We start from the raw sequence: 113,854 nt of genomic DNA, 5'->3' as shown, positions 1-113,854 counted from the left end.
GACTTACGAGCGTTGATGCGAGGACGCCGGCGCCGAACAGAACATAATCGCGCTTCTTGCTGCGCTTCTCACCGTCGGCGATGAGGGCGGCAAAATGCGCCGCGGCTTCTAGCGGCGTGTTTTCGAGTGCCTCTATACGGAATTTCATGTGCTGCTCCTGATCTTCCAGCACTTTGAGTTCGGTTTCCAGCTTCTCGACGGTTTGTTGTCTGTTTTCTGCCACTGTGGCGATTTCGAAAAGAACTCTGTCAATTTGCTTCGACGATGCGTCGAGCTGTTTGGTGAGAGAGGATAGTTTTGTTGCGTAAGACTCTGTCACCTTTCGAGGATGGTTTAAGACGCGTGTGATGAATTTCTGAATATAGTTGCTGCATAGAACGCCGCCGCCGAGCAAGCTGGCTACGGCCCCCAAAACGATTGCGAGAACGTCCCATCCCATAAAGTCACTCCACCCCTCGCGTCAGATCAAGGAATTCGATCCCCAGTCAATCTATCAGTAATTTTGCAGATCGTCTTATTGCAAACGTAGGGGGCCTCTCCGCTGCTCAGGCAAGGAGCAAAGGGGTGGCAATGCTTTTGCGGGTTGCCGCACGTTTTGCTTGGGTTCGCTGCGTCCCGCACTGAGCGTACGTTGGGCTTCAGACATGGCGCGAGCGATGTATGCTGGAATTGGATTGACGTGCAGAAGGATTTTAGGAAATTGGTGCCGGCAACAGGATTCGAACCCGTGACCCCTGATTACAAATCAGGTGCTCTACCAACTGAGCTATGCCGGCCCGCAATGGCGGGTGCAATAGCACAACCGGGGGCGGGGTGCCTACCCGTGTTTGCGCGCCGGTTGACGATTTTCACAGCCGCTTGGGAGGCATACGGTTTTTCGCGGCGAGGGTGCCCGATTGTCCCCTCTGGCGGGCCGTTCCGGTGCGTGATTGAGCCGGCGCCTGGCGGGCTTTGCGCGTCCGCTCAAGGATCGCTTGAGGATATGGCCGGCACCCGAATTCACAAACGTCTGGATTTCCCTGCGTCAGCTTGCGACGATGCAGGCAAAGGGGGGCTTTGCGCGCCGGCGTTCGGCTGTTTCGGCGAACGGCGCGGATGACAGTGGAGGTTGCGTCATGCGTATCCAGACAATGTGCGGCATGGTGGGCAGGGCCCTTGGCGGCGCGGTGCTGGCCGTGTCCGTGGCCGGTGTGATGGTTCTCGGCGCGGAGCCGGCGCGGGCCGGGATGGCGGCTGCGCCGCGCGCGCTGGCGTCGGCCGTGGGAGACACTGCCGGCCCGGTTGAAAAGATCGGCTACCGGCATGACCGGCGGCGCGGCTTTTTCACCAGCCGGCGGCACCACCGGCATCACAGACATCACCGCGGATATTACCGGCGCACGGGACCGCACATCGGCGTCTACATCGGTGTGCCCTATGCGAGCTACGCCTATCCCTTCGGCTATTACTATGCGCGGGAATATGTGCCGCGCTACCGGCCGTACCGTGTCCGCCATCATTATGGCCGGCCGCGGCCCTGGACGCCGGCATGGTATGACTACTGCCGCGCCAAATACCGCAGCTTCAACCCGCGCACGGGATATTATCTGGCGTACTCGGGGCGGTACCGGATGTGCCGGTAGGCCAAGGGTGCTTTTCCGGGAAAGGCCTGTTCATTTGCCACACCCCATGCTTGTTACTCATGCGAATAAGGAATCAAGCGTGGGGGCTTCATGCGTATTGCGGGTGTCATTCTGATCGGTCTTTCCCTGGGAGCGTGCTCGGTCGCGCGTCAGGCTGAGGAGAAAGTCTCGTTTGAAAGCAATCCGAGCGGGGCCTCGGCGACGACATCAGAAGGGTTGTCCTGCACGACGCCGTGTTCGCTCGATATGGGGCGCAAGATCGATTTCTCCGTCACCATGACCAAGGATGGCTATGAGCCGCAGGTCGTTGAGGTGAGAACCTGGACCTCACCGCTGGGACAGGCCCAGATAGCCGGGACGCTCCTTGGTGGGGGTCCGCTGCTGGTTGGTGTAACCGCGGCCAGAGGCATGCATCGCGACCACACGCCCAACCCTGTGGTGGTTGATTTCGAGAATCCCGAAAACACCTCGAAACCCGCGCCGGATGCGCAGGCGCAGTGGGCGCGGGAAGCCCAGATGGCTCAATAACGCTCCGGGTTCGCGGTTATCGCGCTTACAGTCCCAGCTTCTGCCGCGCGATGTAGAGCGCCAGCACCGCGGCGTTGGAGACGTTGAGCGAGTGGATTTTTCCCGGCATGTCGAGCCGGGCCAGCGTGTCGCAACCGCCGCGCACGCCTTGGCGCACGCCCTTGCCCTCGGAGCCCAGCACCAGAATCACCTTGTCGCCGAACTCGGTGTCCTCGAGCGTCGCCGGGCCTTCGCTGTCGAGCGCGATGCGCTGGAAGCCGGCCTCGCCGGCCTCCTCGATGAAGCGGGCCATGTTCTGCACCCGCATGAAGCGGATCATGTCGAGCGCACCGGAGGCCGATTTGGCCAGCACGGCGCTTTCCTCCGGTGAATGGCGCAAGGTGCTGACCACCGCATCGACGCCCAGCGCCACGGCGGAGCGCAGGATGGCGCCGACATTGTGCGGATCGGTGAGCTGGTCGAGCGCGAGGACGAGTTTCGCGTCGCGCAGGTGCTCCAGGCCATAGACGGGCAGGGCCTCGACTTCCAGGATCACGCCCTGGTGCACGGCGTCATCGGGCACCATGCGGGCGATGGCGCGCGGCTCCATCACCTCGACCGGCACGTCGATCGTCAGATTGCGCTCCTCCAGCCGCCGCTGGGCGTTGAGCGTGACATACATCTTGATGCGCTTGCGCTCGGGATTGGCTAGCGCCGCCTCCACCGTGTGCAGGCCATAGAGATAGAGCGGGCCTTCCGGCGGCGTGCCGGGTTTGGCGCGGTGCGCCGGCGGGCGGCCGCGGCCCTTGTTGCGGTCGTATGGCTTTGCGCCGCGCGGCTTGTTGTCCTGGGTCATGGGCAAGCCATATCCGGCGGCCGGGCGCGGCGCAAGCGGATGTGCGCGTGGCGCACGCGTTTGCGCGTTCCCGCGGGGACGGAACGCCATGGAGTGTCCCGATGCATGACGCGTAAGCAAAAATACCGTAACGTCATGCCTTGAGATCGCGGGTTTCGGATTTGCAGAACGGGGAGGGACGTATGGGTCAGGACAGCGATGCAACGCCCGGCGGGGCAACAACGGCGAAGACCGATGCGACGGCGGACGCGAGACCCGGCAGTGCCGCGCCGAGCGACGCGCCGGCGGCGACCTACACGCTGACGTTTCGCAATGACTCCACCCGGCAGGGCAGTTTCGTGATCTACCAGCGGCTGCCCGAGGTCAACCAGCCGGACGTGATGAGCCTGGCGTGGCTCGTCAAGCCGACGCCGCCGGGCGTGAGCGACACGTTCACCTGGTCGGCGGATTACAGTTTCTTCTGGAGTTCGGTGCCCTCCGCAAGCGAACCGCTCACCGGCGTGAAAGTGGAGGCGAGCGAGGCGGTCCCAGCCGGGCTTCGGCAACTTAATCAGATCCGGTTGCACAGGGCGGACGGGGCCTTCATGTTCATGGACCAGGCCACCGGACAGCCGCCCGGCGCCCTGATCATCGAGGCCGACGGAACGGTTCCCGAGCGAGAAGCCCTGATGGGAATCGGCATGAGCGGACTGGGCACGGCCGTGGTGCGCGCGGAGCCCAACATGCGCGTCGTGTTCACCCCGAGACCCGGCTATTTCGTCACCTTCGGAACGTTCCAGCAGGGCGAAGTGCTGGACCTGGCGAGCCTGGTCGGCGCCCACGAGGTGGCGTTCCCGGACAATGTCACCAATGCAATGGTCACGCTGGACGACCGCAACGGACTGACCGTGGCGTACGCATAGGCGGCGCGGCGCGCCCGCGGGGCGTTGCGGCGCACCTGGAGGCCGTGGCCTTGACGCGCGCCTGTGGATGACCGGGCGGGGCTGTGGCCGCGGACCCGTGATTTGCGAGGATCGCCCGCGTCTTGCCCCGCATCCGCACGCCATGTCGCCGGGTCCCGCCGGGGGCGTCCGGAGGCCCGTAGGCGTTTTCACAAATGAATTTCGGAACTTCCCATTTCGCCCGTTGACACTGCAAAGCGACATCGCCATAACACGCGCCACGGGATTCACCGCCAGGCGGCGGGGTGTTTCTGTTAAGCGATCCTGAATGCTTCGGCCCAGGGATGCGATGACGGAGGAGTGCCCGAGTGGCTAAAGGGGACGGACTGTAAATCCGTTGGCTATGCCTACGTTGGTTCGAATCCAACCTCCTCCACCATCGCTTCAATGTCTGAGCGCGGGTGTAGCTCAATGGTAGAGCAGCAGCCTTCCAAGCTGAATACGAGGGTTCGATTCCCTTCACCCGCTCCAGTCGTTGTGCCCGCCCGGAATTCGAGATCGCCTGACTGTTCACCGCATCGCTTCGCCTGAGAATTCCGATCGGTATATATGAGAGCGGCTGGGATTTCCGTCCGGGTGTCTTTCAATGATCGAAGCTGGAATTTGAACCGCGGACTGGATTTAGAGAGCGACGCCGATGGCTAAAGAGAAATTTAAACGCGACAAGCCGCACGTCAACATTGGCACGATCGGCCACGTTGATCATGGCAAGACGACCCTGACGGCTGCGATCACGATGACGCTGGCCGAGGTTGGCGGCGCGGTTGCGCAGGCCTACGACCAGATCGACGCGGCGCCGGAAGAGAAGGCCCGCGGCATCACGATCTCCACGGCGCACGTCGAGTACGAGACGGCGGCGCGCCACTATGCGCACGTCGATTGCCCGGGGCACGCGGATTATGTGAAGAACATGATCACGGGTGCGGCGCAGATGGACGGCGCGATCCTGGTGTGCTCGGCCGCCGACGGCCCGATGCCGCAGACCCGCGAGCACATCCTGCTGGCGCGTCAGGTCGGCGTGCCGGCTCTGGTGGTGTTCCTCAACAAGGTCGACCAGGTCGACGACGAGGAGCTTCTGGAGCTGGTGGAGATGGAAGTGCGCGAGCTGCTGTCTTCCTACGACTTCCCCGGCGACGACATTCCGATCGTGACCGGCTCCGCGCTGGCGGCGGTCGAGAACCGCAACCCGGAAATCGGCCGCGACAAGGTGCGCGCGCTGATGGATGCGGTCGACGCCTACATCCCGACGCCCGAGCGTCCGATCGACCAGCCGTTCCTGATGCCGATCGAGGACGTGTTCTCGATCTCCGGCCGCGGCACGGTCGTGACCGGCCGCGTGGAGCGCGGTGTGGTGAAGGTGGGCGAGGAAATCGAGATCGTCGGTATCCGCGACACCAAGAAGACGACCTGCACGGGCGTGGAGATGTTCCGCAAGCTGCTCGATCAGGGCCAGGCGGGCGACAACATCGGCGCTCTGCTGCGCGGCATCGGCCGTGAGGACGTGGAGCGCGGCCAGGTGCTGTGCAAGCCGGGTTCGGTGAACCCGCACACCAAGTTCAACGCCGAAGCCTATATCCTGACGAAGGAAGAGGGTGGCCGTCACACGCCGTTCTTCACCAACTATCGTCCGCAGTTCTACTTCCGCACGACCGACGTGACGGGCATCGTGGATCTGCCGGAAGGCACCGAGATGGTGATGCCGGGTGACAATGTCACCGTGGTGGTCACGCTGATCGTGCCGATCGCAATGGAAGAGGGCCTGCGCTTCGCCATCCGCGAAGGCGGCCGTACGGTCGGCGCCGGCGTCGTCGCTTCCATCATCGAGTAACGAAATACCGAAGCGGCGGCCGCAATCGCCGCCGCTTCATACGCCGCCGTCAGATCGCGGTTGGCAAGAGAGTTCAGGCGCGCCATATATGTCCGGCGCGCTCTAGGGGTGTAGCTCAGTTGGTAGAGCAACGGTCTCCAAAACCGTAGGTCGTGAGTTCGAGTCTCTCCGCCCCTGCCACTTCTCTCTTGTGGAATCGGTTCGACGGCTATAAGTAGGGACGTACCGAGCGGGGCGCGCGAATGATTTCGCGCGCCTACGCGTCGTAAGCAGGCCGAAAGCGGAAATGGCAAAAACCAATCCATTTACATTTCTCCAGCAGGCGCGTGCGGAGGTTTCCAAGGTCACTTGGCCCTCTCGTCGGGAAACCGGAATCACCACCGTCATGGTGTTTGTGATGGTTTTTCTCGCGTCGATCTTTTTTCTCCTCGCTGACCAGCTTCTGAGCTGGGGAGTGAGCCTGTTGCTGGGCTTTGGCGCGTAAAAGCCTTTCCCTGCCTGAAGAAGCGAACCTGAGGTCACATGACCAAGCGCTGGTATATCGTCCACGCCTATTCCAATTTCGAAAAGAAGGTTGCCGACTCCATTCGGGAGAAGGCGGCTCAGACCGGATTGGAAGATCTTTTTGAAGAAATCCTCGTGCCGACCGAGAAGGTGGTCGAGGTGCGCCGCGGCCGCAAGGTCGACGCTGAGCGCAAGTTCTTCCCCGGCTACGTGCTGGTGAAGATGCAGATGACCGACGAAGCCTACCATCTGATCAAGAACACGCCCAAGGTGACGGGCTTCCTGGGCTCGGACAACAAGCCGATCCCGATCTCGGAAGCCGAGGCGCTGCGCATTCTGCATCAGGTCCAGGAAGGTGTCGAACGGCCGAAGCCGTCCATTTCCTTCGAGGTTGGCGAGCAGGTACGGGTCGCGGACGGCCCGTTCGCCTCGTTCAACGGCCTTGTCGAGGAAGTCGACGAAGAGCGTGCCCGGGTCAAGGTGGCGGTGTCCATCTTCGGCCGTGCGACGCCGGTCGAACTGGAATACGCGCAAGTCGAGAAACTCTGAGTTTTCGACCGCTCGCCTCGCGAGGGGTGGCGTAGAGAATGGCTGTCCGGGCGTGTCCCGGTCCGCCTTTCGACGGTGTCCGGATCCGCATGAGGCGGGGCGGAGGCCGGGTGGGAGGTATCTTGCGTGCTTTCGCCGGCACGTGGGGCCAGACCACCAACTCTCTGGCGTCGGACTGTCCGGCAGATTGAACTAGGAGAGCCACATGGCGAAGAAAATTGAGGGCTACCTGAAGCTTCAGGTCCCTGCGGGTTCGGCCACGCCGTCCCCGCCGATCGGTCCCGCGCTCGGTCAGCGCGGTCTGAACATCATGGAATTCTGCAAGGCATTCAACGCGCAGACGCAGGATCTGGAAAAGGGCGCTCCGTGCCCGACGGTGATCACGTTCTTTACGGACAAGTCGTTCACCTTCGAGATCAAGACCCCGCCGGTCAGCTTCTTCTTGAAGAAGGCCGCCAAGATCGAGAAGGGCGCAGCGACCGCCGGTCGCGGCACGGTTGGTTCGGTCACGCGCGCTCAGGTGCGCGAAATCGCGGAAGCGAAGATGAAGGACTTGAACGCCAACGACATCGACGCAGCGATGCTGATGGTCGAGGGTTCTGCCCGGTCTATGGGCGTCGAGGTTGCGGAGTAGAACCATGGCAAAGATTGGCAAGCGCGCCCGCGCCGCGCGCGAGGACATCGACCGCAACAAGCTCTACGCGCTGGATGAGGCGATCAGCCTGATCAAGTCGCGTGCGACCGCGAAGTTCGACGAGACCGTCGAGATCGCCCTGAACCTGGGTGTCGACCCGCGTCACGCCGACCAGATGGTCCGTGGCGTGTGCATGCTGCCCAACGGCACCGGCAAGTCGGTGCGCGTGGCGGTGTTCGCCCGTGGCGACAAGGCTGATGAGGCCAAGGCCGCCGGCGCGGACATCGTCGGCGCGGAAGATCTCGTCGAGCTCGTTCAGGGCGGCACGATCGATTTTGATCGCTGCATCGCGACGCCGGACATGATGCCGCTCGTCGGCCGTCTCGGCAAGGTGCTCGGCCCGCGCGGCATGATGCCGAACCCGAAGGTCGGCACCGTGACTCCGGATGTCGCCGGTGCTGTCAGCGACGCCAAGGGCGGTGCCGTGCAGTTCCGCGTCGAGAAGGCGGGCATCGTGCACGCCGGCGTCGGCAAGGCTTCGTTCGAAGAGGGCAAGCTGCTTGAGAACATCAAGGCGTTTACCGACGCCGTGATGAAGGCCAAGCCGACCGGCGCGAAGGGCGTTTATCTGCAGCGCGTCGCCGTCACCTCGACGATGGGCCCGGGCGTCAAGATCGACCCGTCGACCGTCCTCGGCGCCTAGGCGCAAGAGAACAAGTTTTTGGCCGGCGCGAGCCGGCCGAGAACCGATCGTTGGGAGCAATCCCTCCGGTCGGTCCTGTCCGAGACTGCAGGTGTTGGGCCTCGTGCCTGATTTAAGCCACATGGGCCTGCATAGACGGGTGGAGCCAAGTTCTCCGCGCAAGCGGAGACTGCGGTTCGAACCGTTACGCCTTGCCGCGCTGCTCGCGTGCGTAAGGGGGACAGGAACCCCGAGCGTCGCTCCCGATGGGGAGGGGAAACCCGCCTTGTCGAGTGCGGCAAAGCAAACCGGCGGCCGAACGTTTTCGGGCGTTTTGCCGTCAATTGGAGAAGGTAAGTGGAAAGAGCGGAAAAGCGTGAGCTTGTGACGTCGCTCAACGAGGTGTTCGCGAACACCGGCGTTGTCGTCGTTGCCCACTACACGGGCCTCTCGGTGTCTGAGATGACGGCGCTTCGCGCCAAGGTTTCGGAAGCCGGTGGTTCTGTAAAGGTCGCGAAGAACCGTCTTGCCAAGCTTGCCCTTCAAGGCACGGATATCGAGCATATCTCCGATCTGTTCACGGGTCCGACCGTCCTCGTCTATTCAGACGACCCGGTCGCGGCTCCCAAGGCAGTGTCGGATTTCGCCAAGACCAACGAGAAGCTCGTTGTACTCGGCGGTGCGCTCGGTTCCACCAACCTCGATGTGGAGGGTGTCAAGGCGCTCGCCGCGCTGCCGTCGCTCGACGAGCTGCGTGGCAAGCTGGTCGGCATGATCAGCACGCCGGCGACCCGCATCGCACAGGTTGTCAACGCTCCGGCCGGGCAGCTTGCCCGCGTCTTCGGCGCGTACGCCAAGAAGGACGAAGCCGCGTAAGGCGTCTACGACCACTTTGAAAACAACGGTTCGAATACAAAGGTACGAAAATGGCCGATCTGAATAAAATCGTCGAAGATCTCTCCGCCCTGACCGTCATGGAAGCGGCTGATCTGTCCAAGATGCTGGAAGAGAAGTGGGGCGTTTCCGCCGCCGCTCCCGTCGCAGCAGCAGCCGTCGCCGGCGTTGCCGCGGCAGCCGTCGAAGAGCAGACCGAGTTTGACGTGATCCTCACCGCCGCTGGCGACAAGAAGATCAACGTCATCAAGGAAGTCCGCGCTATCACGGGTCTCGGCCTGAAGGAAGCCAAGGACCTCGTCGAAGGCGCGCCGAAGGCTGTCAAGGAAGGCGTGTCCAAGGACGAAGCCGCCGACCTGAAGGCGAAGCTCGAGGGTGCAGGCGCATCCGTCGAACTGAAGTAATCGGCTTTGCCGATGTGCGGCCCCGGGTTCGCCCGGGGCCGTGCGACCATTCTGTGCGCCGGCTGACACAGACGCGGCGGTCTTGTGAGCGGTTCGGGTTGGTCGCGCAGTCGAGTGGGAAGCAGGCTCGGCGCCGCAAGGCGCGCAACGCTGCTTGAAGAAGGCCCCGGCGGGTTCTCCCGGCTCCGGGGCATACGTCCCAAATGGGACAGACATTTGTCCCGCAAGGGACTGGCTAACGTCCCAAAAGGGACGGTTATCCCGATTTTCGGGGTGTTGAATCGGGTGTCCGGTTCATGTGAACCGACACGATTTTAACGCCAGGACGACGATCCGGATAGCCGTCACCTAGGCGATACGAGGAGCGACAATGACGCAAACGTTCAACGGTCGCAAGCGGATCCGCAAGTTCTTCGGGCATATTCGCGACGTCGCGGAAATGCCGAACCTCATTGAAGTGCAGAAGGCGTCTTACGACCAGTTTCTGCAGGTTCTTGAGGCTGAAGGCGGCCGCGCGATCGAAGGTCTTGAGGCCGTTTTCAAGTCGGTTTTCCCGATTTCGGATTTCGGCGGAACCTCCCTGCTCGAGTTCGTGCGCTACGAATTCGAGGCCCCAAGTACGACGTTGACGAGTGCCGTCAGCGCGGGATGACCTATGCGGCTCCGCTCAAGGTCACCCTGCGACTGATCGTGTTCGATATCGACGAAGAGACCGGCGCGAAGTCCGTCAAGGACATCAAGGAGCAGGACGTCTACATGGGCGACATGCCCTTCATGACGTTGAACGGCACCTTCGTGATCAACGGCACCGAGCGCGTCATCGTCTCGCAGATGCATCGTTCGCCTGGCGTTTTCTTCGACCACGACAAGGGCAAGACCCACTCCTCGGGCAAGCTGCTGTTCGCGGCGCGCGTCATTCCCTATCGCGGTTCGTGGCTCGACATCGAGTTCGACGCAAAGGACGTGGTCTACGCGCGCATCGATCGCCGCCGCAAGATCCCGGTGACGTCGCTGCTGATGGCGCTTGGCCTGGATTCCAGCGAGATCCTGGAAACCTTCTACAAGAAATTCTCCTTCACCCGGAAGGGCGAGGGCTGGCGCAAGCCGTTCGACCCGATGCGCATGCGCGGCGCCAAGTCCGCCGAGGATCTGCTGGACGCGGATTCCGGAGAGGTCGTGCTCGAGGCCGGCAAGAAGATGACGGCGCGGCACGCCAAGCAGCTCATCGACGGCGGCACCCAGGCGCTTGCGGTCGGTCATGAGGCTCTCTATGGCGAATATGTCGCCGAGGACATCGTCAACGTCGAGACCGGCGAAGTCTTCATCGAGGCCGGCGAGGAGATCACCGAGAAGGCTCTGGCGACGTTGCTGGAGAACGGCATCGACGAGATCCCGGTGCTGGACATCGACCACGTGACCACCGGCGCCTACATGCGCAACACTCTGGCGATCGACAAGAACGAGACGCATGAAGACGCGCTGTTCGACATCTATCGCGTGATGCGCCCGGGCGAGCCGCCCACGATCGATTCCGCCGAAGCCATGTTCCAGTCGCTGTTTTTCGACAGCGAGCGCTACGATCTGTCCGCGGTCGGCCGCGTGAAGATGAACATGCGCCTCGATCTGGAGTGCGAGGACACCGTGCGCGTGCTGCGCAAGGACGACATTCTTGCCGTGATCCAGACGCTGCTCGGCCTGCGCGACGGCCGCGGCGAGATCGACGACATCGACAATCTCGGCAACCGCCGGGTGCGCTCGGTCGGCGAGCTGATGGAAAACCAGTACCGCATCGGCCTGCTGCGCATGGAACGCGCGATCAAGGAGCGCATGAGCTCCGTCGAGATCGACACCGTGATGCCGCAGGACCTGATCAACGCCAAGCCGGCTGCCGCCGCGGTGCGCGAATTCTTCGGCTCCTCGCAGCTGTCGCAGTTCATGGATCAGACGAATCCGCTATCGGAAGTCACCCACAAGCGCCGCCTTTCGGCGCTTGGGCCGGGTGGTCTGACGCGCGAACGCGCGGGCTTCGAAGTCCGCGACGTGCATCCGACCCATTACGGCCGCATCTGCCCGATCGAGACGCCGGAAGGCCCGAACATCGGTCTGATCAACTCGCTCGCCACATTCGCGCGCGTCAACAAGTACGGCTTCATCGAGAGCCCGTACCGGCGCGTGAAGGACGGACAGGTTTCCAACGAGGTGATCTATCTGTCGGCGATGGAGGAATCCAAGCATTACGTGGCGCAGTCGAACGTTAAGTTCGGCACGGACGGCCGCTTCATCGAAGAGCTGATCCTGTGCCGGCACGCCGGCGACGTCATGGTGGTTCCGGCCGAGCGCGTCGACTTCATGGACGTGTCGCCCAAGCAGCTGGTCTCGGTCGCCGCATCGCTCATTCCGTTCCTGGAAAACGATGACGCCAACCGCGCGCTGATGGGCTCGAACATGATGCGTCAGGCCGTGCCGCTGGTGCGCGCCGAGGCGCCGTTCGTCGGAACGGGCATGGAAGCGGTCGTGGCCCGGGATTCCGGCGCCGCCATCTCCGCGCGGCGCGGCGGCGTGGTCGACCAGGTCGACGCGACGCGTATCGTGGTGCGGGCGACGGAAGATCTCGATCCCTCCAAGTCGGGCGTCGACATCTACCGCCTGATGAAGTTCCAGCGCTCCAACCAGAACACCTGCATCAACCAGCGTCCGCTGGTGCGTGTGGGCGACGCCATCGACAAGGGCGACATTCTGGCGGACGGTCCGTCGACCGACCTGGGCGATCTGGCCCTGGGCCGCAACGTGCTGGTCGCGTTCATGCCCTGGAATGGCTACAACTTCGAGGATTCCATCCTCCTGTCCGAACGCATCGTGCGCGACGACGTCTTCACCTCGATCCATCTGGAAGAGTTCGAGGTGATGGCGCGCGACACGAAGCTCGGGCCTGAGGAAATCACCCGCGATATTCCGAACGTTTCGGAAGAGGCGATGAAGAACCTCGATGAGGCCGGCATCGTCTATATCGGCGCGGAAGTGGATCCGGGCGACATTCTGGTCGGCAAGATCACGCCGAAGGGCGAAAGCCCGATGACGCCGGAAGAGAAGCTGCTGCGCGCCATCTTCGGCGAGAAGGCATCCGACGTCCGCGACACCTCGCTGCGTCTGCCGCCGGGCGTCACCGGAACGGTCGTCGAAGTGCGCGTGTTCAACCGCCACGGTGTGGAGAAGGACGAGCGCGCGATGGCGATCGAGCGCGAGGAGATCGAACGCCTCGCCAAGGATCGTGACGACGAGCAGGCCATTCTGGACCGCAACGTCTACGGCCGTCTGGCCGAGATGCTGGTGGGCAAGGTGGCGATCGGCGGACCCAAGGCGTTCAAGAAGGACGCCGAGATCTCCGGCGACACGCTCAATGAGCACCCGCGCTCGCAGTGGTGGCAGTTCGCTGTTGACGACGAGAAGCTGATGGGCGAGATCGAAGCCCTGCGCGGTCAGTATGACGAGAGCCGCAAGCGTCTCGAGCAGCGTTTCATCGACAAGGTCGAGAAGCTGCAGCGCGGCGACGAAATGCAGCCGGGCGTCATGAAGATGGTCAAGGTCTTCGTCGCGGTGAAGCGCAAGCTGCAGCCGGGCGACAAGATGGCCGGCCGTCACGGCAACAAGGGCGTTGTGTCCAAGATCAATCCGGTCGAGGACATGCCGTTCCTGGAAGACGGCACGCATGTGGATATCGTGCTGAACCCGCTGGGCGTGCCCTCGCGCATGAACGTCGGTCAGATTCTCGAGACCCATCTGGGCTGGGCCTGCGCCGGCATGGGCAAGCGCATCGGCGAATTGTACGAGGAGTACAAGAAGTCGGGCGAGATCGAGCAGCTGAAGGGCAAGATTGTCGACATCTACGGCGACAACATGAAGGGCGAGACGGTCAGCGAATACGATGATCCGTCCATCGTGCGCCTTGCCGAGCAGCTCAAGAAGGGCGTCTGCATCGCGACACCGGTCTTCGACGGGGCCATCGAGCCCGATGTCGTGACCATGCTCGAGAAGGGCAATCTCGATGGATCCGGCCAGTCGACGCTGTACGACGGACGGACCGGTGAGACCTTCGACCGCAAGGTGACCGTCGGCTACATCTACATGCTGAAGCTGCACCACCTGGTGGACGACAAGATCCACGCCCGTTCGATCGGACCGTACTCGCTGGTCACCCAGCAGCCGCTGGGCGGCAAGGCACAGTTCGGCGGACAGCGGTTCGGCGAGATGGAGGTCTGGGCGCTCGAGGCCTATGGCGCCGCCTACACGCTGCAGGAAATGCTGACTGTCAAGTCGGATGACGTTGCCGGCCGGACCAAGGTCTACGAGGCCATCGTGCGCGGCGACGACACGTTCGAGGCGGGCATTCCGGAGAGCTTCAACGTTCTCGTCAAGGAAATGCGCTCGCTCGGCCTCAACGTGGAGCTGGCCGACAGCAAGCTGGACCACATCGAATCCGACGAAGAATTGCCCGCGGACGCGGCGGAATAATCCGCCGCGACCGATACTGGACGCCAGACCCGTTTTCGTGCCGGGGATGGCGGCGATGCGCGAAACACCTCGCGATCCCGCGCCCTGAGCATTGAAGGAGAGAGCCGATGAACCAAGAGGTCATGAATCTGTTCAACCAGCAGGCTCAGCCGGCGACGTTCGATCAGATCCGCATCTCGATCGCCAGCCCCGAGAAGATCCTCTCGTGGTCATTCGGCGAGATCAAGAAGCCGGAGACGATCAACTACCGGACATTCAAGCCGGAGCGCGACGGTCTGTTCTGCGCGCGCATCTTTGGTCCGATCAAGGATTACGAGTGCTTGTGCGGCAAGTACAAGCGCATGAAGTACAAGGGCGTGATCTGCGAGAAGTGCGGCGTCGAAGTGACGCTGTCGCGCGTTCGCCGTGAGCGCATGGGCCATATCGAACTGGCCGCCCCTGTGGCGCACATCTGGTTCCTGAAGTCCCTGCCGAGCCGCATCGGTCTGCTGCTCGACATGACTTTGAAGGATCTGGAGCGGGTTCTCTATTTCGAGAACTACGTCGTGCTGGAGCCGGGCCTGACGCCGCTGAAGCAGAACCAGCTTCTGTCGGAAGAAGAATTCCTGATGGCTCAGGACGAATATGGCGATGACAGCTTCACCGCCATGATCGGCGCCGAAGCGATCCGCGAGATGCTGATGTCGCTCGACCTCGTGCGCGAGAGCGAGCGGCTGCGCGTGGAGATCGCGGAAGCCACCACCGAGCTGAAGCCGAAGAAGCTGGCCAAGCGGCTGAAGGTCATCGAGGCCTTTATCGAATCCCGCAACCGGCCGGAATGGATGATCCTGACCGTCGTGCCCGTGATCCCGCCGGACCTGCGTCCGCTGGTGCCCCTGGACGGCGGCCGCTTCGCGACCTCGGATCTCAACGATCTGTACCGCCGCGTGATCAACCGCAACAACCGTCTCAAGCGCCTCATCGAGTTGCGCGCGCCGGACATCATCATCCGCAATGAGAAGCGGATGCTGCAGGAATCCGTCGATGCGCTGTTCGACAACGGCCGCCGCGGGCGCGTCATCACGGGCGCCAACAAGCGTCCGCTGAAGTCGCTGTCCGACATGCTGAAGGGCAAGCAGGGCCGCTTCCGTCAGAACCTGCTCGGCAAGCGCGTCGATTATTCCGGCCGTTCGGTGATCACCGTGGGTCCGGAGCTGAAGCTGCACCAGTGCGGCCTGCCGAAGAAGATGGCGCTCGAGCTGTTCAAGCCGTTCATCTACTCGCGGCTGGACGCCAAGGGCTTCTCCTCGACCGTCAAGCAGGCGAAGAAGCTGGTTGAAAAAGAGCGTCCGGAAGTCTGGGATATCCTCGACGAGGTGATCCGCGAGCATCCGGTGCTGCTCAACCGCGCGCCGACGCTTCACCGCCTGGGCATCCAGGCGTTCGAGCCGATCCTCATCGAGGGCAAGGCCATCCAGCTGCATCCGCTCGTCTGCTCGGCCTTCAACGCCGACTTCGACGGTGACCAGATGGCCGTGCACGTTCCGCTGTCGCTCGAAGCGCAGCTGGAAGCGCGCGTGCTGATGATGTCGACCAACAACATCCTGCATCCGGCCAATGGTCAGCCGATCATCGTGCCGTCGCAGGATATCGTTCTGGGTCTGTATTATCTGTCGCTGATGCTCGAGAAGGAGCCGGGCGAGGGCATGGTGTTCGGTGACATGGGCGAGTTGCACCATGCGCTGGAGACCAAGACCGTCACGCTGCACACGAAGATCAAGGGCCGTTTCAAGACCGTTGATATCGACGACAACCCGGTTTCGGGCATTTACGAGACGACCCCTGGGCGTCTGATCCTGGCCGAACTGCTGCCGAAGAACCACGCGATTCCCTTCGACGTCGCCAACAGGCTGATGACGAAGAAGGAAATCTCCAAGATGATCGACAGCGTGTATCGCGCCTGCGGTCAGAAGGAGACGGTGATCTTCTGCGACCGGATCATGCAACTCGGCTTCGGCCATGCCTGCCGCGCCGGCATTTCGTTCGGCAAGGACGACATGGTCATTCCCGACACCAAGGCAAAGCTGGTGGACGACACCGCCGCCCTGGCGAAGGAGTACGAGCAGCAGTACAACGACGGCCTGATCACTCAGGGCGAGAAGTACAACAAGGTCGTCGACGCGTGGGCCAAGTGCACCGACCGCGTCGCCGACGAGATGATGAAGCGCATTCAGGCGGTCGAGTATTTCGAGGACTCCGGGCGTCAGAAGCCGATCAACTCGGTCTACATGATGTCGCACTCGGGCGCCCGTGGCTCACCTGCCCAGATGAAGCAGCTCGCCGGCATGCGTGGCCTGATGGCCAAGCCGTCGGGTGAGATCATCGAAAGCCCGATCATCTCGAACTTCAAGGAAGGCCTGTCGGTTCTGGAGTACTTCAACTCCACTCACGGCGCCCGCAAGGGCCTCGCCGACACCGCCTTGAAGACCGCCAACTCCGGTTACCTGACGCGTCGTCTCGTCGACGTGGCGCAGGATTGCATCATCCTGGAGCCCGATTGCGGCTCCACGGACGGCATCACCGTTCAGGCGATCGTCGATGCGGGACAGGTTATCGCGTCGCTCGGCATTCGCGTTCTCGGCCGCACCACGGCGGAAGACGTGATCCAGGCGTCGACCGGTGACGTAATCGTTCCGGCGAACACGCTGATCGAGGAGAAGGACGTCGAGCTCATCGAGGCGGCGAACATCCAGTCGATCAAGATCCGCTCGGTGCTGACCTGCCAGACGCAGATCGGCGTCTGCGGCGCCTGCTACGGCCGCGATCTGGCGCGTGGTACGAAGGTGAACATGGGCGAGGCGGTCGGCGTGATCGCGGCCCAGTCCATCGGTGAGCCGGGTACCCAGCTCACCATGCGCACGTTCCACATCGGCGGCACGGCGCAGGTGGTCGATCAGTCGTTCATCGAATCGAGCTTTGAAGGTGAAGTGAAGATCCGCAACCGCAACGCCGCGCGGGACTCGGATGGCAACCTCATCGCCATGGCGCGGAACATGTCGATCGTCATCGTCGACGAGGACGGCTCCGAGCGCGCGGTTCACCGCGTCAACTACGGCGCCAAGCTCCACGTGGATGAAGGCGACAAGGTGCAGCGCGGCCAGCGTATCGCCGAGTGGGATCCCTACACCCGCCCGGTCATCGCGGAAGTCACCGGTACGGTGGCCTTCGAGGATCTGGTCGACGGAGCGTCCGTCACGGAAACGACCGACGAGGCGACCGGCATCACCAAGCGTGTCGTCATCGACTGGCGTTCGTCTCCGCGGACCCAGGACCTGAAGCCCGCGATCGTGGTCAAGGGTCCCGATGGCGAGATCCTGAAGCCGCAGCGTGGCGGCGAGGCCCGCTATCTGCTGCATGCGGACTCGATCCTCTCGGTCGATACCGATCACAAGATCAATGCCGGCGACGTGATGGCGCGTATTCCGCTGGAGAGCGCCAAGACCAAGGACATCACCGGCGGTCTGCCGCGTGTGGCCGAACTGTTCGAGGCTCGTCGTCCGAAGGACCATGCCATCATCGCGGAGATCGATGGCACGATCCGCTTCGGCCGCGACTACAAGAACAAGCGCCGCATTCTCATCGAGCCGTTCGACGAGACGCAGGAGCCCGTCGAGTATCTCGTTCCCAAGGTCAAGCACTTCCATCTGCAGGAAGGCGACACGATCGAGAAGGGCGAGTATCTGGTCGACGGCAACCCCGCGCCGCACGACATCCTGGCGATCAAGGGCGTGGAGGCGCTTGCGTCCTACCTCGTCAACGAGATCCAGGAAGTCTACCGGTTGCAGGGCGTGGGCATCAACGACAAGCACATCGAGGTGATCGTTCGCCAGATGCTGCAGAAGATCGAGCTCACGGATGTCGGCGACAGCGATCTGATCAACGGCGAACAGATCGACCGTGTCGATCTGGTGGCCTTGAACAAGCGGTTGAAGGAAGAAGGCAAGAAGCTGGCTTCCGGCAACCCCGTGCTGCTCGGCATCACCAAGGCCAGCCTGCAGACGCGGTCCTTCATCTCGGCCGCATCGTTCCAGGAGACGACGCGCGTCCTGACTGAAGCCGCCGTGAACGGCAAGGCCGATACGCTCGACGGGCTGAAGGAAAACGTCATCGTCGGCCGCCTGATCCCGGCGGGCACGGGCAGCACCGTCAGCCGCATCCGCAAGGTTGCGACCCTGCGCGACGAGTTGATCCTCGACGAACGCAAGAAGCGTTCGGGCGCCGAGGTCGCGGAACCGGCCCTGATGGACCTGAGCGAGGGTGCGGCCGAATAGCGGCCGGACTGGCGCCCGGCGTCCGCGCCGGGCACATGCACCATACAGATGATCCGGAAGGCCGCCCTTGGGCGGCCTTCTGACTATGGAGGGTTTGAACGTGAGCGGCGAAGAACAGGACGAGCCGACGGTCTTCATCATCGTAGGCCGCGTGTGGGAGGAAACCTCGGGCACGCCCGATGATGCGATCCCGGTGAACATCTTCCTGACGGCCCCGGACGACGACAGCGCGGTGCGCCGGGCGCTCGAGGCCTTGGCGAAGGAAGGGTATGCGGAAACCGAGCTCGACCAGATCGGGGCGCTGACCGAAGAGCCGGAGGACCCCACGTTCGAGAGCGCCTACCAGGATGCGCTCGAGGGCAACGTCGCCGTGGTGGCGTTCAGGGAGTAGAGCGGCGTCTGAGCGCTCTTGCACGAACGAAACGGGGGTGTCCATCGGGCGCCCCTTGTTGATTCCGGAACATCGCGCGATCCCGGGCCGGCGGACGCCGTCAAGCGAATCTCCGTGAAGGGGAATCGGTCCGTTGGGCCGAATCCGTACCAGGCCGGGGCAGCTGATTCACCATCCGTTCAAGTTTCGGATGGTTTCCGGGGATCGCCGGTGTCCGCCGCCTCGCTGCGCCGGCATGGGGTGAACCGGGACGGTAACAATCATGCGCAGGCGCGTCATTCCGGGGTCTTATGTTACGCCATCGGCTCGAAAACCGGCTGGAATCCTCGATATTGGCGTTTGCGGGAGAGGGCGCTGAGATTTCTGCCGTTTCCCCTTGACGTGGGCCCCGGCGATAGCTAATTTCCGCGCACTCCCAAGGCAGGCGGTAAGCGTTACCTCTTCCGGCGCGACTAGTACCGGAAACCAATTCGCTTAAACGCTGCCGGGGTTCATATGGCGACATAACGTCAAATAGCATGATCGCGGGGTAACCCGTGATCCTCTGGTTTCGCAGCGCCGTCCATGCTTGTCACGCGTGGAAGCGCGTATTCGCATGTGCGGATGGTGCTGCGGCAGGTGGACAAGGTGAAGGGCTAAATATGCCAACCATCAACCAGTTGATCCGTAAGCCGCGGAAAGATCCGCCGAAGCGGAACAAGGTTCCGGCCATGGAGGCCTGCCCGCAGAAGCGTGGCGTTTGCACGCGCGTCTATACGACGACGCCGAAGAAGCCGAACTCGGCTCTTCGTAAGGTTGCAAAGGTCCGTCTGACGAATGGCTTCGAAGTCATCGGGTACATCCCCGGTGAGGGCCATAATCTGCAGGAGCACTCTGTGGTCATGATCCGCGGCGGCCGCGTCAAGGATTTGCCTGGCGTGCGCTACCACATCCTTCGCGGTGTCCTTGACACCCAGGGTGTCAAGGATCGCAAGCAGCGCCGTTCCAAGTATGGCGCTAAGCGGCCGAAGTAATCGGCTTCAATCGTTCCCTTAAATGGGTTGAGGATAAGATAGATGTCCCGCCGTCATCGCGCTGAAAAGCGAGAGATCCATCCGGACCCCAAGTTTGGGGACGTTGTCATCACGAAGTTCATGAACTCCGTGATGCTCGACGGCAAGAAATCTGCCGCCGAAAGCATCATTTATGGCGCCTTCGATCTGATCGAAGGCCGGTCCAAGCAGGACCCGGTTACCGTGTTTCACGAGGCACTTGTCAACGTGATGCCGCAGGTGGAAGTCCGCTCCCGCCGTGTGGGTGGGGCGACCTACCAGGTGCCGGTCGAGGTTCGCAACGAACGTCGTCAGGCACTGGCCATCCGCTGGCTGATCAATGCCTCGCGGGCTCGTAACGAGAAGACCATGGTCGAGCGTTTGGCCGGGGAGCTTCTTGATGCGGGCAGCAATCGCGGCACCGCCGTCAAAAAGCGTGAAGATACGCACCGGATGGCGGAAGCCAACCGTGCCTTCTCGCATTATCGCTGGTAAGCCTGAAGGTCTGACATCATGGCGCGCACGCATAAAATCGAGGACTACCGCAATTTCGGCATCATGGCTCACATTGATGCGGGAAAGACCACGACGACGGAGCGGATCCTCTACTACACCGGCCGTAGCCACAAGATCGGCGAAGTCCATGACGGCGCTGCCACCATGGACTGGATGGAGCAGGAGCAGGAGCGTGGCATCACGATCACGTCCGCTGCAACGACCTGTTTCTGGAATGAGAAGCGCCTGAACATCATCGACACCCCGGGCCATGTGGACTTCACGATTGAAGTCGAGCGTTCCCTGCGTGTACTTGATGGCGCGGTCGCGCTTCTCGACGCCAACGCCGGTGTTGAGCCGCAGACGGAAACTGTCTGGCGTCAGGCCGACAAATATCACGTCCCGCGGATGATCTTCGTCAACAAGATGGACAAGCTCGGCGCGGACTTCTTTCGCTGCATCGAGATGATCGAGAAGCGCCTCGGCGCCAACCCGATCTGCCTCCAGCTGCCGATCGGCGCCGAGAACGAGTTCGCCGGCGTCATCGATCTGATCAAGATGAAGGCGATCATCTGGGACGAAGAAGGCCTTGGCGCTTCCTTCCATGAGGAAGACATCCCCGCCGAGCTGGCCGACCAGGCCCAGGAATATCACGATCTGATGATCGAGAAGGCGGTTGAAGTCGACGACACGGCGATGGAAGCCTACCTCGAAGGCGTCATGCCTGATGATGCGGCGCTGCAGAAGCTGATCCGCAAGGGCACGCTGATTGGCGAGTTCGTGCCGATCCTTTGCGGCACCGCGTTCAAGAACAAGGGCGTGCAGCCGCTTCTCGACGCGGTTGTCGATTACCTTCCCAATCCGACGGAAGTGCCCCCGATCAAGGGCATCGACGCGAAGACGGAAGAAGAGATCACCCGCCAGGCCTCCGACGAGGAGCCGCTCGCCATGCTGGCGTTCAAGATCATGAACGACAGCTTCGTGGGCTCGCTGACCTTCTGCCGCATCTACTCGGGGAGGCTCGACAAGGGCATGTCCCTGATGAATACGGTGAAGGAAAAGCGCGAGCGCGTCGGCCGCATGATGCAGATGCACTCGAATTCGCGTGAAGACATCGAAGTGGCCTATGCAGGCGACATCGTGGCCATCGCGGGCCTCAAGGACACCACGACGGGCGACACCCTTTGTGATCCGCTGAAGCCGGTGATCCTGGAGCGCATGGAATTCCCCGAGCCGGTCATCGAGATCGCGGTCGAGCCGAAGACCAAGTCTGACCAGGAAAAGATGGGCCTCGCGCTCAACCGCCTGGCGGCCGAGGATCCGTCCTTCCGCGTCAAGACCGACGAGGAATCCGGCCAGACGATCATCGCCGGCATGGGCGAGCTTCATCTCGACATTCTCGTCGACCGCATGAAGCGCGAGTTCAAGGTCGAGGCGAACATCGGTCAGCCGCAGGTGGCTTATCGCGAGACGATCACCAAGACCGCTGATGTGGATTACACCCACAAGAAGCAGTCGGGCGGTTCGGGCCAGTTCGCCCGAGTCAAGATCACGATCGAGCCGGGCGAGCAGGGTTCGGGCTTCCTGTTCGAAAGCAAGGTCGTCGGCGGCAACGTGCCGAAGGAATACATCCCTGGCGTCGCCAAGGGCATCGAGAGCGTGATGACGTCGGGTATTCTCGCCGGCTTCCCGATGCTCGACGTCAAGGCAACCCTGACGGATGGCGCCTACCACGATGTGGACTCCAGCGTGCTGGCGTTCGAGATCGCGGGCCGCGCGGCCTTCCGCGAGGGCATTCAGAAAGCCGGGCCGAAGCTGCTGGAACCGATCATGATGGTCGAGGTGGTGACACCGGAAGACTACATGGGCGATGTCATCGGCGATCTGAACTCGCGCCGCGGTCAGATCACCGGCACCGAGAACCGGGGTGTCGTCACCGTGGTCAGCGCCAAGGTGCCGCTCGCGAACATGTTCGGCTACGTCAACAACCTGCGCTCGATGTCGCAGGGCCGGGCGCAGTACAGCATGGTTTTTGATCACTACGAACAGGTGCCGCAGGCGGTCGCCGAAGAGGTCCAGGCGAAATACGCCTAGTTTCTTCGCAACCACGGCAATACACATTCGAAAGAGCGGAGCAATCCGATGGCTAAAGAGAAATTTAAACGCGACAAGCCGCACGTCAACATTGGCACGATCGGCCACGTTGATCATGGCAAGACGACCCTGACGGCTGCGATCACGATGACGCTGGCCGAGGTTGGCGGCGCGGTTGCGCAGGCCTACGACCAGATCGACGCGGCGCCGGAAGAGAAGGCCCGCGGCATCACGATCTCCACGGCGCACGTCGAGTACGAGACGGCGGCGCGCCACTATGCGCACGTCGATTGCCCGGGGCACGCGGATTATGTGAAGAACATGATCACGGGTGCGGCGCAGATGGACGGCGCGATCCTGGTGTGCTCGGCCGCCGACGGCCCGATGCCGCAGACCCGCGAGCACATCCTGCTGGCGCGTCAGGTCGGCGTGCCGGCTCTGGTGGTGTTCCTCAACAAGGTCGACCAGGTCGACGACGAGGAGCTTCTGGAGCTGGTGGAGATGGAAGTGCGCGAGCTGCTGTCTTCCTACGACTTCCCCGGCGACGACATTCCGATCGTGACCGGCTCCGCGCTGGCGGCGGTCGAGAACCGCAACCCGGAAATCGGCCGCGACAAGGTGCGCGCGCTGATGGATGCGGTCGACGCCTACATCCCGACGCCCGAGCGTCCGATCGACCAGCCGTTCCTGATGCCGATCGAGGACGTGTTCTCGATCTCCGGCCGCGGCACGGTCGTGACCGGCCGCGTGGAGCGCGGTGTGGTGAAGGTGGGCGAGGAAATCGAGATCGTCGGTATCCGCGACACCAAGAAGACGACCTGCACGGGCGTGGAGATGTTCCGCAAGCTGCTCGATCAGGGCCAGGCGGGCGACAACATCGGCGCTCTGCTGCGCGGCATCGGCCGTGAGGACGTGGAGCGCGGCCAGGTGCTGTGCAAGCCGGGTTCGGTGAACCCGCACACCAAGTTCAACGCCGAAGCCTATATCCTGACGAAGGAAGAGGGTGGCCGTCACACGCCGTTCTTCACCAACTATCGTCCGCAGTTCTACTTCCGCACGACCGACGTGACGGGCATCGTGGATCTGCCGGAAGGCACCGAGATGGTGATGCCGGGTGACAATGTCACCGTGGTGGTCACGCTGATCGTGCCGATCGCAATGGAAGAGGGCCTGCGCTTCGCCATCCGCGAAGGCGGCCGTACGGTCGGCGCCGGCGTCGTCGCTTCCATCATCGAGTAAAGTGAGTGCCTTTGCCGCGGGGCTGGACCCCGCGGCCTGGGACTCTGAAGGACCAAAGCAATGAACGGTCAGAATATCCGGATCCGCCTGAAGGCGTTTGATCACCGTATCCTGGATGCCTCGACCCGCGAAATCGTCAACACGGCGAAGCGGACGGGTGCTCAGGTACGTGGACCGGTGCCGCTGCCGACGCGGATTGAAAAATATACCGTGTTGCGCGGCCCGCATATTGACAAGAAGAGCCGTGACCAGTTTGAGATGCGCACACACAAGCGCCTTTTGGACATCGTTGATCCGACCCCGCAGACGGTTGATGCTTTGATGAAGCTCGACCTGGCGGCCGGTGTCGACGTCGAAATCAAGCTCTAGGGCGGAAGAACCGAGGAACACGCTGATGCGTTCTGGACTGATCGCTCAGAAAGTGGGTATGACCCGGATCTACAATGATCTGGGAGAGCACGTGCCGGTGACGGTTCTCAAGCTTGAGAACTGTCAGGTCGTTGCCCACCGGACTGAAGACAAGAATGGCTACACTGCGCTGCAGCTCGGCGCTGGTCTGGCCAAGGTGAAAAACACGCCGCGTCCCATGCGGGGCCACTTCGCGATCGCGAAGGTGGAACCGAAGCGGAAGCTGGCCGAATTCCGGGTGTCCCCGGACAACGTGATCGACGTCGGCGCCGAGCTGACCGCCGATCACTTTGTGGCCGGCCAGTTCGTGGACGTGACGGGCACGTCGATTGGTAAAGGCTTTGCCGGCGCCATGAAACGTCACAACTTCGGCGGCGGTCGCGCCTCTCACGGTGTGTCTGTTTCGCACCGTGCGCATGGCTCGACGGGTCAGTGCCAGGATCCGGGCAAGGTCTTCAAAGGCAAGAAGATGGCCGGACACATGGGCGACACCCGCGTGACCACGCAGAATCTGAAGATCGTGCGCACTGATGCCGATCGCGGCCTGATCATGGTGCAGGGCGCAGTGCCCGGCTCCAAGGGCGGCTGGATCATCATCAAGGACGCTGTGAAGCGGGCGCTTCCCGACGGTGTGCCGATGCCGGGTGCGTATCGCACGGCAGAGGCGCCGGCTCAGGCAGCCGACGCGGGCAAGGAGAGCGAGTGATGGAACTCCAGGTCAAGACGCTGGACGGCGGCGCGGCCGGTTCGATCACGGTTTCGGACGAGATCTTCGGTCTCGATCCGCGGGCCGATCTGATCCATCGCGTCGTTCGCTGGCAGCTCGCCGCCCGTCAGGGTGGCAACCACAAGACGAAGCGGCGCGCAGAAATCGCCGCTACGGGCAAGAAATTCGTTCGCCAGAAGGGCTCCGGCGGAGCACGGCACGGCGATCGCAAGGTTCCGCAGTTCCGCGGCGGCGGCAAGGCCTTCGGGCCGCTTGTCCGCAGCCACGCGCACGATTTGCCCAAGAAGGTTCGCGCGCTGGGTCTGCGTCACGCACTGTCGTCCAAGGTGAAGTCCGAAAGCATCATCATCATCGATGAGGCGAAGTCGGGCGAACCGAAGACCAAGGCTTTGAAGGCACAGTTCGGCAAGCTCGGTCTGGCCAATGCTCTGGTCATCGACGGTGCGGATCTGGACAAAAACTTCGGCCTTGCCGCACGCAACATCATCAACGTCGACGTGCTGCCCATCCAGGGCATCAACGTCTACGACATCCTGCGCCGCGAGACGCTGGTTTTGACGAAGGCGGCGGTCAGTGCTCTGGAGGAGCGGTTCAAATGACGGACCTCAAGCACTACGACACAATCGTCAGCCCGGTGATCACCGAAAAGGCGACCCTGGCGTCCGAGGAAAACAAGGTTGTTTTCAACGTGGCGTCCAAGGCGAGCAAGCCGGAGATCAAGGCCGCTGTCGAGGCGCTGTTCAGCGTCAAGGTGAAGGCTGTGAACACGCTGGTCCGCAAGGGCAAGACGAAGCGTTTCAAGGGCATCGCCGGTAAACAGTCCGACTTCAAGCGCGCGATCGTGACGCTGGAAGAGGGACAATTCATCGACGTGACGACCGGTCTCTGAGGGGAAGAAGGAAAAAATGGCTTTAAAGAGCTTCAAACCGACCTCCCCGGGCCAGCGTCAGCTGGTCATCGTGGATCGGTCCGATCTTTGGAAGGGCAAGCCGGTCAAGACGCTGACCGAAGGCCTGTCCAAATCCGGTGGTCGTAACAACCGCGGTCGCAACACCGCTCCGAACAAGGGTGGCGGTCACAAGCGCACCTATCGGATGGTCGACTTCAAGCGCCGCAAGTTCGATATGCCGGCGACGGTCGAGCGTCTCGAATACGATCCGAACCGGACCGCATTCATCGCGCTCGTGCGTTACGAAGATGGCGAACTGGCCTATATCCTGGCACCGCAGCGGCTTTCCGCAGGCGATGTCGTGGTGGCCGGCAAGCACGTCGACGTGAAGCCTGGCAACGCCATGGAGCTGGCCTCCATCCCGGTGGGCACGATCGTGCACAACATCGAGATGAAGCCGGGCAAGGGCGGCCAGATCGCCCGCTCCGCAGGCGCCTTCGCTCAGATCGTCGGCCGTGACCAGGGTTACACCGTGGTCCGTCTGAAGTCGGGCGAGCAGCGCCGGATCCTGGGAACCTGCATGGCGTCCATCGGCGCGGTGTCCAACCCGGATCACGGCAACATCAATTTGAGCAAGGCGGGCCGTTCCCGCTGGCTCGGCAAGCGTCCGCATGTTCGCGGCGTGGCTATGAACCCGGTCGATCACCCCCATGGTGGTGGTGAGGGACGTACATCCGGCGGCCGTCATCCGGTTACGCCGTGGGGCAAGCCCACCAAGGGCAAGCGTACGCGTTCCAACAAGTCGACCGATAAATTCATCGTTCGCAGCCGCCACGCGCGGAAGAAATAAGAGGGACTGACCGTGACACGTTCCGTCTGGAAGGGTCCGTTTATTGACGGCTACCTCCTTAAAAAGGTCGATAAGGTTCGCGCCTCCGGCCGCAATGAGGTCATCAAGACCTGGAGCCGGCGTTCGACGATCCTGCCCCAGTTCGTGGGTGTGACCTTCGGTGTCTACAATGGCCAGAAGCACGTTCCGGTGTCGATCTCCGAGGACATGGTTGGCCACAAGCTCGGCGAATTCTCTCCCTCGCGGACCTATTACGGTCATGCGTCGGATAAGAAGGCCAAGAGGAGATAACGATGGGCAAGCCGAAGCGTGAGCGCGTGCTCGCTGATAATGAGGCGAAGGCTGTCCTGCGCATGGTGCGGGTGTCTCCGCAGAAGCTGAACCTGGTTGCCGCGACGATCCGCGGCAAGAAGGTTGCAGCGGCGCTCGCCGATCTGACCTTTTCGCGCAAGCGGATCGCCGCCGACGTCAAGAAGGCGTTGGAGTCGGCGGTCGCGAACGCGGAGAACAACCACGATCTCGATGTGGACTCTCTGGTTATTTCGGAAGCCCATGTCGGCAAGGCGGTCGTCATGAAGCGTTGGAAGGCGAGGGCGCGCGGCCGGGTCGGCAAGATCCAGAAGCCGTTCTCCAACCTGACGATCATCGTCCGTGAAGTCGAGGAGGCGGCCTGATGGGTCACAAAATCAATCCGATCGGGTTCCGGCTGGGCATCAACCGCACCTGGGATTCGCGCTGGTACGCGGACAAGGGTGAGTATGCCGTGCTGCTGCACGAAGATTATCGCATCCGCGATTATCTGATGCAGGAGCTCAAGCAGGCCGCGATCTCCAAGATCGTCATCGAGCGTCCGCACAAGAAGTGCCGCGTCACCGTGCACTCGGCTCGTCCGGGTGTCGTGATCGGCAAAAAGGGCGCGGACATCGAGAAGTTGCGCCGCAAGCTGGCCGAGATGACCAGTTCGGAAGTGCACATCAACATCGTTGAAGTGCGCAAGCCGGAAATCGACGCGACGCTTGTCGCCGCATCGATCGCTCAGCAGCTGGAACGCCGCGTGGCGTTCCGCCGGGCCATGAAGCGCTCGGTTCAGTCGGCAATGCGTCTTGGCGCGGAAGGCATCCGCATCAACTGCGGCGGCCGTCTGGGCGGCGCGGAAATCGCGCGTACGGAGTGGTATCGCGAAGGCCGGGTGCCGCTGCACACGCTTCGTGCCGATATCGACTACGGCACCGCCACCGCGCACACCGCATATGGTACGTGCGGCATCAAGGTGTGGATCTTCAAAGGCGAGATCCTCGAGCATGATCCGATGGCGTCCGAACGCCGTTCCTCCGAGGGTCCCGACAGCGGTCGCCGCGCTCCGCGCGCAGCGTAAACCTGTCCCGGTCGCCTGGGTATAGAAAGACGAGAGAAGACAGATGCTGCAGCCGAAGCGAACGAAGTTCCGCAAGCAGCACAAAGGGCGCATCCATGGCGTTGCCAAGGGTGGCACCGAGCTGAATTTCGGTTCCTACGGCCTGAAGGCAATGGAACCGGAGCGCGTCACAGCGCGCCAGATCGAGGCAGCCCGTCGTGCTTTGACCCGCCACATGAAACGTGCGGGTCGCGTTTGGATCCGGATTTTCCCGGACGTACCGGTTTCCTCGAAGCCGACCGAAGTACGTATGGGTAAGGGTAAGGGTGCGCCGGACTATTGGGCAGCCCGCGTGAAGCCCGGCCGGATCATGTTCGAGATCGACGGTGTGGCCGAGCCGATTGCGCGCGAGGCGTTCCGCCTCGCCGCGGCGAAGCTTCCGATCAAGTGCCGCTTCGTTCAGCGCCTCGGCGAGTGAACGGACGGACGAGGAGTAGAAGGCCATGAAATCGACCGACGTTCGGGCGAAGACCCCCGATCAGCTCCATGAGGAGCTGGAGAGCCTGAAGAAAGAGCAGTTCAATCTGCGCTTCCAGAAGGCGACGGGTCAGTTGGAAAATACCGCGCGTGTCCGGCAGGTTCGCCGTGACATTGCTCGGGTCGAGACCATCCAGCGCGAAAAACGCGCTGCGGACAGCGCATAGGAGGCGAAGATGCCAAAACGCGTGCTTCAGGGCATCGTCGTCAGCGACCAGAACGACAAGACGGTTGTGGTGAAAGTGGAACGCCGCTTCACCCACCCGTTGTTGAAGAAGACCGTGCGCCGTACGAAGAAGTACAAGGCGCATGATCAGGATAATTCCTGCAAGGTCGGCGAGACCATCCTCATCGAGGAATGCGCGCCGATTTCGAAAAACAAGCGTTGGATCGTTGTCGAATCCTCGACGGCGAACTGAGACATTTGAGCATCCGGTCCGATAGTGGATCGAAAGAAGAACAAGGCGGCCAGTCATGATTCAGATGCAAACAAACCTGGACGTGGCGGATAATTCCGGCGCGCGTCGCGTTATGTGCATCAAGGTCCTTGGCGGCTCGAAGCGCAAGTATGCTGGCGTCGGCGACATCATCGTCGTCAGCATCAAGGAAGCCATTCCTCGCGGTCGCGTGAAGAAGGGCGACGTGATGAAGGCAGTTGTGGTCCGTACGGCGAAGGATATTCGCCGGGCAGACGGCAGCGTCATCCGCTTCGACCGCAATGCGGCAGTGCTGATCAACAATAACAAAGAGCCGATCGGCACCCGTATCTTTGGTCCGGTCCCGCGCGAATTGCGGGCGAAAAACCACATGAAGATTATCTCGCTTGCACCGGAGGTGCTCTAAAATGGCCGCAAAAATCAAAAAGGGCGACACAGTCGTCGTGCTTGCCGGCCGTGACAAGGGCAAGTCCGGTGAAGTTATCAAGATGATTCCCGACAGCGGCCGTGTGCTCGTGCGTGGCGTGAATGTGGTCAAACGCCACACACGCCAGACCCAGCAGACGGAAGCGGGCATCATTTCCAAGGAACTGTCGATCGACGTGTCCAACGTAGCTATTGCCGATCCGAAGGACGGCAAGGCAACACGCGTCGGGTTCAAGACGACGGACGACGGCCGTAAGGTCCGTGTTGCCAAGCGTTCGGGAGATCTGATCGATGGCTGAAGTCAATTACGAGCCCAGGCTCAAGACGCACTACAACGAAGTGGTTCGGCCGAAGATGGCCGAGCAGTTCGGTTACAAGAACCCGATGCAGATCCCCGCTTTGGAAAAGATTGTCCTCAACATGGGCATCGGCGAAGCGGTCGGCGACAGCAAAAAGGTGACCTCGGCTGCTGGCGACCTGGCGAAAATCGCCGGTCAGCGGCCCGTGATCACCAAAGCGCGCAAGTCCATCGCCACCTTCAAGGTGCGTGAGGAAATGCCGCTGGGCGCCAAGGTGACCCTGCGCAGCGGGCAGATGTTCGAATTCCTCGACCGGCTGGTCACGATCGCGCTTCCGCGCGTTCGGGATTTTCGCGGGCTCAATCCGAAGAGCTTCGACGGTCGTGGAAATTTTGCGATGGGTATTAAAGAACACATCGTCTTCCCGGAAATCAACTACGACGAGGTTGATCAGATCTGGGGCATGGATGTGATCGTCTGCACCACTGCGAAGACGGATGACGAAGCACGCGAACTTCTGCGGGCGTTCAACTTCCCGTTCACCAAGTAAGCAGATCAGACCGGACGAGGTAAGACGATGGCGAAGAAGAGCGCGATCGAGAAGAACAAGCGGCGCGAGAACCTGGTGAAGAAATTCGCCGGCAAGCGTGCCGAACTGAAGGCGATTGTCATGGATGCGACATTGCCGCTTGAGGAGCGCTTCACCGCGCAGCTCAAGCTTGCCGAGCTTCCGCGGAATTCCTCGAAAACCCGCATCCGCAATCGTTGCGAGATTTCGGGGCGTCCGCGCGGTTTCTACCGCAAGCTCAAGATGTCGCGTATCGCCCTTCGTGAACTCGGGTCCCAGGGCAAGGTGCCCGGTCTCGTGAAGTCGAGCTGGTAAGGAGAGCCCAATGGCGATCACAGATCCCTTGGGGGATATGCTGACCCGCATTCGTAATGCACAGATGCGGCGCAAAAGCACCGTCAATACTCCGGCGTCGCGCCTGCGCGGCACCGTCCTGGAAGTTCTGGCCTCAGAAGGCTACATCCGGGGCTTCAGCCAGGTTGATTTCGAAGGCGGACCGTCTGAGTTCAGCATCGAACTGAAGTATTATGACGACGTTCCGGTGATCCGTGAAATTCAGCGGGTTTCCAAGCCGGGCCGGCGGGTGTATGCCTCCGTCAAGAATATTCCGCGCGTGGCCAATGGCCTCGGTGTTTCGATCCTCTCCACGTCCAAGGGCGTGATGGCGGATCACCAGGCGCGGGACGAAAATGTCGGCGGTGAGGTGCTCTGCCGCGTCTTCTGACGCGGACGCATCCCCGTACAGAGAGAGCCGGCGTTGCGTCATGCAATGCCGGTGTGTCTCAAGCAGGATAGTTTGGCGCGGTTTCTCGCCGATCGGCACATGATGTCCGGTCAGGAACAGCGGCAGTTAACGCATACGAACCGGACAGGTTGTTGTTATGTCTCGTATTGGCAAGAAGCCGGTTGCCGTCCCCTCAGGGGTCACGGCAACGATCGCCGGCCAGACGTTTGAAGCGAAGGGCCCCAAGGGTCAGCTCAGCTTCGTGTTGAATGAACTCGTCATCGCCGAGATGACGGATGATGGCGTCAAGGTCACGCCGCGCGACGAAAGCAATGATGCGCGCGCGATGTGGGGCATGGCGCGCACGGTCATTTCGAACCTTGTCGCCGGTGTCAGCCAGGGCTTCGAGAAGAAGCTCGAAATCACGGGCGTTGGTTACCGCGCCCAGTTGCAGGGCAAGAACCTGCAGCTGGCGCTTGGTTTCTCGCACGATGTGATTTATTCGGTTCCCGAGGGCATCGAAGTTGCTGTTCCCAAGCCGACTGAAATCGTCGTGTCTGGCATCGACAAGCAGCGTGTCGGCCAGGTCGCCGCTGAAATTCGCAAGTTCCGGCCGCCGGAGCCCTATAAGGGCAAGGGTGTGCGCTATGCGGGCGAGTTCATCGTTCGCAAAGAAGGCAAGAAGAAGTAAGGAGCGGCTGTCGTGGCGAAGTCCAACAACACATTCGAGCGTCGCCGGGATCGCGTCCGCCGCTCGCTCAAGGCAGTGGCCAACGGGCGCGTGCGTCTTAGCGTCTACCGGTCGTCGAAGAACATTTACGCGCAGATCATTGACGACGAGAAGGGCTGCACGCTTGCTGCCGCTTCGACGCTCGACAAGGATGTGCGCGGTGATCTGAAGACCGGCGCTGATACCGCCGCTGCCGCCATCGTGGGCAAGCTCATCGCTGAGCGTGCCACCAAGGCGGGCGTCAAAGAGGTCGTGTTCGACCGTGGCGGCTACATCTATCATGGGCGTGTCAAGGCGCTTGCGGATGCCGCGCGCGAGGGCGGTCTGGAATTCTGATCCGCGCCTAACAGCGTGCGCAGAAACGGAACTCAAATATGGCTAGACAATTCAATCGTGAGCGTGAAGAGCGTGACAGCGAGTTTGTAGACAAGCTGGTCCACATCAACCGCGTCGCGAAAGTGGTCAAGGGCGGCCGTCGCTTCGGTTTCGCGGCGCTGGTCGTCGTTGGTGACCAGAAGGGCCGGGTCGGCTTCGGACACGGCAAGGCGCGTGAAGTGCCGGAAGCGATCCGCAAGGCGACGGAAGCCGCCAAGCGTCAGATGGTACGTGTGCCGCTGCGCGAAGGCCGGACGTTGCATCATGACGTCGAAGGCCGGTTCGGTGCGGGCAAGGTTGTCCTGCGCGCGGCCCGGCCGGTACCGGCATCATCGCGGGCGGCCCGATGCGCGCCGTCTTCGAGACGCTCGGTGTCCAGGACGTCGTCGCCAAGTCGCTTGGCACTTCGAACCCGTACAACATGGTGCGGGCAACGTTCGAAGCGCTGAAAAAGGAAGACAGCCCGCGCTCGGTCGCCGCACGCCGTGGCATGAAGGTCTCGAGCCTTCAGTCGCGTCGCCGTGATATCGACGATTCGGCCGCCGGGGCCGCCGAGGCTTGAACTGATTGCCTGACGGCACCAGCTGAATAAGGGTAAGACCCATGGCTAAAACCGATAAGACCGTGACGGTCGAGCAGATCGGAAGTCCGATCCGCCGTCCGCATGACCAGCGCGCAACGCTGGTCGGCCTCGGCTTGAACAAGATGCATCGTCGTAGCACCCTGGAGGATACTCCGGCTGTGCGCGGCATGATCAGGAAAGTCCAGCACCTCGTTCGCGTCGTCGACGAAGCGTAACGGGTTCCGGGAGTTAAGATTATGAAGCTCAATGATCTCCGGGATAACCCGGGTGCCATCCAGGAGCGCACGCGGGTCGGACGTGGTATCGGCTCGGGCAAGGGCAAGACCGGCGGACGTGGCGTCAAAGGCCAGAAGTCCCGCTCGGGCGTTGCCATCAAGGGGTTCGAGGGCGGCCAGATGCCGTTGCATCGTCGTCTGCCCAAGCGTGGCTTCACGAACATCTTCCGCAAGGACCTGAACATCATCAGCCTTGGCAAGGTGCAGGCCGCGATCGACGCCGGCACGCTCGACGCCAAGCAGTCGGTGACCGCGGAAGCGCTTTTGAAGGCCGGCCTCATCCGGCGTGTCAAGGACGGCGTGCGGCTGCTGTCCGACGGCGAACTGAAGACTGCGGTGACGTTTGAACTTGCGGGCGCTTCGAAGGCTGCAGTCGATGCGGTCGAGAAGGCCGGCGGCAAGGTCGTCATCCCGGTTGCGGCTCCGGCCGAATAAGAACCGGGTTTCCGGAGCGGCGTGCGTGCCCTTGTGGTCGCACGCTTTCTCTGTCTCCGGAGACGATCGGGCGATTGACGTTCACGCTTGCGTGCAAGAACGCCAGGCGATCTAGAGCGTTTTGCGCGGGCACGGAACAGTCCCGTGTCCAGGAAACGCTCCAGGTTCATTGAATTGGAGCATACTTCCAGCGGCAAAATGGTCTCATTTTGCCCGGATATGTTCTCGGTAATTACAGCGGAACGGCTGGACCGGAGCGCGGCATGGCATCTGCGGCTGAACAATTAGCGTCAAATCTCAATTTCTCGGCCTTCTCGAAGGCCACGGAACTGAAAAAGCGGATCTGGTTTACGCTCGGAGCGCTTCTCGTTTACCGGTTGGGGACCTATATCCCGCTCCCGGGCATCAACCCTGAAGCACTGGCGCAGGCCTTCAACCAGGCACAGACCGGCATCGTCGGCCTGTTCAACATGTTCGCCGGTGGCGCGGTCGGCCGTATGGCCATCTTCGCGCTCGGCATCATGCCGTACATCTCCGCCTCCATCATCATCCAGCTCATGACGACCGTCGTTCCGACGCTGGAACAGTTGAAAAAGGACGGGGAGGCGGGCCGCAAGGTCATCAACCAGTACACCCGTTACACCACCGTCGTTCTGGCGATCGCGCAGGCCTATGGCATTTCCGTCGGTCTTGAGGGCGCGACCAATGTCGTTACCGATCCGGGCATGTTCTTCCGCTTCGTCACCGTCGTGACGCTCGTCGGCGGCACCATGTTCCTGATGTGGCTGGGTGAGCAGATCACTTCGCGCGGCATCGGCAACGGCATTTCGCTGATCATCTTCGCCGGTATCGTTGCGGAGCTGCCCAGGGCCATCGCCGGTACGCTGGAATTGGGCCGTCAGGGCGCGATTTCCTCGGTGGTGATTCTCGGCTTCGTGGTGCTGTCGGTGGTGGTCATCGCCGCCATCGTGTTCATGGAGCGCGCCCAGCGGCGCCTGTTGATCCAGTATCCGAAACGCCAGATGGGCAACCGGATGTTCGAGGGCAACAGCTCGTTCCTGCCTCTCAAGCTCAACACCGCCGGTGTCATTCCGCCGATCTTCGCATCCTCGCTTCTGCTGGTACCGGTGACCTTCGCCAACTTCTCCAGCGGGACAGGACCGGAGTGGCTCACCACGGTTACGGCTCTGCTTGGCCACGGCCAGCCGCTGTACATGCTGTTCTACGCGTCGATGATCGTGTTCTTCGCGTTCTTCTACACGGCGATCGTGTTCAATCCGACGGACACGGCCGACAATCTCAAGAAGCACGGTGGCTTCATTCCGGGCATCCGGCCCGGTGAACGCACGGCCCAGTACATCGATTACGTGCTGACCAGAATCACGGGCGTGGGCGCGATCTATCTGGTGATCATCTGCCTATTACCTGAATTTCTAATATCGGCCACCGGCGTTCCGTTCTATTTCGGGGGACTTCGCTGCTGATCGTCGTCAGTGTGACCATGGATACGGTTTCTCAGATCCAGGGACACCTGCTGGCTCATCAGTACGAGGGTCTGGTCAAGAAGGCGAAGCTCAGGGGGAAGCGGCGATGAGATTGATACTGTTGGGCCCTCCGGGGGCCGGCAAGGGCACGCAGGCCACGCGCCTGGTCGAGAAACACGGCATTGTCCAGCTCTCCACGGGCGACATGCTGCGCGCCGCGGTTGCGGCCGCGACGCCGGTCGGTCTGAAGGCCAAAGAGGTCATGGACCGCGGCGATCTGGTTTCCGACGAGATCATGGTGTCGATCATTTCGGACCGGATCGACGAGCCCGATTGCGCCAACGGTTTCATTCTTGACGGTTTCCCGCGCACCATCGCGCAAGCCGAAGCCCTGCAGGATCTGCTGGCGTCGAAGGCCATGAAGCTCGACACGGTGATCGAGCTGAAGGTGGACGACAAGATCCTTGTCGACCGCATCGAGACGCGGGCCCGTGAGACGGGCGGCGCGCGCGCGGACGACAACGCCGAGACGCTGAAGAAGCGTCTGAAGGTCTACTACGAGCAGACAGCGCCGCTGATCGATTTTTACAGCAAGCGCGACATGCTGCAGTCGGTCGACGGCATGGCCTCGATCGAAGAGGTCGCCCGGCAGATCGATGCCGTTCTTCTTCAGAACGCCGAGAGCTGAGCGCGGCCTCCCTGCCGGCGTCCTGGACGCAGGCAGGGCGCGATCCGCCTTCGGGCGCGAACAACAATTGTGTGTTTCGGTGGTCTCACCGCGGCGCACCGTGATCTGGACGGTTGCGTCGCACCCGAAAATCCAGTAATACCCGGCGCACATCGCAAATCTACAGCGATCGGCGTCGGCCCCCGAGGGACCGGGCCCGATCCTGTCGTGTTTGGAAGCCTCAAAAACGTACGGCAAATTTGACGCCCGCAGGACGCGAGCGTCGAGAAGGAGAACAAGCGTGGCCCGTATTGCAGGCGTCAACATTCCGACGAACAAGCGCGTTGTCATCGCGCTGCAGTACATTCACGGTATCGGCCGGCAGAAAGCGCAGGAAATCATCGAAAAGGTGAATATCGCGCCGGAACGCCGGGTTAACGAACTGTCGGATGCCGAAGTCATTCAGATCCGCGAGTCGATTGACCGCGACTACCTCGTCGAAGGTGACCTTCGCCGCGAAGTCGCGATGAACATCAAGCGCCTCATGGATCTTGGCTGCTACCGTGGTCTGCGGCATCGCCGTGGCCTGCCGGTGCGCGGTCAGCGTACCCATACCAATGCCCGCACCCGCAAGGGTCCGGCGAAAGCGATCGCCGGCAAGAAGAAGTAGTCCGGCGACTGCTTACGGTGGAGCCGCTGGAATTACGGCGGCGTAGAGATCGAACGAAAGGTTCAAAATGGCGAAAGAAACGACGCGCGTGCGTCGCCGCGAGCGCAAGAACATCACGTCTGGCGTCGCTCACGTGACATCCACGTTCAACAACACGATGATCACGATCACGGACGCCCAGGGCAACGCGATTTCCTGGTCCTCGGCTGGCACGATGGGCTACAAGGGCTCGCGCAAGTCGACGCCGTTCGCGGCCCAGATGGCCGGTGAAGATGCTGCCAAGAAGGCTCAGGAACACGGCATGCGGACCCTCGAGGTCGAGGTTCGCGGTCCGGGTTCGGGACGTGAGTCTGCTTTGCGCGCGCTTCAGGCAGCGGGTTTCACGATCACGTCGATCCGCGACGTGACGCCGATCCCGCACAACGGCTGCCGTCCGCGCAAGCGTCGCCGCGTCTAATTCGACGTTTATCACCCGTTTCTCTTTAGGCAAGGGATAGCCGGACCACGAGCGCCGGCGGGAAAGCCGAAAGGGCATATACGTGACGATTCAAAAGAACTGGCAAGAGCTGATCAAGCCGAACAAGCTTGAGATCAAAGCGGGCGGTGATCCGCGCCGTGTTGCCACGGTCGTGGCGGAGCCGCTGGAGCGCGGTTTCGGCCTGACACTCGGCAACGCGCTGCGCCGCGTTCTGCTGTCCTCGCTGCAGGGTGCTGCGGTGACGGCTGTGCAGATCGATGGCGTGCTGCATGAGTTTTCGTCCATTCCGGGCGTGCGCGAGGATGTGACGGACACGGTCCTGAACATCAAGGAAATCGCGCTGCGCATGGAAGGCGAGGGCCCGAAGCGGATGGTTCTGCGCAAGCAGGGCCCGGCATCGTGACCGCAGGCGATATCCAGACCGTTGGCGACATCGAGATCCTGAACCCCGAGCACGCTCTGTGCACCCTCGACGAGGGCACGGAAATCCGCATGGAGTTCACGGTCAACACCGGCAAGGGCTATGTGGCCGCCGAGCACAACCGTCCCGAGGACGCTCCCATCGGCCTGATTGCCGTGGACAGCCTCTACTCGCCGGTGCGCAAGGTGTCCTACAAGGTCGAGAATACCCGTGAGGGACAGGTTCTCGATTATGACAAGCTGACGATGACGGTCGAGACCGACGGGTCGGTGAGGCCTGAAGATTCGGTGGCATACGCGGCGCGCATCCTCCAGGACCAGCTCTCTATCTTCGTGACGTTCGAAGAGCCGGAGAAGGAAGTCAAGGAAGAGACCGTTCCGGAGCTGGCGTTCAATCCCGCGCTTCTCAAGAAGGTCGACGAGCTCGAGCTCTCCGTCCGTTCTGCGAATTGCCTGAAGAACGACAACATCGTCTACATCGGCGATCTCATTCAGAAGACGGAAGCGGAGATGCTTCGCACGCCGAACTTCGGCCGCAAGTCGCTGAACGAGATCAAGGAAGTTCTGGCGCAGATGGGTCTGCATCTGGGTATGGAAGTTCCGAACTGGCCGCCTGAGAACATTGAAGAACTCGCCAAGCGTTACGAAGAGCATCATTATTGATGTGATCGTGACGCCGGATTTGGTGTCATCTGGCGGCAAGGTCGCCTGTTAGGAACTAGAAGGAGAGGGCCATGCGCCACGGTAAAGCCGGCCGCAAGCTCAATCGGACCTCGAGCCATCGCAAAGCGATGTTCGCGAACATGGCGGCCTCGCTCATCATGCATGAGCAGATCGTCACGACGCTGCCCAAGGCCAAAGAGCTGCGTCCCATTGTTGAGAAGCTCGTCACGCTCGGTAAGCGCGGCGATCTTCATGCCCGCCGTCAGGCGATTTCGCAGATCCGCGACGTCGCCTTGGTGGGCAAGCTGTTCGACACGATCGGAGTGCGCTACAAGGATCGTCAGGGTGGCTACACCCGCGTTCTGAAGGCGGGTTTCCGTTATGGCGACAGCGCGCCGATGGCTGTGATCGAGTTCGTCGATCGCGATACGGAAGCACGCGGCGCGATCGATCGCGCACGCGCGGAAGCCGAAGAGTCCGAGGCCGCGTAGGCCGCCGACTCACGCGCTTTCCCAGATTTGAAAAAGGCGGCTCCGCGAGGGGCCGCCTTTTTCGCGTTGACGGGGAGGCCGGTCAGTTGACGCGCGTGAGAATCTCGTCGACGCCGATCACCTGGGTCGGTCCGTAGCCGTTGAAATGGGTGACGGTCGCCAGCCCATAGGCGCCGGTCAGGCCGAACTCGATTCGGTCGCCCTCGACGATTTCCGCCGGTAGAGGCACGGGTGAGGGAAAACGATCGATCGGACAGCAGGTGGGGCCATAAAGCTGGCGTGGTTCCGTCGGTCCTGTGAGGATCGCGCTGCCACGCCACACGCGCGTCGGAAGGTGCAGGTCGATTTGCGTCAATTCCAGGAGCCCGCCGTAGAGCCCGTCGTTCAGGTACACCGAGCCATCGGAGCGGATGTGCTTGATCTGGGTGAGCAGCGACATGGTGGGGGCCGCGAGTGCCCGTCCGGGTTCAGCCACAAGCCGGGTGCGGGCCGGGTCGAAGTGCGTGTTGAAGGCAAGAGAGATGGCGCTGAAATAGGCCGCCAGGGGCGGGCACCGCGCATCGTCATACGCCACGGGGAAGCCGCCGCCGACGTTCACGGTGTGTGGCGTTGTGCCTGTCGTGGCGCAAATCTCGGCGGCGGAGGCGATGAGCGTCGCGAAGGCTTGCGGATCGCCGCATTGCGAGCCGGGATGGAAGGTGATGGCGGGGCGGTAGCCGGCGGTCACAATGGCGCGCATCATCTCCACGGCAGGGGCTGGCGGCATGCCGAACTTCGCGGTGAAGTCGATCCGGGCGGTGTTCTTGGCGACGCGAAGGCGCACACTTACCTCGACGTCGCCACGGTCCCCGGGAGGGATGGCGCGGTTGAGGCGCTCGAGTCCCACCGCATCGTCCACGGTGAAGTGCCGCACGGCGAAGTCCTCGTAGGCGCGCCGGGTCTCTGTGTCCGACCGGATGGGGTTGTTGTAGTGCAGGGGCGCGGTCGCATCGATGCGCCGCACCAGCGCCATTTCCTGCAAGGAGGCGACGTCGAATGCGGAGACGCCGGCCTGCGCGAACGTGGCGACCAGTTCCGGGAGCGGGCACGCTTTCAGCGCATAGGTGGTGATCCCGGGAAAACGGGACGAGAAGTCCCGCGCGGTCCGCGTGGCCGTGGCCAGGCTGAGGCAGAACAGCGGGTCTTCGGGAGCGAGATCGGCAATCAGCGCGCCGAGGGTGGCGTAGCTGGCCGGCACCGCGCCGGAAGACGGCAGCGCGGCGGGCTGCTGTGGGGCAGGCGCGGGGGTGGCTGCGGAAGGACGCGCGACGGTTACGTTCATCATTCTGCCTCGGCGTTGGACGACGCGGTTAACGCGACCGCTCGGCGAGCGTCGCGACACTATACGTGTGTGCCGTGAGCGATGGATATCCGCGCGACTACCGGTGTTTGCTCCGTGAATCTGATACATGATAATTTTTACAATGTTTTTTCTGGAATTTCGCGCCGTGCGCGTGCCTGGCTGCAATGCTTGGTTTTCCGCTGGTTTCTTCCGCTTCTTTGTCCCAATACTGCAATGGGCTCAGCATATTTCTCAGGGCCTTAGGACGTTTTTAAGACAAAACTGACAGCGTGCCTGACGAAAGTTCAATGTCGATTGGTTGGGAAACGTCATGAGCCGTTCGAAGCAGACGCCGGGTAGGCAACCGAAATCCGGTATCAGCCCATTCAGAAAATTGGCAACGGTCCTTCCTGTCATGGTCGGCGGCTTGTCACTGGTCTCCTGCATTACCGTTGGTGTGCTGGGATATGTCAGCGGGCGTGAGGGACTGGTGAATGCGGCCGAAAGCGAGCTGCGCATTCTCGCCAACGCCCGCAGAACGGGTCTGCAGATCAAGCTGGCGACGGTGAAGTCCGACCTTGCCAATCTGGTGACCAGCGCCAATACGGCCATCGTTCTCAATGAGATGAACGAAGCGCTGACCACGCTCGAGCAGGATCGTCCGGAACTGGATGGCTACTATCGCAAGGCCGCCGATACTGCCGCGCGGGCCGAGCTGACGGGCGAGGGCAACAAGACGATGTACTCCTGGCGCCACACCAGCGTCCACGGAACCTATATGGCGACGTGGAAGCAGGCGGGCTACGGCGACATCTATGTCCTGAACATGGACGGCCGGGTCACCTACTCGGTGACCAAGTCCGCGGACTTCCTTGAGAGCGTCGACTCGCCGGCGCTTCGCGAGACCGCCCTGAACCAGGCGTTCATGGCCGCCAAGGATCTGCCGCAGGGCGAGCAGGTGATGATCGATTTCGCCGCCTACGCGCCGGCCGGAGGCACGGCCTCGATGTTCATCGCGCAGCCGGTATACCTGTCCGACTTCGCCGAGACCAAGCTCAAGGGCGTGATGGTCATCCGCGCGGATGTCGGCTTTGTCGACAGCGTGCTCGCCAGCCGCGAGTCGCTTGGCAAGACCGGTCAGGCGTTCCTGGTCGGTGGGGATGGCGTCCTGCGTTCCAACCTGCCGTTGTCGAGTGAACCGACCGCGCTCTCCAAGAGCCCGGAAAGCACGCTGATCACCAAGGCAGCCGAAGGCACAGAAGGCTTTGGTCTGATCGCGCATGAGGGCGCGATAAGCGAGTATGCAGCCGCCGTTCCGTTCTCCTTCATGGGTGCGAAATGGGCAATTGTCGCCGAACGCTCGCAGGCCGAATCCCTGGCGGCGGTCAACGACATGCGCGACTTCATGATCTACGGTACGCTGATCGTCATCGCGGTGATCTCGATGATCGGTTTGCTGTTCTCGCGTACCGTCATTTCGGCGATCAATGGTCTCATCGGCGCGCTGCGCGCCATCGCCGCGGGCGAACTGGACACAGAGATCAAGGCGGCCAGCCGCCGCGATGAAATCGGCCAGATCGGTCGTGTGGTTCTGGAGATCCAGAAGAACGCCGTTGAGGAGCAGGAACGCAAGGCCGCCGCTGACAGCGCGGAAGCCGAGAACCAGGCCGCCCAGCGGCGCGAGTTCGTCGAAGCCCTTGCATCGGACTTCCAGGCATCCGTTGGCGGCGTTGTCCAGCGCGTGTCGCAGGCGTCCGAGGAGCTGCGGGCTTCCGCCGAGAGCATGGCGGAGGTTGCGGGCCGCGCGGGCGAGCGCTCCGAGCGTGTGTCGACGGCGTCCGCCTCGGCCCGTGAGGAAGTGCAGACAATCGCCGGCGCCTCGGATGAGCTGTTCAAGTCGATCCAGGAGATCTCGGAGCTGATTTCGCGATCTTCCGCGGTCGCCCAGATGGCCAATGAGCGTGCGACCACCACCGACGAGACCGTGCGTTCGCTGGCCGATGCTGCCGATCGCATCGGTGATGTGGTGAAGCTGATTTCGGATATTGCGGAGCAGACCAATCTTCTGGCGCTGAACGCCACGATCGAAGCGGCGCGCGCCGGCGAAGCCGGCAAGGGCTTCGCGGTCGTTGCTTCCGAGGTCAAGGAACTTGCCTCGCAGACGGCCAAGGCAACCGGCGATATCGGCCAGCAGATCGAATCGATCCGTGACGCCACCCGCGATGCGGTCGGCGCCATCTCCGAGATCCGCACCACCATTGGCGAGATCTCGGAATCGGTCGGCTCCGTGGCTTCCGCGGTGGAAGAGCAGTCCGCAGCGACCCAGGGCATCGTGGCCAACACCCAGCGTGCCGCGGACGGCACCACGTCGGTCTCCAACGACATCGACGAGGTCCGCGAGGCGGCCCAGCATACGGGCGCGGCAGCCGAGCAGGTTGTGGGCGCCGCCGGCAATCTGTCGGAACAGGCCCGGATCCTCGACGATCAGGTGCGCGAGTTCCTCGAGCAGATCCGCGCCGCGTAAGCATCAAGACACAATTGAAACGGAACAGGGCGGCTCCACAGGGGCCGCCCTCAGACCGCTGACAAAGCTGGGAAAACTTTCCTTCGTCATGGTCGGGCTTGTCCCGACCATCCATAAGTCATTGAAAACATGGATCCTCGGCACAGGGCCGAGGATGACGATCGAGGGGTATGAGCTTTGTCATCAAGCTCAGGGCGGCTCCACAGGGGCCGCCCTTTTTCGTCGCGGGTGCTACTCGGCAGCGGCGAGCTTGTCCTGCGTTCTTGTTTCGAAGTCGCTGGCGTCGTGGCGTTCGTGCAACTGGCTGGCGGGATCGCCGCTGGTGCGGTTGACGATGCGGCCGCGTCTGACGGCCGGACGCTCGAGAATCGCGTCGGCCCAGCGCTGGACATTGGTGTAGCTCTGCACATCCAGGAATTCGGCCGCGTCGTAGAGCCAGCCTTTGACGAGCCCGCCGTACCACGGGAAGATCGCGATATCGGCGATGGTGTAGTCGTCGCCGGCGACATAGGTGTTCTCGGCGAGCTGACGGTCGAGCACGTCGAGCTGGCGCTTGACCTCCATGGCGAAGCGGTCGATCGGGTATTCGAACTTCTCAGGCGCATAGGCATAGAAGTGGCCGAAACCGCCGCCGAGGTAGGGGGCCGAACCCATCTGCCAGAACAGCCACGACAGGCATTCCGCGCGCGGCGCCGCATCGGTGGGCAGGAAGGTGCCGAACTTTTCCGCCAGATGCATCAGGATGGCGCCGGACTCGAACACCCGGATCGGCTCAGGGCCGCTGCGGTCCATCAGCGCCGGGATCTTCGAGTTGGGATTGATGTCCACGAAGCCGCTTGCGAACTGGTCGCCGTCGCCGATCCTGATCAGCCAGGCGTCGTATTCAGCGCCCGTGTGGCCGGCCGCCAGAAGCTCCTCCAGCATGATGGTGACCTTCTGGCCGTTCGGCGTCGCCAGCGAGTAGAGCTGGAACGGGTGCTTGCCGACGGGCATGTCCTTTTCATGCGTGGCGCCGGCGATCGGCCGGTTGATCGACGCGAACTTGCCGCCGCTTTCCTTGTCCCAGGTCCACACCTTCGGCGGCGTGTAGTCGTGTGAGTCGGCCATGTTGAATTGCTCCGGGCAGTTCTCGGGGTGAATTGAGCGGGGCGCCGGCTGGCGGCCGCCGCGCGGGATGGATCAGTCTTTTGGAAAGTGCGCACTCGGCGAGCGTCTGACAAGGGCTGTCGTGCTCACGAGCGCGCGAGGCGCACAATGTCGGAGAGCCCCGGGAGTGAGACCGCCACGACACGCTCGTGATCCGGCACGGCGCTGGAGCGGCCCATTACGGCGCCGTTTTCTCCGTTGCGGAGGAACAGCAGTGCGGACCGACCAGGGGGTGCCGAAATCCCGGTGGCGTCGCTGACCCGTCTAGCGGAACCGGCGGCCGTCCCAGGAAATCCGACGCTCCTGGAAGCTGTGCGACATAAGCTCGATCACCGGAGGGGTTCCCCGGCCAAGCGCCGCCCCGATGCTCAGGGTTTCTTCCTTGAGCACGAGAAGGTCGCCTTCGCGGACGTAGATCAGCACCGAACAGGCGCGCGCGCCGCAAAACAGGCTGCGCGTCATCATGCCGCCCGTGCACGACAGTCCACCATGGTCCAAAATCAGGTCGGGACGCCCATCGCCGGTGATGTCCTGCTCGATCACACCGGCATCCTCGAAGGTTCCCTGGCCGCCCTCGCAGCCTTCGGCGATCTGCTGGTTGATGAGATACCGTGCGGCATTGGATCGCGCCTGGGCATCCTGCGGCGCCGTCAGGGCAATTGCAGTGAGGGCCACGGTTGACAGCGCCGCGATCGCGGGTCGAAAAATCATGGGCTGCTTCTCCTGATGCGGGCAGCGAATGGAACGGGGCGGGATCCAACCTCATGCGACAACGGATCGGCGCCGCTGCCCTATTTTAAGCGAATAGTGGGTCGAGAAAAGTCGCGACATGCCGGCGCTTCGCGGGAATCATGGCTGCGTTGGCGTTTTGAGATCGATTGGTATTAGTGCATTCAGGGACCTCGCTCTGACTGCACGGTGATTCCGTCCGCATCGCGGGCGCGTCCTGAGCGCGTCCCACACGGCGTACGCGGATCAGGACTGAAGGACGGTTGACGATATGGCGAGATGCGTGAGTTTTGTTCTGGTGGTCATTGGCATGCTCATTCCGGGGGCGGTGCTCGCGCAGCAGACGGCTGTTCCCACCAGCACGGCGGAAATCCAACTGTCATTCGCGCCGGTGGTCAAACGGGTCGGGCCGGCGGTGGTCAATGTCTATGCCAGCCGGCAGGTGACCCAGCGCCAGAGCATTTCGCCGTTTTTCGACGATCCGTTCTTTCGCCGCTTCTTCGGCGATCCGCGCGGGGCGGCGCCGGCGCCGCGGCAGCGCATCCAGCAGTCGCTCGGCTCCGGTGTGATCATTTCGTCTGAAGGCATCATCGTCACCAATCATCACGTCATCAAGGATGCGGACGCGGTGCGGGTGGCGTTGTCGGACCGGCGCGAGTTCGATTGCGATATTATCCTGAAGGACGAGCGCACGGATCTGGCCGTTCTGAAGATTCGCGGCGACAACGGCGACTTTCCGTTCCTGTCGTTCGCCGATTCCGACAGTCTTGAGGTTGGCGATATCGTGCTGGCGATCGGCAACCCGTTCGGCGTCGGCCAGACCGTGACCCAGGGCATCGTCTCGGCGCTGGCGCGCACCCATGTGGGCGTCACCGACTATCAGTTCTTCATCCAGACGGACGCCGCCATCAACCCGGGCAATTCCGGCGGCGCGCTGGTCGATATGCGCGGCAACCTTGTCGGCATCAACTCCGCGATTTATTCGCGCTCGGGCGGCTCCAACGGCATCGGATTCGCGATTCCCGCCAATATGGTGCGGCTCATCGCGGATTCAGCGCAAAACGGCGGAATCGTGAAGCGGCCCTGGCTGGGCGCGCAGTTGCAGGCCATCACGGCGGATATCGCCGAGACCATGGGCATGGACCGGCCGCGCGGCGTGCTGGTGACGAGCGTTCTGGGGAACAGTCCGGCGGCGCGCGCGCGGCTGCGGCGCGGCGACGTGATCCTGGCTGTCGACGGTGTCGACGTGGATGATCCCAACGCCTTCGGCTATCGCTTCGCCACCAAGGGAATCGGCAACCAGGCGACCTTCACGATTCTGCGTGGCGGGCGTCAATTGGAGACGCGGGTTGATCTGATGGCCGCCCCGGAGACGGTGCCGCGCGAAACGCGCACCATCGGCGGCTACTCGCCCTTTGCCGGCGCCACTGTCTCCAACCTGTCGCCCGCCGTCTCCGAGGAACTGGGGATGGACACGGATCTCACCGGCGTGGTCATCACCGGCGTGACGCCGGGCTCCACCGCAAATCGTGTCGGCCTGCAGGTCGGCGACGTAGTGCGGGCGGTCAACAACGACGTCATCGCCTCGACGCGCGAGCTTGAGCGCATCTCGCGTCTCGACGAGCGGCTGTGGCAGCTTGAGCTGCTGCGCGACGGACGCGCCATCCGCTTCACCTTGCGCGGCTGAGCGGGTTGTCATGAGCGATTTGTTTGCCACCCCTCAACTCCACGCCGACGCGCCGCGTCCGCTCGCCGACCGGCTGCGGCCCGCGCGGCTGGAGGAGGTCGTCGGACAGGACCACATCGTCGGCCCCGACGGCGCGCTGACGCGGATGCTGGGCTCGGGCTCGCTCGGCTCGCTCATCTTCTGGGGGCCGCCGGGCACCGGCAAGACCACCGTGGCGCGGCTGCTGGCGGACGCCACGGATCTCGGTTTTGAGCAGATCTCGGCGATTTTCTCCGGCGTCGCGGATCTGAAGAAGGTGTTCGAGAGCGCCCGGGTGCGGCGGCTGTCGGGCCGCGGAACGCTGTTGTTCGTCGACGAGATTCACCGCTTCAACCGCGCCCAGCAGGACAGTTTTCTGCCCGTCATGGAGGACGGCACGGTGACGCTGGTGGGGGCGACCACGGAGAATCCGTCGTTCGAGCTCAACGCCGCGCTTCTGTCGCGGGCGCATGTGATGACCTTCCGGCCGCTGGATGATGCCGCCGTCGCCCGGCTGCTGACGCGCGCGGAGGAGATGGAGGGCAGGCCGCTGCCGCTCGACGAGGAGGCGCGCGAAACGCTGATCCGCATGGCGGACGGCGATGGGCGCTCCTCGCTGACGCTGGCCGAGGACGTGTGGCGGGCCGCGAACGAAGGCGAGGTGTTTGACGCCAAGCGGCTGCAGGACATCGTGCAGCGCCGCGCGCCGATCTACGACAAGGGCCAGGACGGCCATTACAATCTGATTTCCGCCCTGCACAAGTCGGTGCGCGGGTCGGACCCGGATGCGGCGCTCTATTACATGTGCCGTATGCTGGACGCGGGCGAGGATGCGCTGTTCGTCGGCCGCCGTCTGGTGCGCATGGCCACCGAGGACATCGGGCTGGCTGATCCGCAGGCGCTGGTCATCGCCAATGCCGCCGTGGAGCAGTACCGGTTGCTCGGCACGCCGGAGGGCGAGCTGGGCCTGGCGCAGGCCTGCGTCTATCTGGCCACGGCGCCCAAGTCCAACGCGGTTTATGTGGCCTACAAGGCGGCGATGCGCGCGGCCAAGCAGCACGGCTCGCTGCCGCCGCCCAAGCACATTCTCAATGCGCCGACCAAGCTGATGAAGTCGGAAGGCTATGGCGACGGCTACGCCTATGACCATGATGCGCCGGATGCCTTCTCGGGTCAGAATTATTTCCCCGATGCGCTGGGCCGGCAGAGTTTCTACCGGCCTGTGGCGCGCGGGTTCGAGCGCGACATTGGCAAGCGACTCGAATACTGGCAGAAGCTCAGGCGCGAACGCGGGCTCTGATATGGCGCCGCTCTGCCGGTTTTGAGCTTTCTACCAAGCATTCTCGGGGTAGACGTGCGGCACCGCACGATACTTTACCTTGCGTAATGATGTATAAATTTCCCAATACTGGGTCCTAGTCTCCACGCAATTTTCCATTATACCGTAAAAATACCAAATAGGTCGTTTACGAACATATTTTTTGTTCAGTTCTTCGTATCGGTAAATGATGAAAGGCGTTTCGTCGCGATGAAACTGCCGTGTTCAGAGTTCCAACTTCAATATCTTGAATATACTTTTCCAATGGAGGCGTCCGTGCGAGATCAACGCGAAATGGCTGCATCTGCGTGGCGCGATGGATACGTGCGGTTCGACCTGGAGCCGATGATCGACGCTCTTTCCGCGAGTGAAGATTTTGAACGATTGAAAGCCTGCTTTGCCGATTTGCCCGTCGATCCCTACAACGAGGACGCTGGCCGGTATCGCCGTCTTGCCAGAGGACTTTATTCTCCCTGGAAGGCGGTCTTTGAGTGGCTGCCGGACCACATCGGAGCAACCGGCAAGGCGGTGACGGAGTTTTTCCAGGGTGATCACAATGCCGAGCATCCGGGGCGCGTGCGCTATTTCGCCACCATCCCCAGAACATCAAGCACAATGCGGCCTTGCGGGCGATCATCCTGAACGCCACCTCGCGGGCGGAATGGCCGGCGGCGGAGTACAACCGGCCGGTCGCTGTCGGTGTGCACCTGGTTTCCCAAAAAGTCTGCACCGAAAAGCCTGTCGCCGCGGTAACGCCGCGTGTGATGCATCAGGACGGCGAGACCTACGGGTACGTGCATCTGGTAGAGCGTCACAATGTGGATGCGGGCTGGAACGTGGTGGCGAGCAACGACGCGATCGGCCTTGATCCGGCCAGCGTACCCAGGGAGATGACGCTTCAGCGGTTCTGTCTCGAGCGGCCGCTGCAGGGCTTTGGCTTGCGTGATGCCGACGTCAGCCATGGGGTTGAACCCGTCAGCCTGAGCGAGGGCTGCACCAGCGGCTATCGCAACACGATCCTCATTGATCTGACGCCGATGCGTGAAGCTCCGCGCTGAGCCGGGCGCGCCCGCCCGCGACAAATTTTCGCCGTGCCGACAAAATTGCTGCAATGCAGGCAGGCCTTGATAGTATTGCCACTACCGTGCGCGGCGATCGCGCGTTGGATCGGGCGCAGGTGCGCCGGGTTTACGGGGTAGGGCGTGGCGATGCCGGATTTGACGATCTTCGGGCAGGGGGGGGTGGCGTTTTGCCTGTTTTGGGCAAGTGTCTACGCGGTCTTGCTGGCGATCTATTTCGGTCTCGGCGGCGCGCTGGTGCTGCTCAATCGCCGCATGGCCCACCGCCGCATTCAGGAGCGCACGCGATCAAGCCGTGTGGCCGCTGAAATCAGGCAGAGCGTTGTGGCGCTGGCCCTGATTTCCTTCTACGTCGCCGCCGGGCTGTATGCGCAGCACCTCGGCTGGGTGCTGTTCGCGCCGCAGCCACTAACGGTTTTGTCGTTTGTGGGCTGGATGCTGGTTTCGGCGGTGGCCTACGACACGTGGTTTTATTGGGGCCACCGGGCGATGCACACCAGGGCCCTGTTTCGCTTCCACGCGTTGCATCATCGCTCCCTGACACCGACCACGTGGAGCAACAATTCCGACTCGCTTGTGGGCGCGACGGTGGAGCAGGGCTATTTCCTCATCCTGCCGCTGCTTCTGCCGGTCCCGCCGGAGGTTCTGATCGCGCACAAGCTGTATGACCAGATCACCGGGATGATCAGCCATTGCGGCCATGAATATGCCGCCTCGCGCAGCGCGCGAAAGCCATGGCCGTTGCTGTGCACGTCGTTCCATGATCAGCATCACTCAAACTTTCGCTGCAATTTTGGCAATACGTTTTCGATCTGGGACCGGTTGATGGGCACGGTGCATCCGGGCTACGACACTCTGGTGGTTGATATGGAACAGCGCAGCGCCACGCCGTTTCCAGCGGAACCGGACAGGCAGCAATCGTCGACCCTGTCCTGATCCGCTGCGAGGTGCGACGTCGTGCGCGTTGCGTCATCGGACTTCCACGGGATTTGGTGTGGTGGGCGCGTGCGTTGCGTGAAGATTGGCGCATCGGCTGCAAAACATGTGTGATGGACGGGAGTGCGCAATGCCGGCCGATTGGCTGACCCTTGTGGGAGACTATTGTCTGGTTTTCGTGGCCGTCTACGGCGCGATGCTTGCGGTGTATTTTTTGACCGGTGTGTCGTTGAGCGCGCTCAATGCCCGTCATCCCGAGCGCAAGATCCAGAAGGGCCGCGACGGCGGCAAGCGCATGTGGGTGGAAATCCGCTCGTCGGTGTCCGCGCTTGGCGTTTCCTCGCTGTTGCTCTCGGCGGGATATTTCGCGCAAAGCCGTGGCTGGACGATCGCGCCGCTGGAGACCAGCTGGTGGTCCGTTTCCCTGATGTTCGCACTGTCGGTGGTGCTGCACGATGGCTGGTTCTATTGGGGACACCGGCTGTTGCATCTGCCCGCGATGTATCGATTCCATGCGCCGCATCACAAGTCCGTGGCGCCGACGGTATGGAGCAACGACAGTTCCACGACCGTCGATACGCTGATCGAGCACGGCTATTATCTCGTGGTCTGGTTCGTGCTGCCGATCCCGGCGGTGGCGCTCTTCGCGCACCGGCTGTTCGACCAGGTCTCGGGCATGATCGGCCACTCGGGGTTTGAGTATTTCGCGTCGAAATCGGCGCGCTGGCCATCGCCGTTCATCTGCACCTCGTTTCATGACCTGCATCATTCCGGCTTCCGCTACAATTACGGCAACTTCTTCTCGCTCTGGGACCGGCTGATGGGCACCGTGGACCCGCGCTACGACGCGATGGTTGCGGATTGGGAGCAGGGGCGCGATGGCGAGACGGACATCGCCGGCTCGGCCGACAAGGCGGCCGGCGAGGGGCGGGCGTGAGGCGTGACAGCATGCAGCGGACAGGGACGTGGTTGAGATGATGTCTGAAGCGGCCGACCTGCTGCTCGCCTTCCTGCCGTATTACGCGGCCGTCTACGGCGTGAACGTGTTTCTGTATTTCGCCACCGGCTGGGTTCTGGTGCAGATCCAGAACCGTCATCCGGAGCGGCGCATCCAGCAGCATCGGCGCGGCGAAAAGCGCATGCGAGGCGAGATCCGCCAGAGCGTGCTGTCGCTCACCGTCACGGCCTTTTGCCTGGCCTTCGGGCTGTTCGCCCAGGCGCGGGGCTGGACTTTCGTGGCGCCGCTTGAGCTGTCGTGGTGGTCGGTGCCGCTGATGGCGGTGTTTTCGCTCATCGCCTATGACGCATGGTTCTACTGGGCGCATCGCTTCATGCACACCAAGCTGATGTACCGCTTTCACGCCGAGCATCACCGCTCCGTGGCCCCCACTGTGTGGAGCACCTACAACGACGACCTCGTCGATGCCTTCGTGATGCAGAGCTATTATCTGTGGGTGCTGTTTTTCGTGCCGATCCCGGCCGTGGTGCTGGTGGCGCACCGGTTGTGGGATCATTTCAACGGCACCATCGGCCATTCCGGCTTCGAATTCTGGGCCTCGCCGATGAGCCGTATGCCCTCGCCGATGGTCTGCGTGACGTTCCACGACCAGCATCACGCGCATTTTCGCACCAACTACGCGAATTTTTTCTCGTTCTGGGATCGGCTGATGGGCACGATCGATCCGAAATATGATACGACGGTGAAGAAATTCGAGACGCTTGGCGGCGGCAAGCGGGGCGTCAGTGGGGCAACGGGCGTCGAGGCGGACGCGGACACGCGGCCCTAGAGCGTTTCCTTGTTAAATGGGATCAATTCTGTTGGTCCAAACCGGTTCGATCCGCGAGGAAACGGGCGAACGGCGTAGCCCATGCTACGGCGGAGGCCGTTGACGCGGCGGACGGCCGGTTTCGACCAACCCTTTGGGCGGGATGAATTTTCCCGATTATCGGCGAGGCCCGTCTCGGCCATATCCGCGATATGCCCTTCGCCAATCCTCTTGATCCTCGACAAAATTCATCGCCGCAGAATGGTTCCATTTGACAAGGAAACGCTCTAGCAATCTCTTGTGGTGCCATGCTGCCTCCATCGGCATGCGCGGCGGGAGATGGGGCGCGGCGGAACAGCAAGATCCATGACATCATGAAACATTTGCTTCTTGTCGCGCTGGGCGGCGGCGTCGGCGCGGGCCTGCGCCATCTGGTCTCGCTCGCGACGCTGCGGCTGATCGGCCCGGGCTTTCCCTGGGGCACGGTCACGGTGAACGTCGCCGGTTCCTTCGTCATGGGCCTGTTTATCGCCTGGCTCGCGCGCTACTCGGATCTTCTGGGCGGGGCGGCGCAGGACGTGCGCTATCTGCTGGCGACCGGACTGCTTGGCGGCTTCACGACCTTCTCCGCATTTTCGCTCGATTTCGCGGTGATGTGGGAGCGCGGCGATCTGGGGCTGGCGGGCGCCTACGCGCTGGCCTCGGTGCTGCTGTCGCTGAGCGCGGTGTTCGCCGGATTATGGGTGATGCGCTCCATCGCCGCGTGGTGATACCATCCGCGGCACACGAGACAAGCGGCGGGGAAATCTTTTCGATCATGGCCGGCAGAGTGACAAGACGGACGATGCGCATTTGACCGAGTCGATGGATTCTCCGGACCTCTCCGAACTGATGTCGCGCGTCGCCTTGCGCGATCGGCGGGCCTTTGCCGAGCTCTATCGGCGCACTGGCGCGAAACTTTTCGGCGTTTGCCTTCGTATCTTGAACAACCGGACGGATGCGGAAGAGACGCTGCAAGAGGTCTATGTGAAGATCTGGCGCTCGGCCGCGTCGTTCGATCGGGACAAGGGAAGCCCGATCGCCTGGATGGTCACCGTTGCGCGCTATCAGGCGATCGACGTGGCGCGGGCGCGTCAGCCGGTCAGCGACGACATCGACGAAGCCTTTGATATCGCGGATCCGAAGCCGGACCCGAGCGCGAGGCCATCGCGTCCGGCGAACGACGCCGCATCGATGATTGTCTGGGGGAACTGGAGGCGGACCGTGCGAGCGCGGTGCAGGCGGCGTATCTTGACGGGGCCAGCTATCAGGACCTGGCCACAAGGTTCGAGGTCCCGCTGAATACGATGCGAACGTGGCTGCGGCGCGCCCTGTTGCGCCTGAGAGAGTGTCTGGAACGATGAGCGTGCGTGACGACCACAAGGATGAGCGCGATGTGCTGGCCGCCGAGTATGTGCTCGGCGTGCTTCCGGCCGAGGCTCGCCACGCGGCGGCGGCGCGCATCGAGTCCGATCCCGAGTTCGCCGCCGACGTCGCGCGCTGGCAGAACCACTTCACCGATTTGAACGAGAACTACGAACCCGTCGCGCCACCGGCGCACGTTTTGGCGCGGATCGAGGAGCGATTGTTCGGCCGCGATGCCGCGCCGCAAGGCTTCTTTGCCGGTCTGTGGAATTCGCTGGCGCTGTGGCGCTCGCTGGCCGTCGCCGCGGTGATGCTGCTGGCGGTGGTCGGCTATATTCAGTTTGATGCGTTTGAGCCCGATGGTCAGGCCGGCGCGCTGGTCGTGGCGCTGGAGTCGGCTGACAGCCCGGTGCGTTATGTCGCCCTGTATGACGCGGAGAACGCCCGGCTGCGGCTGAACCACGTCGCCGGAGAACGCGCGAACGCCCACGATTTTGAGCTTTGGGTCATTGAGGGCGATAACCCGCCGGTGTCGCTCGGCGTTGTGCCGCATGGCGCCCGGGTGGCCTTGAGCGTGGCCTCCGGCCATCAGCCGTTGATTCACAGCGGCGCGGTTCTTGCCGTCAGCAGCGAGCCGCTGGGTGGTTCACCCACCGGCGCGCCCACGGGGCCGGTGGTCGCCGCGGGCGATTTGCGTGATCTATAATTTTTTTGGGAACCGCTGAAACTATTCCCGACGCCTTTCCGTAACTCCTTGTGTTCAGGCCAACCAAAGGGCCAACCGAGAAAAGGATTGAACACAATGATTACGAACAAGATCCGCACGCATTTCATCACCACCGCCATTCTCGCCGGCACGCTTGCCGTCTCCGGAGCCGCCTTCGCCAAGAACCCGATGGTGGGCGGCGCCGCGATGTACGAGAGCAAGAACATCGTCGAGAACGCCGTGAACTCCAAGGACCACACGACGCTGGTCGCAGCCGTGAAGGCCGCCGGTCTCGTCGATACGCTGAGCGGCGAGGGCCCGTTCACGGTCTTCGCGCCGACCAACGATGCTTTCGCGGCGCTGCCCGAGGGCACCGTCGAGACGCTGCTGAAGCCTGAAAACAAGGACATGCTGACCAAGATCCTGACCTGTCACGTCGTTGCGGCTGACGCCATGTCGAGCGCCATCAACAAGATGGTTGCCGACGATGGCGGCGCGCATCCGGTCAAGACGGTTGGTGGCTGCGAGTTCACCGCCATGACCAAGGACGGCAAGATCATGATCGAGGACGGCAAGGGCAACGTCGCCACCGTCACCATTGCCGACGTGGAGCAGTCCAACGGCGTCATCCACGTGATCGACACGGTTCTGCTGCCGGCGTCGTAAGCGGGACCTCGGGGTCCTGCGTGTCTCCGGCCCCATCGCTCGCCGCAGGCCCCACTCTCGCCCGCATCCACTGCTATATGTGGGGGCGGGCGAGTTGCTTTCCGGCCCGGCACAGGGTCGGCAAGCGGCTTCACACAGAATACGGGACATGATCGATGATCACCAGACGCACTATTCTGCTTGGCGGCGGCGCCTTGCTGGTGCTGGCCGCGGCAGGCGGCACGGCGTATTACCGCGTCGAGGCCAAGAGCGACGGTAGCTTCGAAGTCACCCACACCGAAGCCGAGTGGCGCGCGCTGCTGAGCGACGCGCAATATGCGGTGCTGCGCAAGGAGGAAACCGAGCGCCCCTTCACCAGCCCGCTCAACGATGAGAAACGCGACGGCGTGTTCCACTGCGCCGGCTGCGATCTGCCGCTGTATCCATCGGAAACCAAATTCGACAGCGGCACCGGCTGGCCAAGCTTTTACGCGCCTCTGGAGAATGCGGTGGAGACGAAGCAGGACTTCTCCCTGCTGCTGCCGCGCACGGAAGTGCATTGCCGCCGCTGCGGCGGCCATCTGGGGCACATCTTCAACGACGGCCCGCCGCCGACCGGCAAGCGTCACTGCCTGAACGGTGTGGCCCTGACCTTCGTGCCCGCGTGACGGCGTGCCTTGTTGGCCGGGATCGGGATGAGTGATTGGCGTTGCGGCGCTCCTCGGTTATAAGGCGCGCAAACGTTCTCCAATAAAGCGACAGATCCATGAGCGGCATCGACACCCGCACCGTCACGTCCGACGAGGCCGGAATGCGCCTCGACCGCTGGTTCAAGAGCCACTATCCGGGTCTTGGCTTTGGCCAGCTACAAAAGCTGCTGCGCACCGGCCAGGTGCGCGTTGATGGCGGCCGTGTCAAGACCGATGCGCGCGTCGCCGAGGGGCAGAAGGTGCGCATTCCGCCGATCGGCGTCGATGCGGTGCGCGCCGAAAACGCGGCGCCGCGCCGGGTCAGTTCCGACGATCGCGAGGCGATCGAGGGGATGATCCTGTTCGAGGACAAGAGCCTGATGGTGCTCAACAAGCCGGCCGGGCTCTCCGTCCAGGGCGGCTCCGGCACCACGCGCCATATTGACGGCATGCTCGAGACCTATCGCGACAAATCGGGCGACAAGCCGCGCCTGGTGCATCGTATCGACAAGGACACGGCGGGCTGCCTGGTGGTCGCCAAGACACGCAAGTCCGCGCAGGCGCTGACCAAGGCGTTTCGCGCGCGCTCGGCCCGCAAGATCTACTGGGCGCTGGTCAAGGGCGTCCCCAAGCCGCATCAGGGCAAGATCTCCACCTTCCTGGCGCGTGACGAAGACAACGAGAAAATGGCCATCGTGCGCCACGGTGAGGACGACGCCCAGCACGCGGTGACCTATTATGCCGTCGTCGACCATGCGGGACAGAATCTGTCCTGGGTGTCCTTCAAGCCGGTGACCGGGCGCACGCATCAGTTGCGCCTGCACGCCGCACACATCGGCTGCCCGATCATCGGGGATCCGAAATATTTCAACATCGAGAACTGGGAGTTTCCCGGCGGCATGCAGAACAAGCTGCACCTGCTGGCGCGGCGCATCGTCATTCCGCACCCCGGCGGCGGCAAGCTTGACGTGACGGCGCCGCTGCCGCCGCACATGCAGCAGTCATGGAACCTGCTCGGCTTCGATTCCAGCGAGTACGATCCGATCGAGGACGAGGATCAGCAGTGATTGCTGGTTGATTTTCGGATATCCGCGATCGTGAGCGGGGCCGCGCGGGGGCTGACCCATCGACACTCTCATTTTTCTGGCTGCGGCGGTGTTCGTCCTCGCGGGGACGATCAAGGGCACCGTCGGCATAGGGTTGCCCACGGCCGCGGTCGGTATTCTGGCGCAGTTCATCGATCCGCATCTGGCGCTCGCGCTGGTGGTGTTCCCGATCATGACCGGCAACGCCTGGCAGGCGTATCGCGCGGGCGGCATGCTCGCCACGCTCAAGCGCTACTGGATTTTTGCCCTCGTCTCGATGGTCGCGCTGTGGCTGAGCACGTTTGTCACCGCCGCCATCAGCACCGACACGCTGATCACGGTGCTGGGCGGAGTGATCGTGATCTTCGCGGTCACCAGCCTGGCGTTCACGCCGCCGGTCATTCCGGATCGCTTCGACCGGCTGGCGCAGATCATTGCGGGCGTGCTGGCGGGCATCATGGGCGGGTTCACGGCGATCTGGGCGCCGCCGATGGTGATCTATTTCATCGCCCGTCGCGTGGACAAGGACGAGTTCGTGCGCGCCTCAGGCCTGCTGATTTTCCTCGGCAGCCTGCCGCTGTGTCTCGGGTTCTGGCAATCCGGCCTGCTGACCGGCCCCAATGCGCTGATCTCGCTGATGATGATCGTGCCGACGCTGCTCGGGTTCACGTTCGGCGAGATCCTGCGGCGGCGTCTCAACGACAACCGCTTCCGCACCGCCGTGCTGCTGATTTTCCTGGCGATGGGGCTCAATCTGATTCGCAAGGCGCTGTTCTGAGAAGCGCCGGGCCGCGCGCATTCGATGGCCCGCCGCGCTCTGATGAGCGCGGCAGGTGGCCATCGTCCGGCACAGGTGCTTACTCGGCCTGGATGATGCGCTTGCGTTCCTCGAATTCCTCGGAATCGATTTCACCGCGCGCATAGCGCTCCTTCAGCAGATCGAGTGCTCGTGGCCCTTGCTTCGCGCTGTCCTGGGTGTGACGGCCCTTGTCCATCCAGCGGATGATGGCGATGACGCCGACAACCAGAGCCGCCAGCACCAACAGGAAAAAGAGCGGGCCAAGAAACATTCCAAATCCCCCGTAAGGACCGTCGCGCCACATCATGCCGTGGCCGTAGTAGGGAGCGTAACCCGTCTGCGCTGCGGCCGGCAGGGTCGACGCGATGAAAACGGGCATGGCTGCCAAGGCGCCCAAGGCTGCGGGAACCAGCTTCTGCGGGGATATGATGTGGGCGGTCGCTTCCATGGGAGTTTCCTTGTGCTCGTGAGCGGCGGACACACCATGATACGATCCGGTTTGCGCCACCAAGGGCCACTCTACGCGTCGGCCGGCTCAACTTCATTGAGCCAGGTCAAGTGCGTCAGACGCGCCGGCTAGAGAAGCGTCGTGACCGCGATCAGCGCGACCATCACCAGAAAGCCTGCCAGCGCCAGCTTCCACGCATCGCGGCGGTGCTTCAATCCAGGCCAGCCGAGCGGCTTGATGATCTGGATGCACGCGACAAGCGCGAAGAAGACCATGATGATCTTGGTCAAGAGCAGGTCCGGTTCTTGCTGCATGTGGATGCCGGTTGGGCGCGCGTGCCTCTGGATAGGCCGCGCGCGCCCGGGTGTCCAGCCCTCCAAGCCCGGAGCTGGGTGGCTCAGTCGGCGGCGGCTTCCGTCGGGTCGCACCACAGGTGCGGCTCCGGGAATGTCGGATAGACACCGGCGACCCGGCCCATCTGCTGGACAAGCGCCAGCACCGTGTCGATATAGGGCGTGTTGACGTCCACCAGGCGTCCCATCTCCTGAACCGCGGTCAGCAGGGCGTCGATTTCGAGCTGCCGGCCCTTTTCCAGATCCTGGAGCATGGAGGTGCGGTGCGCGCCGACCCGGGCCGCGCCGTTGATGCGGCGTTCGATGTCGACGCGGAAGTGCACGCCAATGCGCCGCGCGATCTTTTCCGCCTCGCTCATCATGGCATGGGCGACCGCACGGGTGCCGGGATCGGTCGCCACCACATCAAGCGTCGCGTGGGTGAGGGCGGAAATCGGATTGAAGCACAGGTTGCCCCAGAGCTTCAGCCAGATGTCGTTGCGGATTTCGGGATTGATCGGCGCCTTCAGTCCGCCGGCCTCCATCACCGCGGACAGCGCCTTGATGCGATCGGTATCGGCGCGGGTCGGTTCGCCGAGGCCGAACTTGTCGCCATAGATGTGCTTGATGACGCCCGGTTCCGTGATTTCGGCCGCCGGATAGACGGTGCAACCGATGACGCGCTCGGGGCCGATGGCGTTCCACTGACGGTTGCCGGGATCGACGCTTTCGATTCGCAGATCCTTGTACTGACCCTCGAAGCCATGAAAATACCACCACGGCACGCCGTTCTGCGCGGTGACCACCGCGGTGTCGGGTCCCAGAAGCGGCGTCATCTGTTCGGCGACCTCCCAGGCCTGATGCGCCTTGAGCGCGATCACCACATAGTCTTGCGGCCCCAGGCTCGTTGGATCGTCGGTGGCGTGGAGCATCGCGTGCTCTTCGGTGCCGTCCTTGAACTGGACCGTGAGGCCCTTTTCTCTGATGGCGGCCAGATGCGCGCCTCGCGCGATGAGGGAGACCTCCGCGCCGCCCTTGGCCAGCATCAGCCCCAGATAACCGCCGATGGCACCGGCGCCGTAAATACAGATCTTCATGTACGTCTCTCCCGTCAGAGTGCGCGGTTCTTTGCCCCGCGCCTTTTGGTCTTGGTCGCGACCGGCTTCCTCACGCGCGCACCTGTCGTGTTGCAGGATGTCGTCACAGAGGGGCGGCGATTGCGCTCAGCATAGGCAGTCGCCGGCCTAATTCACTTGGACTATCGGGCCATGCGACGGAATGCAGCAGGGGGAAACGCGCCGCATTCCGCGGTGTTTCCGCGTCACAGGACCGACTTCAGACTCGGCCCCACCAGCGCCGGGTTGTCGATGATGTGGACACCGGCTCCGCGCAGGGCTTCCAGCTTGGAGGCCGCGCTGCCGCCGCCCAGGGCCCGCAAGGTGCCCGCGTGGCCCATACGGCGGGTTTCCGGCGCGTGCCGCCCGACGACCATCGCGAACACGGGCTTGGTGTTGGCGGCGGTCTTGAGGTACTCCGCCGCCTGCTCCTCCTCGACGCCGCCGATTTCGCCCACCAGCACCACTGCATTGGTGTCGGGATCGGCGAAGAACAGCTCCAGGCAGTCGACATAGCCCATTCCGTGCACCGGATCGCCGCCGATGCCGACGGTTGTCGACTGGCCGAATCCGGCGGCACTTGTCAGCGACACGATCTCGCTGGTCAGCGAGGCGGAGCGGGAGACGATGCCGATATGGCCCGGGCGCTCGTTGACCGTGGCCATGACGCCGAGCTTGCACTGACCGGGGGTCAGGATGCCTTGCGAATTGGGACCCACGAGCCGGGTTTTCGACCCCTTCAGCGCATGGCGGACACGCACCATGTCAAGCACGGGCATGCGTTCGGTCACACAGACAACGAGGGGGATTTCCGCCTCTATGGCCTCAATCATGGCGCCGGCGGCCTGGGCGGCGGGTACGAAGACGATGCTGGCGTTGGCGCCGGTCTCGTCCTTCGCCGTCTGCACCGTATCGAAAACCGGCACGTCGAGATGCACCATGCCGCCCTTGCCGGGGCGCACGCCGCCAACGAGGTTGGTGCCATAGGCGATGGCGCGGGCCATGTGAAAGGTGGCCGCGTGGCCGGTGATTCCCTGGCAGACGACCTTGGTGTTGCTGTCGATCAGGATGCTCATTTCGCCGCCCCTTTCTTGGTGCCTCGGGCGAGGGCGACAGCGGTCGCGACCGCCTCGTTCATGTCCTGTGCATCGTGGAAGACGACGCCGCAGTTTTTCAGGAACCGGCGGGCGAAGTCCGCATTGTTTCCCGCCAGCCGCAGGACGATCGGCAGTTTGGCGCCGGTGCGGCGGATCGAGATGCCCAGCCCCTCGGCCACTGTGTCACACGGCGTCATGCCGCCGCCGTGGATGTTGACCAGCAGCACCTTCAGCCCTGGAGTCTTGAGCACCAGATCAAAACCGCGCGAGATCTGCAGGCTGGTGGCGGTGGTGCGGATGTCCATGAAGTTGGCCGGCCGGCCTCCGGCTTCCACCAGCATGTCGTTGGTGGCGAGCGCCAGACCCGCGCCGTTGACCGCGACGCCGATGTCGCCATCCATGCGCACGAAGTTGACCTCGTGGCGCTGGGCCTCCAGTTCGACCGGATCCAGGTCGTCCTGGTCGCGCAGAACCGCGAGCTCCGGATGCCGGGCCAACGCATTGTCGTCCAGCACCATCTTGACGTCGAGGGCCACGAGCCGGCCGTCTTCCGTCACCGCGAGCGGATTGATCTCGATGAGGCTCGCGTCGAGATCGACAAACGCCTTGGCGAGCGCGCGGAAAAGATCGGCGGCAGAATCGGCGAGCGCGCCGCTGAGCCCGAGTTTTCCGGCAAAGCCCTTGAGCGCCTTGCGCGCGGGCGGGGCGGCGGCGTCGAGCGGCAGAATCACCATCATCTCGGGATTGCGCGCGGCCAGCTCCTCGAAATCCTCGCCGCCTTCGCGCGATGCCACCAGCGCCATTTGGCCGGCCTTCTGGTCGATGAGCAATGCAACATAAAGCGATTGCGCGACATCCTCGCCGGCTTCCACGTAGACTTGGGAAACCTGACTGCCCTTGGGGCCGGACTGATCGGTCACCAGCACGCTGCCGAGCATGGCGCGGGCAGCGTCGCGGGCGCTTTCCGATGTGGCGACGATGCGCACGCCGCCCGCTTTTCCGCGGCCGCCCGTGTGCACCTGCGCCTTGACGGCGAATTTCTTCGAGGCGATTTCGCGCGCGACCGCACCGGCCTCGTCGGCCGTGGATGCCATGCGTCCTTTCGGAATGGCGATCGCATAGTGCGAAAGGATTTCCTTTGCCTGATATTCATGCAGGTTCATCGGCCAAGCTCCTCCAATGGTTCATTCTTTTTGTTTGGCGTGACGGGCATCCAGTAATTGCCGCACTGCAGCATAAGCAGAAGGGCAAATCCCGGTAACCGTCATGCCAGAATGGCTTCGTCCCTAGAGTCAATTGGTTGGTCGTTCAGTATGGGCTGCCGACTACTGTGTCCGAGTCATCAGCCGGTTTCCCGCCAACCTGATTTTTCATTGCGGTTTCGCCAATTTTTTTCTGGTATACCATATGCCAGCGTGTTTATTATGTCTAACGAAACAACGGGTCTGGCGGCTGCGACGAGAGTTTATTCAATTCTGGGTGCGCCACATTGCCTCAGATGAAATTTGGTGGTATGCCAAAGACCAATAATAATTTCGGCATCTGATCAAGCGCCTGGAAAGAGGCGTAAAGGATGCCGGAAATAAGAGGATCAGTGTAACGGGTTCTGGAGGGAACTGCCTGTGCATTGGTAAGTGCGTGTAATGCATACCACTTTGGGAGGAATGTCATGAAATCTGCACGACTATCTATCTTGGGAATATCGGCCGCTGTCGGCCTCGGCATGACAGCAACAGCAATGGCGCCGCAGAGCGCCATGGCCGAATGGGCGCCGCGCAAACCGGTCGAATTTATCATCATGGCCGGTACCGGCGGTGGTGCAGATCAGATTGCGCGTTTGCTGCAGGGCTTGATCGAAAAGAAAGAACTTTCCCCGCGTCCGTTCATTCCGATCAACAAGCCGGGCGGTTCCGGCGCTGAAGCACTGCGTTATCTCAAGGATAAGGCCGGTGACGACCACACGCTGCTGGTCACGCTGAACAGCTTCTACACCACGCCGATCATCCAGGAGAACCTGGGCGTTGATCCGCTGTCGTTCACGCCGATCGGCCGCATGGCGCTCGATACCTTCCTTCTGTGGGTCAATTCCGAACGCAAGGACATCACCGATCTCGACAGCTATGTCGCCGCCGTCAAGGCAGCCGGCAAGGACTGGAAGGTCGGCGGTACCGGTTCCGGCCAGGAAGATTCCATCCTCACCGCGATGATGGAAAACGAGTTCAAGTACGATGTGACCTACATTCCGTTCCCGGGCGGCGGCACCGTTGCCAAGAACCTGATCGGCAATCACATCGACTCGACCGTCAACAACCCGGCCGAGCAGGGCGAGTTCTATCGCGCTGGTCAGAGCAAGCCGATTGTTCAGTTCACCGACGAGCGCATGGATGCGTATCCGGATGTGCCGACGGCCAAGGAACTCGGCTACGATATCGAGTACTACATGCAGCGCTCGATCAACGGCCCTCCGGGCATGTCGGCTGAAGCTCGCGACTGGTACATCGATCTGTTCCACAAGCTGTACACGTCCGACGAATGGCAGAAGTTCTGCGTCGAGGACGGCCTTGACTGCACCGAATGGGTTGCCGGCGACGATCTCGCCGCATTCCACAAGGCGCAGCTTGCTCGCCACGAGGCGCTGATCGCATCGGTGGGTGCTGACGCCATCACGGGCCAGTAAGACCGGGCAACCGAAGGCTGGCCGACATTTCGGCCGCAACAATGTGCTCAGGCGGGATCGCTAACCCGCCTGGCACCACCCGGACTTAGAACGAAAGCTTTCATCAGACACCGTCCTGAAAACGCCGTGCCAGCCGTTGCTGCACGGGAGAGCGGTGTCGCGTGAGACGCGTTCCTGGCAAATGCGTGTTGAGGATCAACCGGATGACTGTTCGTACCGCTGAATTGCTGTTTGCCATACTGCTGGCACTCGGCTCCGCCGCAATCATGATCAAGAGCACCGATGGGCTGCAGATCGGGTGGGTTCCGGGGTCGGGCCCGGGATCGGGGTCTGGCCATTCTGGCTGTCGACGGGGATGCTGCTCTCGTGCCTGACGATCATCGTCAAGTGGTTCATGGGCGCCACCCCGGAGTCGCGCAACACGGCGATGTTCATGGATGCCGGCGCCATCCAGATCGTCGGCACCACTGTCGTTGCCCTGATCCTGTTACTGGCCGGAACGCATATCATCGGCCTGTATTTCTCGATCTTCTTCTTCCTGATTTTCTATCTTCGAATCATGGGAAAGCATACGTGGTTACTGACGGGCATTCTCTCCGTCGCGACGCCAACCTTCCTGTTTTTCTTCTTTGAAGGTGCGTTGGTTATCCCTCTTCCGAAGGGCTACTCGGAGCCTTTGTTCTATCCGCTTTATGATTTGATCTACTAGGACAAGCAAAATGTCGGTAGAGGGAGTTTACTGAAATGGAAGCCATCCTTGAGCCACTAATGCAGGGGATACTGCAGTCGTTCGAGCCGCTGAACCTGGCGATGCTTATACTCGGTTGTACGGTCGGGCTGTTCGTCGGCGCGCTGCCCGGCCTTGGATCAGTCAACGGCGTTGCGATCCTGTTGCCCGTTACGTTCCTGGTGCCGCCCAACACCGCGATTATCTTTCTGGCGGCCATCTACTACGGCGCCATGTACGGTGGCGCGGTGAGTTCGATCACACTGGGCATTCCGGGGGCATCGACCGCCGTCGCCACCGTCTTTGACGGACGGCCGATGGCGCAGAAGGGCAGGGCCGATCTGGCGCTCGCCACCGCCGCGGTCGCCTCCTTCATCGGTGGCACCATCTCCATCGTTCTGTTTACGCTCTTCGCACCGCCGCTGGCGTCGTTTGCCCTGAAGTTCGGGCCGCAGGAAGAGTTCGCGCTGATGATTCTGGCCTTTGCCACGTTCATCGGACTGTCCGGGGACGACATTCCCAAGACAATCTTCTCGATCCTCATTGGCCTGGTGCTGGCGACGATCGGTCTGGACGTCATCTCCGGCAAGCCGCGCTTGATCTTCTTCGACATCGACGGGTTCTTCCACGGCATTAACTTCCTGGTGCTGGCGATCGGTATCTACGGCATCGGAGAAATGCTGTGGACGCTCGAGGAAACCAAGGGCGACGTGCAGGTGCACAAGGTCAAGTCGACCTTCCGGGGCATGATCAACAACGTCAAGCAGGTGAAGAACTACTTCGGCACGACGATCGTTGGCAGCCTGATCGGCTACTTTGTCGGCATGCTGCCGGCAGCCGGCGCAACCCCTGCCGCGCTGATGTCCTACGGCCTTGCGAAGACCTTCTCGAAGGATCCCGACAGCTTCGGTCGCGGTAACGTCAAGGGCGTCGCCGCTCCGGAGTCGGCCAACAACGCCGCCTCCACCGGCTCCATGCTGCCAATGATCACGCTGGGCATTCCCGGCTCGCCGACCACGGCGATCCTGCTTGGCGGCATGATCATCTGGGGTCTGCGTCCCGGTCCGCTGTTGTTCGCAGAGCATCCGGACTTCGTCTGGGGTCTCATCGGTTCGCTTTACGTCGCCAACGTGGTTACGGTGCTGATCAACCTGTCGTTCATTCCCATCTTCGTGCGGGTGCTGACGCTGAAGTTCACGATCCTGGCGCCGATGATCTTCATCCTCTGCGTGGTGGGTGGCTATGCTCCGACACAGACCATGCACGATGTGTGGCTGATGGTAGGGTTCGGTGTGGTCGGTTACATGCTTCGCAAGCTGAACTATCCCGTGGCGCCCGCCGTGCTGGCGATCGTGCTCGGGCCGCTGGCCGAGCAGTCGTTCCGTCAGTCCGTACTGGGATCACAGGGCGACGTCTCAGTGTTCGTTGAACGGCCGCTGTCGGCGACTTTCCTCGCCATTGCCGTTCTTCTCGCGGCATATCCGATGATCTCGCGCTTCATCAAGAAGAAGGCGGCATCAAAGGCTTAGATGTTTTCTGTAGGCGGGTGCGATGAGTCTATGCAAGGCGAATTCGCGGTGGTATACAAAGTACCAGAGCGAATTGTCGCACTCGCCGCCACCGCGGCGCCCCACGGGCGCTCCGGCACCGAGACAGGGTCGAAAGCATGCTGGACATATCGCCGATCGTTGAAGACTTCAGCCTGAAGACGACAATCTACAACAGTCTGAAGGACGCCATCGTCAAGAAGAACATCTATGACGACAACGTTGATCTGAAGCTTGATGAGCGCAGCCTTTCGGAGCAGTTCGGCATCAGCCGGACGCCGCTTCGCGAGGCGCTCGCCAGGCTTGAGCAGGAGGGACTGGTGCGCATCGTGCCGCGGCGCGGCATCTATATCGTGCGCAAGTCCAAGGCGGAAATCCTCGACATGATCCTCGCCTGGGCGGCGCTGGAGAGCATGTCCGCGCGGATCGCCACGCAGGTGGCGACCGACGAGGAAATCGGCCAGTTGCGGACCATCATCAATGAGGTCGACAAGGGCGAGTTGTCGGCGCACATGGACGAATATTCCGACAGCAACATCCGCTTCCATCAGGCGATCCTGAGGCTGTCGAAGTCTCCACAGATCTGCAAGATGGCGGACGACTTGTTCATCCACGTGCGCGCCATCCGCGCCCGCACGATCACCGAAGCCGACCGCATCACTCGGTCGGTGGTGGATCACACCCATATCATCGAGGCTCTCGAGAGCCGCGATACGGAGCTGGCCGAACGGCTGGTGCGCGAACACACGTTCAACCTGCGCACCCACGTCGCGCTGAATTTCCATGTCGCCTGAGCAGCGCGGCGGCAAAGCATCGAAAATGGGGAGGGCAGGATGATCGGGATTCCGGAAAATGCCACTGCCGGCGTTTGCCTGTCCACACCGCATGGGCTTCGCGCGCCCATCCTTTGAGCAGTCTGGGCGCCGCCGTGCGCCATCGAAAAACCTCTGCGCACGCGCGCTAAGAAACACAGCCAAATGGCCTGAGCCAAAGGCTTTCCGGGAGAGAGAAAATGTCAGCAACAGCGCCGAGCGTTGATGTGAAAACTGATGAAGCCGCACAGGACCTGACGGACGGCTTCCACCTGCTTATCGACGCGCTCAAGCTCAATGACATCAACACCATCTATAACGTGCCCGGCATTCCGATCACCGATCTTGGCCGTTACATGCAGGCAGCCGGTCTGCGTGTTCTGTCGTTCCGCCACGAGCAGCATGCTGGCTACGCCGCGGCGATCGCGGGCTTTCTGACGAAGAAGCCGGGCGTCTGCCTGACGGTGTCCGCCCCGGGCTTTCTCAACGGCCTGACGGCTCTGGCGCACGCTCAGACCAACTGCTACCCGATGATCCTGATGTCCGGTTCGTCCGAGCGCGAGATCGTCGATCTGCAGCAGGGCGACTACGAGGAGATGGACCAACTCGCCATCGCCAAGCCGCTGTGCAAGGCCGCGTTCCGCGTGCTGCACGCCGAGGACATCGGGATCGCGGTTGCCCGCGCCATCCGCGCCGCCGTCTCGGGCCGGCCCGGTGGCGTCTATCTTGATCTTCCCGCAGCCCTGCTTGGCCAGGCGATGGACGCGGCCAAGGGCGCGCAGTCGCTGGTCAAGGTCATCGATCCGGCACCGGCGCAGATCCCGTCCGCCGACTCCATTGCACGCGCGCTGGATGTCCTGAAGGGCGCCAAGCGCCCTCTGATCATCCTGGGCAAGGGCGCGGCATACGCGCAGGCCGATGCCGACATCAAGGCGCTGGTCGAGAAAAGCGGCATTCCGTATCTGCCGATGAGCATGGCCAAGGGGCTGCTGCCAGACGATCATCCGCAGTCGGCGGGTGCGGCGCGCTCACTGGCGCTGAAAGAGGCGGATGTGGTGATGCTGATCGGCGCGCGCCTCAACTGGCTGCTGTCGCACGGCAAGGGCAAGACCTGGGGCACGGAGCCCAAGAAGTTCATCCAGATCGACATCGAGCCCAAGGAAATGGACTCCAACGTCGAGATCGTGGCTCCGGTGGTCGGCGATATCGGCTCCTGCGTCTCCGCCTTGCTCGAGGGCATCGCCAAGGGCTGGACGCCGCCGCCTGCCGCCTGGACCGACGCGATCCGGGAGAAGGTCTCCACCAATGTCTCCAAGATGGCGCCGCGCCTGCAGAACAACAACTCGCCCATGGACTTCCACGGCGCGCTCGGCGCTCTGAAGACCATCATCAAGCAGCGGCCGGACGCCATCCTCGTCAACGAGGGCGCCAACACGCTCGATTTCGCCCGCTCGGTGATCGACATGCACAAGCCCCGCAAGCGGCTTGATGTGGGCACCTGGGGCGTCATGGGCATCGGCATGGGCCAGGCGATCGGCGCGGCTGTGGAAACAGGTCATCCCGTTCTGGCGATCGAGGGCGACAGCGCCTTCGGTTTCTCCGGCATGGAGGTGGAGACCATCTGCCGCTACAACCTGCCGATTTGCGTGGTCGTGTTCAACAACGGCGGCATCTATCGCGGTACGGATGTTGATCCGACGGGCCGCGATCCCGGCACCACCGTCTTCGTCAAGGACGCGCGCTACGACAAGATGATGGAAGCCTTCGGCGGCGTCGGCGTTACCGCCACGAGCCCCGATGAGCTGACACGCGCCGTCAACGAAGCCATGGACTCCGGCCGCCCGACCCTGGTCAACGCCATCATTGATCCGCTGGCCGGCACCGAGAGCGGACGCATCGGCAATCTCAATCCTCAGAGCGTGGTTTCGAAGAAATAATCCAGCTCCGGAAATAGCAAATCCTCAAGAACAGGAGCACACCATGAAAGCTCTAGAAGGCGTCAAGATCCTCGACTTCACCCATGTCCAGTCGGGCCCGACCTGTACCCAGTTGCTGGCATGGTTCGGCGCCGACTGCATCAAAGTCGAGCGCCCAGGCGTCGGTGACGCCACCCGTGGCCAGCTGCGCGACATCCCCGATGTCGACAGCCTGTATTTCACCATGCTCAACCACAACAAGCGCTCCATGACGCTCAACACCAAGAGTGACAAGGGCAAGGAAGTTCTCGAGGAACTGGTCCGCGCCTGTGACGTGCTGGTGGAAAACTTCGCACCCGGCGCGCTCGATCGCATGGGCTTTTCCTGGGAGCGGATCCAGGAATTGAACCCGCGGATGATCATGGCCTCGATCAAGGGTTTCGGCCCCGGTCCCTACGCGGACTGCAAGGTCTATGAGAATGTCGCCCAGTGCACCGGCGGCTCGGCGTCGACGACGGGCTTCCTCGACGGTCCGCCGCTGGTCACCGGCGCGCAGATCGGCGACAGCGGCACGGGTCTGCATCTGGCGCTCGGCATCGTCACGGCGCTGTTCCAGCGTGAGAAGACCGGCAAGGGCCAGAAGGTCACCGCCGCCATGCAGGATGCCGTGCTCAACCTGTGCCGTGTCAAGCTGCGCGACCAGCAGCGTCTGGAGCGCGGTCCGCTGACCGAATACCACCAGTACGGCGAGGGAATTTCCTTCGGCGATGCGGTGCCGCGCGCCGGCAACGCCTCGGGTGGCGGCCAGCCGGGCTGGATTCTGAAGTGCAAGGGGTATGAGACCGATCCCAACGCCTACATCTACTTCATCACCCAGGCGCCTGTGTGGGGCAACATCTGCGACCTCATCGGCAAGCCGGAGTGGAAGACCCAGGAAGGCTATGCCAAGCCCGCGGAGCGTCTCGACAAGCTCGGCGCCATCTTCGACACCATCGAGGCCTGGACTAAGACCAAGACCAAGTTCGAGGTCATGGACCTGTGCAACCCGCTCAACATTCCGTGCGGCCCGATCCTGTCGATGAAGGAAATCGCCGCGGAACAGTCGCTGCGCGATACCGGCACGGTGGTCGAGGTGGATCATCCCGAGCGCGGCAAATACCTCAGCGTCGGCTGCCCGATCAAGCTTTCGGGCTCGCCGGTCGAGGTCGAGCGTTCGCCGCTTCTGGGTGAGCATACCGACGAGATCCTGCGCGACGTGCTCGGCTTCAGCGCCGAAGCCGTCGAAAGCATGAAGGACGCCGGCGCGATCTGATCGAACAGGGAAACGCCGAACCGATTCAAGACGTTACTGGGAGTGAGAAAATGCGCATTGTCGTCCACGGACAACAGGCGTTCGGCCGCGCGGTGCTCGAGCGGCTTCTGGAACGCGGAGAGAATATCGTGGCGGTCTGCACGGCGCCGGACAAGGAGGGCCGGCCCGTTGATCCGCTGAAGGAACTGGCGGAAGAGAAGGGCCTGCCGGTCTATCAGCCGGCGTCCTGGAAGACGGAAGAAGCGCTCGCGCTGATGAAGTCCTTCGAGGCGGACGTCTGCATCATGGCTTATGTGCTGCTATTCGTGCCTGAAGCGGTGCGTGACGCGCCGAAATACGGCTCGTTCCAGTATCACCCCTCGCTGCTGCCGATGCATCGCGGGCCGTCGTCGATCAACTGGCCGATCGCGCAAGGCGCCACCAAGACCGGCCTCACCATCTTCTGGCCGGACGACGGGCTCGATGAAGGTCCGATCCTGCTGCAGAAAGAATGCGAGATCGGTCCCGACGAGACGCTGGGCGACGTCTACTTCAAGAAGCTGTTCCCGATGGGTGTCGACGCGATGATCGAGTCGCTCGAACTGGTGAAGGCCGGCAAGGCGCCGCGCATCGTCCAGAACCTGGACGAAGGCTCCTATGAATCGTGGTTCCGCAAGGCGGATGCAGAGATCGACTGGTCCAAGCCGGCCAAGCAGATCTACGCCATCATCCGCGCCGCGAACCCGCAGCCCGGCGCATGGACGCTGCACGGCGGAAACGAACTGAAAGTGTTCGATTCCGCCCTTGGCACCAAGAGCGGCGCTCCCGGCACGGTTCTCGAGGTGTCGGACGACGGCGTTACGGTCGCCGCCGGCGAAGGCTCCATTCTCATCAAGCGTGTTCGCGCCGATGCGGCGAAGGTGCCGGCGGTGGAGTATGCGGCTGAAAGCGGCCTCAAGGCCGGGGACGTCCTCGGTAAGTAATTTTCCGGATCCCACAACGTTCATGGGTTAGTGAAACACAGGCGCGGCCGATGGCCGTCGCCTGAGACATCAGGGGGGCCGCATGGCTTTCAAATCCGATATCGAAATCGCTCGCGAAGCAAACATGAAGCCGATCACCGAGATCGGCGCCAAGCTCGACATCCCGGCCGACCAGCTGCTGCAGTACGGCCCGAGCAAGGCCAAGGTCTCCTATGAGTTCATCAAGTCGCTGAAGTCCAAGAAGGACGGCAAGCTGATCCTGGTGACCGCCGTGACGCCGACGCCGGCGGGCGAAGGCAAGACCACCACCACGGTGGGTCTTGGCGACGGCCTCAACCGCATCGGCAAGAAGGCCGCTGTCTGCGTCCGCGAGCCGTCCCTCGGCCCGTGCTTCGGCATGAAGGGTGGCGCGGCCGGTGGCGGTTACGCCCAGGTGGTGCCGATGGAAGACATCAACCTGCATTTCACGGGTGACTTCCACGCCATCGGCATCGCGCACAATCTCCTCTCCGCGATGATCGACAACCACATTTACTGGGGCAACAAGCTCGGTCTCGACACCCGCCGGATCGCCTTCCGCCGCGTCGTCGACATGAACGATCGCTCGCTGCGCCAGATCGTTTCCTCGCTCGGTGGCGTCGCCAACGGCTTCTCGCGCGAGGACGGCTTCGACATCACCGTGGCCTCCGAGATCATGGCGATCTTCTGCCTCGCCAACGATCTGGAAGACCTGACCGAGCGGATCGGCAAGATCGTCGTCGGCTACACCCGCGAGCGTGAGCCGATCGTCGCCAGCCAGCTCAAGGCGAGCCCGGCCATGGCCGTTCTGCTCAAGGACGCGCTCATGCCGAACCTGGTGCAGACGCTGGAAAACAACCCCGCGTTCATCCACGGCGGTCCGTTCGCCAACATCGCGCATGGCTGCAACTCCGTGACCGCCACCACGACGGCGCTCAAGCTCGCCGACTATGTGGTGACGGAAGCCGGCTTCGGCGCGGATCTGGGTGCCGAGAAGTTCTTCGACATCAAGTGCCGCAAGGCGGGCCTGACGCCGTCCGCCGTGGTCATCGTCGCCACCGTCCGTGCGCTTAAGATGCACGGCGGCGTCGCCAAGGAAGATCTGGGCGCGGAGAACGTTGCGGCCGTGAAGGCCGGCTGCTCCAACCTCGCCCGTCACATCGAGAACGTGAAGAAGTTCGGCGTGCAGCCGGTTGTCGCCATCAACCAGTTCATCAACGACACCGACGCGGAACTGGCGGCTGTCAGTGAAGTCGCGGCCGGTCTGGGCGCCAAGGCGATCGTGGCGAGCCATTGGGCCAAGGGCGGCGAAGGCATCGAGGAACTCGCGCGTCACGTCGTCGAGCTTTGCGAGAAGCCGTCGGAGTTCAAGCCGCTGTATCCGTCCGAGATGCCGCTGTTCAAGAAGATCGAGACGATCGCGACCGAGATCTATCGCGCGTCCGAAGTCACCGCCGACAGCAAGGTGCGCAACCAGCTCAAGGATTGGGAAAAGGCCGGCTACGGCGACTTCCCGATCTGCATGGCCAAGACGCAGTACTCGTTCTCGACCGATCCGACGCTTAAGGGCGCGCCTGACAACCACACGATCAACATCCGCGAGGTCCGGCTTTCCGCCGGCGCAGGCTTCATCGTGGCGATCGCCGGCGACATCATGACCATGCCGGGCCTGCCGCGCGTGCCGTCCGCCGAGGCGATCCATCTCGACGAGGACGGACTAGTGCAGGGCCTGTTCTAGGCTCCCAGACACCTTGGGGAGGGGATACCGGGCGCAGGCAACTGCGCCCGGTTTTTTTTGGAGAAGATGCCCGCATTGCGTGGAACGAGCCCAAACGGCGCCGGGACGCATGGCGCAAAGGCCAGCTTGTCCGTTTAGAAAAACTCCGGATTGCGGCTCCGAATCTCGTCGACCTGGGAGAGGGTGCCGGTCAGGTGACCGCGCACGGCATCGTCCGTGGACGCCGTGTCGCCTGCTTCGATCGCATCGAGAATCCGTGCGTGATAGTAAGTGATGTTGGCGGCCTTTCCCGGGTCGGGCAGGTTGAGGTTGCGCAGCCTGTCGATGTGGCCAGACCGCATTGTCACCAGATCCCAGAGGTTGGCGACGTCGGCCGCTTCGAGCAGCGAGTAGTGGAACAGACGGTCGTGCTTCGCAAACTGCTCCAGATTGCCGGAGGCGAGGGCCTCGCGCTGGTGTGCGAGCGCTTTTCGGGCGTTCTCCAGGAGCTGCGGATCATGCGACAGCGCCAATTGCCGCGTCGCCTCGAGTTCGATCGAGAGGCGCAGGAACTGCGTTTCGCGCGCGTGCTCCACGTCGATCTTCGAGACTTCGGTCTTTGACTGCGGGTAGATCGCCAGCAGGCCTTCTTCTTCCAGCTTGAGCATGGCGTCGCGCACGGGCGTCTGGCTCACGCCGTAGAACTCCGCGATTTCCTGTCGCGACAGATTGCGGCCCGGAGCAAGTTCCAGAGTGATGATGCGCTCGCGCAGGGCGGCATGGATCTGGTCGCTTGCGGATATCTTCTTGATACGCTGGGCTCTTGTGCGCACTTCGGAAAATTCCTGGCGGGCAAGTGTCGGCACGTCCGGTTCGCTCTCTCTTCGAAAAATCGTCTCGTGACAGGTTGCGGGATGATAGTCAGCCTTGACCGCATTTGCACTAATATATTAGTATATCAATTCACGGGTGGAGGAGCCCGTGCATTTTTTTTCGGGAGGACACCATGAGATTTATCGGAATGGCCATTTTGGCCACGTCCGTTTCTGCCCTGGCTTTCACGGCTCAGGCGGCAACGCTCAATATTCAGACTTCCTTCAACGCGGGGGATTTCTCGACTCAGTATCTGACCGAGACCTGGCTGCCGAAGATCAAGGAAATGACCGATGGCCGGGTTGAGATCATCCTGACACCAAACGGGTCGGTTGTGCCGGCGCGCGAAACGCCTGATGCGGTGGCCGCCGGTGTGCTCGACGGCGACTTCACGTCCGTGAACTATTTCGCCGGCCGCGAGCCCGCTTTTGCCATCATGGGAGATCTGATTTCCGGCTACGACACGCCGCAACAGATGCTGGGTTTCTGCAAGGAAGGCGGGGCGAGGCCATGATGCAGAAGGCGGCCGACGCGATCACCGACGGCGAGGTTCACGTCGTGGCCTGCGGACCCTATTCCCGCGAAGCGCTTCCCGCCCGGACGCCGATCCGGACGTTTGAGGATCTCGCCGGCAAGAAAATCCGCTCTCCCGAAGGTCTTGCCGCAGCGGTCTTTCAGGCGGCTGGCGCCTCTCCGGTATCCATTCCGTTTTCCGAGGTCTATGGCGCGCTTGAAAAGGGCATCGTCGATGCCGCGGACGCATCGGCCTATGTGAACAATGATGCGACCGGTATGCACGATGTCGCGCCGTACCCGCTCTATCCGGGCATCCATTCCATGCCGTCGATGCAGTTTACCGTCAGCACGCGGGTGTGGGACGAGCTTTCGGCCGACGATCAGGCCGCGCTTCGCACATGGTGGTACGACGCCATGTTCGCCATGGCCGATGTGGTTGGCAAGAAGGACGCCGAGCTGGCAAAGCGCGACAGCGGATCGGAAAAGATCCACGTGATCGACTGGGCACAGGAGGACCGCGACAAGCTGCGCGTCGTCGCGCGCGCGCAGTGGGAAAGCTATGCGGAGAAGTCGGAGCTCGCCAAGGAAGCTCTCGATGCGAACCTCGCCTATATGACCAAAATCGGTCTGTTCAAAAACTAGGAAGACCCGCGGGTACCCCGGGCCGTTTGAGGTCCGGGGTACTCCGATGTCGAGAACCTAGAGATCTTCCGGGGACTTCATGAAACGCCTTTTCGCCGGCTACGCAGGCGTGATGGACCGCGCGAGCGTGTTCATCGGCCAGAGCTGCTCCGTGCTGCTGTTTGCTTGTGTTGCCGTCTCGGCGATGGAAGTCGTTTTGCGCTATGGCTTTGACATGCCAACCGTCTGGTCGACCGAGCTCGCCATGACGCTGTGCGCCTCCGCGTGGGTGCTGGCCGTTGGCTATGTCACCGAACGGCGCCGGCATATTTCCATCACCATGCTGGAGGCGCTTGTCGGGCCACGGACCTGGCGGTTTCTGCGACTGTTTCAGATGCTCATCGCGACCGGAGCCCTGATCGTGCTGACCATGGCGCTGTGGCATCCGGCCCAAAAAGTCCTCGCCCGCACCGAACATTCGGGAACCGCCTTCAATTCGATGCAGCCGACCTATCTGAAGGTTTTGCTGGTCGTTGGCTGCATGCTCTATGTCGCCCAGCTGCTCGCCAACATCATTCGGTGGTTCCAGGGTACGGAAGGGGAGACCGGCCATGGGCATTGAGCTGATCACCCTCCTGATTATCGTCTCCCTCCTGGCGCTCATGGCGGCGGGCGTGCCGCTTGGCGTCACGACGCTTACGGTGTCTCTGGGGACCGCGATCCTCTATTTTGGCGAGCGCGCGGGTTTCTTCATCGTCGCCGCGAACGTGGGCGAGGTCCTGCACAAATACGAGCTTATCGCCGTGCCTTTTTTCGTCTTCATGGCGAATGTGCTCGAGCGGTCGGGGATCGCGAAAGCGTTGTTTGATTCCATGGCGATCATGGGCGGCCGCTTTCGGGGGTCCGTCGCGGTGCAGACGTGCATCGTGGCTGTGGTGCTTGCCGCCATGTCGGGCATCATGGGCGGCGAGATCGTCATGCTGGGTCTGATCGCCCTGCCGCAAATGCTGCGTCTGGGCTACGACCGCAAGCTGTCCATCGGCATCATTTGCGCGGCGGGAGCCCTGGCGACGCTGATTCCGCCGTCGGTGGTGCTGATCATCTACGGCCTGGCCGCCCAGGTTTCCATCACCAAGCTGTTTGCCGCCTCCGCCGTGCCGGGCCTCATCCTGGCGGGGCTCTTCATCACCTACATCCTGATCCGTGTCCGGCTGAACCCGGCCATGGCGCCGATCTTCGACATTCCCGAGACCCGCCTGCCGTTCTTCAAGCGGCTCAAATTCCTCAAGGGCGTCATTCTTCCCGGCGTGCTGATCGGCGCGGTGCTTGGGGTGATTTATTCCGGCATCGCCACCGTGACGGAAGCCGCAGCGGTCGGCGCGGTCGGCGCCCTCGTGGTGGCGGGAGCGCGCAAGGAGCTCACCTGGACCATGGCGCGCGACGCCATGCGCCAGACGGTCCTGACCGTCGGCTCCATCATCTGGCTGGTGCTGGGTGCCGTCTCCCTGATCGGCATCTACAACCGCATCGGCGGAGGCGAGTTCCTGCGGAGCATGCTGGTCTCGCTCGATATCGCGCCGATCTGGGTCATTGTCGTCATGATGCTGATCGTCATGCTGCTCGGCACCTTCCTGGAATGGATCGCGATCATTTTCATCACCGTTCCGATCTTTGCTCCGGTGGTGGTCGATCTGGGTTTTGACCCGATCTGGTTCGGCGTTCTGTTCGCCATGAACATCCAGATCTATTATCTCTCGCCGCCGTTCGGACCGGCCTGCTTCTTCCTGAAGTCGGTGGCGCCGAAGGACATTCAGTTGCAAGAGATCTTCGTAGCCGTGCTGCCGTTCATCGCGCTGCAGGCGGTGGGTCTCTTTCTGGTGCTGTTTTTCCCCGATCTGGCGCTTTGGCTGCCAAACCTGCTGGACTGAGGAGCCCATCATGAACCCATCGGATCCGGACTTTACCCGGCAGGACGAGGACATTCCGCCCGCCATCTTCGAGGCCGAGGAACGCGCGGATCATCGCTTCGGCAACTGGCCCGAAGCTGCCGGACTGGTCTTCACCGTGTTCGTGGTCTGGCTGATGTTCGCCTTCACCGGCTAGAGGAGGACGAGGCTCCACGGCTTCGTCGTGGCGATCGCCGGCCACATCGTGACGATGCCGGGTCTGCCGTCCGTACTCGCCGCCGAGGCGAGCCATCTCGACGAGGACGGACGAATGCAGGCCTTGTTCTTGCCTCTGAAATCCGTCTGGGGATACGACACCGGGCGCAGACAAAGGGGTCCGAGAAGGCCAGCGAGATGGGGCTGAACCGCAACGAGGACGCGCCGTACGCTGTCGATAAGGGTCCGTTTCTCTCGCCGCTGGGCATACCGTGTCAGGCGCCGCCCTGGGGCTATGTGGCGGGCGCGGATCTGAACACTGGCGCGATTGTCTACAAGCACCGCAACGGCACGGTTGAGGACATGACGCCGCTGCCCTTGCCCTTCAAGCTCGGCGTACCGGGCATCGGCGGGCCGATGCTCACCGCGGGCGGCGTTGCCTTCCTGGGCGCCACTGTCGACGACTATATTCGTGCATACGACGAGGCAACCGGCGACATGCTGTGGAAAAAGCGGCTTCCGGCGGGTGGCCAGTCGACACCGATGAGCTACGAGGGAAGCGACGGTCGGCAATATGTGGTGATCGTCGCCGGCGGCCACGGCTCCATCGGCACCACTCCGGGCGATTACGTTATCGCCTACGCGCTGCCCGAGGGCGCGCGCTGAGCTTGGCGCCAGGATATGAAACCACAGCATCCGGGTGCGGCGCACCCGGATGCTGTCGCGCGTCGTGATCCACAGCCGGGACGGAATGCGTGACGCGGCCGCATGAGGTGTGTAAGCCTCATGGGCAGAAGATTTCCGGGGCGTTGCGGCCCCATGGCCACGTTGAACCGTCTTCATGTTCCGTTTCGTTCACACCGCCGACATTCATCTGGACTCGCCGCTGCTGTCGCTCGCGCTGAAAGAGCCGGAAGCGGCGCAGCTGGTGGCGAACGCGACGCGGCAGAGTTTTTCCCGCATCATCCAGCTCTGCCTCGACGAGGACGTTGACGCGCTGCTGATCGCCGGCGACCTCTATGACGGCACCCTGCGCAGCATGAAGACAGCGGCCTTCGTCACAAGCGAGTTGCGGCGGTTGACCGGGGCGGGGATCAAGGTGTTTCTGATCCGCGGCAACCACGACGCGGAATCCCGGATTACCCGCCATCTGGAGCTGCCCGAGGGGGTGCACCTGTTTTCCGGCCGCGCCCAGGCGGTCGCTCTTGCGGACGGCGACGTCGTGATCCATGGCATGAGCTTCGCCAAGCCCGCGGCGCCCGACAGCCTTTTGCCGCACTATGCGCCCCCTGCTGCCGGCGCCATCAACATCGGCCTGCTGCACACCAGCCTTTCGGGCGCGGAAGGCCACGACCCCTATGCGCCGTGCTCCGTCGCCGAGTTGTTGGGGCAGGGCTACGACTATTGGGCGCTCGGCCATATTCACAAGCGCGCGGTGCATGCCGGGCCGCCGAACGCGATTGTCATGCCCGGCATTCCGCAAGGGCGCCACGTCAATGAATCCGGACCCAAGTCGGTGACCGTCGTCGAGATCGGCGACGATCATGCGATGCGCATCGAGGAACGGTTTGTCGCTCTGGTGCAGTTCGAGCGCGTGACGGTGGACGTGTCCGGCGCCGACGACATGAGCGCGCTGATCGGCCTGAGCGAGGCCGCGCTGTCCGCGGCGCTTGAGGCGGCGCGCAGCGAGCATCTGATCGCCCGGGTGGAGCTGCGCGGCGAGACGCCGCTGGCACCGCAGCTGCGCCGCGACGCGGACGTGCTTTTGGAGGAAATCCGCGAGGCCGGACGGCGCTGTGGTCAGGTGCTGGTCGAGGAGGTGGTGACGGGTGTCGTCATGCCGCGGCTGGAAACCAAGTCGGCGTTGAGCGATCCGGTGAGCGAGTTGCGTTTGCTGATGCTCGGCGAGGGACTTGATCGGACCGCGGCGCGCGGCGCCGCGATGGACCTCATGCTGGAGCTGCAGAAGAAGCTGCCGCCGGAGTTGCGTGATGCCTTCGGGGTCGACGACGCGGACCGTGCGCGGCTGGTCGAGGGATATCTGGATGAGGGTGCGGAGGATGTTCTGGCCCGGCTGGACGCCGGCGAGGCGGACCGCTGATGCGCTTCAAACGGCTCGATCTCGACCGGTACGGCCGCTTCACCGGCCACAGCATCGATTTCGGCGACGTGCGCAAGGCCGGCGACTTCCATCTGGTCTACGGCCCCAACGAGGCCGGCAAATCGACCCTGCGCGACGCCTGTATCGACTTTCTCTTCGGCTTCCCGCATCAGACGAAGTACAATTTCCTGCACGCCAATCCGGTGCTGCAGATCGGCGCCGTGATCTCGCTCGGCGGCGTCGAGCATGCCTGCCGCAGGATCAAGCGCGACAGCGCCAGCCTGCTGGGCGCGGGCGGTGAGGGTGTCGACGAGACGCTGTTTCGTGCGGTGCTGGGCGATGTGAGCCGCGCGGGTTATGAGCAGATGTTCTCGCTGGACGAGGATTCGCTGGTTCAGGGCGGGGACGCGATCCTGGAGAGCGAGGGCGATCTCGGCACCTTGCTGTTCGCCGCCGCCTCCGGCCTGTCGGGGCTGAGCGGCGGGCTCGAGGCGATCCGCGCGGAGGCGGACGGGTTTTTCAAGAAGTCCGGCCGGGTCCACCGGCTGAAGAGCGCCCGCGACGAACTCAAGGCGCTGCAGGAGACGATCCGCGAACGCGACGTGCAGGCGGGCGCCTTCGAGACGCTGCGCGGCGAGGAGGCGGCCAGGAGCGCGCATTACACTGAGGCCAGGGAGCTGCGCGACCGCAATACGGCGCGGCTCGACCGGCTCAAGACGCTGCTCGACGCGCTGCGCCCCTGGCGGGAATTGCAGGAGCGTGAAATGGCGCTGGCGGAGGTGGCGGACGCGCCCGATGCGCCCGACGGCTGGCTGGCGGAACTGGAAACGCTCGCGGTGACGGAGGCCGCGACCCGCTCGGGCTTGCGTGAATGCGGCGATGCGGTGACACGAGCCACAGAGGTCCTGGAAGCCATCGTTGTCGACGAGCCGGCGCTGGCCATTGCAAGGGCCGTCAAGCGGCTGAGTGAGGATGATCTTGAGGCGCGCTACCGCACCTCGCAGGACATCGAGAACCGTCGGCGCGAATTGCGCCACATCGAGCGCGACATCGCGGATTTGTGCGCGCGGCTCGGCCGTCCCGACATCGAGGATCCGAAAAGTCTCGTCCTGCCGGCAGCCACGCGGGGGCGCATTCAGGAACTGATCGAACAGCGCTCCGGTTTGCTTGCCCGTGAGGAGACGGCCCGTGAGGAGGCCGGGGCCGCGCGAGCGCGGCGTGCGGCGGCGGCCCAGGCGTTGGAAGAGATCAATGAGACCGATGAGCCTGCGGATCTTGCCGACTTCACGCGCCGGATCGGGGATCTTCGTGAGGACCTTGACGACCGCACGCGGGCGGCGCGGGAAAGCCGGTGTCATGAGCTGGAAGCCGATCTTGGCGCCGCGCTCGCCGCCCTGGCGCCGTGGCGCGGGGCGCCCGCGGAGCTGGCGGATCTGGCTGTGCCGGATGCCGGACAGTTGCAGCAGCTGCAGGAGAGCGGGGCGGCGCTGCGCGAGGATCGGGCGGCTCTGGCCGGTGACATCGAGCGCCTTCTGGATGAAAAGGCCGCCCATGAGGCCGAGATCGCGGCCCTGTCCAGGGCGTCGGACGGGATCGACGATGCGGCGGCGCGTGAGGCGCGCGGCGTGCGCGATCGCGCGTGGGCGGGCTTGCGCGCCGATCTTGCCGCTGACCCGGTGCCGGAGCGTGGACGTCTTGAGACGGTCGCGGATGCGGTTGAAGCCGGCATCGCGGAGTGCGACCGCATCCAGGATCGGCGTCTGGGGCTCGTTTCGGAACTCACGGATTTGCGCCGCGCGGGCGTCGCTCTCGCTCGCTGCGAGGCCGCGCTCGGCCGGGCGCGGGAAAAGCAAGCGGCCGCAGCGCAGCGTTTCAAGGCGCATGAGGATGCCGCCGGTGATCTTCTGAAAGGTTTGGGGTTGCCGCCGGCCACGCCGCTGGCCTCCCTCGATGTGTGGCTGGAGCGACGGCTCACGGCGCTTGCCCGGATTGAGGGGCTCGAGCGCGCGCGGGGCGAGCTTGCGGTGGTCGACGGTCAGCGCGAGACCGCCAAGGTCATGCTCATCGGGGCGATGGAGGCGGCGGGCCTCGCCATGAACGGACGGGCGTCCGAGACCCTTGATGTGCGCGCGGCGCTCGAGCGCTGCGACGCGGCGATCGCGGCGTGGACCGCGCGGCGGCAGGCGCGCGCCGAGGCGCAAGCCGCCCTCAAGGAGGCCGCGAGAGAGGCGGAGGCGCGCGACAAGCGTCATGAGGCGGCCGAGGCGGCCCGCGCCGCCTGGGAGGCGGCATGGCAAGAGGTCATTGCGTCAACCTGGATCGGCGCCGCGTCGCCGGCCGAGGTCAGGGAGCTCGCCGGACTTCTGGACACCGTGTCGGGCAAGCTGGTCGAGGCCGACGCGTTGCGGCTGCGCGTCGAGGCCATGGGCGAGGACCGCAAGGCGTATACGGCGGAAGTGACCAGGCTCGCCGAAGCCCTTGGAGGACGCGTGGAGGGCGACACGCCGCTCGACATCGCGGATACGCTGCGGCGGCGTGTTTCACAGGCCGAGGAGGCCGCGCGCCTGCGAAGGGACCGCATTGGTGAACTGGAGGCGGCGGAGGCGCGGCTGGCCAAGGCGCGTCACGCGGCGCGGGCCGTCGCGGCCCGGATCGCGGAGATGACACGCATCATCCCGGCTCAGGATCTCGATGGTTTGCGCACCGCGCTGAAGCGCTCGGAGGAAAAGCATCGCCTGCAGCGGGATATCGCGCGGCTGGAAACCCAGCTTGTCGCAATGCTGGATGCTGTCGACGCCGCCACCATGCGCGCGACTCTCGCCGAGTGTCTGCCGACAGAGGAGAGCATCGCGGCGTTGCGCGCGGAACTGGGCGGGCTGCAGGGCGCGCGCGAGGCCGAGGAAGCGCATGTCGCGGCGCTCTATCACGAGTGGAAGACGGCCGAGACCGCGCTCAAGGCCATCGCCGGGGACGGCGAGGTGGCCCGGCTGGAGGAGCAGCGCCGGGTGCTGCTGCTCGACATCGAGCATGAGGCTCATGCCTATATGCGCCTGTCGGCGGGCGCGTTGCTGGTCGAGGAGGCACTGCGCTCCTACCGCGAAACCCATCGCAGCACCATGATGCGGCGCGCGTCCGACGCCTTCGTCAAGATGACGCGCGGCGGCTTCACCGGCCTTTTCTCGGCTCAGGGCAAGAAGGGCGAGGTGCTGGTCGGCATGCGCAGCGACGGCTCGACGATCGTCGCGCCGGAGATGTCGCGCGGCACCCAGTTCCAGCTGTATCTGGCGCTGCGCATTGCCGGGCACGCGGATTTCACGGAAAAGCGCGAGGCGCTGCCGTTCTTCGCCGACGACATTCTCGAGCCCTTCGACGACGACCGCTCGGCGGAGACCTTCGCGCTGCTGTCGGAGATGTCGAGGCGCGGCCAGGTGGTCTATCTGACCCATCACCGCCACCTGTGCGATCTCGCCCGCGACGTCTGCGGCGAGGACGGCGTGACCCTGCACGAGCTTCCCGGCCGCGGCGCGTAGTCTGAGACCGCGCGCAGAGGCGCGACAGCTACGATGATCTATTATCGGAGGTTTTGGTGATCGCGGCCGGAAAACCGGAATCCGTGGCGGTCCGGGCTGTTTCAGCAAAGTTGCCGGTTCATCGGAAGATGGGGAACGGTCTGGTCCACCGGACTTCGCATCCGCTCTGCTCAGCGGACGGCCGACCATCGATCCTTTTGGAGAAAAATGGTCGGAGCGGCGGGATTCGAACCCACGACCCTTGACCCCCAGTAATGTGTGCCTCACCTAAGTGATTGATGTATGGCGAGAGGCGCACTTTATCCTATGTAGAATTCTGCATTTGTTCACGTTCTCGGAAGCTATTTCGGTTCACGCGTACCAAGGGGCACTTTACTCTGGAATGCTGGCCCAAATTCATATCTCTCGTTCCGCCCGGGTCCGCCACGAAAGGGACCTGCCCGCTTTCGCCAGATGCTCAGGTGAAAATCGCGCGTAGACCTTACGTGTTGTGTTCACGTCTCGATGGCCAAGGTATTGGGCGATTTCTTCCATCGGCACATTGTCTTCCGCCATCCAGACCGCTGCAGTGTGGCGAATGACGTGAGGCGACACGCCTTCAAGTCCCGCTCGCTTCGCCGCGCTGTCGATGCCCCGCCGGATGGATTTCAACCGGTCGCCTCCGCGCTCAATTACGAATTCGCAAGTCCGGTTCTGGTGCGCCGTGACGAGGACCGGCAGTAGGTCGTCCTGGATCATGATGGATGCCCGCCCTTTCATGCGCCGGCTAGTGAACGGGTCTGCGAGATGAATTTTTCGCCGCTCCAAATCAACTCTACTCCAAGTAAGTCCAAGAATAGCATCAACACGAGCCCCCGTAGCTATCAAAAGCTCAAGCGAAAGCTGTATGTGCGGCATGATGGCGCAGTCGTATAAACGTTCAAATTCGCTTCGTGTGAGGTATCGATCTCTGGGCTCTGGACTTGATGGAACCTCAACGAATGGGGTAGCTTGGATCATTGAATGCTTTCTCGCCCATCCAAGTGCGAGACGTAAATGCTTCAACTCAGCAACGACGGTGCCGATTGACTTGCCTTGTTCAAGGCGTTGTGCGCCATAAGTGCGGCAGTCTTGAATTGTGATGGCATCGGGAGACTTGTTCCCAAAGAACGATTCCAAGGCGACCCAATGGAACTTCATATTTGTGGCGGTCACCTGTCCTTGGGCTTCTTTGTCTGCGCGGCATCGATCCCAGATTTCAGCGACGGTCCAGACACGACCTGCGGGCCTCTCAAGAGCCGCAATAATGCGAGGAATGATCTGATCCGCTAGCGCCCGGTCATCCGTGCCAGTCGTAGGTCTATGGCGGATTCCCAGGTCGTCGTAATACTCGACACACCACTTTCCTCGGTGCTTGACCGGCCTGTAGGCTCGCATTTTTCTCGTTCCTCAACCGCGTTAATGGGGACACGATACAGCCGTCCGCCAAGTTTGAAACCCGGCAATTCACCACTTCGGATCATCGCGCGCACAGTGTTCGCGGAGCAGCCCCAGCGGGCGGCGATTTCATCTGGCGTATATGCGGCTCGGCCCTTCATTTGCCCTCCATTTTCGTGTTGCTGCCCATCAAGCTGCGTTCCCGTGGCCTGCTGCGGCCGCCTGGGCGCCTAGGTTGGTGTTAATGGTGGTCATGACCCACCGCGCGATTTCGGCCGCTCCCAGGTCATCCCTCGTGCGATCGATGTCGACCGTTAGGATGTCGGCACCGTCGGCATCGAGAATGACGCCGATGCTCTCGTCGCAAAGCCGCAATGGAAGCTTGATGCTGCTAGTGCGGCAAAGGCGGAGCTCACCTTGTAGGACTGGAACAACCATGTCAGCGTACCTTGTCTCGCAAGCGGCGGCGCCTTGGAGAACTCCAAGTCGGGCGGAGTGGCGTTGTAAGCGGGTGAAGAACTCTGACGGGTCGGGCGGGTTGTCCGGTAAGCGCTGCTGAGCGCAGTTGCCACGTCGGAAACACCGTGAGATGCGACAGGGGCAGGAGATATCTCGCTGCGCATTGGAGGGGACGACTATGGTGCGGTCCTCGCGGGGCCCAACACCGGACACTTCCAGTCCGCCCTCGTGGGCACCCGTGACCGTGGGGGCGATGTGGGCTTGTTCAACTCGGGTTGGGCGTCCGGGCATGGCTATTCGACAACCTCCGCCTGGGCCGCTGCGGAGATCTGACTGGTATCGATTTCTAATGTCAGGTTGGCCTGGCACGGTTGACCGTGTCCGGATCGGCAGCCCGCGATCAGAACGGGCGCGAGAGGGTGTTCACGCATTGCGCGATCCCGCAAATGAAGGGTTGCGCTCCACTGAGGTCTTGGCTGGATGCTCAAATATTCCGAGATCTATCAGGCGGGCAATGTCATCTGCTAATCGGGTTGCCGCACTCCGATACGCCAACGCCTCATCTTCAAGCGCGTTGAGCGGCTCAATTGGGGTTTCTTGCGTAACTGCAAAAAGATCCTCGGAGGGGGACTTTTCGACGGCAGGCGCTCTGGATTTGATGGTCATTTAAAATAGCCCTCGTGTGACAGAGGACGACCGTAATGCGGTATTATAACCGCGTCAAATCATAAAGCGGTTTATAAACCGCAATCAATCGAAGGCAGCAATTGAACTCGTGGCCGGCGTGCTGGAGGGATGCTGACGGTGAAGGCGGCAGACGAATGTTGAAAAGCGCCCGGTTTGATTGGCAGCACGATGTTGGCTCAAAAGCCCAGCGCGCGATGTGGGACGTTACAAATTGGCCTAATGTGACGGCTTAATGGAGTGATGGATTTGGATCTTCATTGGCGCCATCGCGCTGCATGGCGCTTGATTACAGAAGGGGCGAGAAGAGGTCTTTTGTTGAAAAATGCGCGAACGGCCGGATTGGGGCCGACTCCAGACGGTCTCCTCTTGCTGGCGGTGTTGAGAAAGGAGACCGACCTATTGCTTAGTGATCGGACAATCGCTGTCTGATAGAGTAACATGACAGACTAGGCAGTCGTACCTCGATCAAGGGACGTGGTCGCACAACAACCGGAGAGGACTTCCTCGCCCACGCCTTGTTGAGCGTCCACTCTGACCGAGCTTAGATCCGGCTCCTACGCGCGGGTCGACATACTTCGTAGGGTGGGACAGAGGGGGCAGCAAATGGCGAAGAGGACGGGGAAGTCGAAGAAGACGCTGGGCCAGTTCGATTTGGCAACGGATACCGCCGCGAGGGACCGGCTCGAGGGCGTTACCCACATATACCACGGCGGTGCTCGCTGCGAGACCGAGACGCGAGGATATCCAAATCCGAAAAACCGCTCGCCATTGGAACTGGTACTCGACGCTACCAAGGGATTCATCCCGTTATGGGACACCGACGTCACCCTCAATTGGCGCTTCCAAGAGCAGTCGCTGTTGGCATTTCAAGATCCCGAGGCGGTCAAGTCCTACATGCGCGACCTCCTAGGCGAGGCGCTGCTCGCCTGGGGCAACGCGATTCCGGTGCGCTTCTCGGAAACTAGCGACCCGTGGGATTTCGAGATCGTCGTCTCGGCCCAAGACAACTGCAACGCTGTTGGGTGTACTCTAGCGCGGGCGTTCTTCCCCGATGCCGGCCAGCACGAGATAGTCGTATTCCCGCGCATGCTTCAGCAGGACCGAGCTGAGCAGGTCGAGACGATGGCACACGAGCTCGGGCACGTGTTCGGGCTAAGGCATTTCTTCGCTAACGTTAGCGAAACCGCATTCCCCAGCGAGGTGTTTGGCACCCACAATCGCTTCACCATCATGAACTACGGCTCCGATAGCACCCTGACCAAAACCGACCGTGAAGATTTGATAAAACTGTACCAAGCGGTTTGGACGGGACTTCTGACACACGTCAATGGCACCCCGATCCGGCTGTTCCGGCCCTACAGCTCGTTCCGTCAGTCGCCAGCCGCACAGCTTCCCTTCCCACTGGCCGCTGCGCGCGACGTCCTGCGCTGAGAGAGGCGGCGATGGCGTTTGAGCATCTCACCGGCACCTACACCTATCGCAGCTTCCTCGACCGGCCCACAGGTAGCCCCGCCGAAATTCTCTGGGCCGAGGGCGAGCTATTCCTGCGGGTCCAGCCCGACGGAGCCATTACCGGGGAACTGCGCTTTCCGGCCGATCCGGTGGCTCCGGCGAAGGCGATTCTCGACATCACCGGCCAAACCGATTCGGGGGGCGACCTGTCGCTCTCTGGTGCCGGTCGGGCGGACACCGACGTGGCCGAGTTCCGCTACTCCTACCGCTGTCGGACCGGCCATGCGTGGGAAAACGCCAGCCCGGCACAGCGCCCTACGTTGGTCGGTACGGTGGTGCGGGATGCAGACCACGGAACAGCCGTCGCCGGCGCAACGGCAAGCTTCATCGCTGTCAAGCGCGACTTCGTCGAGCCGCGCGAGATTGAGGGCGTGGCCCTAATCCCCGATGCTATCGCGATGCTGGCGGATGAAGTCCATCGCCTGCGGCACACAGTCTGGCATATGCTGCGAGGCGCATGGTGGGACCCTGGGATGACCGCGGACGTGCGCGCACGCCTGGCCGCGAAGGGGTGGGACATCAAGGATCCACCGTTCCGTCAAGCCGGTGGTCTGGACCTGTCCAACGGTGCCGGTGAGGACTTCTTGTACATGCACCGCCGCATGGTGCGGATGCTTAACAAGGTCTACGAGGATGCGAGCATGACACCGCCCGCTCCTTGGGTTGACATCCCAGCGGCGCTAGGGCCGCAGATTGCCTACAAGACTGAGTTGGACCAGCAGACGGGCCGCGTAGGATTTGTAATCGACCTTGAGAACTCCGGTGTAATGGTGCCGCCGGCCACCGAAGAGTTTATGCAGCAGACTGGAAATTCCGAGTTTTTTCTATTTAACAAGTCGGCGACAGGGTTCCAACTCAACCTCGGTATGCTCGCTACACGGCTGCGTAGCTCAGCTTTCGCGGCGACCCAGACCCTTGGCGCCTACGGCAACCTGATCGAATTCACTGTCCATAATTGGATGCACATGCGTTGGGCCAGCACCTCGCGCGATCCTGAGACGGGCGCGCCGGCGGTGCGGCCGGCGTTTGACATCTCAGCGAAGTGGAACCGACCCGAGTACGACTACCTCGGCGACTTTCATAGCAGCCACGTTAACCCGATCTTCTGGAAACTCCACGGCTGGGTGGACGACTGCGTCGATGTCTGGTTCGCAGCTCATGAGGCAATTCATCCCGGAGAGGTACAGGCGCAGCAGGTGCGGGGTCTCAACTGGTTCGCGCCTGGGCGGTGGGTACGTAAGGCGGACCCGTTTGACTGGCCTGGGGCTGGAGGCGGCGGCGACCACGGAGGTCACGGCGCACACGGTAGCGGCACGGACGAGTTGATGTTGCTGCGTGAAGTCATGGCGATCCTGCAGGAGGCACTGGCACCGCCAAGCGCTTTGGCGGCTCCCCGCGCCCCCGAGGCTTCTAGCTTCGCCGCAGCGATCCTCGAGCTCCAGCGCAACGGTATGTGAGAGCCGGGAAGAGCGGCCCGCCGCTGCAATCTCCCCAAGAAAACAGCAGGGACGATTCATGACCATCGACACGAGAGAAGAGCTAATCAACGCGTTGCATGTGGCTTGCGAAATTGAGCATAGCTTACTTATTCAGTATCTGTACGCAGGCTTTTCAATGAAGCGAAGCTTGGACGAGGGGCTCTCGGCCAAGCAGCAGCAACTCCTCCGTGCGTGGCAAGGCAGTGTATACCAGATTGCTCGTGAAGAAATGGGACATCTTGGGATCGCTTGCAATTTGCTTTCGGCAATAGGGTCCGGCCCCAAGATGGGACGCAGGTCGCTTCCAAGCGACACTGGTTACTTTCCTTTTCCTTTTGATCTCATCCCCTTCGGAGATGAAAGCCTATACCGCTTTCTAGTATTTGAGCTTCCGCGCGATTTTCCCTTGCCTCCCCCCCAGGATCGGATCTCGGCAGCGAAACCCTTATGGCAGCGGCTGCCGTTGTACCAGATCCACTTGAGTACGAATTCGTTGGAGAGCTCTATGAGAAGATTGCCTTCGGCTTTAAAGAAATACCGGAAAGTGAGTTGTTTATCGGCCCTCAAAGTGCGCAATCGGATAATAATTGGTCAGACCCCTCCCTAGACATTCGGGTGATTTCCGATCGTGCGAGCGCACTCGCGGCGATCCAGAACGTTATCGAGGACGGTGAAGGAACGCCTGCAAACTCGGCGAACTCTCACTACGCTGGATTTCTTCGCATAAGAGAAAGGTACTTTGCTGAAGGGCGCTTTGAGGCCGCTCGCCTGGTTCCTCGAAATCCTGTCACGCGCACACCTCCCGGTCGCGAAAGCGTTTCACTTATTACCAATCCAACTAGTCGGTCTCTAGTGGAACTCTTTAACGCTTCATACGGAACGATGCTGTTCTTGCTGCAGCACTACTTCTCAATTGCGCCGCGCACTCAGGCTGAAGCTAGGTTTCGCCTTGAACTGCAGCGCGCCAGCCAGAGGATTATGAGTGTGGCGGTGCGTCCACTCGCTGAGGAGGCGACGCTGGTTCCGCTAGGTGACCCCCAAGATCCAGAGCGTGCCGGCCCAAGCTTTGAGATTTATTCAGATGTTTCGCTTTCGCCGTTTCCAGATGCGCGCCTTCCGATAACGCTTGAACGCCTTGACGCGTTGATTCAGGGCTGCGCGTCACTTGGCCAGGAGCGCCCTCGCGTTTCCACAATTGGAGAGACTTTGATGGTCTTGAGAGAGGATTTGGCAAGAGCAGGGAGTGAAGCCTGATGCTATCTATATACTTTTCGGGTTGGGCTCAGTGTAGGTTGGCAACTGATCCGGACCCGTATGACGATGCGCGCGGTGTTTCAGGCTATATGCAAGCCTACGCGGGTGAACCGGATCTCGATCGCATCATCCGGTTCCAGAAAGGAGGTTTCGCGAGAACTCTATCTCCTGAGGTCGGTGTCTCGGTTCGTTCGGTATTCGTTGACGGCACGCGGCAAGAATCTCACCCTTTAGTCGGTGCTGCGGTCGACCTCCTCGACAACCCCGTGTTTGAAGGTCGCAATGGCGTAATTGCGGAGGATGCTCTTGAGCCGGTTGCGCCATTCAACTTGCAGTTTCGGCGTGATACCGAATCGTTTTCGCGAGGAACAGTGCCTAGTGACCCGCGCATTCCTGCGAGATTTCGTGAGTTTAACGCTGTGGGATTTGATATCGATCCCGGACTGATTGAACGGGAAACGGGAATCGCAGATCTGCGAGCAGTCTGGCGCAATCGTCTGTCTGAATTGCAGGGTCAGGTCGCGACCGCTGATCCAGACGAGCTTCCGGGACTTGAAGAGAGGATCACGTTTCTTGAGCGTAACCTTCAAGCGGGAGGTGGAGCAGCGCGCTTTTTTCCAGCCCGCATGATGTGGGACTATGCTCTGAAGTCGGAGATCCAAGAGGAAGGGGGCGGCACCCCCTCCCTTCTACCCGATTTTTCACCGACAACGAGTTCATGGCGAGCGACCTTCTGGTTTGGCGCTTGGGATGCCGATGCTCAAATGTTCTTTGTTTCAGGACAGCTAGAAATCAACGCGTCCGACGTCCAACCGCTTCGACCGCTAAGGAGAAGGCCAGAGCGCTTATCCGATGTGGTCGCGCAATCGGATCATTGACCTCGTGCCCAATATCTTGCTCCGCGCACCGGAGAGCCCAGTTCGCGCTACCACGCTTTGAGAGTTTCCGCGGCTACCTGCTCTGTCAACAAAGTTGGAGGCCGGTTTCGCCTGAAATCGAGGGGGCTGGAGGGAAACGCCGTAGCGGGAATGGCGGAGCCGATGTACCGTAGACATGCGCTGGTGGCCGGGGATGCACCGCGCCGAGGCGCGTTTTGACAGCCGCACCCCTGACGGCGGGCAGAAATGAGCACAACGAAAAAATGGACGTAGAAGAAATTGCGGCATTCCGTTCCGATCTCATTGAAGTCATCGCTCCTAAAATGGATATTTCTATTTATCCTGCTCATGGCGGTCATTGTCTTGCCCTTCGTCTTCTTCGAAGAGCAGATTGAGGCGCTGGTCAATTCAGCGATAGGGGCGCACCCCAGCGAGTCCATACTCGCGGCGCTGATCGGGGGCGCGCTAACACTTGACGTGGTTTTGCCGGTGCCCTCTAGCCTCGTGAACACCTTGGCTGGTGTGTCCTTGGGCTTTGTTGTCGGAACGCTTGTTTGTTGGGCCGGCATGACGCTTGGCTGCCTCTTCGGGTACTGGATCGGGGCGACCGGAGGCACGGCGTTGATCCGCAGGCTCATGGGCGAGGCGGAGCTGGCGCGCGCCGAAAGCCTGGCGGTGTGCAGGGGTGGATCGGCCCTAGTTGTGATGCGCGCAGCGCCAGTGCTGGCGGAGGCCTCGGTCATAGCGGCAGGTGCGGCGCGCTACCCGCTCCGGCCGTTCATTCTGCTGACGAGTTTGGCCAATCTCGGGATCGGGGCCGCCTATGCCGGTATCGGCGCTTATGCTTGGTCCACCAATTCCTTTCTGGTGGCCTTCGCGGGCGCGGTTGGCATCCCAATTCTGGCCTACGCTGGAATGCGCGCCATCTCGCGGTTGAACGGCATAGCCATTGGCGCGTTGCCTGCGGATCCGGATAGCCCTATCGAGCCGCAAGCTTGCGAATTCGTGGTTCCCTATAGCTATCCGGTGGTTTTCACCCGGGGCCTGTTCGACTCGGCCAATCCCTCCTTAGTAGACGCTTTGGCCAGCGGCAGCGCGGACAAGGCCAAGTGCGTAGTCCTAGTCGATGATGGCGTAGCGCGCGCAGATCCCGAGTTGGAGAGACGCTTATCAGTTTACTTCTCGGCGCATGCGGACTGGATCACACTTCTCGAAGCGCCGTGGCGTGTCCCCGGCGGTGAGGCCATCAAGCATGGGTTCGACCACATCCCAGACCTGTACCGCCTGCTTATTCGACACGGTGTCGACCGGCATTCCTACGTCATCGCCATCGGAGGCGGCGCGGTGCTGGATGCCGTGGGGTTTGCGGCTGCGACCGCCCATCGGGGCATCCGCCATATCCGCATTCCGACCACGGTGTTGAGCCAGAATGACAGCGGCGTTGGCGTCAAGAATGCGGTGAACTTCGACGGCGTGAAAAACTATGTCGGCACCTTTGCGCCACCGATGGCGGTGCTCAACGACTTCGAGTTCCTCGACAAGCTGCCCCGTCGCGAGCGCATCGCGGGTATCGCGGAGGCGATCAAGGTAGCACTCATCCGCGATCGCGGCTTCTTCCTCTGGCTGGAAAAGCATGCAGAAGCGCTCAGCCGTTTCGAGCCACGGGCCGAGGAGCACATGATCCGTCGCTCCGCTGAACTGCACCTGCGCCAGATCGCACGTGGTGGGGATCCCTTCGAGAGCGGATCGGCCCGGCCGCTCGATTTCGGGCATTGGTCGGCTCACAAGCTCGAAGCCATTACCCAACATGAGGTGCGGCACGGCGAAGCGGTCGCCATCGGGATTGCCCTCGATGCGCGCTATTCTGTGTCGACCGGGCTCCTGCCGGCGGGCGAGGACCAGAGGATTGCAGAGCTCCTGGACCGGATCGGCTTGCCGACGTGGCATCCCGCGCTTGAGGAGCAAGGCGAGGATGGCGCGCCGCTGCTGCTGCAGGGCATGCGGGAGTTCCAGGAGCATCTGGGCGGTGCGCTGACCGTCACGCTGCTCAAGGAGATCGGCGTCGGGATCGAGGTGCACGAGATGGACGAGGCGCGGGTGCTAGATGCGATCTCCTGGCTCAAGGCCCGGAGTGCAGCAGCATGAAACTGCCCCACGGGCTGGGCCACCTGACCTATTGTCTCAACATTCATGCGACACAGACTTGTGCGGAAGTCATGTCTGCCCTGACCGGCCCCGCCGCGGAAGTGAAGGCCGTGGTGGCTGGGGATGCCGCCTTCGCCATTGGACTACGGTTTTCGGGTGAAGCCTTGGAAGAACTCGCCGATCCGGCCAAGCGCGCGGCGCTCAAGTCTGTCCTCGATCAGCACGGCTTCGAGGCTGTCACCGTAAACGGATTTCCCTATGGTCGCTTCCACGGCACCCGCGTCAAGGAAGAGGCCTACCAGCCCGATTGGCGCAGCGAGGAACGTGTGCGCTACACGAATGCACTGGCCGACCTGATGGCGGACCTTGCCCCTGCAGGCAACATCGTCAGCTTGAGCACCGTGCCGGGCACCTTCAAACCGCTCGCGGTTGGAGCAGAGTCGCAGATTGCCGACAACATCCTGCGGTCGGTGGCGCATCTCATGGCGCTTGAAGCGAGAACAGGCGTGAGAATTGCGCTGGCCATCGAACCTGAACCGGCTTGTTTTATCGAGACGGTCGCGGAGGCGGTGGCCTTTTTCGAAACACATCTCTTCGGGGCGGCAGCGGCGGCCTGGGTGGCCGCGCTGTCGGGGCTCAGCGAAGAGGAGGCAGCGCGCTCGCTGCCCCGCCACCTTGGCCTTTGCTATGATGTCTGCCACGCGGCGGTGGAATACGAGGACCCGGCAGGCAGCCTCGCCGTGTTGCGCGCGGCCGGTATCCCGGTGCACAAGCTGCAGCTCAGCGCGGCGCTGCTCATCCCCGAGGTCACGGCTCAGGCAAGGCAAGCGCTCGGCGCGTATGCTGAGCCCACCTACCTGCATCAGGTCATCCGCCGTACCGCCGACGGTTTGAAGAACGAACTGGATTTACCGGATGCCTTGGCACGCGGCGCTGAAACCGATGGCGAGGAGTGGCGCGTGCATTTCCACGTGCCGGTCTTCATCCGCGACCTTGGGGCTTTCTCCTCGACGCGCGACTTTCTGGCCGAGATCCTCGCACTGCACCGGACCAGTCCGGTCTCGCCACATCTCGAAATCGAGACCTATACCTGGGACGTTCTGCCGAAGGGCTTGCGCGGGGCGACCGTTGCGGAGGATATCGGGCGAGAATTCGCTTGGGTCCTGGGCGAGTTGACGAGGTGAGCGTCAAGGTCTGGCTGACACTCGGGCGGATCTCAAACCTGCCGACGGTGTGGACAAATGCACTGGCGGGGGCCGTTATGGTGGGGTCGCCAGCAACCGGCCCGGTGGTGCTCGCAGTGCTCGCGCTGACCGCATTTTATATCGGGGGAATGTGGCTGAACGACGCCTTCGATGCCGAGATCGACGCGCGGGAGCGGGCTAACAGACCCATACCCAACGGCGAGATCACGCGGCAGGCCGTGTTTCGCGGCGGCTTTAGCCTGCTCCTTGCCGGCATCGTCCTTGCCTTTCCCGGCGGTGCCGCCGCCGGCCTTGTCGGACTGTGCCTGGCGGGCGTGATCCTGCTCTATGATTGGCTGCACAAGCGCACGGTGCTCAGCCCCGTCATCATGGGGGCTACGCGGTTTCTGAGCTATATCCTTGCCGCCGTGGCCTCAGGTCACATCACCGGGGACGTGCTCCTGAGCGCGTTCGGGCTTATGGCCTATACAGCGGGGCTCACCTACGCCGCGAAACAGGAAGCCTATGACCGGCTCGACAATGCTTGGCCGCTGCTCGTGCTGATCGCGCCGCTGCTCTATGCCCTCTGGCAGGCGGACAACACCCCGGTCGCGCTTGCGCTCTGGGTCGGGTTGATCGCCGTGGTCGGGTTGGCGTTGCGCCGGCTCTTCCGCCGCGGTTCCGGGGACGTGCCCAAGGCAGTGATCACGCTCATCGCCGGGATGGCGCTCTACGATGCGGTCCTGATCGCAGGCGCGGGACATTCCCTACTCGCATGGGTCGCAGTGGCAGGGTTTGTCCTGACGCTGGGCCTGCAGCGCCTAGTCTCGGGGACCTGATCAGGCAAAGACGTGGTCGAGCATCAGTTGCTTGAACGCCGTGGCCGCGACAGGTCCATCAGGCAGGAGGTCCGGCGCGGATGAGATCACCAGCGGCCCGTCCTCGGGATCGTCGGTTGGCCGCCCGTGGGTGCCTTTCACGAGCCTCGTATCCTTGGGCGAGATCACATCCATCAACTGGCGCTGACCCAGCCTACGCTTGGCAAGTTTCCAGGCAGTCTGCAGCTTGGCGAGCGGCAGTTCCGGGTCGATAAACAATTCCACGGGATCGTAGCCCGGCTTGCGGTGGATATCGACGGTGCGCGCGAAATCGGGGGCCTTGGTATCGTCGAGCCAATAGTAATAGCTGAACCACCGATCCGGTTTGGCCAGCGCGATCAACTCGCCGGAGCGGGGATGGTCTAGGCCATTGGCACGTTTGCCCTCCTCATCCCAAACACACTCCACACCGTCGAGGCCGTCCAGAAGGGTCCGGACTTCGGCGAGGCGTGCCGGATCCTTTATGTAGACATGGGCAATCTGGTGATCGGCCACGGCGAAGGCCTCGGACGCACCCGCATCGAGGATCTCCCGTCCATGCTCCTCGGGGCGCACGGCGACGAAACCGGCGGCGCGCAGCGCACGGTTGATATGCACGGCGTCCTTGGCAGGAGTTATCCCATATTCCGAGACAACCACGATGCGGCGGCCGGTGCGCTCGGAAAAGGCAATCAGTTCGCCGCATAGCGCGTCCACCTCGCGCAGATCCTGCTGCAGGCGCGGATGATCGAGGTCCGGTCCCAGCCTCTGCAGGTTGTAGTCGAGATGCGGTAGGTAAGTCAGTGTCAGCGTCGGATCGCGCGTTTCCATGACGTGCAGCGTTGCCTTGGCGATCCAGTCCGACGAAGTGATATCCGCGAGGGGCCCCCAGAATTTGAAAAGCGGGAATTGCCCGAGTTTCGCGTCAAGCTCATCGTGCAGTTCGGGCGGGTACGCATAGTGATCGGGGATCTTGCGGCCGTCAGCGGGATACATCGGGCGGGGCGTCGCCGACCAATCCGCGCTCGAATACATGTTGTACCACCAAAACATCTTGGCGCAGGTGAAGCTGGGATCGCGCGCGCGTCCCGCCTCCCAGATCTTCTCTCCCGCGACAAGCTGGTTGGGCTGGCGCCACAGCAGCACCTCGGAGAGATCGCGGAAGAACCACCCGTTCGCCACCGCTCCGTGACCCGCTGGCGGCAGGCCCGTCACCAGCGTGGACTGAACCGTGCACGTCACCGCGGGCATGACCGTGGTCAGCGGACGTAGCCCGCCGCCCCCTGCCAGCTTTTGCAGGTGCGGCGTGAGCGGCCCGACAAGGCGCGGACTCAGCCCCACGACGAGAATCACCAATGTTTTGTTCATCCTCGCCAACGTCCTAAAATAGCTCTGGCATTGCAAGAAATACGCCTTTGCGTGATCTCGGACCTGTCCTAGTCTGATTGCACTTGGAGGGGGTTCGGTGTGACACTGGCGGCAAAATTGCTTCGAACGTGGGTGCTGGCACAAGCCGGGGGCGAGGCGCATTGGTTGACGCAGTCGCTGGACCGGGTCGCTTCTGCTTCTCAGGAGCGCGACCTCTACATCTTCATGGGTCTGGCACCTCGACGTCTCGGCAAGTCGGATTTGGCGCTGGGGGCCGACGATCTCGCCGCGGCCGATGCCGCATGCCCGGGCTGGTCGCCCAAAGGCTGGAGCATCGACGGGGCAGCCCGCGTCCTAGCGCTTCTGACCGCGCCGCCGACCCGCGCCTTCGCCGACCGTTTCAAGGATTTGCGCCGCACCGCGGACGTCGCGGAGATGATCGCGCTCTACCGCGGACTACCGCTCTATCCCGAACCCGACCGCCTGCATTTTGAGGTCGGCGAAGGGCTGCGCTCCAACATCAAGGCCGTTTTCGAGAGCATCGCGCATCACAACCCGTTCCCGCGCGATCATTTCGACGACCACCGCTGGAACCAAATGATCCTCAAGGCACTCTTCGTCGAAAGCCGTCTCGCGTCGGTGGTCGGGCTCGAGGCACGGTCCAATCCGGATCTCGCGCGAATGCTGGTGGACTACGCGGAAGAACGCATCGCTGCGGACCGCCCCGTGCCGGAAGACCTCTGGATTCCCCTCAGGCCGTTTCACAACACGCCCGGCGTCGCTGCGATCCTGCAGCGAGAGGAGGCTGCGCCATGATGCTCATCGACCCCCACGCCCATATGATTTCACGGACCACGGACGACTACCAAGCCATGGCGGATGCCGGGGTCGTTGCGCTGATCGAGCCCGCGTTCTGGGTGGGCCAGCCGCGCACCTTCGTGGGCACATATGTCGATTACCTCTCGACGATCGTGGGCTGGGAGCGGTTCCGGGCGGGCCAATTCGGCATCCGGCATTACTGCACCGTCGGGCTGAACTCAAAGGAAGCCAACAACGAGGAACTGGCCGAGGGCGTCATGGACTGGCTTCCCCGTTTTGCGCTCAAGGAAGGCGTCGTGGCGATTGGCGAGATCGGCTATGACGAGCAAACCCCGCTGGAGGACAAGTATTTCCGGTCGCAGCTCGAGCTTGCCGAGGAGCTGAACCTGCCGGTGATGATCCACACGCCCCATCGCGACAAGAAGCGCGGCACCTCCCGCTCGATGGATGTCTGCGAAGAGCACGGGATCGATCCGGGCATGGTGATCGTGGACCACAATAACGAGGAGACCGTGGCCGAAACGCTGCAGCGCGGATTCTGGGCCGGGTTTTCAATCTACCCGTCGACCAAGATGGGCAATGCCCGCATGGTGGAAATCCTACGACAATACGGCGGAGAGCGCATCATCGTCGACAGCGCCTGCGACTGGGGGATCTCTGACTGCCTCGGCGTAGCAAAGACCGCTCAACTGGCGTTGGAGCGCGGCATCCCGAAGGAGACGGTGCAAAAGGTCTGTTACCAGAACGCGCTCGACGCCTACGGACAGTCCGGTCAAATGAAGGAAGAGGATTGGCTGGAGCCACCGGCCATCGACCAGCGCACGCTGTTCGAGGGCAACTCAATCCTGCGCGGCGGGCGGGAGCCACATATTGAGGAGCCGGGTGATCGACGGCAAAGAAATCTCTTAATCGAGTAGTGGCGGCCCTATCCTGTAGGTTTTCTGACGATGTGGCTAGGGTCCTGAATTTCATAAGTGGCACGCCCCCGCCTGTTCCCGCATAACGGCGTAGTCGCTCAGCATCTCGGCGATCACCGATTCCTCCGGCAGCGGGACCAGCTCCTTTGCCGCCCGTGCCTGGAACTCCCGGCTGTACTCGATAACTGGCGGACATGCCCCGAGGCTGCCGACGTCAGAAGCTCCCGTCGCGCAGCCGCTCAGCCAGATCGTCGCGAGAACGAGGGCGACGTGCTGCCGCCTCGAGCATCCGCCTTTGTACGTCATGGGTTTTCTCCATGGCCTCGAGCCGTTGGGCCAGACGCCCGGCGCGCGCGCCGGAGCGGCGCAGGGCCAGCAGAAACAGAAGGATCGCGAGGGCGGTCGCCGTAGCGGAGCGCCGCGCGCGCCCATGGGCTCGCGGCGATACCACCCAGCAAGGCGGCAATCATCGCTGCCCCCGTTTCCAATCGTCGAGCCGGGCGTAGATCGTGACTGCGATTCCGGCGAGCGCCACGGCGATGAACACCCAGCGCGGGGTGTCGAGATGCGGCACGAGCGGCAGGATGGCGGTCTGCGTCTCCGCCATGACGCTCTGTGCTACCTCGACGCTCGCCGCACCCAGCGTCGCCATACCGGCCGCCCCGCCGCCCTTCATGGTGCGGCTGTCGGCCAGCACTTCGTGCGCGGGCGGCGTCTCAGTTGCGAGCGCCGTCTCCCGCATCGGGAACCGCTCGACCCACAGGCGGGCTGGGCCAGGTCGATGTGACGTAGAGGTGGCGGTAACGAACGGCAGGTTTCGGAAATTCTAAACTGCTCGTTTAATGACCGAAAAGGGGGCGCTAAGCTGACCTCCGTCGCGTATAGTGCAAATGGCCGCGTCGGGCCGAAAGCCGGAATGGCCAACATGATCGAATTGCGGTTTCGAATAGTGCTCGCGTCGCGAGTCCCACTGACGCAAAATATAATATTCGAACGCCCTTTAGGGCTTCGATCTGAAGCTTGCCCGCGCTGGGCAGTTACACGCCAAACAACTCATTTATCGTCAGGATCCGCTGCACGGTGTGGACGTGCTCGATCGGGATCTCGATGGTCGCGGCCGGGTTGATCTGCTGAACAACAATGCGGTCTGCTGTTCGGCGGACAAGCGTTTTGATGTACGCTTGGCCTGGATCGTCGTTCCAGCGACGGGTTTGAACGATCACGGTACAGCCAGGTTGAACCGGCCGATGCGGGTGCACAAACCGCAGGTCGCCCGGTTTGTGCTCGGGCGACATGGAGTCGCCGGTGATGTAGATCGCGTATAGATCCTTGGCGTCGACGAGCGCCGGCGGACGCCGGACGTAGTCGATTGGACCGTCCATTGCGAAGCCTTCAAAATCACCGTGGATCAATGACCCGGCCGCAGTCCCCATCACAGGAACGTCGTTTCGCGTTGGTTGCGTTGCAGGAGAGGGGCTGAAGTCTGCCGTTTGAGTGAAACGATCCTGCTCGGCGTCGTGGCCGGTCAGCAGCCAGCCTGGCGGCACGCGTAGAACGTCCGCCAGGCGTTCGAGCGTGCTGCCGCGCGGCTTGCGATTTGGTTCTCGCGCAAGGTTTCGTATCGCATCGCGGCTCAGGCCGGCCTGCACGGCGGCGGCCTCGCGGCTCAAGCCCAATTCCTTGAGACGCGCGTCGATGCGTAAAACGATTGGATTGTCGCCAAGCTCGGTCATGCGGTCATATTACCGCAGAATTGTGCACAACTAAATGCGGTAAATTTTGTTGACAAAGCGGTTTTAGTACCGCATTTGTGATTGCATGAACCTGAGAACACACATCCTCACTCTCGCCGATGCCTACGCTTCAGCCACGTCACTGTCGCGATCACGGGTTTCCACCATCGTTTTCGGCGACGGCAAAGTGCTCGATCGCATCGCCAAGGGCGGCGATATCACCACACGACGTTTGGAAACAGCGGTCCGTTGGTTCGATGGGCACTGGCCTATGGATATCGAGCGTCCTGTCATGACCATCGATTTTCTGTCGTGGACGAGCAGCAACCGAGCGGCGAATACATCATCGGTCGACCCGTCCGAGAATGCACCCCGCAACCCCGCTGCAAATGCGGAGGGTTCGGCATGAAGCTGGCGCGCGCTTCCACGGATCATCAGCGCAACGCGCTCAAGCTGGCGATGAAGCGCCAGATAAAAGCCTGCGCCGGGCAGGAATCCGCCGCATCGATCACGCGCGTCGGGCCGCAGACGCTGTCCGACTACGCCAATGCCGCCAACGATCGTTATCGCGACATTCAGTGCCCGGTCGACGTCTTGCTTGACCTGACGCTCGACGGCGGTCCTGTGGCGTTGGTCGAACTGTGCCGACTTTCCGGTGGTGTCTTTGTGCCGCTGCCGGCGGTGGGCGCCGGCTCCGATTGGGCTCGTGAGATTGGTGATGTGGCGCGCGAGGCCGGCCAAGCGGTGTCGCGGCTTTGCGAGGCCTTGTCCACCGGCGGCACGATCACCGTCGATGAGTCCCGAGACATGGATCTGAGGCGCGAGGTCAAGGAAGCGATCGAGGCGCTGGCCGCCGTCGACATGCACCTGCAGCATCTTGAAGAGACCGATGACAAACCGGCGAGGGCAGGGGCATGAATACGGCTGTTCAGTTTTTGGCGCATGTCTCCTTCGACGTGGATGCGGCCTTGCTGCGTGTCGACGACTGGTTTGCGGCGTCGCTGGCACGCATTGCGCAAGCGGCACTGGCGCCCGACGCTGTCCCTGGCCTCGACGCTGACCCTTACCTTGACGCTGGCCTCGATCCTGGCGAGGACGTGGATCTCGACGACCAGGTGGATCCCACCTGGGAGGCGCGGGCGCAGGCTGCCAACAATGCCTTGCTGGCGCGCTTGAGGCTGGCCCACGAGGTGACCTCAAATGGGGAGGCCGAGGCGATCCTGCGCTGGCTCGACACGATGTCGATCGGCGTTGATGTTCCGGCCTTTTGTGACCCGGGCTCACCAGTCGAGGCATTGATGGCCGGCGTCCAGGGCCGGCACCGCGTTTCCACCAGCGAGCTTTTCGGCCAGGACAAAACCCGGATGGTCGTCGATGCCCGCGACGCGTTGTTTCACGGGCTGCGGCACGAGCTGCAGTGGTCGGTGGGCCAAATTGCCCGCTGGTACAGCGCGCACCGCATTGGTGCGGCGGGGCAAACGGGGCGTGCAACCGTGCGCAAGGCCGTTGCGCGCCACGAAGGCAAGCGGGTGTCCGGATGAGGCCCCGCATTCTCACAGACCAAAGGGCGCCGCGTCGCGCGCTTGAACGCAACGCGACTTCCGTCCTGGCGGGGCTTGCCGATCTCTATGCGGCCCATCCGGGCGGGATCACGGCCGCCGTTTTGATCGCGGCGCACGGATTGCACCTGCGTTCGGCCTCCATCGTTCTGATCGAACTGGTCGTCTCCAGACAGGTGGCGTTTCACGCGACGCCGCAAGGCTATGTCACGGCGGTCTGGCCGTTGGATGCATTGCCGCCGATGGGCGCCGATGAACGCACGCTTCTGCGTCTGGTCGCAACTGAGGTGCGAGCGGGTCCGGTCTCCATTGATCGCCTGGCGACCGTGAGCGCGGTGTCCCGCTCGGTCACGGCGGTTCTGGCCAGCCGGCTCGCTGTCAAAGGCGTGCTGAGCCTGGTCGAGACCCGGTCCGGGCGCACTGTCCAAATCACCGAGCGGTATCGCGATGCGCGGTGAACCCTTCATCGGCGCGCATGCGGTCCGGCTGGAAACGGGCGCGGAATACGTGCGGCTTTGCCTGCCGCGCGACGGCACCGGGCCGCGGCTCGACCGCACCGAGATTGAGCGCTTGCGGGGCTTGCTCACAAAGGCTGAGGCCGAACTGGACAGTCTGCCGGACGATGGTCAGCGGCACGTGGTGCCGATCCTGGGGGAACCATGGTGAGCGCCGAATTTTTGATCCGCTTCGCCGAGTCGCTGGAGGCCCGCCCATGATCCGCTGGATGCGCTTCGTCCTGCTGACGGACTTTGTTCACTTTCTGGCTGCGGGCTGGGTGGTTGCGGACGATCTGCACGGCACGCACCACGGCGCCTGGTCGATCCTGATGGAATGGAAGGGGGAGGGCGAGCCATGTTGACGAGTTTCGAAGAAGGCGCCCTTGCCATGGCGATGGAGCGTGCCCGCAGGCGGTGGGAGCGAACCGACGCGGAAGCCGATTACACCAATTTCCTGGAGGCGGAGAACCGCTGGATGCGATGCCGGCTAGGACAACTCTGTGCGGCGGTCGCACAGCGCCCGCGCGGTGAGGTGGCCACGAGTGCGTCACGGGAGAAAGCTCCGAGACAGACGCGGATTGCGGGCGGTGGCAATGACCTTCTCTTCCGCTGAGCTCGATCGCATCAAGGCGATCCCGATCTCGCAAACTGTCGGTCGCGATGTGAGTTGGGATGCGTCCAAGTCCAATGTCTCCGCAGGCGATCATTGGGCCTGCTGCCCGTTTCATGCGGAGCGCACGGCAAGCTTCCATGTTGATGACCGGCGCGGCACCTATAAGTGCTTTGGCTGTGGTGCGGCCGGCGACGGCATCACGTATCTGATGGAGCGCCACGGGCTGTCCTTTGTCGGAGCGGTCGAACTGCTCGGCGGGCGGGCGGATGCGCCGCCGCCGGACCCGGAAGACGAGGCGCGCCGTCAAGCGGACCGCGCGGCGCTCCAGGTGGCCAGCGACAAAGCGGAAAACGCCTTTCGCGAGGAAGAGCGGCGCAAGGCCTATCGGATCTGGAAAGCCGGGCGCGGCTTCGTCACCTCACCGGGCAATCTTCTCTATTTCCACGGGCGGGGACTCACTGCGCCGGAGGACGCGCCGCTGCGCTATCTGCACGAGTGTCCCTATTGGCTGCCGCCTTTGAAGAAAGGCGAGAGGCCGGTGCTGATCTATTCCGGCCCGGCGATGCTGGCCGCGATCACGGGTCCTGACGGACGGTTCCTCGGCGTGCATATGACGTGGTTCGACAAGGACCGACCCGGCGCAAAACTCTCCCTCGCGCATCCGGTCACCGGCGAGGATCTGCCGGCCAAGAAAATCCGCGGCTCGAAGAAACGCGGCTGGATCCTGCTGCATGACCCGCGCCGCTATGGTCAGGCGTTTCAGCGGCTGGTGATCGGCGAGGGGATCGAGACGGTGCGCTCCGTCTGGCAGGCGGAGCTGCGCGTGCGCGGCCAGGCGCGGCTTGCAACGACGGGCTACGCGGCCTCGGTCGATCTGCAGCACCTGGGCGGCAAGGCGGTGGCCACGGTGAAGCATCCAACCATGACCGTGACGACCAGCACCGGCCAGGTGCGCGCCTCACGGGTGCCGGGACCGGAGCCGCATCCCAACGATGAGCGGGCGCTCATGCTCCCTGAGACGATCGTCGAGGTCATGATGCTGGGTGATGGCGACAGCGATCGTTTTACGGCCGAACAGGTCCACCTGCGCGCGGCCAAGCGCTGGATGCAACCGGGCCGCAGGATCCGCAGCGCCTGGGCGGATGACGATGAGGATTTTAACGATCCATTGCGCAGGCCGGGCAAGCGAGCGGACGCGGAAAGCGAATTGGTGGGGGCATGAGCGATATCCAAGAGGCCTATGGTGCAATCGTCTCGCGCATCGACGCGGCCGAGGCCTATGACTTTGACCAGCCCGCGGGCTTTGCTGACAGGCCGGGCGGCATCTCTGAGACGGACGCGGACGACATCGGCGCTCCCGAGGACTCTGGCGCCGCCAAGCAGCCGCAGCACTGGGGATACTCGGTCGAGCGGTTGAATGAGGAATGGGCGCTGGCGCTGGTCGGCTCCAAGGCGGTCATGGTGCGCGACAAGCCGGATGCGCCGATCGAGGATCGGGTGCGGATCATCCAGATCGAGGCGTTCCGGGCGCTCTATGCGAACCGGTTCACGCAGATCCTGCACGATTCCAAGATCAAGACGATCACCTGGTCAAAGCGCTGGGAGACGGATCGGGACCGGCGACAGTTCGATGGCATCGAGTTCTTTCCCAATCACGACGGCGCTGTTGGGACGCCGGGGTATCTCAACCTGTGGCGCGGCTTCGCCCTTGTGCCGGATGGGCAAGCCGGCAGCTACGCCATCTTCCGCGATCACGTGTTCACCAACATCTGCGGCGGTGACGAGCAGCTCTTCGCCTGGGTGTTTGGCTGGTTCGCGCATCTGATCCAGCGGCCGCGCGAGCGCATCGGCACGGCCCTGGTGGTGCGCGGGCTGATGGGCACCGGCAAGACGGTGCTGGGCGAGGTGATGGGCTCTTTGATCGAGCAGCACTACTTCATGGTCGATGACCCGCGCTACATCACCGGGCAGTTCAACGCCCATATGGCGGCGTGTCTGCTGCTGCAGGCGGAGGAAGCAGTGTGGGCGGGCGACAAGGCGGCGGAAGGCCGGCTCAAGGGCCTAGTGACGTCCAAGACGCAAATGATCGAGAGCAAGGGCGTCGATCCCTTCCGCATCGACAATTACGTGCGGCTGATCATGACCTCGAATGAGGATTGGGTGGTGCCTGCGGGCAAGGACGAGCGGCGCTTCTGCGTTCTCGATGTGGCGCCGACCGCCAAGGAAGACCACGGCTACTTCAAGGAGATGTTTGCAGAACTCAACAGCGGCGGGCGGGCGGCGCTCCTGGCCGATCTGCTCGCCTTCGATGTGGATGCGGTCAACCTGCGCAAGATCCCCAAAACGAACAGCCTGCTGGAGCAGAAAATCCGCTCACTCGATCATGTCGAGTCCTTCCTGTTTGAGAGGCTCTGGGAAGGCAACCTGGTGAAGGGCGCGAACGGCTGGCCGCCGGGCGGGCTGATCCGCAAGGAGAAGCTGTTCGATTACTACCTTGAGGTCTCCGACAAGGTCGGCGTGAAGCGGCGCTCCGAGCAGACGGTGTTCGGCATGAAGCTGCAAAAGCTGCTGCCGGGCGTGCGGGTGACCAAGCGCATGGATGAGGACATCGGCGGCACGCGGGCCTGGTGTTACGAGTTCCCCTCGCTCCCCCAGTGTCGCGATGCGTTTCAATCAGCGCTTGGACAAAAGGTCGACTGGCCCAGTGAGGATGACGACGATGGCCACGATGACGGCACGTATTCTCAGTTCAGCGACGCGGGGGAGACAGGACATGTGGGGTACAGGGCCTGACCGGTCCAACCTTCCCAACCACGCGTACCCAAGGTTGGACCAGAATACATCAATCGTATCAATGCGATGACCAACCTGCCCAACCTGTCCAACCTATTTTGACGCCCCGCGCACGCGTGCGCGCGAAAAGGCGTTGCACCCCTTCCGCCCTGTTCTCCCCGACGGCGAAATAGGTTGGACAGGTTGGACTTGGATTGCAGGCCTTTGAGATTGCTAGCGAAAACGCGTCCAACCTTTGTTTTTAAAGGTTGGTCAAGGTTGGACAGGTTGGACCGAACCGGGAATTTGCAGGCGATGATGAAACCATGGAGCGGCACACGATGAAATCAATCGATATCGAGGATCTGGTGCATTGGGCGTTGCGCGATCAGGCGGTCGGCCACGATCTGTCGGAAGGCGGATATGGGCCGGACGGGCTGCGGTCGAGCTGGCACAGCGTTGAGACGATCCTGCAGCTCGGCACCATGGTCGACACCTTTGGCCGCGCGAACGGGAAGGGCACCATGCACCCGGACGCGGTGCTCGTCGGTGAGGCCTTGCGCGGAATGAATGCGCGCGAGCGGGGGCTTGTTCTCGCCTATGGCATGTCGGGCACCCGGCCGGCGTGGGATTATGAGCCGGAGCTGCGGCCCTTTATCGGGGCGAACGGCAAGCCGGAGGTGGTCAAGCGGGTGGAGCGTGGCCAACGGGGGCTGCGCGACGTGCCGCATCGCTGCGATCTGGAGCTTCGTCCATCGCTGGAAGTCGTGGCGCAAGCCTGGGCGACGTACCGCGACTGGCGGTTCGCGCTGACGTTCCTTGCAGCCCTGCTGCGGCCGCGACTGACGAGCCATGCGGTCACCGGACCACGCGCGCCGTTTGAGCCGTGGCTTGGCATGGGGATCTCCGATCTGATCGAGGAACTCATTGAAGAGGGCAGGGTGTTGGCCGGCAAGACACCGTCTCGGCGCGTGAAGGTCATGCGGTCAGCATGGCGAGTTGAGGCCTCTGGGGGCAAAAGACCGGACCGCTAAACTCAGCGGTTGAGGTGCTAAAGAACCGGCAAGGGCGCGATGCCCGCGCCAGTGGTCTCATCGGGCGGTCCTGCCGCGACAGGACAGGCGAGGGGAGCAGGGCCGGCACGCGAAGCACCCCCTGCCGGTCCTGCCGGGTCTCCTGTGGGTCCAGACAGGGGCAAGGATGGCCACCGCAGCCTCAATCTGGGCGGCATTGGTCATAGCGCGGCGAGGGCAGGCGGGTCCCCCGGATTTAGGGACCGTATCCGCCCAAACCACCTGCGGGGGCGCGGCCGCGCAGGATCTCGCCAGTCTGACACGAAACGCAAAGCCTAAAGAGCTAAAGTGAATGGCTAAACAGCGTGGGGTTTGGACGTGGTGAGCCCCTGGCCGAAGAGACCCTCGTCTCGAAGGGCGAGTTCGCCAGGCTGATCAACGTCACGCCCGGGCGGATGTTGCAATACATCACCGAGGATAATCCGCAGTTGGACCTGACAAAGCTGGGCTATGACGAGGCGGAGACGACGGCCTTCGTCCGGTTGATCAAGCAGCGTTGGAAACGGTTCGCATGGAACCTGGCCGAGTGCGACTTTCGCGGCAAGTTCACGCTGTCACAGATGGTTGATATCGGCCTGCGTTGGCACATCGCCTACGGCGAAGTGACGGGCGTGCTTGGCGACGTGCTGGCAGCTCAGCGGCAGCGTTACGGGATTACGACCGGCACCAAACTCTGTCTGGTGCCGCCTCAACGGTTTGTCCAGGACACTAGCGAATTCGTGGGACTGCACTAGGCGGCTATCACGACGAGAACGGACGAACGCCAGCGCGACACGTCATATCCCGGGGCGCCGGACACTTCGCGCCTGACATTACAGTTGCATTTTAGTTTTGATATGAGCGCGTCTGGCAGTGGCTTGATGTGCGCGTCTCCAGCATGACCATGCGATGACATAGGAGGGCTGGATACGACGCTGGGCAAGCTTGTTGGCGATACGCCGGACTTCCTGGATCGACCAACGGATCAGGTCTTGCTGGTCCGTGTCCTGGTTTTTTTGGGTGGCGTCCTGTCGTTGGCGCGGTATCGGATCACCGCCATCATCGCGAAGGCGAGCATGACCAGAGAGACGTGGCGGTGCCATCCATGCCAAGACCGGGTTTCGTTGTGGTCGAGGCCGAACTCGTTCTTGGCAGTCTCGAAGCTGTCTTCGATCGCCCACTGGTGGCCTTCGACGGCGACCAGGGCCTGGATGCTCGTGCCGGCTGGGCACCATGTCGTGAAGAAGGCGAGATCACCGTCGCTGATATTGCGGTGGATCAGCGGCCCGCGGGTCCAAAGACCTGATTTGGTCTGGTCATATTCGTCAGCGTCGAGATCGGCGAGTTCGCAATAGGCCCAGTCATGGAGCCGGGCGCCTTTGGTGCCTTCACCGGCGGAGAGACGCAGCCATGTGTCTGGTTCGAGGTCTTGTGCGATTTCCCCGGCGGTGCCGGCGACCGGAGGCTTGCCCACCCAAGAGCCGAAGTGGTGGTCCGATCTGACTCCGAGGACATAGCCTTTGCAGGCTCGGCGCAGGGCCTGTTCGACATCGCCGACGCCATACACCGCATCCGCCGCAACCCAGGAAAAAGGCACATCTGCCGTCAGCGCTCGACGGATCATTTGAACAGCCAGCGCCGATTTGGCAGCAAAAGCTACAGCTTCAGGGACATGGGTCGCGCGGCATCGCGCGGGATCGCCGGCCCAGCTCTTGGGCAAGTACAAAGCGCGATCGATAAAGGCGCGACCGCGAGCGGACACGTAGGCGGCGAACACACCGATCTGGCAGTTCGTAATCTTACCGGCCGAACCGGTATATTGGCGCGCAACACCACAGGATGCCTTGCCCTGCTTGAGGAACCCGGTCTCATCGATCACCAAGACCGCGTCGTCTGCGGCCAGGTTCTCGACAACATAATTGCGCACGATATCGCGCAACCCGTCCGCGTCCCAACGCCCCCGGCCCAAAATGGCCTGCTGTCGCCACGGCCCGGGATCGTCAGCCGCCTCGCCCGCATCCAACCTGTCTTGCGGCGCTCGTCCCCGAGCAAGCCGTCCAGAAACAGGTTCGCCGATGTGGCAACGCGCTCTTGCGTGAACAATCCGCGCATGCGCCCCTTCACGTCGCGCAACGAGGACGCCCAAATCTCCAGTTTCTCTTCAATCGATGCACCCATCATCCATGACCTCCGAATCATGGTCACCCATCGATTCAGAACTCACTTCAAATTGCAACTGCAATGCTAGGAGTAAATTCAATACCGCACGAATTCCAAAACAGTTCGCGCAGCTTGATTAAATCACTTTCTCCCAATCACGTTTGCCCTAGGATTAGTCCAGCTACAAGACCGTGACAAAGTCTGACCACATCAAGTTTTTTGTATTGCCGAATATGGCCGATGCTGGTCCAAATAAGAGCTGGAGGAAGGCCTAGTGGCTTCAAATATTGAAGAGGGGATGGACTTTGAACTTTCACCACGGAGTGTATCCGAGGTCGAGGCGGCTTTCCATTCCTCGTGGACCGGCGGGAGCTCAACACCGTTCCTCGTTGATGTCCGTGTTCCTCACGACATTCGAAGCAGAGCGGAAAGGATTGTCCGAAAGGCCGACCTGTTCCGCCTTTTCGAAAACTGCCCGACTCTTGCCGTTTGGGCCGTCATGGCGCCACTGTCGGAGAGTTACGGCGCCAGCACGAAAGACGTCTATCTCCACATTAGTAAGTTCGTAAATGAGGACTATTCCGATGCCTTCTCTCGGGACCTCTTGAAGTCCTGCTTCCGGCGCGCCGCGAGGCGCCTCGGCATACCGGTTTCAGGCAATCAGCCAACGGAACTCTTTTTTGCGCCACTGGGTCCCGTTCGCTCCCAGCACGCAGAGCTTGCACGCGCGTTTGTTGGCGCGGCGTTGTATTTGGGACCTCCGGCGATCGAAGACACGCCTTCGGCCCGCCACTGGCAAAGACGTGCCGTCGCCGAGCACTGTCCCACTTTCACCCGTCTCCGGGCGACCATCAACTTCGATACCTCGGCATATTGCGCCAGGCGGTTCGAGGCATGGCGCCAGGGCAAAAGCGCCTCGGGTACATCCGAGAAACATCTGTTCGACGCCTTCGATGCCGCGGCGCGCAGCTTTGGCCGTAGCCGCGGCGAACTCGTCGGGCCACCTCGCCTCTACTGGGCGAGGGATAACCTTGCGCTCGAGGCAGAAGCATCGCGGCTTCCTCAACGCGTCCATATTGGGGCCTTTCCAATACTTGTGTCGGGCGGCAACCATGTTCACATACCGGCACCTTGGCCAGATGATCTGACTTGGAGCTGCGGCAACATTCGCCAGCAGATCGCTTTTGCTCCTGGCCCAGGCAATGTCCTTCTCTTCGATGCAGATAGTGGAGCTTTTCTCACTCGGCTTGGTCGGGACGATACCCTCGCCGAGATCGCTGCGGAAAGACTTGTCGTTCTCAGTCGAGTTTCGTTCTCCTGCGCCTCTTTCGGCGACGCGATTCCATCCAGGGATCTCGATATCTACGTCGCATGGGTCGAAGCAACAGAAACACTTGTTTTCGACGGCCGCGCCGACATCACTTTGCAAAAACCTGACGAGGCAGCGCTCTGGCTCGACGCAGTCACACTTGGCCGGGACGGCCCTCAGCCGCTCTATGCATGCGATGGGGCCCTTATCCTGAGGATCGACCCGGAAATCGGCGGGGCCAAACGCATCGTTCGCGCTCGCATGGCGAAGGATGTGCGCTTCCTCAGTATCGAAGTCGGAGCAGACGGCTTTGCCCGTCTTCCCTTCTATCGATTTGGCCTCGGGGAAGCGGGAGATCCGCGGCATGTGGTCTTTGAAGTCCTGGCCCCAGGTGCCGCAGGCGATCTAAATGCCCGGGCGGAGCTATCGACGTCCTGCTGGATTTGGTGTGGCGTGCCTGCGCCCGACGGCGACCTCTGCGACGTGGATCTCCCATCAAATTTCGACGCGTCCCGAAGTGCCGGATTACGATGCGAAGGTGGAAAGCTTTCCGTCGATCCGCGGGCAGACGCCGAGACGCCGATCCTCAGCCTTTACGACGATAAGATCAGGCGTGAATTCCACCTTGCGGCCCGCGGCGAGAAACTCTGGCATTGCCGGATCTCCACCGACGACCGCATCTTCGTGCCCAAGGGCAAAGTGCTCGTGTTCGGCCATGACGCCCGGCACGACACATTTCGGCTGCGGTCATCTGATCGCGATGCCGATCTTCTTGTACTGGGTCGGGAAAAACGCAGACCTTTCCTTACCCGACAGTCGCTCGAGATCGGAGCCGAGGATCTTGAGGCTACAGTTGAGGGCGATGATCGGATTGCGCTGCGGCGCGCAAACGGCCATATCGACATACTCGCCCGCCTCCGGCGCGTGGCTGACCCCGCTGAAATCTCGCTCACCGAGGACGAGAACTGCATAGACCTGTCCCTACTGCTGCAGCGTCGGTGCGACGCGCTCCACGTGAAGGTCGAGAGCGTTGACGGGAGCGTCCTCCAGGGTGAGTTTGCGTTCGGACGTTTCCCGGTATCCCTGTCGCCGTTAGGGGGTGTCGATGTCACGAGCGAACTCGACAGCGGTCGCATCTCTGTTCGACTTCTCCGAACTATCCTGCCCGCGCCAGCCCGGGTCCGCTTTTGGGTTAGAAACGAGAAGGATCGCACTTTCGCACCTCTCTGCGATGCAGCAGAAGCACAGATCGCGATCGGTCTGGCCGGGTCTATCAATGCCTCCGATCGTCGCTCAGCGTCCCGGCTTGCAGGCTTTTTGGCCGAGCCGGAGGCTGAGGCGCTTGGCGGCCAACTTTCCGCTGCCCTAGGACCTTCCTACCGCCAGGCTCTCGGAGTCGCCGGCACCACGCACATGATCGGCGCCATTCGGCCCGTGCTGAACGTTCACCGGGCTGATGGCCAGCCGCCGCGAAACGATCTCGTGGGTGTAGCCCCGTGGATCTTCCAGGCCCCGCTTTCAGCCTATTCCGGCCTCGAAGAAGCCAGCGGCCTCTCCAGTCTCGCCCACATGGCGTCCATTGGGGTCCCCGCAGCACCTCCGGACCCTGCGGGCGACACCCCCCTCTCCGATTGGCTGGACCGGGTGAGTTCGGATACAGAGCTGCCCCAGGGGCTCGACGCAACCTCCCTCAGCCACGCCTTCAGAGCGCTCCGCTTTCGGCTCCGCGAAACCGACCTGCGTTGTCTCGCCGGCAACGGTCATATCGGCAGTGCCGTCGCCGTGATCTGCCAACCCCACATCGAGGGACTCGAGGCGTTGCGATCTTTCGATAGCGGAGGTGGCGGCGATCTCTTCCCAGCCAGGCTGGCAGCCGGGATCGAACGGTTTGCCCGTGCCTGCGCGGGTCAGCGCGCAGACGCGTTCATCGACAACGTCGAATTCCGCACGGGCCTGCCGCGTCAGGAGATCGGCCAAACACTCACAATGATGCTGCGGGCCGGCATCGAGTTCTTCGTTCATTTCCGCGCGCTCTGGTCCCACGCCGAACAGCTCCGGAAGGTCTCCGCATGACCAATCTCGATCCCAACATCTTCCGCGATCACCTGAACCGCACCCTCGCGCGGTTCGTTGCGACCTCGTCGCCGATCAATGAGATCCGGGCGCCCCACCTGGCCAAGGATCTGCGCACAAGCATCAGCCTTCTCGAATTCGTCAAGGGACCCTATGTCGAGACCCTGCCCGACTTCGAGAAGGCCCGCAGTCTCTCGGAACTTCACGCCAGTGGCATTCTCGATCCAGACTGGGCGGCCTTTGCGCAGGCCACGCCCTCCGTCTGGACGCGCCAGCTTCACTCCCATCAGGAGCAGGCCATTCTGCGAGACGACAACTACTTGGTGGCCACCGGCACCGGCTCGGGGAAGACCGAGAGCTTCCTTTACCCCCTCGTCAACGACATTCTTGCCCAGGGCGACCTGAAGCGGCCCGGCGTCCGAGCGATTCTCGTCTACCCGCTCAACGCACTGGCTAACGATCAGCTCAGCCGCATTGCCGAACTCCTTTTTCGCGATCTCTGCGATCCCGGCATTACCCTTGGCCGCTATACTGGTCAGATCAAACCCCGCGCGACCCGCGGGGAGGAGATAACCCGCCTTCGCTCGTCGCATAGCTTCATCGAAAGCTTCGGAGAAGATGCGGATGTTTCAGACAACTGGCTCCTTTCGCGATCAGAGATGCGCGCCGGGCCTCCGCATATCCTGATCACGAACTATGCCATGCTTGAGCACATCCTGCTGTTGCCGACTAATTGCCAGCTCCTTTCCGGTGCGGATCTCCGTTGGATCGTCCTCGACGAAATCCACACTTATGCTGGTGCACAGGCGATCGAGGTCGCCTTCCTGCTTCGACGTCTCAAGGCACACCTCGGAATTCCGGACGGCACGATCCGTTGTGTCGGTACCTCCGCTTCGCTTGATCCCAGTCGCAAGGTGGAGCTTGCGGACTTCGCATCGCGGCTCTTTGGCGAACCGTTCGGCGGCGAGAAATCTGTCATCACCTCGAAAAAGAAGCCTCATCCGAGTCTCGTCGATGCTCCCATTGCCAGCGGCCTCTCCTCACACCAGTGGGCAGAAGCCGGCAAGCTCGCGGCTGCTGCGGGCGAAGCGTCTCAAAACGACACGCCCATGTCGATCGAGGACTGGAACTTCGAGGCGGGCCTTCTCGAACTTCCCGAACTCCAGCTGGACGACGCTACCTCTCTGGGCGATTCCCTGATCGCCAAACTTGCCTCTTTCGAAGAGGTTCATCGGATCGCTCGGCGCCTCGAAAGTGGAGCTGTCGCAATCAGGACATTGGCCCGCAATGTCTTTCCAGATGCCGAGTCAGACGCGATATCTGCCCTAACTGGGCTGATCGCGGTGGGGGTACTCGCCATCAGCAGGGATGCCGCAGTCTTCCCGCTCCTGCCAGCAAGATATCACTTGATTTCACGCTCCCCGGACAGGACTGGCGTAACTCTGAAATCCGAAGCCCCCGAAAACCTGGGCGAGGTCGTAATCGGATCCGAATTCGGTTCGGACGATCGACCTGCCTACGAGCTGTTTGTCTGCCGAAACTGCGGAGAGCCGTACATCGAAGCCTGGGAAGGTCCCATTGAACTCAACCCGACGCCGGGATCTGGCCGGCGTCACCTTTTGAGGCTTATCCCTGGCGGTATGGCGGCGGAAGAGGAGTCCGACACGCCCGGCGACGGGCCCGGCCAGATCGTCCATATCGATCCCCTGACGGGACGGCCGATGGAGCCCGACGAAGTCGGATCGGTCGTCCTCGAGGACATCCCCTTGCGTGAGGACCCCGACGACGGCACGCGCTACCTTCCGCGCTGTGCGGCCTGCAACCACCGCTCTAACCGTCACCTAGAGCCGGTCACGACCGTGCGCCCGGGCGATGAGGCCATCGCCGCTGTCGTTGCGCAGACTCTGCTTGAGGCTCTCCCGAAGAAGGAAACCGGACAAACCCCGCCAATGGGCGGGCGCAACCTCCTGGTCTTTTCCGACAATAGGCAGGATGCTGCATTCTTCGCGCCCTTCTTCGAGCGTACCTCTCGGGAGCAAGCCATCCGAAGTGCTGTGCTGCGCGCCGTAGGGGCCAGCGGAAAGACCGATATCGACAATCTTGCCGGAGCCGTCGCACGCGAATTGCGAGTTGATGGGCTGAGGCTCTACCGCCCCGGCGTGATGCCCGAGCTCGAAACCGGTCCCAACGAGTTACTCCGTCTCAAGGCCCTTATCGCGGCCGAGATCACCGTCTTCGGGCGTGGCCGCCTCAGCCTCGAAGGGTTCGGTCTCATCGGGATCGATTACGAACAGATCGATCGTCCCGTGCTCGCTGTTCGCAAGATGTTGCCGGAGGCAATGAAGGACCATGCCGAAGCCTTCGTGCGCTATCTGCTCAAGATGATCCGCGAGCATCGCGCGATCGCCGACAAGGACTCCGGTATGATCGATCTCATGGACGAGTCGATCTGGACGCGGATCGCCAGCCAGAAAGGCCGTTGCATCACGCGTGAAAAGAACCCCAACGCGACGCTATCTCTGACGCTCGTGCCGGTGGCGGGGCACCAGAACCGTTTCACTGCCCTGCTTCGGAAGATGGCGAAAACATGCGGCACCGCGATCGACGACAACCAGATCCGCGATGTGCTCACACATTTCTGGAAGGCCATCGAACATCCGAGGTCCATGACCTCCAAGCATGGCGTCGGGCGCGCCCTCAGGCTCGACAAATCCCTCTTTGTTGTGCCCGGCCGGGATGTCAGGCTCTACCAGTGCCTGTCCTGTGGTGGCCGCACCCAGTTCGACACCGCAGGGGTTTGCCAGTCGATGGGATGCGACGGGCAGTTGCGCGAAATCATCGAGGCCGAACGACAGGATCTCGCGAAACGTAACCACTATGTCGTGCGCTACAATGCGCACCCCCTGATGGGGATCGCCCGAGAGCACACCGCAGCCATTGCCGGCGAAATCCGGACGGCAATTGAAGAGAGTTTCAAGGCAGGCGAGGTGAACCTGTTGTCCTGCACCACCACGATGGAGATGGGGGTCGATCTCGGCGATCTCGAGGCGGTGCTATGCAAAAACGTTCCGCCCTCGATAGCAAACTACCAGCAGCGTGCGGGCCGGGCCGGCCGGCGCGCACAGGTCGCCCCGATCGTCCTCACGTCCGCCCGATCCGGGCGTTTCGATCGCGCAGTCTACGAGGGTTTCTCCGAATATCTCTCGGCCCAACCCATCATTCCTTACCTCAGCCTCAACAACGCCGGTTTCTTCCAGCGCCACCAGCTCTCGATGATCTTGGCGCGGTTTCTCGAATACCGTCTAAAGGCCTACAGCCGTCCTGGATCGCCGCGGCTGCGCGACGTTTTTGCAGAAGCCCTCACCCCGGAGGCGCGCTCGGATTTCGATCGCGACTTCGCAGTGTGGCTTACCGGCGCTGACCGGGAGATCGAAGCAGCGGCCCGGCTAGGAGACAGGCTCCCGGAGGCCCTTGCGGATATTGCCCTCGACGCCGATGGCCTGCGCGCCACCATGAACCAGCGCTTTACACGCTTTGCCGACGCGATCTGGGGCCGATGGGGGGTGATGCAGGAGGCCATCGACGATCTCGAGGAACGCCGCGCTGCCCTGAACCGGACCGCCGCCGATCAGTTCCAGAAGGTCGACCGGTCCCTAGGTGCCTTGCGGACGCAACAGCGCCTCTACATGAACCAGTTCCTGGTCGATCAACTGTCCCGTCGTGCCGTGATTCCGACCTATTCCTTCCCAGTCCATTCCGTATCGCTCGAAGTCCTGAACTCGGCCGGGCAGACTGCTGACTCCTCGATCCTCGAGCTCGACCGGGATGGATCGATCGGGATCTCAGAATATTCGCCGGGTGCCGAGGTCGTGGCCGGCGGACGTGTCTGGACGAGTGACGGTATATCGAAGCGATCGAAGTTCACCGGTGACGATGCCTTCATCGATCGCGCTCGATACCGGGTCTGCGAGGCCTGCCGTTCGCCCCAGGTTACTATGCAGGGCATGGAGCCCGAAGACACCTGCCACCAGTGCGGCGTTCAGTTCATCAAGATCAACAGAACTCGGGACTTCATTCGCCCACATGGCTTCCTGACCTCCGTTGCTGACGGCCAGGGGCGCGACCCCGGCGCGAGCCGCCTGCGGCCAACCGTGTCGGATGAAGCGCTGCTCCTTACCGAAGCGCCGCTGCACCGGTACACGGCAACCGATCTTCCCGGAATCCTGACCTTCCACGCTCCCGGGTCCAATCGGCCGGATCACGAACTCGGTCGCATCATTACAGTTAACCGCGGCAGACACCGTGGCGGCTTTGCCTGGTGCCGCAATTGCGAATACGCCGTACCGGCGCTCGGCATAGGGCCGGAACTTGGGTGGCAAGACCCTGTGGCACTCGAGGCCCACTCGAACCCGCGCACAGGTCTCTCCTGTCGCTCCGATCCCGGTGAGCGGGTCTATCCCGTCGACCTGGCGCATGTGTTCGAAACCGATGTCCGCGGGCTGCTCTTCGAGGGATTCCCGCGTGCGCCCGACGGATCTAGCCTCCCGACGGGTACAAGTCTTGATCGCACTCTCCAAGAGGCGCTCAGGCTCGGAGCGGCCGATCTGCTCGAAACCGATCCGCGCGATCTGCGTGGGCTCATCCAGCGACTGAACGGCCATCTCGTCGTCGTGCTCTACGATTCGGTCTCGGGCGGGGCGGGATACGCTACCCGACTGACCCGCGAAGACGGGTTCCGCGCCGCCGATCTTTTGCTCGCCGCCCGTAAGATCCTTGATTGCCTCAACCCCGACTGCGTCAGCAGTTGCACGCGGTGCCTGAACGATTACTCCAACCAGAGGTTCTGGCCGGATTTCG

General features: G+C 62.5%; 108 protein-coding genes, 4 tRNA genes and 8 pseudogenes (2 of these 120 running past the window's edge). 101 read left to right on the top strand and 19 right to left on the bottom strand.

The window, feature by feature from the left end:
• A protein-coding gene (locus D1F64_RS14885) for a hypothetical protein (protein ID WP_117413062.1) crosses the window boundary here: on the bottom strand, positions 1 to 439 show its 5' portion. Its footprint begins 32 nt before the window's first position; 439 of the gene's 471 nt are visible here — the first part of the coding sequence; it begins with the start codon at positions 437 to 439; the stop codon falls past the left edge of the window.
• Between the two features lie 262 nt (positions 440 to 701).
• Positions 702 to 776, bottom strand: a tRNA-Thr gene (locus D1F64_RS14880).
• A 339-nt stretch (positions 777 to 1,115) separates the two neighbouring features.
• On the opposite strand from D1F64_RS14880, the gene D1F64_RS24685 reads away from it, so the two are divergent.
• The gene (locus D1F64_RS24685; protein WP_248304474.1) at positions 1,116 to 1,622 is read left to right on the top strand and encodes a BA14K family protein; all 507 of its coding nucleotides are present in this window, start codon (positions 1,116 to 1,118) and stop codon (positions 1,620 to 1,622) included.
• Between the two features lie 90 nt (positions 1,623 to 1,712).
• A complete protein-coding gene (locus tag D1F64_RS14870; RefSeq protein ID WP_117413061.1) occupies positions 1,713 to 2,150 on the top strand; it encodes a PEGA domain-containing protein in 438 nt (145 codons plus the stop codon).
• Positions 2,151 to 2,175: 25 nt separating this feature from the next.
• On the opposite strand, the gene D1F64_RS14865 is transcribed toward D1F64_RS14870, so the two are convergent.
• Entirely contained in the window at positions 2,176 to 2,985 is an 810-nt protein-coding gene (locus D1F64_RS14865) for an RNA methyltransferase (RefSeq protein WP_117414626.1), read from the bottom strand.
• A 182-nt stretch (positions 2,986 to 3,167) separates the two neighbouring features.
• On the opposite strand from D1F64_RS14865, the gene D1F64_RS14860 reads away from it, so the two are divergent.
• From D1F64_RS14860 to rplQ, 45 genes and pseudogenes are all read left to right on the top strand, one after another.
• Entirely contained in the window at positions 3,168 to 3,887 is a 720-nt protein-coding gene (locus tag D1F64_RS14860; RefSeq protein WP_117413060.1) for a protein rhiA, read from the top strand.
• A gap of 333 nt (positions 3,888 to 4,220) precedes the next feature.
• Positions 4,221 to 4,305 (top strand) — tRNA-Tyr (locus D1F64_RS14855).
• Between the two features lie 18 nt (positions 4,306 to 4,323).
• A tRNA-Gly gene (locus tag D1F64_RS14850) sits at positions 4,324 to 4,397 on the top strand.
• A 166-nt stretch (positions 4,398 to 4,563) separates the two neighbouring features.
• Positions 4,564 to 5,754, top strand: a complete 1,191-nt coding sequence (tuf, locus tag D1F64_RS14845) for an elongation factor Tu (protein ID WP_117413049.1) — start codon at positions 4,564 to 4,566, stop codon at positions 5,752 to 5,754.
• Positions 5,755 to 5,858: 104 nt separating this feature from the next.
• Positions 5,859 to 5,934: transfer RNA gene (locus tag D1F64_RS14840), tRNA-Trp, on the top strand.
• Positions 5,935 to 6,040: 106 nt separating this feature from the next.
• Positions 6,041 to 6,238 (top strand): preprotein translocase subunit SecE, encoded by a 198-nt coding sequence (gene secE / locus D1F64_RS14835; RefSeq protein ID WP_117413059.1) that lies wholly within the window; start codon positions 6,041 to 6,043, stop codon positions 6,236 to 6,238.
• Positions 6,239 to 6,276: 38 nt separating this feature from the next.
• Positions 6,277 to 6,807 (top strand): transcription termination/antitermination protein NusG, encoded by a 531-nt coding sequence (gene nusG / locus D1F64_RS14830; protein ID WP_117413058.1) that lies wholly within the window; start codon positions 6,277 to 6,279, stop codon positions 6,805 to 6,807.
• 205 nt (positions 6,808 to 7,012) lie between these two features.
• Positions 7,013 to 7,441 carry a 50S ribosomal protein L11 gene (gene rplK / locus D1F64_RS14825; RefSeq protein ID WP_117413057.1) on the top strand — a complete coding sequence of 143 codons (429 nt, stop codon included), beginning with the start codon at positions 7,013 to 7,015 and terminating at the stop codon, positions 7,439 to 7,441.
• Positions 7,442 to 7,445: 4 nt separating this feature from the next.
• Positions 7,446 to 8,144, top strand: coding sequence for a 50S ribosomal protein L1 (gene rplA / locus D1F64_RS14820; protein ID WP_117413056.1), 699 nt, complete (start codon positions 7,446 to 7,448; stop codon positions 8,142 to 8,144).
• A gap of 336 nt (positions 8,145 to 8,480) precedes the next feature.
• The gene (gene rplJ / locus D1F64_RS14815; protein WP_117413055.1) at positions 8,481 to 8,999 is read left to right on the top strand and encodes a 50S ribosomal protein L10; all 519 of its coding nucleotides are present in this window, start codon (positions 8,481 to 8,483) and stop codon (positions 8,997 to 8,999) included.
• Positions 9,000 to 9,049: 50 nt separating this feature from the next.
• The gene (gene rplL / locus D1F64_RS14810; RefSeq protein ID WP_117413054.1) at positions 9,050 to 9,421 is read left to right on the top strand and encodes a 50S ribosomal protein L7/L12; all 372 of its coding nucleotides are present in this window, start codon (positions 9,050 to 9,052) and stop codon (positions 9,419 to 9,421) included.
• A 370-nt stretch (positions 9,422 to 9,791) separates the two neighbouring features.
• Positions 9,792 to 13,930 (top strand): annotated as a pseudogene (gene rpoB / locus D1F64_RS14805) (DNA-directed RNA polymerase subunit beta).
• A 107-nt stretch (positions 13,931 to 14,037) separates the two neighbouring features.
• Positions 14,038 to 18,240: a DNA-directed RNA polymerase subunit beta' gene (rpoC, locus tag D1F64_RS14800; protein ID WP_117413053.1), complete on the top strand. Its 4,203-nt coding sequence runs from the start codon at positions 14,038 to 14,040 to the stop codon at positions 18,238 to 18,240.
• A 100-nt stretch (positions 18,241 to 18,340) separates the two neighbouring features.
• On the top strand, positions 18,341 to 18,631 hold the full coding sequence (locus D1F64_RS14795) for a regulator (protein WP_346432240.1): 291 nt from the start codon (positions 18,341 to 18,343) through the stop codon (positions 18,629 to 18,631).
• A gap of 641 nt (positions 18,632 to 19,272) precedes the next feature.
• A complete protein-coding gene (gene rpsL / locus D1F64_RS14790) occupies positions 19,273 to 19,644 on the top strand; it encodes a 30S ribosomal protein S12 (RefSeq protein WP_107989433.1) in 372 nt (123 codons plus the stop codon).
• A gap of 42 nt (positions 19,645 to 19,686) precedes the next feature.
• Positions 19,687 to 20,157, top strand: coding sequence for a 30S ribosomal protein S7 (gene rpsG / locus D1F64_RS14785; protein WP_117413051.1), 471 nt, complete (start codon positions 19,687 to 19,689; stop codon positions 20,155 to 20,157).
• A gap of 18 nt (positions 20,158 to 20,175) precedes the next feature.
• On the top strand, positions 20,176 to 22,251 hold the full coding sequence (gene fusA, locus D1F64_RS14780; RefSeq protein WP_117413050.1) for an elongation factor G: 2,076 nt from the start codon (positions 20,176 to 20,178) through the stop codon (positions 22,249 to 22,251).
• Between the two features lie 48 nt (positions 22,252 to 22,299).
• Positions 22,300 to 23,490, top strand: coding sequence for an elongation factor Tu (gene tuf, locus D1F64_RS14775; protein WP_117413049.1), 1,191 nt, complete (start codon positions 22,300 to 22,302; stop codon positions 23,488 to 23,490).
• A gap of 60 nt (positions 23,491 to 23,550) precedes the next feature.
• A complete protein-coding gene (rpsJ, locus tag D1F64_RS14770; RefSeq protein WP_013652482.1) occupies positions 23,551 to 23,859 on the top strand; it encodes a 30S ribosomal protein S10 in 309 nt (102 codons plus the stop codon).
• Positions 23,860 to 23,884: 25 nt separating this feature from the next.
• Positions 23,885 to 24,604, top strand: a complete 720-nt coding sequence (rplC, locus tag D1F64_RS14765) for a 50S ribosomal protein L3 (protein ID WP_117413048.1) — start codon at positions 23,885 to 23,887, stop codon at positions 24,602 to 24,604.
• Positions 24,604 to 25,224 carry a 50S ribosomal protein L4 gene (gene rplD, locus D1F64_RS14760; protein ID WP_117413047.1) on the top strand — a complete coding sequence of 207 codons (621 nt, stop codon included), beginning with the start codon at positions 24,604 to 24,606 and terminating at the stop codon, positions 25,222 to 25,224. Before rplC ends, rplD begins: the two co-directional genes overlap by 1 nt.
• Positions 25,221 to 25,514, top strand: a complete 294-nt coding sequence (locus tag D1F64_RS14755) for a 50S ribosomal protein L23 (RefSeq protein ID WP_117413046.1) — start codon at positions 25,221 to 25,223, stop codon at positions 25,512 to 25,514. The genes rplD and D1F64_RS14755 overlap by 4 nt, the downstream gene beginning before the upstream one ends.
• Before the next feature lie 16 nt (positions 25,515 to 25,530).
• Positions 25,531 to 26,364: a 50S ribosomal protein L2 gene (rplB, locus tag D1F64_RS14750; protein ID WP_117413045.1), complete on the top strand. Its 834-nt coding sequence runs from the start codon at positions 25,531 to 25,533 to the stop codon at positions 26,362 to 26,364.
• Positions 26,365 to 26,376: 12 nt separating this feature from the next.
• A complete protein-coding gene (gene rpsS, locus D1F64_RS14745) occupies positions 26,377 to 26,655 on the top strand; it encodes a 30S ribosomal protein S19 (protein ID WP_117413044.1) in 279 nt (92 codons plus the stop codon).
• A 2-nt stretch (positions 26,656 to 26,657) separates the two neighbouring features.
• Complete coding sequence (gene rplV, locus D1F64_RS14740; RefSeq protein ID WP_117413043.1) at positions 26,658 to 27,038, top strand: 50S ribosomal protein L22; 381 nt, start codon at positions 26,658 to 26,660, stop codon at positions 27,036 to 27,038.
• Positions 27,038 to 27,739, top strand: coding sequence for a 30S ribosomal protein S3 (gene rpsC, locus D1F64_RS14735; protein ID WP_117413042.1), 702 nt, complete (start codon positions 27,038 to 27,040; stop codon positions 27,737 to 27,739). Before rplV ends, rpsC begins: the two co-directional genes overlap by 1 nt.
• A 43-nt stretch (positions 27,740 to 27,782) precedes the next feature.
• On the top strand, positions 27,783 to 28,196 hold the full coding sequence (rplP, locus tag D1F64_RS14730) for a 50S ribosomal protein L16 (RefSeq protein ID WP_117413041.1): 414 nt from the start codon (positions 27,783 to 27,785) through the stop codon (positions 28,194 to 28,196).
• Positions 28,197 to 28,221: 25 nt separating this feature from the next.
• Complete coding sequence (rpmC, locus tag D1F64_RS14725) at positions 28,222 to 28,422, top strand: 50S ribosomal protein L29 (RefSeq protein ID WP_117413040.1); 201 nt, start codon at positions 28,222 to 28,224, stop codon at positions 28,420 to 28,422.
• Between the two features lie 9 nt (positions 28,423 to 28,431).
• Positions 28,432 to 28,674 (top strand): 30S ribosomal protein S17, encoded by a 243-nt coding sequence (rpsQ, locus tag D1F64_RS14720; protein ID WP_117413039.1) that lies wholly within the window; start codon positions 28,432 to 28,434, stop codon positions 28,672 to 28,674.
• Between the two features lie 55 nt (positions 28,675 to 28,729).
• Complete coding sequence (gene rplN, locus D1F64_RS14715; RefSeq protein WP_117413038.1) at positions 28,730 to 29,098, top strand: 50S ribosomal protein L14; 369 nt, start codon at positions 28,730 to 28,732, stop codon at positions 29,096 to 29,098.
• A gap of 1 nt (position 29,099) precedes the next feature.
• A complete protein-coding gene (rplX, locus tag D1F64_RS14710; RefSeq protein WP_117413037.1) occupies positions 29,100 to 29,417 on the top strand; it encodes a 50S ribosomal protein L24 in 318 nt (105 codons plus the stop codon).
• On the top strand, positions 29,410 to 29,967 hold the full coding sequence (gene rplE, locus D1F64_RS14705) for a 50S ribosomal protein L5 (protein ID WP_117413036.1): 558 nt from the start codon (positions 29,410 to 29,412) through the stop codon (positions 29,965 to 29,967). The genes rplX and rplE overlap by 8 nt, the downstream gene beginning before the upstream one ends.
• Positions 29,968 to 29,994: 27 nt before the next feature.
• Positions 29,995 to 30,300: a 30S ribosomal protein S14 gene (rpsN, locus tag D1F64_RS14700; protein WP_117413035.1), complete on the top strand. Its 306-nt coding sequence runs from the start codon at positions 29,995 to 29,997 to the stop codon at positions 30,298 to 30,300.
• Positions 30,301 to 30,310: 10 nt separating this feature from the next.
• Positions 30,311 to 30,709 (top strand): 30S ribosomal protein S8, encoded by a 399-nt coding sequence (gene rpsH / locus D1F64_RS14695; RefSeq protein ID WP_117413034.1) that lies wholly within the window; start codon positions 30,311 to 30,313, stop codon positions 30,707 to 30,709.
• 157 nt (positions 30,710 to 30,866) lie between these two features.
• A complete protein-coding gene (gene rplF / locus D1F64_RS14690; protein WP_117413033.1) occupies positions 30,867 to 31,400 on the top strand; it encodes a 50S ribosomal protein L6 in 534 nt (177 codons plus the stop codon).
• A 12-nt stretch (positions 31,401 to 31,412) separates the two neighbouring features.
• Positions 31,413 to 31,775 carry a 50S ribosomal protein L18 gene (rplR, locus tag D1F64_RS14685; protein ID WP_117413032.1) on the top strand — a complete coding sequence of 121 codons (363 nt, stop codon included), beginning with the start codon at positions 31,413 to 31,415 and terminating at the stop codon, positions 31,773 to 31,775.
• A 38-nt stretch (positions 31,776 to 31,813) separates the two neighbouring features.
• A pseudogene (gene rpsE / locus D1F64_RS14680) lies at positions 31,814 to 32,376 on the top strand (30S ribosomal protein S5).
• Positions 32,377 to 32,417: 41 nt separating this feature from the next.
• Positions 32,418 to 32,612 carry a 50S ribosomal protein L30 gene (rpmD, locus tag D1F64_RS14675; protein ID WP_117413031.1) on the top strand — a complete coding sequence of 65 codons (195 nt, stop codon included), beginning with the start codon at positions 32,418 to 32,420 and terminating at the stop codon, positions 32,610 to 32,612.
• Between the two features lie 21 nt (positions 32,613 to 32,633).
• Positions 32,634 to 33,107: a 50S ribosomal protein L15 gene (gene rplO / locus D1F64_RS14670; RefSeq protein ID WP_117413030.1), complete on the top strand. Its 474-nt coding sequence runs from the start codon at positions 32,634 to 32,636 to the stop codon at positions 33,105 to 33,107.
• A 263-nt stretch (positions 33,108 to 33,370) separates the two neighbouring features.
• Positions 33,371 to 34,701: pseudogene (secY, locus tag D1F64_RS14665) on the top strand (preprotein translocase subunit SecY).
• Positions 34,698 to 35,279, top strand: coding sequence for an adenylate kinase (locus D1F64_RS14660; RefSeq protein WP_117413029.1), 582 nt, complete (start codon positions 34,698 to 34,700; stop codon positions 35,277 to 35,279). The pseudogene secY and the gene D1F64_RS14660 overlap by 4 nt, the downstream one beginning before the upstream one ends.
• A gap of 280 nt (positions 35,280 to 35,559) precedes the next feature.
• Positions 35,560 to 35,928, top strand: coding sequence for a 30S ribosomal protein S13 (rpsM, locus tag D1F64_RS14655; protein ID WP_117413028.1), 369 nt, complete (start codon positions 35,560 to 35,562; stop codon positions 35,926 to 35,928).
• A gap of 67 nt (positions 35,929 to 35,995) precedes the next feature.
• Complete coding sequence (rpsK, locus tag D1F64_RS14650) at positions 35,996 to 36,385, top strand: 30S ribosomal protein S11 (protein ID WP_117413027.1); 390 nt, start codon at positions 35,996 to 35,998, stop codon at positions 36,383 to 36,385.
• An 82-nt stretch (positions 36,386 to 36,467) separates the two neighbouring features.
• Positions 36,468 to 37,489 (top strand): annotated as a pseudogene (locus tag D1F64_RS14645) (DNA-directed RNA polymerase subunit alpha).
• 71 nt (positions 37,490 to 37,560) lie between these two features.
• The gene (gene rplQ / locus D1F64_RS14640) at positions 37,561 to 37,980 is read left to right on the top strand and encodes a 50S ribosomal protein L17 (protein WP_117413026.1); all 420 of its coding nucleotides are present in this window, start codon (positions 37,561 to 37,563) and stop codon (positions 37,978 to 37,980) included.
• Between the two features lie 82 nt (positions 37,981 to 38,062).
• On the opposite strand, the gene D1F64_RS14635 is transcribed toward rplQ, so the two are convergent.
• The gene (locus D1F64_RS14635) at positions 38,063 to 39,304 is read right to left on the bottom strand and encodes a type III PLP-dependent enzyme (protein WP_162901580.1); all 1,242 of its coding nucleotides are present in this window, start codon (positions 39,302 to 39,304) and stop codon (positions 38,063 to 38,065) included.
• A 328-nt stretch (positions 39,305 to 39,632) separates the two neighbouring features.
• On the opposite strand from D1F64_RS14635, the gene D1F64_RS14630 reads away from it, so the two are divergent.
• On the top strand, positions 39,633 to 41,825 hold the full coding sequence (locus D1F64_RS14630) for a methyl-accepting chemotaxis protein (protein WP_117413024.1): 2,193 nt from the start codon (positions 39,633 to 39,635) through the stop codon (positions 41,823 to 41,825).
• 231 nt (positions 41,826 to 42,056) lie between these two features.
• Here the strand turns inward: D1F64_RS14630 and yghU are convergent, their stop codons facing one another.
• Together yghU and D1F64_RS14620 are read right to left on the bottom strand one after the other, a co-directional pair.
• Positions 42,057 to 42,932: a glutathione-dependent disulfide-bond oxidoreductase gene (gene yghU / locus D1F64_RS14625; RefSeq protein ID WP_117413023.1), complete on the bottom strand. Its 876-nt coding sequence runs from the start codon at positions 42,930 to 42,932 to the stop codon at positions 42,057 to 42,059.
• 303 nt (positions 42,933 to 43,235) lie between these two features.
• Entirely contained in the window at positions 43,236 to 43,682 is a 447-nt protein-coding gene (locus D1F64_RS14620; protein ID WP_117413022.1) for a hypothetical protein, read from the bottom strand.
• 328 nt (positions 43,683 to 44,010) lie between these two features.
• Here D1F64_RS14620 and D1F64_RS14615 point away from each other — a divergent pair, with 328 nt between their 5' ends.
• The 14 genes and pseudogenes from D1F64_RS14615 to D1F64_RS14550 all read left to right on the top strand — a co-directional run bounded on the left by D1F64_RS14615 (position 44,011) and on the right by D1F64_RS14550 (position 55,811).
• Entirely contained in the window at positions 44,011 to 45,387 is a 1,377-nt protein-coding gene (locus D1F64_RS14615; RefSeq protein WP_248304781.1) for a DegQ family serine endoprotease, read from the top strand.
• A 10-nt stretch (positions 45,388 to 45,397) separates the two neighbouring features.
• Positions 45,398 to 46,705 (top strand): replication-associated recombination protein A, encoded by a 1,308-nt coding sequence (locus tag D1F64_RS14610; RefSeq protein ID WP_117413020.1) that lies wholly within the window; start codon positions 45,398 to 45,400, stop codon positions 46,703 to 46,705.
• 294 nt (positions 46,706 to 46,999) lie between these two features.
• Positions 47,000 to 47,365, top strand: coding sequence for a 2OG-Fe dioxygenase family protein (locus tag D1F64_RS14605; protein WP_162901579.1), 366 nt, complete (start codon positions 47,000 to 47,002; stop codon positions 47,363 to 47,365).
• Entirely contained in the window at positions 47,347 to 47,781 is a 435-nt protein-coding gene (locus D1F64_RS14600; RefSeq protein ID WP_162901578.1) for a 2OG-Fe dioxygenase family protein, read from the top strand. Before D1F64_RS14605 ends, D1F64_RS14600 begins: the two co-directional genes overlap by 19 nt.
• Before the next feature lie 150 nt (positions 47,782 to 47,931).
• On the top strand, positions 47,932 to 48,738 hold the full coding sequence (locus D1F64_RS14595; protein WP_117413017.1) for a sterol desaturase family protein: 807 nt from the start codon (positions 47,932 to 47,934) through the stop codon (positions 48,736 to 48,738).
• 130 nt (positions 48,739 to 48,868) lie between these two features.
• Positions 48,869 to 49,675 (top strand): sterol desaturase family protein, encoded by an 807-nt coding sequence (locus D1F64_RS14590; protein WP_205470486.1) that lies wholly within the window; start codon positions 48,869 to 48,871, stop codon positions 49,673 to 49,675.
• Between the two features lie 37 nt (positions 49,676 to 49,712).
• Positions 49,713 to 50,525 (top strand): sterol desaturase family protein, encoded by an 813-nt coding sequence (locus D1F64_RS14585; RefSeq protein WP_117413016.1) that lies wholly within the window; start codon positions 49,713 to 49,715, stop codon positions 50,523 to 50,525.
• A 353-nt stretch (positions 50,526 to 50,878) separates the two neighbouring features.
• Positions 50,879 to 51,274: a fluoride efflux transporter CrcB gene (gene crcB, locus D1F64_RS14580; protein ID WP_117414624.1), complete on the top strand. Its 396-nt coding sequence runs from the start codon at positions 50,879 to 50,881 to the stop codon at positions 51,272 to 51,274.
• A 94-nt stretch (positions 51,275 to 51,368) separates the two neighbouring features.
• Positions 51,369 to 51,907, top strand: a pseudogene (locus D1F64_RS14575) (sigma-70 family RNA polymerase sigma factor).
• Positions 51,904 to 52,614 carry an anti-sigma factor gene (locus D1F64_RS14570; protein ID WP_248304473.1) on the top strand — a complete coding sequence of 237 codons (711 nt, stop codon included), beginning with the start codon at positions 51,904 to 51,906 and terminating at the stop codon, positions 52,612 to 52,614. Before D1F64_RS14575 ends, D1F64_RS14570 begins: the two are co-directional and overlap by 4 nt.
• 96 nt (positions 52,615 to 52,710) lie before the next feature.
• Positions 52,711 to 53,280 carry a fasciclin domain-containing protein gene (locus D1F64_RS14565; protein ID WP_117413014.1) on the top strand — a complete coding sequence of 190 codons (570 nt, stop codon included), beginning with the start codon at positions 52,711 to 52,713 and terminating at the stop codon, positions 53,278 to 53,280.
• Positions 53,281 to 53,435: 155 nt separating this feature from the next.
• On the top strand, positions 53,436 to 53,927 hold the full coding sequence (gene msrB, locus D1F64_RS14560; RefSeq protein ID WP_117413013.1) for a peptide-methionine (R)-S-oxide reductase MsrB: 492 nt from the start codon (positions 53,436 to 53,438) through the stop codon (positions 53,925 to 53,927).
• A 98-nt stretch (positions 53,928 to 54,025) separates the two neighbouring features.
• Positions 54,026 to 55,015, top strand: a complete 990-nt coding sequence (locus D1F64_RS14555; protein WP_117413012.1) for an RluA family pseudouridine synthase — start codon at positions 54,026 to 54,028, stop codon at positions 55,013 to 55,015.
• 88 nt (positions 55,016 to 55,103) lie between these two features.
• Entirely contained in the window at positions 55,104 to 55,811 is a 708-nt protein-coding gene (locus tag D1F64_RS14550; protein ID WP_162901576.1) for a sulfite exporter TauE/SafE family protein, read from the top strand.
• 79 nt (positions 55,812 to 55,890) lie between these two features.
• Here the strand turns inward: D1F64_RS14550 and D1F64_RS14545 are convergent, their stop codons facing one another.
• The 5 genes from D1F64_RS14545 to sucC all read right to left on the bottom strand — a co-directional run bounded on the left by D1F64_RS14545 (position 55,891) and on the right by sucC (position 59,987).
• Positions 55,891 to 56,280 (bottom strand): SHOCT domain-containing protein, encoded by a 390-nt coding sequence (locus D1F64_RS14545; protein ID WP_205470484.1) that lies wholly within the window; start codon positions 56,278 to 56,280, stop codon positions 55,891 to 55,893.
• 128 nt (positions 56,281 to 56,408) lie between these two features.
• Positions 56,409 to 56,594 carry a hypothetical protein gene (locus tag D1F64_RS14540; RefSeq protein WP_117413010.1) on the bottom strand — a complete coding sequence of 62 codons (186 nt, stop codon included), beginning with the start codon at positions 56,592 to 56,594 and terminating at the stop codon, positions 56,409 to 56,411.
• An 83-nt stretch (positions 56,595 to 56,677) separates the two neighbouring features.
• A complete protein-coding gene (locus D1F64_RS14535; protein WP_117413009.1) occupies positions 56,678 to 57,709 on the bottom strand; it encodes a 2-dehydropantoate 2-reductase in 1,032 nt (343 codons plus the stop codon).
• Between the two features lie 224 nt (positions 57,710 to 57,933).
• Positions 57,934 to 58,803, bottom strand: coding sequence for a succinate--CoA ligase subunit alpha (gene sucD / locus D1F64_RS14530; RefSeq protein WP_117413008.1), 870 nt, complete (start codon positions 58,801 to 58,803; stop codon positions 57,934 to 57,936).
• Positions 58,800 to 59,987: an ADP-forming succinate--CoA ligase subunit beta gene (gene sucC, locus D1F64_RS14525; protein ID WP_117413007.1), complete on the bottom strand. Its 1,188-nt coding sequence runs from the start codon at positions 59,985 to 59,987 to the stop codon at positions 58,800 to 58,802. Before sucC ends, sucD begins: the two co-directional genes overlap by 4 nt.
• Before the next feature lie 506 nt (positions 59,988 to 60,493).
• Here sucC and D1F64_RS14520 point away from each other — a divergent pair.
• From D1F64_RS14520 to D1F64_RS14485, 8 genes are all read left to right on the top strand, one after another.
• Complete coding sequence (locus tag D1F64_RS14520) at positions 60,494 to 61,501, top strand: tripartite tricarboxylate transporter substrate-binding protein (protein WP_117413006.1); 1,008 nt, start codon at positions 60,494 to 60,496, stop codon at positions 61,499 to 61,501.
• A gap of 298 nt (positions 61,502 to 61,799) precedes the next feature.
• A complete protein-coding gene (locus D1F64_RS14515) occupies positions 61,800 to 62,210 on the top strand; it encodes a tripartite tricarboxylate transporter TctB family protein (RefSeq protein WP_162901575.1) in 411 nt (136 codons plus the stop codon).
• 35 nt (positions 62,211 to 62,245) lie between these two features.
• Positions 62,246 to 63,757, top strand: coding sequence for a tripartite tricarboxylate transporter permease (locus tag D1F64_RS14510; protein ID WP_117413004.1), 1,512 nt, complete (start codon positions 62,246 to 62,248; stop codon positions 63,755 to 63,757).
• A gap of 137 nt (positions 63,758 to 63,894) precedes the next feature.
• Complete coding sequence (locus tag D1F64_RS14505; RefSeq protein WP_117413003.1) at positions 63,895 to 64,569, top strand: GntR family transcriptional regulator; 675 nt, start codon at positions 63,895 to 63,897, stop codon at positions 64,567 to 64,569.
• Between the two features lie 218 nt (positions 64,570 to 64,787).
• Complete coding sequence (oxc, locus tag D1F64_RS14500; protein WP_117413002.1) at positions 64,788 to 66,524, top strand: oxalyl-CoA decarboxylase; 1,737 nt, start codon at positions 64,788 to 64,790, stop codon at positions 66,522 to 66,524.
• Positions 66,525 to 66,567: 43 nt separating this feature from the next.
• Positions 66,568 to 67,815: a formyl-CoA transferase gene (frc, locus tag D1F64_RS14495; protein WP_117413001.1), complete on the top strand. Its 1,248-nt coding sequence runs from the start codon at positions 66,568 to 66,570 to the stop codon at positions 67,813 to 67,815.
• A gap of 50 nt (positions 67,816 to 67,865) precedes the next feature.
• Positions 67,866 to 68,777, top strand: coding sequence for a methionyl-tRNA formyltransferase (locus tag D1F64_RS14490; protein WP_117413000.1), 912 nt, complete (start codon positions 67,866 to 67,868; stop codon positions 68,775 to 68,777).
• A gap of 82 nt (positions 68,778 to 68,859) precedes the next feature.
• Positions 68,860 to 70,533: a formate--tetrahydrofolate ligase gene (locus tag D1F64_RS14485; protein WP_117412999.1), complete on the top strand. Its 1,674-nt coding sequence runs from the start codon at positions 68,860 to 68,862 to the stop codon at positions 70,531 to 70,533.
• Positions 70,534 to 70,667: 134 nt separating this feature from the next.
• Here the strand turns inward: D1F64_RS14485 and D1F64_RS14480 are convergent, their stop codons facing one another.
• A complete protein-coding gene (locus D1F64_RS14480) occupies positions 70,668 to 71,378 on the bottom strand; it encodes a GntR family transcriptional regulator (RefSeq protein ID WP_117412998.1) in 711 nt (236 codons plus the stop codon).
• Positions 71,379 to 71,533: 155 nt separating this feature from the next.
• Here D1F64_RS14480 and D1F64_RS25140 point away from each other — a divergent pair, with 155 nt between their 5' ends.
• The 9 genes and pseudogenes from D1F64_RS25140 to D1F64_RS23470 all read left to right on the top strand — a co-directional run bounded on the left by D1F64_RS25140 (position 71,534) and on the right by D1F64_RS23470 (position 80,255).
• Positions 71,534 to 71,899, top strand: a complete 366-nt coding sequence (locus D1F64_RS25140) for a hypothetical protein (RefSeq protein WP_205470483.1) — start codon at positions 71,534 to 71,536, stop codon at positions 71,897 to 71,899.
• Positions 71,896 to 72,543: a TRAP transporter substrate-binding protein DctP gene (dctP, locus tag D1F64_RS23865; RefSeq protein WP_205470482.1), complete on the top strand. Its 648-nt coding sequence runs from the start codon at positions 71,896 to 71,898 to the stop codon at positions 72,541 to 72,543. Before D1F64_RS25140 ends, dctP begins: the two co-directional genes overlap by 4 nt.
• Before the next feature lie 79 nt (positions 72,544 to 72,622).
• On the top strand, positions 72,623 to 73,144 hold the full coding sequence (locus D1F64_RS14470) for a TRAP transporter small permease (protein ID WP_117412997.1): 522 nt from the start codon (positions 72,623 to 72,625) through the stop codon (positions 73,142 to 73,144).
• Positions 73,134 to 74,450 (top strand): TRAP transporter large permease subunit, encoded by a 1,317-nt coding sequence (locus D1F64_RS14465; protein ID WP_117412996.1) that lies wholly within the window; start codon positions 73,134 to 73,136, stop codon positions 74,448 to 74,450. The genes D1F64_RS14470 and D1F64_RS14465 overlap by 11 nt, the downstream gene beginning before the upstream one ends.
• 10 nt (positions 74,451 to 74,460) lie before the next feature.
• Positions 74,461 to 74,625: a hypothetical protein gene (locus D1F64_RS23475; RefSeq protein ID WP_162901574.1), complete on the top strand. Its 165-nt coding sequence runs from the start codon at positions 74,461 to 74,463 to the stop codon at positions 74,623 to 74,625.
• Between the two features lie 18 nt (positions 74,626 to 74,643).
• Positions 74,644 to 74,754 (top strand): annotated as a pseudogene (locus tag D1F64_RS24680) (formate--tetrahydrofolate ligase); the annotation flags it as partial.
• Between the two features lie 44 nt (positions 74,755 to 74,798).
• A pseudogene (locus D1F64_RS14455) lies at positions 74,799 to 75,290 on the top strand (membrane-bound PQQ-dependent dehydrogenase, glucose/quinate/shikimate family); the annotation flags it as partial.
• A 175-nt stretch (positions 75,291 to 75,465) separates the two neighbouring features.
• On the top strand, positions 75,466 to 76,725 hold the full coding sequence (locus D1F64_RS14450) for a DNA repair exonuclease (RefSeq protein WP_117412995.1): 1,260 nt from the start codon (positions 75,466 to 75,468) through the stop codon (positions 76,723 to 76,725).
• The gene (locus tag D1F64_RS23470) at positions 76,725 to 80,255 is read left to right on the top strand and encodes an AAA family ATPase (protein ID WP_162901573.1); all 3,531 of its coding nucleotides are present in this window, start codon (positions 76,725 to 76,727) and stop codon (positions 80,253 to 80,255) included. Before D1F64_RS14450 ends, D1F64_RS23470 begins: the two co-directional genes overlap by 1 nt.
• A gap of 396 nt (positions 80,256 to 80,651) precedes the next feature.
• Here D1F64_RS23470 and D1F64_RS14435 read toward each other — a convergent pair whose 3' ends face one another.
• The gene (locus D1F64_RS14435; RefSeq protein WP_117412994.1) at positions 80,652 to 81,671 is read right to left on the bottom strand and encodes a site-specific integrase; all 1,020 of its coding nucleotides are present in this window, start codon (positions 81,669 to 81,671) and stop codon (positions 80,652 to 80,654) included.
• 882 nt (positions 81,672 to 82,553) lie between these two features.
• Positions 82,554 to 82,796 carry a hypothetical protein gene (locus D1F64_RS23465; protein ID WP_162901571.1) on the bottom strand — a complete coding sequence of 81 codons (243 nt, stop codon included), beginning with the start codon at positions 82,794 to 82,796 and terminating at the stop codon, positions 82,554 to 82,556.
• Positions 82,797 to 83,420: 624 nt separating this feature from the next.
• Between D1F64_RS23465 and D1F64_RS14420 the strand changes: the two genes are divergently transcribed.
• The 8 genes from D1F64_RS14420 (at position 83,421) to D1F64_RS14385 (ending at position 92,107) form a co-directional block, all read left to right on the top strand.
• The gene (locus tag D1F64_RS14420) at positions 83,421 to 84,248 is read left to right on the top strand and encodes a reprolysin-like metallopeptidase (RefSeq protein WP_117414620.1); all 828 of its coding nucleotides are present in this window, start codon (positions 83,421 to 83,423) and stop codon (positions 84,246 to 84,248) included.
• A gap of 11 nt (positions 84,249 to 84,259) precedes the next feature.
• Positions 84,260 to 85,786: a hypothetical protein gene (locus tag D1F64_RS14415; RefSeq protein ID WP_117412992.1), complete on the top strand. Its 1,527-nt coding sequence runs from the start codon at positions 84,260 to 84,262 to the stop codon at positions 85,784 to 85,786.
• 468 nt (positions 85,787 to 86,254) lie between these two features.
• On the top strand, positions 86,255 to 87,061 hold the full coding sequence (locus D1F64_RS14405) for a ferritin-like domain-containing protein (protein WP_117412990.1): 807 nt from the start codon (positions 86,255 to 86,257) through the stop codon (positions 87,059 to 87,061).
• 38 nt (positions 87,062 to 87,099) lie between these two features.
• Positions 87,100 to 87,939 carry a hypothetical protein gene (locus D1F64_RS23460; RefSeq protein ID WP_162901570.1) on the top strand — a complete coding sequence of 280 codons (840 nt, stop codon included), beginning with the start codon at positions 87,100 to 87,102 and terminating at the stop codon, positions 87,937 to 87,939.
• A 215-nt stretch (positions 87,940 to 88,154) separates the two neighbouring features.
• Entirely contained in the window at positions 88,155 to 88,334 is a 180-nt protein-coding gene (locus D1F64_RS23455) for a hypothetical protein (RefSeq protein ID WP_162901569.1), read from the top strand.
• On the top strand, positions 88,288 to 90,084 hold the full coding sequence (locus D1F64_RS14395) for a 3-dehydroquinate synthase (protein ID WP_162901568.1): 1,797 nt from the start codon (positions 88,288 to 88,290) through the stop codon (positions 90,082 to 90,084). The genes D1F64_RS23455 and D1F64_RS14395 overlap by 47 nt, the downstream gene beginning before the upstream one ends.
• Positions 90,081 to 91,268: a metabolite traffic protein EboE gene (gene eboE, locus D1F64_RS14390; RefSeq protein WP_117412987.1), complete on the top strand. Its 1,188-nt coding sequence runs from the start codon at positions 90,081 to 90,083 to the stop codon at positions 91,266 to 91,268. The genes D1F64_RS14395 and eboE overlap by 4 nt, the downstream gene beginning before the upstream one ends.
• Positions 91,265 to 92,107: a UbiA family prenyltransferase gene (locus D1F64_RS14385; RefSeq protein WP_205470480.1), complete on the top strand. Its 843-nt coding sequence runs from the start codon at positions 91,265 to 91,267 to the stop codon at positions 92,105 to 92,107. The genes eboE and D1F64_RS14385 overlap by 4 nt, the downstream gene beginning before the upstream one ends.
• Here the strand turns inward: D1F64_RS14385 and D1F64_RS14380 are convergent, their stop codons facing one another.
• Positions 92,108 to 93,493, bottom strand: coding sequence for a nucleotide pyrophosphatase/phosphodiesterase family protein (locus D1F64_RS14380; RefSeq protein ID WP_117412986.1), 1,386 nt, complete (start codon positions 93,491 to 93,493; stop codon positions 92,108 to 92,110). It lies immediately after the preceding gene.
• A 99-nt stretch (positions 93,494 to 93,592) separates the two neighbouring features.
• Between D1F64_RS14380 and D1F64_RS14375 the strand changes: the two genes are divergently transcribed.
• Both D1F64_RS14375 and D1F64_RS14370 read left to right on the top strand, forming a co-directional pair.
• Entirely contained in the window at positions 93,593 to 94,309 is a 717-nt protein-coding gene (locus D1F64_RS14375; protein WP_162901567.1) for an EboA domain-containing protein, read from the top strand.
• Positions 94,306 to 95,229, top strand: a complete 924-nt coding sequence (locus tag D1F64_RS14370; RefSeq protein WP_248304472.1) for a TatD family hydrolase — start codon at positions 94,306 to 94,308, stop codon at positions 95,227 to 95,229. The genes D1F64_RS14375 and D1F64_RS14370 overlap by 4 nt, the downstream gene beginning before the upstream one ends.
• 51 nt (positions 95,230 to 95,280) lie before the next feature.
• Here the strand turns inward: D1F64_RS14370 and D1F64_RS14365 are convergent, their stop codons facing one another.
• From D1F64_RS14365 to D1F64_RS14350, 3 genes are all read right to left on the bottom strand, one after another.
• Positions 95,281 to 95,535, bottom strand: a complete 255-nt coding sequence (locus tag D1F64_RS14365; RefSeq protein WP_117412984.1) for a hypothetical protein — start codon at positions 95,533 to 95,535, stop codon at positions 95,281 to 95,283.
• 160 nt (positions 95,536 to 95,695) lie between these two features.
• Complete coding sequence (locus D1F64_RS14355; protein ID WP_205470479.1) at positions 95,696 to 95,971, bottom strand: hypothetical protein; 276 nt, start codon at positions 95,969 to 95,971, stop codon at positions 95,696 to 95,698.
• Positions 95,972 to 96,266: 295 nt separating this feature from the next.
• Positions 96,267 to 96,962 (bottom strand): S24 family peptidase, encoded by a 696-nt coding sequence (locus D1F64_RS14350; protein WP_117412982.1) that lies wholly within the window; start codon positions 96,960 to 96,962, stop codon positions 96,267 to 96,269.
• A gap of 85 nt (positions 96,963 to 97,047) precedes the next feature.
• Here D1F64_RS14350 and D1F64_RS14345 point away from each other — a divergent pair, with 85 nt between their 5' ends.
• From D1F64_RS14345 to D1F64_RS14300, 10 genes are all read left to right on the top strand, one after another.
• Entirely contained in the window at positions 97,048 to 97,371 is a 324-nt protein-coding gene (locus D1F64_RS14345) for a hypothetical protein (RefSeq protein ID WP_117412981.1), read from the top strand.
• On the top strand, positions 97,368 to 97,880 hold the full coding sequence (locus tag D1F64_RS14340) for a hypothetical protein (RefSeq protein ID WP_117411779.1): 513 nt from the start codon (positions 97,368 to 97,370) through the stop codon (positions 97,878 to 97,880). Before D1F64_RS14345 ends, D1F64_RS14340 begins: the two co-directional genes overlap by 4 nt.
• Positions 97,877 to 98,503, top strand: coding sequence for a hypothetical protein (locus D1F64_RS14335; RefSeq protein ID WP_117412980.1), 627 nt, complete (start codon positions 97,877 to 97,879; stop codon positions 98,501 to 98,503). Before D1F64_RS14340 ends, D1F64_RS14335 begins: the two co-directional genes overlap by 4 nt.
• Positions 98,500 to 98,979: a hypothetical protein gene (locus D1F64_RS14330; protein WP_117412979.1), complete on the top strand. Its 480-nt coding sequence runs from the start codon at positions 98,500 to 98,502 to the stop codon at positions 98,977 to 98,979. The genes D1F64_RS14335 and D1F64_RS14330 overlap by 4 nt, the downstream gene beginning before the upstream one ends.
• A complete protein-coding gene (locus D1F64_RS14325) occupies positions 98,969 to 99,187 on the top strand; it encodes a hypothetical protein (RefSeq protein ID WP_117412978.1) in 219 nt (72 codons plus the stop codon). Before D1F64_RS14330 ends, D1F64_RS14325 begins: the two co-directional genes overlap by 11 nt.
• A 46-nt stretch (positions 99,188 to 99,233) precedes the next feature.
• Positions 99,234 to 99,380, top strand: coding sequence for a hypothetical protein (locus D1F64_RS23450; RefSeq protein ID WP_162901566.1), 147 nt, complete (start codon positions 99,234 to 99,236; stop codon positions 99,378 to 99,380).
• 231 nt (positions 99,381 to 99,611) lie between these two features.
• Positions 99,612 to 100,853 carry a CHC2 zinc finger domain-containing protein gene (locus D1F64_RS14315; RefSeq protein ID WP_117412976.1) on the top strand — a complete coding sequence of 414 codons (1,242 nt, stop codon included), beginning with the start codon at positions 99,612 to 99,614 and terminating at the stop codon, positions 100,851 to 100,853.
• Positions 100,850 to 102,424, top strand: coding sequence for a primase-helicase family protein (locus D1F64_RS14310; protein ID WP_117412975.1), 1,575 nt, complete (start codon positions 100,850 to 100,852; stop codon positions 102,422 to 102,424). Before D1F64_RS14315 ends, D1F64_RS14310 begins: the two co-directional genes overlap by 4 nt.
• 320 nt (positions 102,425 to 102,744) lie before the next feature.
• A complete protein-coding gene (locus D1F64_RS14305; RefSeq protein ID WP_162901565.1) occupies positions 102,745 to 103,437 on the top strand; it encodes a hypothetical protein in 693 nt (230 codons plus the stop codon).
• 344 nt (positions 103,438 to 103,781) lie between these two features.
• On the top strand, positions 103,782 to 104,210 hold the full coding sequence (locus D1F64_RS14300; protein WP_117412973.1) for a phage portal protein: 429 nt from the start codon (positions 103,782 to 103,784) through the stop codon (positions 104,208 to 104,210).
• A 230-nt stretch (positions 104,211 to 104,440) separates the two neighbouring features.
• On the opposite strand, the pseudogene D1F64_RS14295 reads toward D1F64_RS14300, so the two are convergent.
• A pseudogene (locus tag D1F64_RS14295) lies at positions 104,441 to 105,654 on the bottom strand (IS701 family transposase).
• Between the two features lie 235 nt (positions 105,655 to 105,889).
• On the opposite strand from D1F64_RS14295, the gene D1F64_RS14290 reads away from it, so the two are divergent.
• Together D1F64_RS14290 and D1F64_RS14285 are read left to right on the top strand one after the other, a co-directional pair.
• Complete coding sequence (locus tag D1F64_RS14290) at positions 105,890 to 108,997, top strand: hypothetical protein (protein ID WP_162901564.1); 3,108 nt, start codon at positions 105,890 to 105,892, stop codon at positions 108,995 to 108,997.
• Positions 108,994 to 113,854: the 5' portion of a DEAD/DEAH box helicase gene (locus D1F64_RS14285; RefSeq protein WP_117412971.1), read on the top strand. Its footprint extends 80 nt past the window's final position; 4,861 of the gene's 4,941 nt are visible here — the first part of the coding sequence; it begins with the start codon at positions 108,994 to 108,996; its stop codon lies off the right edge, out of view. The genes D1F64_RS14290 and D1F64_RS14285 overlap by 4 nt, the downstream gene beginning before the upstream one ends.

This window comes from Breoghania sp. L-A4, from assembly GCF_003432385.1.
In the GTDB taxonomy this organism is placed as follows: domain Bacteria; phylum Pseudomonadota; class Alphaproteobacteria; order Rhizobiales; family Stappiaceae; genus Breoghania.
The sequence above is the reverse complement of the archived record's forward strand: the minus strand, read 5'-3'. Positions and strand labels throughout refer to the sequence as shown.

Coding starts and splice junctions, on each gene's coding strand:
- D1F64_RS24685 (WP_248304474.1), top strand. CDS start 1,116: ATGCGTATCCAGACAATGTGCGGCATGGTGGGCAGGGCCCTTGGCGGC.
- D1F64_RS14870 (WP_117413061.1), top strand. CDS start 1,713: ATGCGTATTGCGGGTGTCATTCTGATCGGTCTTTCCCTGGGAGCGTGC.
- D1F64_RS14865 (WP_117414626.1), bottom strand. CDS start 2,985: ATGACCCAGGACAACAAGCCGCGCGGCGCAAAGCCATACGACCGCAAC.
- D1F64_RS14860 (WP_117413060.1), top strand. CDS start 3,168: ATGGGTCAGGACAGCGATGCAACGCCCGGCGGGGCAACAACGGCGAAG.
- tuf (WP_117413049.1), top strand. CDS start 4,564: ATGGCTAAAGAGAAATTTAAACGCGACAAGCCGCACGTCAACATTGGC.
- secE (WP_117413059.1), top strand. CDS start 6,041: ATGGCAAAAACCAATCCATTTACATTTCTCCAGCAGGCGCGTGCGGAG.
- nusG (WP_117413058.1), top strand. CDS start 6,277: ATGACCAAGCGCTGGTATATCGTCCACGCCTATTCCAATTTCGAAAAG.
- rplK (WP_117413057.1), top strand. CDS start 7,013: ATGGCGAAGAAAATTGAGGGCTACCTGAAGCTTCAGGTCCCTGCGGGT.
- rplA (WP_117413056.1), top strand. CDS start 7,446: ATGGCAAAGATTGGCAAGCGCGCCCGCGCCGCGCGCGAGGACATCGAC.
- rplL (WP_117413054.1), top strand. CDS start 9,050: ATGGCCGATCTGAATAAAATCGTCGAAGATCTCTCCGCCCTGACCGTC.
- rpoC (WP_117413053.1), top strand. CDS start 14,038: ATGAACCAAGAGGTCATGAATCTGTTCAACCAGCAGGCTCAGCCGGCG.
- rpsL (WP_107989433.1), top strand. CDS start 19,273: ATGCCAACCATCAACCAGTTGATCCGTAAGCCGCGGAAAGATCCGCCG.
- rpsG (WP_117413051.1), top strand. CDS start 19,687: ATGTCCCGCCGTCATCGCGCTGAAAAGCGAGAGATCCATCCGGACCCC.
- fusA (WP_117413050.1), top strand. CDS start 20,176: ATGGCGCGCACGCATAAAATCGAGGACTACCGCAATTTCGGCATCATG.
- tuf (WP_117413049.1), top strand. CDS start 22,300: ATGGCTAAAGAGAAATTTAAACGCGACAAGCCGCACGTCAACATTGGC.
- rpsJ (WP_013652482.1), top strand. CDS start 23,551: ATGAACGGTCAGAATATCCGGATCCGCCTGAAGGCGTTTGATCACCGT.
- rplC (WP_117413048.1), top strand. CDS start 23,885: ATGCGTTCTGGACTGATCGCTCAGAAAGTGGGTATGACCCGGATCTAC.
- rplD (WP_117413047.1), top strand. CDS start 24,604: ATGGAACTCCAGGTCAAGACGCTGGACGGCGGCGCGGCCGGTTCGATC.
- D1F64_RS14755 (WP_117413046.1), top strand. CDS start 25,221: ATGACGGACCTCAAGCACTACGACACAATCGTCAGCCCGGTGATCACC.
- rplB (WP_117413045.1), top strand. CDS start 25,531: ATGGCTTTAAAGAGCTTCAAACCGACCTCCCCGGGCCAGCGTCAGCTG.
- rplV (WP_117413043.1), top strand. CDS start 26,658: ATGGGCAAGCCGAAGCGTGAGCGCGTGCTCGCTGATAATGAGGCGAAG.
- rpsC (WP_117413042.1), top strand. CDS start 27,038: ATGGGTCACAAAATCAATCCGATCGGGTTCCGGCTGGGCATCAACCGC.
- rplP (WP_117413041.1), top strand. CDS start 27,783: ATGCTGCAGCCGAAGCGAACGAAGTTCCGCAAGCAGCACAAAGGGCGC.
- rpmC (WP_117413040.1), top strand. CDS start 28,222: ATGAAATCGACCGACGTTCGGGCGAAGACCCCCGATCAGCTCCATGAG.
- rpsQ (WP_117413039.1), top strand. CDS start 28,432: ATGCCAAAACGCGTGCTTCAGGGCATCGTCGTCAGCGACCAGAACGAC.
- rplN (WP_117413038.1), top strand. CDS start 28,730: ATGATTCAGATGCAAACAAACCTGGACGTGGCGGATAATTCCGGCGCG.
- rplX (WP_117413037.1), top strand. CDS start 29,100: ATGGCCGCAAAAATCAAAAAGGGCGACACAGTCGTCGTGCTTGCCGGC.
- rplE (WP_117413036.1), top strand. CDS start 29,410: ATGGCTGAAGTCAATTACGAGCCCAGGCTCAAGACGCACTACAACGAA.
- rpsN (WP_117413035.1), top strand. CDS start 29,995: ATGGCGAAGAAGAGCGCGATCGAGAAGAACAAGCGGCGCGAGAACCTG.
- rpsH (WP_117413034.1), top strand. CDS start 30,311: ATGGCGATCACAGATCCCTTGGGGGATATGCTGACCCGCATTCGTAAT.
- rplF (WP_117413033.1), top strand. CDS start 30,867: ATGTCTCGTATTGGCAAGAAGCCGGTTGCCGTCCCCTCAGGGGTCACG.
- rpmD (WP_117413031.1), top strand. CDS start 32,418: ATGGCTAAAACCGATAAGACCGTGACGGTCGAGCAGATCGGAAGTCCG.
- rplO (WP_117413030.1), top strand. CDS start 32,634: ATGAAGCTCAATGATCTCCGGGATAACCCGGGTGCCATCCAGGAGCGC.
- D1F64_RS14660 (WP_117413029.1), top strand. CDS start 34,698: ATGAGATTGATACTGTTGGGCCCTCCGGGGGCCGGCAAGGGCACGCAG.
- rpsK (WP_117413027.1), top strand. CDS start 35,996: ATGGCGAAAGAAACGACGCGCGTGCGTCGCCGCGAGCGCAAGAACATC.
- rplQ (WP_117413026.1), top strand. CDS start 37,561: ATGCGCCACGGTAAAGCCGGCCGCAAGCTCAATCGGACCTCGAGCCAT.
- D1F64_RS14635 (WP_162901580.1), bottom strand. CDS start 39,304: ATGATGAACGTAACCGTCGCGCGTCCTTCCGCAGCCACCCCCGCGCCT.
- D1F64_RS14630 (WP_117413024.1), top strand. CDS start 39,633: ATGAGCCGTTCGAAGCAGACGCCGGGTAGGCAACCGAAATCCGGTATC.
- yghU (WP_117413023.1), bottom strand. CDS start 42,932: ATGGCCGACTCACACGACTACACGCCGCCGAAGGTGTGGACCTGGGAC.
- D1F64_RS14620 (WP_117413022.1), bottom strand. CDS start 43,682: ATGATTTTTCGACCCGCGATCGCGGCGCTGTCAACCGTGGCCCTCACT.
- D1F64_RS14615 (WP_248304781.1), top strand. CDS start 44,011: ATGCTCATTCCGGGGGCGGTGCTCGCGCAGCAGACGGCTGTTCCCACC.
- D1F64_RS14610 (WP_117413020.1), top strand. CDS start 45,398: ATGAGCGATTTGTTTGCCACCCCTCAACTCCACGCCGACGCGCCGCGT.
- D1F64_RS14595 (WP_117413017.1), top strand. CDS start 47,932: ATGCCGGATTTGACGATCTTCGGGCAGGGGGGGGTGGCGTTTTGCCTG.
- D1F64_RS14590 (WP_205470486.1), top strand. CDS start 48,869: ATGCCGGCCGATTGGCTGACCCTTGTGGGAGACTATTGTCTGGTTTTC.
- D1F64_RS14585 (WP_117413016.1), top strand. CDS start 49,713: ATGATGTCTGAAGCGGCCGACCTGCTGCTCGCCTTCCTGCCGTATTAC.
- crcB (WP_117414624.1), top strand. CDS start 50,879: ATGAAACATTTGCTTCTTGTCGCGCTGGGCGGCGGCGTCGGCGCGGGC.
- D1F64_RS14570 (WP_248304473.1), top strand. CDS start 51,904: ATGAGCGTGCGTGACGACCACAAGGATGAGCGCGATGTGCTGGCCGCC.
- D1F64_RS14565 (WP_117413014.1), top strand. CDS start 52,711: ATGATTACGAACAAGATCCGCACGCATTTCATCACCACCGCCATTCTC.
- msrB (WP_117413013.1), top strand. CDS start 53,436: ATGATCACCAGACGCACTATTCTGCTTGGCGGCGGCGCCTTGCTGGTG.
- D1F64_RS14555 (WP_117413012.1), top strand. CDS start 54,026: ATGAGCGGCATCGACACCCGCACCGTCACGTCCGACGAGGCCGGAATG.
- D1F64_RS14545 (WP_205470484.1), bottom strand. CDS start 56,280: ATGGAAGCGACCGCCCACATCATATCCCCGCAGAAGCTGGTTCCCGCA.
- D1F64_RS14540 (WP_117413010.1), bottom strand. CDS start 56,594: ATGCAGCAAGAACCGGACCTGCTCTTGACCAAGATCATCATGGTCTTC.
- D1F64_RS14535 (WP_117413009.1), bottom strand. CDS start 57,709: ATGAAGATCTGTATTTACGGCGCCGGTGCCATCGGCGGTTATCTGGGG.
- sucD (WP_117413008.1), bottom strand. CDS start 58,803: ATGAGCATCCTGATCGACAGCAACACCAAGGTCGTCTGCCAGGGAATC.
- sucC (WP_117413007.1), bottom strand. CDS start 59,987: ATGAACCTGCATGAATATCAGGCAAAGGAAATCCTTTCGCACTATGCG.
- D1F64_RS14520 (WP_117413006.1), top strand. CDS start 60,494: ATGAAATCTGCACGACTATCTATCTTGGGAATATCGGCCGCTGTCGGC.
- D1F64_RS14510 (WP_117413004.1), top strand. CDS start 62,246: ATGGAAGCCATCCTTGAGCCACTAATGCAGGGGATACTGCAGTCGTTC.
- D1F64_RS14505 (WP_117413003.1), top strand. CDS start 63,895: ATGCTGGACATATCGCCGATCGTTGAAGACTTCAGCCTGAAGACGACA.
- oxc (WP_117413002.1), top strand. CDS start 64,788: ATGTCAGCAACAGCGCCGAGCGTTGATGTGAAAACTGATGAAGCCGCA.
- frc (WP_117413001.1), top strand. CDS start 66,568: ATGAAAGCTCTAGAAGGCGTCAAGATCCTCGACTTCACCCATGTCCAG.
- D1F64_RS14490 (WP_117413000.1), top strand. CDS start 67,866: ATGCGCATTGTCGTCCACGGACAACAGGCGTTCGGCCGCGCGGTGCTC.
- D1F64_RS14485 (WP_117412999.1), top strand. CDS start 68,860: ATGGCTTTCAAATCCGATATCGAAATCGCTCGCGAAGCAAACATGAAG.
- D1F64_RS25140 (WP_205470483.1), top strand. CDS start 71,534: ATGGCCATTTTGGCCACGTCCGTTTCTGCCCTGGCTTTCACGGCTCAG.
- dctP (WP_205470482.1), top strand. CDS start 71,896: ATGATGCAGAAGGCGGCCGACGCGATCACCGACGGCGAGGTTCACGTC.
- D1F64_RS14470 (WP_117412997.1), top strand. CDS start 72,623: ATGAAACGCCTTTTCGCCGGCTACGCAGGCGTGATGGACCGCGCGAGC.
- D1F64_RS14465 (WP_117412996.1), top strand. CDS start 73,134: ATGGGCATTGAGCTGATCACCCTCCTGATTATCGTCTCCCTCCTGGCG.
- D1F64_RS23475 (WP_162901574.1), top strand. CDS start 74,461: ATGAACCCATCGGATCCGGACTTTACCCGGCAGGACGAGGACATTCCG.
- D1F64_RS14450 (WP_117412995.1), top strand. CDS start 75,466: ATGTTCCGTTTCGTTCACACCGCCGACATTCATCTGGACTCGCCGCTG.
- D1F64_RS23470 (WP_162901573.1), top strand. CDS start 76,725: ATGCGCTTCAAACGGCTCGATCTCGACCGGTACGGCCGCTTCACCGGC.
- D1F64_RS14435 (WP_117412994.1), bottom strand. CDS start 81,671: ATGCGAGCCTACAGGCCGGTCAAGCACCGAGGAAAGTGGTGTGTCGAG.
- D1F64_RS23465 (WP_162901571.1), bottom strand. CDS start 82,796: ATGACCATCAAATCCAGAGCGCCTGCCGTCGAAAAGTCCCCCTCCGAG.
- D1F64_RS14420 (WP_117414620.1), top strand. CDS start 83,421: ATGGCGAAGAGGACGGGGAAGTCGAAGAAGACGCTGGGCCAGTTCGAT.
- D1F64_RS14415 (WP_117412992.1), top strand. CDS start 84,260: ATGGCGTTTGAGCATCTCACCGGCACCTACACCTATCGCAGCTTCCTC.
- D1F64_RS14405 (WP_117412990.1), top strand. CDS start 86,255: ATGGCAGCGGCTGCCGTTGTACCAGATCCACTTGAGTACGAATTCGTT.
- D1F64_RS14395 (WP_162901568.1), top strand. CDS start 88,288: ATGGCGGTCATTGTCTTGCCCTTCGTCTTCTTCGAAGAGCAGATTGAG.
- eboE (WP_117412987.1), top strand. CDS start 90,081: ATGAAACTGCCCCACGGGCTGGGCCACCTGACCTATTGTCTCAACATT.
- D1F64_RS14380 (WP_117412986.1), bottom strand. CDS start 93,493: ATGAACAAAACATTGGTGATTCTCGTCGTGGGGCTGAGTCCGCGCCTT.
- D1F64_RS14370 (WP_248304472.1), top strand. CDS start 94,306: ATGATGCTCATCGACCCCCACGCCCATATGATTTCACGGACCACGGAC.
- D1F64_RS14365 (WP_117412984.1), bottom strand. CDS start 95,535: ATGACGTACAAAGGCGGATGCTCGAGGCGGCAGCACGTCGCCCTCGTT.
- D1F64_RS14355 (WP_205470479.1), bottom strand. CDS start 95,971: ATGCGGGAGACGGCGCTCGCAACTGAGACGCCGCCCGCGCACGAAGTG.
- D1F64_RS14350 (WP_117412982.1), bottom strand. CDS start 96,962: ATGACCGAGCTTGGCGACAATCCAATCGTTTTACGCATCGACGCGCGT.
- D1F64_RS14345 (WP_117412981.1), top strand. CDS start 97,048: ATGAACCTGAGAACACACATCCTCACTCTCGCCGATGCCTACGCTTCA.
- D1F64_RS14340 (WP_117411779.1), top strand. CDS start 97,368: ATGAAGCTGGCGCGCGCTTCCACGGATCATCAGCGCAACGCGCTCAAG.
- D1F64_RS14335 (WP_117412980.1), top strand. CDS start 97,877: ATGAATACGGCTGTTCAGTTTTTGGCGCATGTCTCCTTCGACGTGGAT.
- D1F64_RS14330 (WP_117412979.1), top strand. CDS start 98,500: ATGAGGCCCCGCATTCTCACAGACCAAAGGGCGCCGCGTCGCGCGCTT.
- D1F64_RS14325 (WP_117412978.1), top strand. CDS start 98,969: ATGCGCGGTGAACCCTTCATCGGCGCGCATGCGGTCCGGCTGGAAACG.
- D1F64_RS23450 (WP_162901566.1), top strand. CDS start 99,234: ATGATCCGCTGGATGCGCTTCGTCCTGCTGACGGACTTTGTTCACTTT.
- D1F64_RS14315 (WP_117412976.1), top strand. CDS start 99,612: ATGACCTTCTCTTCCGCTGAGCTCGATCGCATCAAGGCGATCCCGATC.
- D1F64_RS14310 (WP_117412975.1), top strand. CDS start 100,850: ATGAGCGATATCCAAGAGGCCTATGGTGCAATCGTCTCGCGCATCGAC.
- D1F64_RS14305 (WP_162901565.1), top strand. CDS start 102,745: ATGAAATCAATCGATATCGAGGATCTGGTGCATTGGGCGTTGCGCGAT.